Origin of the sequence: Halomonas shengliensis (genome assembly GCF_900104135.1) — a bacterium.
In the GTDB taxonomy this organism is placed as follows: domain Bacteria; phylum Pseudomonadota; class Gammaproteobacteria; order Pseudomonadales; family Halomonadaceae; genus Halomonas; species Halomonas shengliensis.
Genome location: NZ_FNIV01000006.1, coordinates 1 through 112,240 on the forward strand (window position 1 = coordinate 1; position 112,240 = coordinate 112,240).

Here is a 112,240-nt window from a genome sequence, read left to right on the forward strand (position 1 = left end):
ATGATCGATCCTCGAGACGTCATCGCCTACTCGCGGTGCTTCATGTTCGGCCCTTGGTGCCGCGGTGAACCGGCACTTACTATGGCCTCTGCTGACGTCTGGTGGCCCATCCCGTCGCCTCTCGACGCCGGTAGCACCGTGGCAGACCACCAGACCTCCCAGGGTAAGACGCGCGACCTTCCCGCTTATGCCTGTCGGATCTACGTCATGGCGATCCGTGCAAGTACCGGGCTTTGATGATGCTTGCCACCTCACCCCGCCATGCCGCCTCGTATCCGCTTCCTGTTCGTCAGGCCAGCGTTTTGCTTCGGGCTGCCTTCGGATTCCCCCTCACGGGAGACACCCTTGCCGTCAGCTAGCACTTCCCCTTGCCGGGCGTGCAGGGGACTTTCACCCCCAAGTCATTCCAAGGCACCACCCTTGGAAACAGCGCCCGTCAGGCGCTGCGCGCCATGCCTGGCGCACAAGCAAAAGCCCGCCATCGATGACGATGGCGGGCTTCTGCTTGGCGCTCAGGAATGTTCCACGTGAAACATCGCGTCAGACGTCGAGATTGGCGACTAGGGCATTGCGCTCGATGAAGTCGCGGCGCGGCTCGACCTCGTCCCCCATCAGGGTGTTGAACATCATGTCGGCCGCCACGGCATCCTCGATGGAGACCCGCAGCATGCGCCGCGTCTCGGGATTCATGGTGGTCTCCCAGAGCTGCTCGGGGTTCATCTCGCCGAGGCCCTTGTAGCGCTGGATAGAGAGCCCTCGTTGCGCCTCGCCCATCAGCCACTCCAGGGCATCGTAGAAGCTCGCCACGGGGCGCTGTCGCTCGCCGCGGGCGATATAGGCGCCCTCCTCGAGCAGTCCATCCAGGGTCTCGCCCAGGCCGGTCATGGCGCGATAGTCGGCGCTGGTGAAGAAGTCCAGCCCCCAGACGTAGTCGGTGGTGACGCCGTGGGCGGCCAGGGTGACCGCGGGCAGGTAGAGGCCACGCTCGTCGTCCGCCTCGATACGGAAGGTGTAGCGCGGGCCACCCTCGTAGGCCACAAGGGCGTCCATCTCTGTCTGCAGCTGCTCGATCCAGTTCTGCATGGTAACGCGATCGCGCAGGCTCTCCTCGCCCTCTAGGCGCGCCGCATGCACGACCTTGCGCAGCACTTCATTGGGATAGACCCGCGACAGGCGATCGATGCGGCGCATCACGTCACGGTACTGCTCCACCAGGGATTCCAGCTGGGAACCGCTGATCGCCGGGGCATCGGCGTTGACGTAGAGGCGGGCCCCGTCCAGCGCGCTGCTGGTCAGGTAGTCGGTCATCGCCTGCTCGTCCTTGAGGTAGAGCTCCTGCTTGCCGCGCTTCACCTTGTAGAGCGGCGGCTGAGCGATGAACACATGGCCACGCTCGATCAGCTGCGACATCTGGCGGAAGAAGAAGGTCAGCAGCAAGGTGCGGATGTGGGAGCCATCCACATCGGCGTCGGTCATGATGATGATGGAGTGATAGCGCAGTTTGTCGGGGTTGAACTCCTCGCGTCCGATGCCGCAGCCCAGGGCGGTGATCAGGGTGCCCACCTCTGCCGAGGAGAGCATCTTGTCGAAGCGCGCCTTCTCCACGTTGAGGATCTTGCCCTTGAGGGGCAGGATCGCCTGGGTGCGGCGGTCACGGCCCTGCTTGGCGCTGCCACCGGCGGAGTCACCCTCGACCAGGAAGAGCTCGGAGAGGCTAGGGTCCTTCTCCTGGCAATCGGCCAGCTTGCCCGGCAGGCCGGCGATGTCCAGGGCCCCCTTGCGCCGGGTCATGTCCCGCGCCTTGCGCGCCGCCTCCCGAGCCCGGGCGGCGTCGAGCATCTTGTTGACGATGGCCTTGGCCTCATTGGGCTTCTCCACCAGGTACTCGGCGAACAGCCGGCCCATCTCCTGCTCCACCGCGGTCTTCACTTCGGAGGAGACCAGCTTGTCCTTGGTCTGGGAGGAGAACTTGGGGTCGGGCACCTTCACCGAGACGATCGCGGTAAGACCCTCGCGGGCGTCGTCGCCGGAGGTGTTGATCTTGGCCTTCTTGAGCAGCCCCTCGGCCTCGATGTAGCCGTTGAGGGTGCGCGTCAGCGCCGCCCGGAACCCCGCCAGGTGAGTACCTCCGTCACGCTGCGGGATGTTGTTCGTGTAGCAGAAGATGTTCTCGTTGAAGGAGTCGCTCCACTGCATCGCCACCTCCACCCCGACGCCATCCTCGCGCTCGGCGTTGAAGTGGAACACCGGGTTGAGCACCGTCTTGTTGGTGTTGAGGTGGTCGACGAAGGCCTGCAGGCCGCCCTCGTAGTGGAACAGCTCCTCCTTGCCGCTGCGCTCGTCGATCAGACGGATCGCCACGCCGGAATTGAGGAAGGAGAGCTCACGCAGGCGCTTGGCCAGGATATCGTAGTGGAACTCGATATTGGCGAAGGTCTCCTGGGAGGGGCGGAAGTGCACCCGGGTGCCCGACTTCTCGGTCCTCCCGACCACCGACAACGGCGCCTGGGGCACGCCGTGGCGATAGAGCTGCTCGTGCACCTCGCCGGCGCGCCAGATGGTCAGGCGCAGCTCCTCGGAGAGGGCATTGACCACCGAGACACCGACCCCGTGCAGGCCACCCGAGACCTTGTAGGAGTTGTCGTCGAACTTGCCCCCGGCATGCAGCACCGTCATGATCACCTCGGCGGCGGAGACACCCTCCTCCGAGTGGATGTCGGTGGGGATACCACGTCCGTTGTCGCTCACCGTCACCGACTCGTCGGGATGGATCACCACGCGGATCTCGCTGCAGAAACCGGCGAGGGCCTCGTCGATGGAGTTGTCCACCAGCTCGAACACCATGTGGTGCAGGCCCGTGCCGTCATCGGTGTCGCCGATATACATGCCAGGACGCTTGCGCACGGCGTCCAGCCCCTTGAGGACCTTGATGCTCGATGAGTCGTAGGCCTGTTCGCTCATTGACTGCTCCGTCATGAAATCTGTCGTTCCCGTGGCAGCAGCTCACCGCTTCCAGCCGCCGAACGTTTCACGTGAAACATCGCCAGCGGGGTATCGGCCCGCCACAAATCCGCCAGGGCATCGGGCTCGATGCTGGTGATGAACACCTGGCAGCGCATATTTTCCAGCCAGCGGCAGAAGAGCCGTCGATGCGAGGCATCAAGCTCCGCCGGCAAGTCGTCGATCAGGTAGACGCAGCGTCGCCCCGTGCTCGCCTCCAGTAGCCGCCCCTGGGCCAGCTTCATGGCGCTGACCACCAGCTTCTGCTGGCCGCGCGACAGCACCTCGATGGCGGGGCGCTTGCCGAGGCGAATGGCCAGATCGGCCCGCTGTGGCCCTTGCTGGGTAAAACCCATCTGGCGATCGACATCGCGTCCCTGGCGAAGCACCTCGGCGAGGCTTCGTCGCCGGTCCCAGCCCCGCGTGTAGCGCAGCCGAAGTCCCTCCAGGGGAAGCAGGCCAGCCAGGGTCTCCTCGAACACCGGCAGGAAGGCCTCGACCCAGGCGCCACGCATGGCGTCGATGCGCTCGCTCCAGTGCACCAGCTCGTGTTCCCAGGCCGTCAGGGAAGCATCGGACATTCTACCATGCCTGAGCAGGGCGTTCCGATGTTTCAGGGCGCGCCGGGCGCGCTGCCAGGCCTCGAGGAAGTCGTGTTTCACGTGAAACACTCCCCAATCGAGAAACTCGCGCCGCCCGGCAGGTGACCCCTCCAGCAAGCGGAAGGCGTCGGGGTTGATCAGCTGCAGGGGCAGGGTCTCCACCAGGCTGGCGAGACGACCGACCCGTTCTCCGGCGAGGCGGATCTCCAGCTCACCCTCGCTGCGGCGACGCCGCACCCCGAAGGGTATCGGCGGCTCGCCCGCCAGCCGCCCATGCACCAGCAGCTCCTCGCCCTCGTGGGCGATGACGTGGCGCATGTTGCGGGTGCGGAAGGAGCGTCCCATGCCGAGGATATGGATCCCCTCCAGCAGGCTGGTCTTGCCGCTGCCGTTCTCGCCGGTGATCAGGTTGACCCGGGATACCGGTTCAAAATCAACAGGTTGGAGGTTTCTCAGGCCGTGGAGGACGAGGCGATCGAGGGGCATGGGGGCACGGCAGGCAGGGGGCGGCCCAATCGGGCCGCCCGGGAATGGGTCACAGGCGCATGGGCATGACGACGTAGAGCGCATCGCCACCGCCGGGCTCCTCCATCAGCGCGCTGCTGTTGGAGTCTGCCAGGGTCATCTGCACACGATCCTCGTCCAGGGCATTGAGCACATCGACCAGGTAGCCGACGTTGAAGCCGATCTCCAGGGGACCGCCGCTGTACTCGATGGCGATGTTCTCCTCGGCCTCCTCCTGCTCCGGGTTGTTGGCCATCACCCGCAGGTTGCCCTCCTCGAGGTTGAGGCGCACGCCGCGGTACTTCTCGTTGGAGAGAATGGCGGTGCGCGAGAGGACCTGACGCAACTCGGCGCGGTCGGCGATGAACACCTTGTCGCCACCCCGGGGCACCACCCGCTCGTAGTCGGGGAACTTGCCATCCACCAGCTTGGAGGTGAAGGTGAAGTCGCCGGTGTGCGCCCGGATATGGCTGGCACCCAGGGTCAGGCTGACCGGGTCCTCGCCGTCGTCCAGCAGGCGCACCAGCTCCAAGATCCCCTTGCGCGGCACGATCAGCTTCTGGGGCGACTCCATGCGCAGCTCCGCCGGGCGCGAGCAGACCGCCAGCCGGTGGCCGTCGGTGGCCACGGCGCGGATCAGGTTGTCGCGCATTTCCAGCAGCATGCCGTTAAGGTAGTAGCGCACGTCCTGCTGCGCCATGGCGAAGGAGGTGGCGTCGATCAGCTGCTTGAGCACGCCACGCGGCAGGCTGAGCTCGAGACTGCCCGGGCTCTCCTCGACGCTGGGGAACTCCGCCACCGGCAGGGTGGAGAGGGTGAAGCGCGAGCGCCCGCTGCGCAGCACCGCCCTGCCCTCCTCGAGGGAGAACTGGAGCTCGGCCTGGTCGGGCAGCGACTTGCAGATGTCCATCAGCTTGCGGGCCGGCACGGTGACGCTACCCGGCTCATCCACGCGACTGGCCACGGTGCGCCCGATCAGCTCCACTTCCAGGTCGGTCCCGGTCAGGGCGAGCTCTTCCTGGCCCACCTGGATCAGCACGTTGGAGAGCACCGGCAGGGTCTGGCGGCGCTCCACCACGCCGGCGACCAGCGTCAGCGGCCGCAGCAGCGCCTCGCGGGAGATGGAAAATTTCATGACGGCTCCACGTCTTGTCCTGAAGGGTTGCAGCCGGCGGCCCGGCCGAACGGCATGGGGACCATTAAACCACAAGCCGGCGATGTCTCGGAGGTGGCCGTGCTCAGCTGGTCAGCAGCCGCAGCAGGTTCTTGTAGTCCTCGCGGATGTCGGCGTTCTCCTCCTGCAGCTGCTGCACCTTGCGACAGGCATGCAGCACCGTGGTGTGGTCGCGGCCGCCGAAGGCGTCACCGATCTCAGGCAGGCTGTGGTTGGTGAGTTCCTTGGCCAGGGCCATGGCCACCTGGCGCGGACGGGCCACGGAGCGCGAGCGGCGCTTGGAGAGCAGGTCCGCCAGCTTGATCTTGTAGTACTCGGCCACGGTGCGCTGGATGTTGTCGACCCCCACCTGCTTGTCCTGCAGGGCCAGCAGGTCCTTGAGCGACTCGCGGATGAAGTCCTGGGTGATCGGCTTGCCCATGAAGTGGGAATCGGCGATCACCTTCTTCAGGGCTCCCTCCAGCTCGCGCACGTTGGAGCGGATCTTCTGGGCGATGAAGAAGGCGGCGTCGTGGGGCAGGTCGACCTTGGCCTGGTCGGCCTTCTTCATCAGGATCGCCACACGGGTCTCCAGCTCGGGCGGCTCGATGGCCACCGTCAGGCCCCAGCCGAAGCGCGACTTGAGTCGCTCCTCTACGCCGCTGATCTCCTTGGGATAGCGGTCGGAGGTCAGGATCATCTGCTGGCCGCCCTCGAGCAGGGCATTGAAGGTGTGGAAGAACTCCTCCTGGGAGCGCTCCTTGCCGGCGAAGAACTGGATATCGTCGATCAGCAGGGCATCGACGCTACGGTAGAAGCGCTTGAAGTCGTTGATAGCGTTGAGCTGCAGCGCCTTAACCATGTCGGCCACGAAGCGCTCGGAGTGCAGGTAGACCACCCGGGCGTTCTCGCGCCGTCCGGCCAGGGCATTGCCCACCGCGTGCATCAGGTGGGTCTTGCCCAGGCCGACCCCACCGTAGAGGAACAGCGGGTTGTAGGCGCCGCCGGGATTCTCCGACACCTGCCGCGAGGCGGCCCGGGCCAGCTGGTTGGACTTGCCCTCCACGAAGGTCTCGAAGGTGAAGTTGGGGTTGAGGCCGCTGTTGTGCTTGAGGCTCCCCTCCACCTGGACCTGGCGCTCGCCGCCAGGGCGCCGGGGCGCGTCCTCCTCCTGGCGAGTGATCTCCTTCTCGTCGGCCACGTCACCCCGTGGCGGCGTGTGTACCGCCGGCGCCGCCGGACGCCGTGGCGCGGCCGATACCGGGTTGCCCAGCTCCCGCGGCTGCGGGCGCGGTGCGCTGCGACGACTGCCGACGCTCAGCACCACCTTGGGAGGACGGGCCGGCGACAGCTCGCGCAGCAGCTCGGCGATTCGCTTGGCGTACTTGTCGCTGACCCAGTCGCGCACGAAGCGGTTGGGCGCCAGCAGGCACAGCTCACCCCCCTCGCCCTCCTCGGCCTGGAGGGGGCGAACCCAGGTATTGAACTGCTGGGAGCTCAACTCGTCCTGCAGGGTATCCAGACACTGTTGCCAGAGAGCCAGCGACACGCGACCTCACCATGGTTGTGGAGAAAGGACCGTGCATTGTATCGCCCAGCGCCACTGTTATCCACACCCCGCCAACCCCTGCACCAGGCTGTGGAAAACAGGCCGACTGGCTGGCGACAGCCTAGGGAACGAATGGGGAGCCTTCCCCGGCTGTGGACGAAAGCAGGGGTTATCCACCGGTTATCCCACCTCGGGCCACCGCTCATCCCGAGCTTGCCCACCTATCGGTACCAAGGCCAGGCGACTGAGATGGTGAGAGATATGGGCGTTATCCACAGATAAGCTTCTCCCCAGTAATCACTGCGTGTAACAAATAACCCTAGTAATAGTAGGAAGACAGACCCAGACGGGACACTACAGGCGGGTGATCCCCTGGTCCCGACCGGTCATCTCCCCCGAATCCCTGGCAATACCCAAAGGCGGCGATTGGCGATGCGGTCGAGACAGGGAAAAATTGCACCGCCGGCGGGAAATCACTACAATTTCCGGTCTTGAACAGAACCGGCTCGGACTCCCCCGTGGATTCCGGGCACCTCGCAATCGACGATTCGTCCAGAAAACCACGTGGGAATAACGAGTTATGAAACGTACCTTTCAGCCCAGCGTCCTCAAGCGCAAGCGTACACACGGTTTCCGTGCCCGGATGGCCACCAAGAACGGCCGCGCCGTGCTGGCTCGTCGTCGTGCCAAGGGCCGCAAGCGCCTGAGCGCCTGATCACGGACCCTGCGTGTCCCGTCAGTCGTTTCCCCGCCGTCTGCGCCTGCTGACGGCCGGGGATTACCGGCAGGTCTTCGACAATGCCGCCTTCAAGGTCCACGGCAAGGGCCTGATGGCACTGGCGGCACCCAATGGCCTGGGACATCCTCGCCTGGGGCTGGTGGTCAGCAAGAAGAGCCTGCGCCGCGCCGTCGACCGCAACCGCATCAAGCGACTGGCGCGCGAGTCGGTCAGGCTCCAGCAGCAGCGGCTTCCCGCTGTGGATATCGTGCTGCTGTCGCGCCGAGGTATCGGCGAGCTGGACAATGCCACCCTGCAGCGGCAACTCGTCGGGATGTGGCGACGCCTGGAACGCGAGGTACACAAGGCTGCCTCCCGTCGCGCCGAGAACGGCGATGCCCCGCCAACCTCCGACCGGAGCCCGCGAGAGCATGAGCGCCCCCCTTCGCAGTGCCAAGGTTCGCCAGGTCACGCTTGACGTCGTCGGGGCGAGCCTCGAAAGTCCGTGTTCGGAAGTCAGCCTGCCCCCGGCAGGCTTTTGTCTATCTCGGGCGGATGAAACGCCTTCCGCCACCGGCATGTTCACTACCCATCGGGCAGAACCCTCATGGACGTAAAACGACTCCTATTGCTGATTCCCCTGGCGGTGCTCGCCTACCTGATCGTCGTGCAGTGGAATCAGGACTATGGCCAGACCGCCGTCGAGCCCCAGGCTCCCTCCTTCTCCGCCAGCCAGTCCGCACCCCAGGCTCCCGAGAACCAGGCCGACGAGGATGGCCTGGCGGTGCCCTCGGCGAATCGCGGCGCCGACATGGCCCAGTCCATGCCGGGCGATGGCGAGGCCAGCACCGGGCGTGAGCTGATCGCGGTGGTCACCGACGTGCTCGACCTGCGCATCGATCCCCAGGGCGGCGACATCGTGTATGCCGCCCTGCCCCAGCACAAGCTGACCCTGGACGCCGAGCGCCCCTATGTGCTGCTCGCCGACGGCGAGACGCTCAGCTATGTGGCGCGCTCCGGGCTGCAGCTCGACGGCCAGTCGGGGCGTATCGGCTACACCCCGGAGAGCACCGAGTACCGCCTGGCCGAGGGCGACAAGCGGCTGCAGGTCGACCTGACCGCTGAGGTGAACGGCGTCGAGGTGATCAAGCGCTTCTCCTTCGAGCGCGACAGCTACGCCGTTGACGTCGAGTACCTGCTGGCCAATGCCACCGAGACCCCGGTATCGGCGCGCTTCATCGGCCAGCTCGCCCGCGACAACAGCCCCGACCCCTCCAGCGGTCCCAAGATGGGGATGCGCTCCTACCTGGGCGCGGCCTACTCCACCCCCGAGGATCGCTACCTGAAGGTCGACTTCGAGGAGATCCAGGAGGGCAACTTCGACAACCGCGAGGCCGAGGGCGGCTGGGTGGCGATCATCCAGCACTACTTCGTCAGCGCCTGGGCGCCGCCCCAGAACCAGCAGAACCTCTACTACGCCACCAGCGACTCCCGCGGGCGCAACGTCGCCGCCTTCGCCGGCCCCGTCACCGAGGTCGCCGCCGATGGCGAGGCGCGCCTGGGGGCGACACTCTACATGGGTCCCAAGGTGCAGGACTACATGGAGGCCGTGGCGCCCAACCTGAAGCTGACCGTCGACTTCGGCTGGCTGTGGTTCATCGCCAACCCGCTGTTCTGGCTGCTCGACAAGATCCACGACGTGATCGGCAACTGGGGCTGGTCCATCGTGCTGCTGACCATCCTGGTCAAGGCCGCGTTGTGGCCGCTCTCCGCCAAGGCCTACAAGTCCATGGCGCGCATGCGCAAGCTGGGCCCGGAGATGCAGCGTCTCAAGGAGCAGTACGGCGACGATCGCCAGAAGATGTCCCAGGAGATGATGAAGTTCTACCAGAAGGAGAAGATCAATCCTCTGGGCGGCTGCCTGCCGATCCTGGTACAGATGCCGGTGTTCATCGCCCTCTACTGGATGCTGCTGGAGTCCGTGGAGCTTCGCCACGCGCCCTTCATGTTCTGGATCCAGGACCTCTCGGTGAAGGATCCCTTCTTCATCCTGCCGATCCTGATGGGCGCCTCGATGTTCGTGCAGCAGATGCTCAACCCGACCCCGCCGGACCCCATGCAGGCGAAGATCATGAAGATGCTGCCCATCGTCTTCACCTTCTTCTTCCTGTGGTTCCCGGCCGGCCTGGTGATCTACTGGGTGGTGAACAACATCATCTCCATCGCCCAGCAGTACGTGATCACCCGCAGGATCGAGAACGACCCCAGCGTCGGCAAGGGCATGAAGACCAAGTAGGTCCGCCTCCGACCACGACTCACCGGACCCCCGCCCCGTGCGGGGGTCTGGCGTTTGGGGCGCCCGCCGCCGACAATGACGCCGCCAGCTCGAGGAGACCGCCATGCCCACCTTCCACGATCAGGACACCATCGCCGCCCTGGCCACCCCGCCGGGGCGCGGAGGGGTCGGCATCATCCGCGTCTCTGGGCCGCTGTGCGCGGCGATTGCCGAGGCGGTAATGGGCTACCGCCCCACCCCGCGCCACGCCCACTACGGCCCCTTCCGCGGCGAGCAGACGCTGATCGACGAGGGCCTCGCGCTGTTCTTCCCCGGCCCCCACTCCTTCACCGGCGAGGATGTCCTCGAGCTGCAGGGCCACGGTGGACCGGTGATCATGGACCTGCTGCTGGAGCGCTGCCTGGCGCTGGGTGCCCGGGTGGCACGCCCCGGGGAATTCTCCGAGCGTGCCTTCCTCAACGACAAGCTCGACCTGGCCCAGGCCGAGGCGATCGCCGACCTGATCGACGCCAGCTCCCGGGCGGCCGCGGAGAACGCCCTGCGCTCCCTGCAGGGCGACTTCTCGCGCCGGGTGGTCGCCCTGGTGGAGCGGCTGATCGAGCTGCGCATCTACGTGGAGGCGGCCATCGACTTCCCCGAGGAGGAGATCGACTTCCTGGGCGACGGCCGGGTCGCCGAGATGCTTGCCGCGGTGAAGGCCGAGCTGGCCGCGGTGCGCGCGGCCGCGGGGCAGGGCGCGCTGATGCGCGAGGGCATGAGCGTGGTGATCGCCGGGCGCCCCAACGCCGGCAAGTCGAGCCTGCTCAATGCTCTCACCGAGCAGGAGACCGCCATCGTCACCGACATCGCCGGCACCACCCGCGACGTGCTGCGTGAGCATATCCATATCGACGGCATGCCGCTGCATGTCATCGATACCGCCGGCCTGCGTGACACCCCCGACGCCGTGGAGAAGATCGGGGTAGCTCGGGCCTGGGAGGAGATCGAGAAGGCCGACCGGGTGCTGCTGCTGGTGGATGCCGCCACCTCCGAGGCCAGCGACCCCATGGCCATCTGGCCCGAGTTCGTGGCACGCCTTCCCGACCGCGCGCGGCTCACCCTGGTGCGCAACAAGATCGATGCGAGCGAGGAGGCTCCCGGGCTCGACCTGTCCACCGCCACGCCCATCGTGCGGCTATCGGCGAAGACCGGAGAGGGTGTGGATAAGCTGAAGGAGCACCTGAAGGCGGTGATGGGCTTCACCGCCACCGCCGAGGGACGCTTCTCGGCACGACGCCGCCACCTCGACGCCCTGGATCGCGCCGAGCAGGCCCTGGCCAGCGGCGAGGCCCAGCTCACCGGCTACGGCGCCGGCGAGCTGCTCGCCGAGGACCTGCGGGATGCCCAGCAGGCGCTGGGCGAGATCACCGGGGAATTCAGCGCCGATGACCTGCTGGGCGAGATCTTCGGCAGCTTCTGTATCGGCAAGTAAAGAGGGGGGCTACTCCCCCACCCACCAGTCGCCGCGGTAGTCGGCGGTGTCCCCCAGGAGCGGCACCACGCGTGCCATGGCGTCGGCGAGACGCGCGTCCAGCCCCCAGGGCGGGTTGACCACCAGCATGCCGCTGCCGAACATGCCGCGCGCCTCCTGGCCCGGCTGTCGCTGGCGCAGCTCGCTGCGCCACACCTTGCGTATCCCGCCCGCCTTCACCGCCTCCAGCAGCTCATGGTGGCGTCCTGCCGGGAGCAGCGGATACCACACCAGCACCACCGCATGACGTGCCTTGCGCAGGGTCGCCAGCAGGGCCTCGGCCACCTCGCTGTACTCCGCCTTGCGCTCGTAGCTGGGGTCGATCAGCACGCAGAGCCGCGGGGTGGCCACCGGTAGCCGCTCGACCAGCCCCTTGAGGCCGTCGCCATGGATGGCGCGCACCCCTTCCGCGGGGGCCTGGCCCGTGAGGTGGCCATGCTCGCCGGGGTGCAGCTCGAAGAGCAGCTGGCGATCCCGGGGACGCAGGCGTCGCCCCATCCACCAGGGCGACCCCGGATAGTGGCTGAGCCGTCCGGCCCGCGGCTGCGCCTCGGCCAGCGCCGCCAGCCACCCTGCCAGCAGGGGCTCCTCGTCCAGTTTCCGGCGCGCCTCCCACAGCAGCAGCACCCCCTCACGGTACTCGTGCAGCCTAGCGGTCTCCTCCGCGGTCAGGGGGTAGACACCCCGGCCGGCATGGGTATCGATGAACGTAATGGGTGAATCTTTACGTAATAGGTGATCGATGACCGCATGCAGGGTCAGGTGCTTGTGGATATCGGCGAAGTTGCCGGCGTGGTAGGCGTGCTGGTAAGAGAGCATGGGTCCGGATCCGCGAATCGGCAAGGGACACAAAGGGCCCGCCACGGCTGTGGCGGGCCCGACAGGTTACCGCTGGAGGTCGAGGCGACGACGCTTACTGGAAGCGGCTCTCGATCGGCGTGAGCGTGATCTCGACGCGACGGTTCTGGGCGCGTCCCGCCTCGGTGTTGTTGCTGGCCACCGGCTGGTTCTCACCATAGCCCACCATGTTGAGACGGGCACCCGCCACGCCAGCATTCATCAGGTAGTTGCCCACCGCCTGGGCGCGTCGCTCGGAGAGACGCTGGTTGTAGCCGGCATCACCGGTGCTGTCGGTGTGGCCGGCGATGTTGACCCGGGTGTCGTCGTACTGGGTCAGGATGCGGGCGACGTCGTTGAGCGCGCTGCGGGCGTTAGGGGTCAACTCGCTGGAGTCGAAGCCGAAGGTCACCTCGCTGGGCATGTTGAGCACGATGTCGTCGCCACGGCGATCGACGCCGATGCCGGTGCCCTGAGTGCTCTGGCGCAGCTGCTCCTCCTGGCGGTCCATGTAGGCGCCGATGCCGGCCCCGGCGGCAGCACCCACGGCGGCCCCCACCAGGGCGCGGTCACGGCGGCTGGTGCTGCCGTCGCCGCTCAGGGCGCCGGCCACGGCACCCACCGCCGCGCCGATGGCGGCACCGGTGCCGGTCTGGTTGCGGTCGGTCTGGCCGCTGTAAGGGTCGGTGGTGGCACAGCCGGCCAGCAGCACGGCGGCGGCCAGCGGGGCCATGAAACGAAGGGGCTTGGTCATCGTGGCATTCTCCTTGGTTGGGTCGTTGGCCCGGTCGATCATCCCTGGGGCCGTCAATGGCAGCGATTGCGATGAGCGTAGCACAGGCGTCATCAGGTCTCGTCGATGGACGCCAGCAGTTCGTTCAAGAATAGTAGACCTCGGGGGGAGGCTTGAAGCCTGTCGGCGTCTTCCACCAGAAGTCCTTTTTTGCGGGCGCCGGCGAGCCGTGCCGCGAGCCTCTCCCGCGGCTGGCCGGTGGCGGCCTCCCACACGGCCATCGGCACCCCCTCGGGGAGGCGCAGGGCATTCATGGCGAACTCCAGCGCCAGCTCCTCGTGGTCGACGGGATGGGCATCGGCGACGAAGCCACGCGGGTCCTGGCGGCGGCGCAGGTAGGCCTCCGGCTGGCGGCTCTTCCAGCGGCGCTCGATGGCCAGGCCGCCGGCACCATCGGCCCGGCTCAGCTTGCCGTGGGCCCCGGCGCCGATCCCCAGGTAGTCGCCGAAGCGCCAGTAGTTGAGGTTATGGCGCGAACGCCTCCCCGGGCGGGCATACGCCGAGATCTCGTAGCGCTGCAGGCCCGCCGCCTCCAGGCGCTCGTGGCCACGATCCTGGATCTCCCACAGCGCCTCCTCCTCGGGCAGCGCCGGCGGGTAGCGGTAGAACTCGGTGTTGGGCTCCAGGGTGAGCTGGTACCAGGAGAGGTGCTCCGGCGCCAGCGCCAGGGCCCTCTCCAGGTCCGCCAGGGCCATCTCCGGCGTCTGCCCGGGCAGGCCGTGCATCAGGTCGACGTTGAGGTTGTCGAAGCCCGCCGCGCGCGCCTCGGCAAAGGCGGCCTCGGCGTCGTCACCGTCGTGGATACGGCCCAGTGCCGCGAGCTGCTCGGCCTGGAAGCTCTGTACCCCCAGCGACAGGCGGTTGATCCCGGCCTCGCGGTACCCGGCGAAGCGGCCGCGCTCCAGGGTGCCGGGGTTGGCCTCCAGGGTGATCTCGCTATCGGCCGCCAGCGGCAGGCGCGCGGCGACCCCGTTAAGCAGGCGACGGTAGAAGCCGGCGGAGAGCAGGCTCGGGGTGCCGCCGCCGATGAAGACGCTGGCAAGCTCGCGCCCGCCGGCGAGCGGCAGGTCGGCATCGAGGTCGGCGAGCAGCGCCTCGAGGTACTCTGCCTCGGGCAGCGTCGCCGAACGGCCGATGCCGTGGGAGTTGAAATCGCAGTAGGGGCACTTGCGCACGCACCAGGGCACGTGCACATAGAGCGAAAGCGGGGGCAGCGAGGTCATGGGGCCTTGTCGCCGCCGCGGAAGCGTTCGACCAGCGCCTGCAGTGCCCGTCCGCGATGGCTCAGGCGGTTCTTCTCCGCCGCCGGCAGCTCGGCGACGCTCAGCCCTTGGTCGGGGAGCCAGAACAGCGGGTCATAGCCGAAGCCGCCCTCACCACGGGGGTGCGCGAGGATCTCGCCCTCCCAGCTCCGCTGGACGATGATCGGCACGGGGTCCTCGGCATGGCGCAGGAAGACCAGCACGCACCAGTAGCGCGCGGTGCGCCGCCCCTCGGGCACCTCGGCCAGGGCCTCGAGCAGCCGCGTGTTGTTGCGCGCATCGCTCTTGGGCTCGCCGGCGAAGCGCGCCGAGTAGATACCGGGCGCCCCGTCGAGGGCATCGACTTCCAGCCCCGAGTCGTCGGCCAGGGCCGGCAGGCCACTGACGCGGCTCGCCTCGCGGGCCTTGAGCAGGGCGTTCTCGACGAAGGTCAGGCCGGTCTCCTCCACCTCGGGCACGGCGAAGTCGGACTGGGGACGCACCTGCATGCCCAGCGGCGCCAGCAGCTGGGCGAACTCGCGCAGCTTGCCGGGGTTGCCGCTGGCCAGCACCAGGGTCGCGGATAGGGTCATCGGGCTCCTCTCGGTGACGGGGGGGGCCTTATCCAAGGGTGACATGCTCCTGGATCAGCCCCACCAGGGTTTCGGCGGCGTTGTCCGCGGTGGTGTCGAGATGCACCAGGTGCAGGCGCTCCTCATCGGCGAAGGGCTCGAAGCGTCGCTGCTGGCTGGCCAGCACCGCCAGGCTCTCCTCGACGGCGCCTCCCTGGCGGTGGGCACGCTTCTCGATGCGCCGGCGCAGGGTCGCGTCGTCGGCCTCGAAGCTGACCAGCAGGCAGGGCAGGCCGCGCGCCTCGGCCTGCTGGCGCAGCAGATCGCGCTGGGCCCGGGTCAGGCAGGTGGCATCCACGCAGGCGGGGATGCCGGCATCCAGCAGCAGGCCGGCGCAGCTCGCCAGGCGCCGGTAGGTGGCCGCCGTGGCCGCCTCGCCGAAGATATCCACAGCCGTGGCGTCGTCGTCCTGTGGATGGATCGAGGCGTCGTCGGCCTGAGCCAGGCGCTGGCGCTCCGCCTCGGAGCTGACGCGGATCGCCCCGAGGCCGGTGACCAGTCCGCGGGTGAAGCGGCTCTTGCCGCTGCCGGAGACCCCCACGGCGATGATCAGCGGCGGGAAACGGAACTCGGCGATGCGCTCGGCCAGCGCCAGGTAGCGACGGCACTCGGCCATGCTCTCGGCGAGCAGGGCGGGGTGCTCCGGATCCCGGCCGGCGGCGGGGCGACGGCGCAGGGCGCGGCGCGCGGCGCTTACCGCGTGGCAGGTGCCGTAGAGCGACAGCAGGCGGGCCAGCTCGTAGTCACCGGCATAACGCAGGTAGCGATCCAGCGCTAGCCGGGTCAACGCCGGGGCCTCGCGCCCCTCCAGGCCGACCAGCAGCGCCGCCAGGTCGCTGGCGGGGTCGTCGGCGAGCTCGGCGCCGGGCACCTCGAGGTCGCGTCCGATGGCGTTGACCAGCAGCGGCCGGCCCTCGTGGCACAGCCGGCTGCCGGGGTGGCGGTGCGCCCAGCTCGGCACCCGCCGTGCGGCCCGCGCCTCGAGCAGCGGGGTCAGGCGCACCCGGTCCTGCTCGAACCAGCGGCCGAGCTGGTCGAGCCGCTGGCGCTCCTCGTCATCGAGCAGGGCCTCGCGGATCGCCGCCAGCTCGGCCGTCATGGTGCGCGCGAGGGGCTCGCCGGCAGGCTGCCCTTCGGCGTCGTGGGAAGCCGCCCCGCGATGGTAGGCCACCAGGGCGTCGATCAGCGCCTCCAGCTCCAGGCTCTCGCCGCTGGCGGCCGGGTCGGCGGTGGGGGGTGAGCGCATGGCGATTCTCCCGCTGGGGGTGGACAGGTCAGGCCTCGCGCTGCATCGCGTCGAAGGCCTTCTCGGCGGCATCCAGGGTGAACTGGATGTCCTCCGGGGTATGGGCACTGGACATGAAGCCCGCCTCATAGGCCGAGGGTGCCAGGTAGACCCCCTCGTCGAGCATCGCCGAGAAGAAGCGGCGGAAGGCGTCGGCGTCGCAGGCGGTGGCCTGGGCGAAGTTGTCCACCCGGCTCTGGCCGGTGAAGAAGAGCCCGAACATGCCCCCGGCACGCTGGGTGATCATCTCCACGCCGGCGGCGTCGGCACGCTCCTGGAGGCCGTGGCAGAGGGTCTCGACGCGCTGCGCCAGGGCATCGTGGAAGCCGGGCTCGCGCAGCTTGGTGAGCAGGGCAATGCCCGCGGCCATGGCCAGCGGGTTGCCGGAGAGGGTACCCGCCTGGTAGATGGGCCCCAGCGGCGAGATGTTCGACATGATCGCCTCGCTGCCGCCGAAGGCCCCCACGGGCATGCCGCCGCCGACGATCTTGCCCAGGCAGGTGAGATCGGGGCGCACCCCGTAGTGGGCCTGGGCGCCGCCCATGGCCACCCGGAAGCCGGTCATCACCTCGTCGAAGATCAGCACGCTGTCATGGGCGTCACAGACCCGGCGCAGGCTCTTCAGGAAGCCCGGCTGGGGCGGGATGCAGTTCATGTTGCCGGCCACCGGCTCGACGATGATGCAGGCCACCTGGTCGCCGATCTCCTCGAAGCACTGCTCCACGGCATCGATGTCGTTGTAGGCCAGGGTCACGGTGTGCTCGGCCAGCGACGCCGGCACCCCGGGGGAGCTGGGCTCGCCGTGGGTCAGCGCCCCCGAGCCCGCCTTGACCAGCAGCGAGTCGGAGTGGCCGTGGTAGTTGCCCTCGAACTTGATGATCTTGTCGCGCCCGGTGACGCCGCGCGCCAGGCGGATCGCCGACATGGTGGCCTCGGTGCCGGAGTTGACCATGCGCACCATCTCGATGGAGGGGATCATCTCGCAGATCAGGTCCGCCATGGTGGTCTCGATGGCGGTGGGGGTGCCGAAGGAGAGGCCGCCGTCGAGCCGGCTGCGCACCGCGCCGAGCACCTCGGGGTCGGCGTGACCGGTGATCATCGGTCCCCAGGAGCCCACGTAGTCCACGTAGCGCTTGCCCTCCACGTCGAACAGGTAGGCACCCTGGGCGCGCTCCATGAACACCGGCGGACGCTGCAGCCCCTTGAAGGCGCGTACCGGGGAGTTGACCCCGCCGGGGATGTGTCGGCAGGCCTGGGCGAAGAGCTCGGCGGAGGTGGTCATGTCGTGTCTCGTCCTCGAGGCTGTGGATAATTCTCTGGATAAACTATTCACAGGGGGTGAAGTGGCGGTGAACACCGCCCATCTGGGCGTATCCGCGGCCCCCATGTCTCTCCCCATTCTCGGTGCTCCGGCCCGCAAAGGCCATACCCCCTCAGCGAGAGGCCGGGGTAGCATGCGGTGAGAGCCCCGGCAGGCGCCACAGCCGCCGGGGCAGCCGCTGGGCCTGGCCCGGTCGCCAGCCGTGGGCCAGCGCCTCCCAGGTAAAGGCCTGAGCCTGCTCGCAGGCCGCCACCAGCGACTCGCCGGCGGCCAGCCGCGCCGCCAGGCAGGACGCCAGGGTGCAGCCGGAGCCGTGGAAGCGCCCGTCCAGCCGCGGCCAGCTCCACTGGCGACTCTGGTCCGGCGTGTGCAGGGTGTGCGCCACCCGCCCTTGCGGGGTGCCCGGTACCGGGTCGTCGGTGGCGGTCACCAGCACCCCCTGGCAGCCCAGCTGCATCAGAGCCACGGCCCGCTCGGTATCCTCCTCGAGACCCGGGGAGAGCCGCGCCAGCTCCCCCCGGTTGGGGGTGAGGATATCCACCCGCGGCAGCAGTCGCTCCCGGTAGGCGTCGACCAGCTCGATTGTGGATAACTCCCGGCCGCCGCCGGCACGCAGCACCGGGTCGGCCACCACCGGCACCCCGGGGAAGCGCCCGAGGATATCGGTGACGGCGTCCAGGGTCGCCAGGTCGGCCACCAGCCCGACCTTGATCGCCGCCACCGCGAACTCGTCGAGGGCGGCGACGCTCTGGCGCATCAAGGCGGGGTCGGCGGGCACCATGGCGGCGACGTCGCGACAGGACTGCACGGTCAGGGCGGTGGGCACGGTCAACGCCCAGCCGCCCGCTGCGGCCACCGCCTCGGCGTCGGCCACCAGGCCGGCGCCGCCGGTGGGGTCGTGGCCGGCCAACACCAACACCGTGGGCAGGTGGGGCTCGAGGGCCGCCTCGCCGGCCATCAGAAGGGCTTGAGCACGGCAAGGAAGATGATGATCAGCAGGGCGATCACCGGCAGCTCGTTGAACCAGCGGAAGAAGACATGACCCCGCTTGCAGCGCGCCTCGGCGAACTGCTTCAGGTAGATCAGGCAGACATGGTGGTAGCCCACCAGCAGCGCCACCAGCAGCAGCTTGGCGTGGATCCAGCCCTGGGTCAGCCAGCCGGGGTTGAGCACCAGCAGCATGCCGCCGAACAGCAGCACGGCGATCATCGAGGGGGTCATGATGCCGCGGTAGAGCTTGCGCTCCATGACCAGGAAGTGGTCGATCGCCTGCTGCTCGCCACGGTCGCGCGCCATGGCGTGGTAGACATAGAGCCGTGGCAGGTAGAAGAGGGCGGCGAACCAGGTGACCATGGCGATCAGGTGCAGGGCCTTGAACCACAGGGTCATGGGAGCTCCTTGCGGGAATGGGGAAGTGGGTGCGGCGTCAGTCCTCGACGCGGTAGAAGCGTTCGATGGCGCCGCGGGTGATGATACCGGAAATCCGCTTCTGCTTCGGCCGGTGGCCGTGCTCCACGTAGAGGGCATCGAGCATCGAGTCGTTGAGCTTATTGAAGGCCTCGGAGAGGGTGGCCTGCAGCCCGATAGGGGCCAGCTCCAGGCGCACCCCGGGGATCTCGAGCAGGTCCACGGGGGGCGCCTCCTCCTTGTCGCGGGTCTTCTCCCGCGCCTTGTCCCTGACCTTCTCCTTGAGCTTGCGCTTCCTGACCGGCTTCTCCTCGCCGACGCCCTCCGTCGCCGCCTCCTCGGCGGGCACATCGCTCTCCTCCTCCTCGGCGGCGCGCTTCTCCTCCTCGGCCGCCTGCTCGGTGAGCCAGCGGGCCAGGTCGGCGGCCTTCAGCGCCAGCACCGGCTTGTCGTCGCTGGAGCGCTCGATCAACACCCACACCGGTTCCGACTCCAGCAGCGCGCGCGCCTTCTCGCGGCTCACCATGCGCTGGGTGCGTACCAGCCGGCGCTCCATCACCGCCGGCACCGAGACCCGGGAGAGCGCCTGCATCAACGGCTGCTGCAGGGGGTGCAGCCCCTGGCGGGTCACGCTGATGAAGAAGCCACCGCAGCGGCACAGCTGGCGAGCGGTGAGGCAGGAGACCACCACCGCCAGCATGCCGGGGAGGATGATGTTGGGATTGTGGGTCAGCTCGAGCAGCGCCATCAGCGCCGCCAGCGGGGCCTGCAGCACCGCGCCCATCATCGCCGCCATGCCCAGCATGGCGTAGAGGGCCGGATCGGAGGCCTCGATGGGCAGCAGCCACTGGCCGGCCAGGCCGCACAGCGCCCCGGCGGCACCACCCACCACCAGCACCGGACCGATGATGCTCACCGGGATCCCGCAGGCCACGGTGCCGGCGGTGAGCAGCAGCTTGCCGACGGCCACGGCGAGCAGCACGTCCACCGCCACCGAGCCGGAGAGCGTCGCCTGCAGGGTGTCGTAGCCCATGCCCTGGACCTGGGGGTACCACCAGGCCACCGCGGCCACCACGCCACCCGCCAGCAGGAAACGCAGCGCCATGGGCAGGCCCTCGAGGCGCGGTCCCAGCCGCGAGACCCGCACGAAGAGCCCCGCCAGCAGGCCGATGGCCAGGGCGCTGACGATGATCCAGGGCAGATCGAGGAGGGAGTTGAGATGGAGGTCGGGCACGCCGATCGCCGGGTCGGGGCCGTAGACCAGCTGTGCCACCACCGCGCCCATGGTGGAGGCCAGGATCACCGGCATGAAGCCGATGATGGTGTACTCCATCATCACCACCTCCATGGCGAAGATCACCCCGGCGATGGGCGTGTTGAAGGAGGCGGCGATGCCCGCCGCGGTGCCGCAGGCGACCAGCACCCGCAGGCTGTTGTGGGGCAGGCGCAGGCGCTGCCCCAGGCCGCTGGAGGCGGCCGCCCCGAGATGGATCGCCGGACCCTCGCGGCCGGCGGAGAGCCCCCCCACAACCGAGACCAGGCCCACCACCCACTGGGTGAGCCAGTTGCGCAGCGGGAAGCGTCCCTGGTGATAGGCCAGGCGGTCGATCACGTGGACCACCCCGATCTGGCGCCCGGTGGCGGGCGTCGCCCACATCCACAGGCCGATCAGCGCCACCGCCGCCAGCGGCATCAGGCTGCGCAGCGCCGGCGGCAGGGCCTCGAACGCCTCGGGGCTGCCGCCGGGCAGCAGCCACAGCCCACCGAGCTCCAGCAGGCTGCGGAACCCCACCATCAGCGCCCCGGTCAACAGGCCCGAGACGACCCCCAGCACGCAGAGTTGCGGCAGGGCATCCACGTTGGCAAGCTGTTGACGAAAGCGCTCCAGTCCATGACCGGCATCGAGGCGAGGCAATCGCGGCACGTCGCGGTATCCTTTACGACGGAGGAACGACCCTGGCGGTCCTTCATCTGTGTACCATATACCCGCGGGGCGATGACAGCCCGGCCCCCTCCCTTCCTGGCCGCCATCGCAGCTGACTCGATCTCGATAGCGAAAGGCGTCGGGTACAGGTCTAAAAGGAAACCGGCGAGCCATATCGGCTCTACCCGCACCACTTGCCCCTTCAACCCAAGGAGTCCCACGTGATCAAGGTCGGAATCGTCGGCGGCACCGGCTATACCGGCGTCGAGCTGCTCAGGCTGCTGGCCCAGCACCCCGAGGTGAAGGTCGAGGCCATCACCTCTCGCTCCGAGGCCGGCCAGGCCGTCGCCGAGCTCTACCCCAACCTGCGCGGCCACTACGACGGCCTGACCTTCAGCGAGCCCGACGCCGAGCGCCTGGGCGCCTGCGACGCCGTCTTCTTCGCCACCCCCCATGGCGTCGCACACGCCCTGGCCGGGGAGCTGCTCGAACGCGGCACCCGGGTCATCGACCTCTCGGCGGACTTCCGCCTGCGTGACGCCGCGGAGTGGGCGCAGTGGTATGGCCAGCCCCACGGCGCCCCCGAGCTGCTCGAGGAGGCCGTCTACGGCCTGCCGGAGGTCAACCGCGAACGCATCCGCCGCGCCCGCCTGATCGCCGTGCCGGGCTGCTACCCCACCGCGGTGCAGCTCGGCCTGCTGCCGCTGCTGGAGGCCGGCCTGATCGACGCGGACCATGTCATCGCCGACTGCAAGTCCGGGGTCACCGGCGCCGGCCGCGGCGCCAAGGTGCCGTCGCTGCTGGCCGAGGCCAGCGAGTCGATGAAGGCCTACGGGGCGAGCGGCCACCGCCACCTGCCGGAGATCCGCCAGGGCCTGGGCGATGCCGCCGGCCGGGCGGTGGGGCTGACCTTCGTGCCGCACCTCACGCCGATGATCCGCGGCATCCACGCCACCCTCTACGGCCGCCTCACCGGCGAGCCCGGCGACCTCCAGGCGCTGTTCGAGACGCGCTTCGCGGGCGAGCCCTTCGTCGACGTCATGCCCGCGGGCAGCCATCCCGAGACCCGCAGCGTCAAGGGCGCCAACCTCTGCCGTCTCGCCGTGCATCGCCCCGGCGACGGCGACACCGTGGTGGTGCTCTCGGTGATCGACAACCTGGTCAAGGGCGCCTCCGGCCAGGCGATCCACAACCTCAACCTGATGTTCGGCTGCGACGAGAACGCCGGCCTGGCCGCCCCCGCGATGATGCCCTGATCTGACCCTCCCACCGAACATTGAGGGCGCCAAGGGGAGGTCGCAGAGGAGGTCCTACGCCAGGGATGGCGTCGGTAGCGTACAGGGAGGTATTCACAGCGCCTCCTCGTAGACCTCCCCTTCGGATAGCCCGAATAGCCTGTCGGAAAGTTGACCATTTTGCTGGGGTTTGCGGATAATGACCGGTCACACTTTCATGCCCTGGAGTCTTCCATGAGCGAAGCCGAATCCTTCGTCCCTACGCCGCTGATGCTCTCCGCCAGCGCCAGGGCCCGGCTGCGGGCGCTGATCGAGGAGGAGGGCAACCCCGGGCTCAAGCTGCGCGTCTACGTGACCGGCGGCGGCTGCTCCGGCTTCCAGTACGGCTTCGATTTCGCCGACGAGGTCGCCGAGGACGACACCCTGGTCGAATTCGGCGACGTCGCCCTGGTGGTCGACCCGCTCTCCTACCAGTACCTGGTCGGCTCCACGGTGGACTACGAGGAGGGCCTCGCCGGCGCCCGCTTCCTGGTCCAGAACCCCAACGCCACCACCACCTGCGGCTGCGGGGCCTCCTTCATGGTCTGAGCGCCAGCAGCGTGTAATTCCCCAACTTGACGCTTTCGGGGTTTCTCGCCATGGTTGAAATGGCGAGTCCCATCAGAAAAGTCCCAAGAACGGGGAATCCCATGAAACAATCGACCTTCCTGAAACATAGTGTCCTGGCCAGCGCCCTCGCGCTAGGTACCGGCCTGGCCGGCGCCGCCCTGGCCCAGACCCCCACCGTCAACGTGGTCACCGACCCCAGCTTCGTCCCCTTCGAGATGATGGATACCGAGACCGGCGAAATGGTCGGCTTCGACATGGACATCATCAACGAGCTGGCCGAGCGCGCCGGCTTCGAGGTCAACCTGACCACCATGGAGTTCAACGGCATCATCCCGGCCGTCCAGACCGGCAGCCAGGAGATCGCCATCGCCGGCGTGACCATCACCGAGGAACGCGCCGAGATCGTCGACTTCTCCGACCCCTACTACGACTCGGGCCTGCGCATCATGGTCCGCGCCGACAACGACGAGGTGGAGACCCTCGAGGACCTCGAGGGGCTGAGCGTGGCCACCAAGATCGGCTCCACCAGCTACGACTTCCTCCAGGAGAACCTCGGCGAGAACGCCGAAATCACCCCCTACCCGGGCACCTCTGACATGTACATGGCGTTGCTCGGCGGCAACGTCGATGCCGCCTTCTACGACGCGCCCAACGTCGGCTACTTCGCCCAGACCCGCGGCGAGGGGCGCACCAAGGTGGTAGGGCCGCTCTATGAGGGTCAGCAGTACGGCATCGTCTTCCACCAGGGCAGCGAGTGGGTCGAGCCGGTGAACGAGGCGCTGGCGGCCATGAAGGAGGATGGCACCTACGACGAGATCTACACGAAGTGGTTCGGCGAGGCGCCCAGCGACGACTGAGGCGACCTCCCGCGCCAGCGTCGCCATGCAGGCGACGAGAGTGTCCGCGGGGCCGGGCGGCATGACCACCCGGCCCCGTGTCGTTCAATGTTCCCGGAGACTCCCTCGTGGACGTGACCTTCCAATTCGACTGGTCGGCCGCCTTCGGCTCGATCCCCCACCTGTTGCCGGGGGTCCCCTGGACCCTGCTGATCTCCTTCGGCGGCCTGGCCATCGGCTTCGTGATCGGCATCATCTTCGGCCTGATGCGCATCAGCTCGCTCATCTGGCTGCGCCTGCCCGCCGTCTTCTACATCGAGGTGTTCCGCGGCACCCCCATCCTGGTGCAGGTGCTGTTCATCTTCTATGGCCTGCCGCAGATCCTCGGCGGCCCCATCAACGCCCTGACCGCAGGGATCGCCGCCATCGCCGTCAACTCCGGCGCCTACATCTCCGAGGTGGTGCGCGGTGGGGTGCAGTCCATCGAGCGCGGCCAGCGCGAGGCCTCGCTCTCCCTGGGCCTGTCGCGGACCCAGGCCTTCCGCTACGTGATCTGGCCCCAGGCCTTCCGGCGCATGATCCCGCCGCTGGGCAACCAGGCGATCATCAGCATCAAGGATACCTCGCTGTTCTCGGTGATCGGCGTCGGTGAGCTGGTGCGCCAGGGACAGATCTACATCGCCACCACCTTCACCGCCATGGAGGTCTACCTGATGGTGGCGGTGCTCTACCTCGCCATCACCTGGACCCTCTCGATCGTGCTGCGCCAGCTCGAACGCCGCGGCCTGGTCGGACAATAAGGGGAGCTCACGCATGACACAGAACGAGAACGCGACCGCTCCCATCGTGCGGATGGAAAAGGTCAACAAGCACTTCGGCAGCCTGCACGTGCTCAAGGAGATCGACCTCGAGGTGATGCCGGGGGAGGTGGTGGTGATCATCGGCGCCAGCGGCTCGGGCAAGTCGACCCTGATCCGCTGCATCAACGGCCTGGAGGAGTTCCAGTCCGGACACATCGAGGTGGACGGCAACGAACTCACCCCCCACGGCAAGAGCGGCAAGGCCCTGCAGAAGATCCGCACCGAGGTGGGCATGGTGTTCCAGCAGTTCAACCTCTTCCCCCACTTGAGCGTGCGTGACAACGTCACCCTCGCGCCGATGAAGGTGCGCGGCTGGAGCAACGAGGACGCGGTGGAGACCGCGGAACGCCTGCTGGAGCGGGTCGGCATCGCCGACCAGGCCGACAAGTACCCCACCCAGCTCTCCGGGGGCCAGCAGCAGCGCGTGGCCCTCGCCCGCGCCCTGGCCATGGAGCCGCGCCTGATGCTGTTCGACGAGCCCACCTCGGCGCTCGACCCGGAGATGATCGGCGAGGTGCTCGACGCCATGCGCGAGCTGGCACGGGAGGGCATGACCATGATCATCGTCACCCACGAGATGGGCTTCGCCCGCGAGGTGGCCGACCGGGTCATCTACGTCCACAAGGGCGAGATCGCCGAGGAGGCGCCCCCCGAGACGATCTTCGACAGCCCCGCCGACGAACGTACACGCAGCTTCCTGTCGCGGGTGCTCAAGCACTGAGAACAGCCTCATCGGCGCCGAGAAGGGCCCTGTCGCGCGGCGACAGGGCCCTTTTTTCGCCTGTGGAAAAGATTGAGGCCGAGACCGCCATGAACCGCCGGAGAGGCTGCCACCGCGGGCCTCGTGGATAACCGGCCCGGTTGTTCACAGCCGCGGGCACAAGCCCGGTAGCCGGCGGTGGACAAGCGGTGCAGCGACGACGCTGTGGACAAGCGGGCACTCCATCCACAGGCTCTCGACCGGGCGTGCGCAGGCAGTCAGCCGTTTTCCCAAAGAAGGGTTAACAACGCAAGCCTTTGGTTAACAATGAATAAGGGCGCTTATCCACGGTTTTTGTCCACACTAGTAGTCACAACCACAACAGAACTTCTCTCTTTATATATTGGATATTGATTACTAGGAGAACCCGGAAGCGAACGGCTGGGTTCACGGTGTGGAAAACCCTGACGATTACCCACAGGAGGTTTATACTGGCGGGCTGATTCCATTCCCCCGACCGAAGAGAGGCGCCGCGGCGCCAACGAGGTGCACCTTGGATTACCCCGACCGCTTCGACGTCATCGTCATCGGCGGCGGCCATGCGGGAACCGAAGCCGCCCTGGCCGCCGCGCGCATGGGCTCCCGGACCCTGCTGCTGACCCACAACATCGAGACCCTGGCCAGATGTCCTGCAACCCGGCCATCGGTGGCATCGGCAAGAGTCACCTGGTCAAGGAGATCGATGCCCTGGGCGGGGCCATGGGCCTGGCCACCGACCTCGGGGGAATCCAGTTCCGGGTGCTCAACGCCCGCAAGGGGCCGGCGGTGCGCGCCACCCGCGCCCAGGCCGACCGTATCCGCTACAAGGCGGCCATCCGCGGCATGCTGGAGAACCAGCCCAACCTGACGCTCTTCCAGCAGGCGGCCGGCGACCTGATCGTGGAGCAGGACACCGTGCGTGGCGTGGTCACCGAGACCGGTATCCGCTTCCTCGGCGAGACGGTGGTGCTGTGCACCGGCACCTTCCTCGGCGGGGTGATCCATATCGGCCTGGACAGCAGCCGCGGCGGGCGCGCCGGCGACCCGCCCTCCAACCGCTTGGCCGAGCGCCTGCGCGCCCTGCCGTTCCGGGTCGACCGCCTCAAGACCGGCACCCCGCCGCGCCTGGATGCCAGGAGCCTGGACTTCTCGCGGCTCGAGGAGCAACCCGGCGACACCCCCACCCCGGTGATGTCGTTCATGGGACGCCGCGACCAGCACCCGCGCCAGGTCAGCTGCCATATCGCCCACACCAACGAGCGCACCCACGAGATCATCCACGCCAACCTCGACCGGTCGCCGATGTACTCGGGAACCATCGAGGGGGTCGGCCCGCGCTACTGCCCCTCCATCGAGGACAAGGTGCATCGCTTCGCCGACAAGACGAGCCACCAGGTCTTCATCGAGCCGGAGGGCCTCGACACCCACGAGCTCTATCCCAACGGCATCTCCACCTCGCTGCCCTTCGACGTGCAGCTGCAGGTGGTGCGCTCCATGCAGGGGCTCGAGAACGCCCATATCACTCGCCCGGGCTATGCCATCGAGTACGATTTCTTCGACCCCCGCGACCTGCGCCATTCGCTGGAGACGAAGTTCATCGGCAACCTCTACTTCGCCGGCCAGATCAACGGCACCACCGGCTACGAGGAGGCCGGTGCCCAGGGGCTGCTGGCCGGGCTCAACGCCGCCCGCCGTGCCCAGGGGCTGGAGGCCTGGTACCCCGGCCGCGACGAGGCCTACCTCGGCGTGCTGGTGGATGACCTGATCACCCTCGGCACCCGGGAGCCCTACCGCATGTTCACCTCGCGGGCCGAGTACCGCCTGCTGCTGCGCGAGGACAATGCCGACCTGCGCCTCACCGAGCGCGGCCGCGAGCTGGGCCTGGTGGACGATGCCCGCTGGACCGCCTTCAGCGAGAAGCGCGAGGCGATCGAGCGCGAGAGCGCCCGCCTCAAGGCCAGCTGGGTGCAGCCCGGCAGCGCCGCGGCCGGGGTCATCGCCGAGAAGACCGGCAAGGCCCCGGCCCGCGAGTACAGCCTGATGGACCTGCTCAAGCGCCCGGAGCTCGGCTATGCCGACGTCGCGGGCCTGCCTGGCCTCGACGGGACGCCGGTCACTGACGCGGCGGTGGCCGAGCAGGTGCAGATCCAGGCCAAGTACCAGGGCTACATCGACCGCCAGCAGGAGGAGATCGCCAAGCTCAAGCGCCACGAGGCGACCCCGCTGCCGGCCGACCTGGACTATGCCCGGGTCGACGGGCTCTCCCATGAGATCCGCCAGAAGCTCGCCGAGGCGCGTCCGGAGACCCTGGCCCAGGCCGCACGCATCTCCGGGGTCACCCCGGCGGCGGTCTCGATCCTGCTGATCCACCTCAAGAAGCGCCGCCTGCTCGACGAGCAGCGGGCGGCCAGCGCATGACGATGGTCGCCGATGCCGTGGCAGAGCGCCTCGACGCGGGGCTGGCGGGACTGGGCATCGCCGTGGACGCCGAGCAGCGCGGGCGGCTGCTCGCCCTGGTCGGCCTGTTGCACAAGTGGAACCGCGCCTATAACCTCACCGCGATACGCTCCCCCGAGGAGATGGTGGCGCGCCACCTGCTCGACAGCGCCGCGGTGCTGCCCCACGTGAGGGGCCCCAGGCTGCTCGACGTGGGCGCCGGGCCCGGCTTCCCGGGACTGGTGCTGGCGATCCTGGCCCCCGGGCTCGAGGTCACCCTGCTCGACAGCAACGGCAAGAAGGTGCGTTTCCAGCGCCAGGCGGTGATGGAACTGGGACTTACCAACGTCACCCCCGTGCAGGCGCGCATCGAGGCCTTCGAGGGGCGCTTCGACCAGGTGATCTCGCGGGCCTTCGCGAGCCTCGGCGACTTCGTCGGCCTGACCCGCGAGCGGGTGGCCGACGGTGGCCAGTGGCTGGCCATGAAGGGCCCCGCGGTGGAGGAGGAGCTCGCCGGACTGCCCCCCGAGGTGGGCCCGGTGGCCCGCCACGCCCTCGAGGTGCCGTTCGAGGTGGGCACCCGCCTGCTGGTGGTGCTCGAGCGCCGGGCCCCGGAGCGGGCCCCCTGACAACCCGCGTTTCCCCGCAACGGAGTTGCCCGTGACCAAGATCATCGCCTTGACCAACCAGAAGGGTGGCGTCGGCAAGACCACCACCGCGGTCAACCTCGCCGCCAGCCTGGCGGCCCTCGACCGCCGAGTGCTGCTGGTCGACCTCGATCCCCAGGGCCATGCCACCATGGGCAGCGGCGTCGACAAGCACGAGCTCGACGGCAGCGTGCTCGAGGTGCTGTTGGGGGAGCGCGATGCCGCCGGGGTGATCCTCGACTGCCCCGAGGCCGGCTATGCGCTGCTGCCGGGCAATGGTGACCTGACCGCCGCCGAGGTGGCGCTGCTGGATCGCGAGGCGGGGCGCGAGCGCTGCCTGGACGACGCCCTGGCGGTGGTCGCCGGCGAATACGACGTGGTGCTGATCGACTGCCCGCCCTCGCTCAACATGCTCACGGTCAACGGCCTGACCGCCGCCCACGGGGTGCTGATCCCGCTGCAGTGCGAGTTCTATGCCCTGGAAGGGCTCTCGGCGCTGCTCGATACCGTGGAGCAGATCAAGGACAGCGTGAACCCGGAGCTGGAGATCTACGGCATCCTGCGCACCATGTTCGATGCCCGCAACAGCCTGACCCGGGACGTCACCAAGCAGCTGCGCGACTACTTCGGCGATACCCTGCTCAAGGCCACCATCCCGCGCAACGTGCGGGTGGCCGAGGCGCCCAGCCACGGCCTGCCGGTCACCAAGTACGCGCGCTTCTCGCGCGGCAGCCAGGCCCACCGGGTGCTGGCCAAGGAACTGATTCGGCGCCTGTCGCTGTAGTCGCCCGATACGACGCAACCGTGATGAGGGAATGTCGATGACGCGTAAACGCGCCCTGGGACGCGGCCTGGATGCCCTGATCGGCTCCGGCGCTCGCCGCCGCGAGAGCCTGGACCTGCCCGAGGTCCCCCTGGAGGAGACGGCGGACGACACGGCGCCTGCTCCGGCCGCCGAGCCCGCCGCCGGCGAGCGCCTGGAGCGCCTGCCCCTGGGGCAGCTCTCCCGCGGCAAGTACCAGCCGCGTCGCGACATCCAGCCCGAGGCCCTCGAGGAACTGGCCGACTCCATCCGCGCCCAGGGGGTGATGCAGCCCATCGTGGTGCGCCCGGTGGGCGAGGAACGCTACGAGATCATCGCCGGCGAACGCCGCTGGCGGGCCGCCCAGCTCGCCGAGCTGGACGTGATTCCGGCGGTGATCCGCGAGGTCAGCGACGAGGTGGCCCTGGCCCTGGCGCTGATCGAGAACATCCAGCGCGAGAACCTCAACCCCATGGAGGAGGCGCTGGCCCTCAAGCGGTTGCTGGAGGAGTTCGAGCTGACCCAGCAGCAGGTGGCCGACGCGGTGGGCAAGTCCCGCGCCCAGGTCGCCAACCTGCTGCGGCTGATGGCGCTGGATCCGGAGGTGCAGACCCTGCTCGAGCGCGGCGACCTCGACATGGGCCATGCCCGCGCCCTGCTGGCGCTCTCTGCGGTCAAGCAGCGCCAGGCCGCCCACGAGGTGGTCAACCGCGACCTCACCGTGCGGGCCACCGAGGCGCTGGTGAAGCGCCTCCAGGAGGGCGCCCCGGTGCCGGCGGCCAAGGCGGTCGCCGCGAGCCCCGACGTGGCCCGGCTGGAGACCCGGCTCGGCGAGCTGCTCGGCGCGCCGGTGAAGATCCAGCATGGCCGCGGCGGCAAGGGGCGGGTCACCATTCGCTATGCCAGCCTCGACGAGCTCGACGGCATCCTCGAGCACATCCGCTAGGCCATGTGCACCGCTGGCGCAAGTCTGTCGACAATTTCTGCACCTTTGGTCGAAACGTGACCGAAAATCGTACGCGAAGCGGCCCGCTTCAGTTGATGCCCCGGGGGGGCTTCCCTATAATCCGCGGTGGTTTAGGCTGCGGGCCAGGGCTGGGCGCGTGGCGAGCCGGGAGGAAGACCGCATGATCACCCCTCCCGCCGCCCGTCGTCGCGCCCTGGGAAGACGGCAGCTGGGCCTCGCCGCCCTGGGCGTGCTGTTGGTGACGCTGGCGGCCACGCTCGCGGCGGGGCGCGAGGGCGGAGGTTCCGCCCTCAGCGGTGGCCTGGTCGGGCTGCTGCCGCTGGCCTTCTTCGTATGGCGCAGCGGCCAGGCGCGCGGCGGCCGGCAGGCACGCCGCTTCGTGATCAACCTGTATCGCGCGGAAGCGGGCAAGTTCGGTTTGACGGTGGCATTGCTGGCAGTGGTCTTCGTGGCCGTGCCCCCCTCAAACCCGATTTCATTCTTCAGCGCATACGTGGCGACCCTTCTCATGCCCTGGCTGGCACCCTGGCTACGGCGTGAGCGGTCGACCCCACAACCGAGGTGACCTTCGCATGGCAGCAGGCAGTGAAAACACGGCGGCTTACTACATACAGCACCACCTCCAGAACCTGACCTTCGGCAACCATCCCGAGAACGGCTGGTCGCTGGCCCATTCGGCCGAGGAGGCCCGCGAGATGGGCTTCTGGGCGATCCATCTGGATACCATGGGTTGGTCCATCGCCATGGGCCTGCTGTTCATCTGGCTGTTCCGCAAGGCCGGCCGCATGGCCACCACCGGGGTGCCCGGGCCGCTGCAGAACGTCGTCGAGATGGTCATCGAGTTCATCGAGCTCACCGTGCGCGGCGCCTTCCATGGCCGCAACCCGGTGATCGCGCCGCTGGCGCTGACGCTGTTCGTCTGGATCTTCCTGATGAACCTGCTCAAGCTGGTGCCGGTGGACTACGCGCCGCAGCTCTTCTCGCGCCTCGGCATCGAGTACATGAAGCTGGTGCCGACCACCGACCCCAACGCTACCCTGGGCATGGCCATCGGCGTCTTCGCCCTGATCATCTACTACAGTCTCAAGGTCAAGGGCGTGGGCGGCTTCGCCAAGGAGCTCTCGCTGACCCCCTTCAACCACTGGTCGCTGATCCCCTTCAACCTGGTGATGGAAATCATCGGCCTGCTGGTCAAGCCGCTGAGCCTCGGCCTGCGTCTGTTCGGCAACATGTTCGCCGGCGAGGTGATCTTCATCCTGATCGCCCTGCTTCCCTTCTGGGTGATGTGGACCCTGAACGTGCCCTGGGCCATCTTCCACATCCTGGTCATCACCCTGCAGGCCTTCATCTTCACGGTGCTGTCGGTGGTCTACCTGAGCCAGGCCCACGAGCATCACTGAAGTCGATTCCCTTGCAACACCCTTAACCCCAACCCTCAACCCTTAACCCTCACTACTCTCAATCAGGAGCACTACCATGGAACTCGTCTATATCGCTGCCTCCCTCATGATCGGCCTGGGCGCTCTGGGCACCGGCATCGGCTTCGCCATCCTGGGCGGCAAGCTGCTCGAGTCGACCGCTCGCCAGCCGGAGCTGGGCGACCAGCTGCAGACCAAGACCTTCCTGATGGCCGGCCTGCTGGACGCCGTGCCGATGATCGGCGTGGGTATCGCGATGTACCTGATCTTCGTTGTTGCCGGTTGATGATTGACAGCACCGAGCGCGCCGCGCTCGGTTTGCTTGTTTCCGGTTGCCACGAACCTGTCAGAGGTACCGCCCCGTGAATATCAACATGACGCTGATCGGGCAGACGATCGCCTTCGCGATCTTTGTCTGGTTCTGCATAAAGTACGTGTGGCCGCCGATCAGCAACGCGCTCCACGAGCGCCAGAAGAAGATTGCTGACGGCCTGGATGCGGCCAGCCGTGCCTCGCGCGATCTCGAGCTCGCCCAGGAGCGTGCCGAGCAGACACTGCGCGAGAGCAAGGAGCAGGCTTCACAGATCCTCGAGCAGGCCAACAAGCGCTCCTCCCAGATGATCGAGGAGGCCCGCGAGCAGGCCCGTGCCGAAGGCGAGCGCATCGTCGCGTCCGCCCGCGCCGAGGTCGAGCAGGAAGTCAATCGTGCCAAGGACGAGCTGCGCGCCCAGGTGTCCCGCCTGGCGGTCACCGGCGCCGAGCGGGTCCTGGAAGCCTCCATCGATGAGAAGGCCCATCGCAAGCTGCTCGACGAGCTTGCCGCCGAACTGTGAGGAGGTGATCCATGGCGGAACTGTCTACCGTCGCTAGGCCCTATGCCAAGGCGGCGTTCGAGTACGCACGCGATCACCAGACGCTGGATTCCTGGTCCGACTGGCTGAGCAAGCTGGCCATGGTGGTAATCAGCCGCGAGGCGCTCAAGCTGCTCTCCAGCCCCAAGCTCGACAACGAGCGCAAGGTGGCGCTGGTGACCGAGCTGGCGGAGGTCGACCTCGATGAGGCCGCCTCCCGTTTCCTCGCCTCCCTGGGCGAGAAGGGGCGCCTGGCGGCGCTGGCCGCCATCCGCGAACAGTTCGAGACGCTGCGCGCCGACCACGAGAAGCGGGTCGACGTCACCGTGGTGTCGGCCTACAAGCTCACCAAGGCCCAGCAGGACAAGCTCGCCGGCGCGCTCAAGAAGCGCCTGAATCGCGAAATCTCCATTACCACTCAGGTGGATCCCGAGCTTCTCGGCGGTGTCATCCTGCGTGCCGGCGATACCGTCATCGACGGGTCGGTGCGTGGTCGACTCAACCGCCTCTCCGAAGCGCTAACCGCCTGAGTCTGAGGGACATGGCATGCAGCAACTGAATCCTTCCGAGATCAGCGACATCATCAAGCAGCGTATCGAGAAGCTTGACGTCGCATCCGAAGCCCGCAACCAGGGCACCATCGTCAGCGTCTCCGACGGCATCGTGAAGATTCACGGCCTGGAAGAGGCGATGTTCGGTGAGATGATCGAATTCCCCGGCGGCATCTACGGCATGGTGCTCAACCTCGAGCGTGACTCCGTGGGCGCCGTGGTGCTGGGCGACTACCTGCAGCTCGAAGAGGGCATGACCGCCCAGTGCACCGGCCGCATCCTCGAGGTGCCGGTGGGTCCCGAGCTCAAGGGTCGCGTGGTGGATGCCCTGGGCAACCCCATCGACGGCAAGGGCGACCTCAACGCCAAGCTGACCGACGCGGTGGAGAAGGTCGCCCCGGGCGTCATCACCCGCCAGTCGGTGGACCAGCCGATCCAGACCGGCTTCAAGTCCATCGATGCCATGGTGCCGATCGGCCGCGGCCAGCGTGAGCTGATCATCGGCGACCGCCAGATCGGCAAGTCGGCCATCGCCGTCGACGCCATCATCAACCAGAAGGGCAAGGGCGTCACCTGCATCTACGTCGCCATCGGCCAGAAGCAGTCGACCATCGCCAGCGTGGTGCGCAAGCTCGAGGAGCATGGCGCCATGGAGCACACCATCGTGGTCGCCGCCGGCGCCGCCGACCCGGCCCCGATGCAGTTCCTGGCTCCCTACGCCGGCTGCACCATGGGCGAGTACTTCCGCGACCGCGGCGAGGATGCCCTGATCGTCTATGACGACCTCACCAAGCAGGCCTGGGCCTACCGCCAGGTCTCCCTGCTGCTGCGTCGTCCGCCGGGCCGCGAAGCCTACCCGGGTGACGTCTTCTACCTGCACTCCCGCCTGCTCGAGCGTGCCGCCCGCGTCAACGCTGATTACGTTGAGAAGTTCACCAACGGTGAAGTGAAGGGCAAGACCGGCTCGCTGACCGCACTGCCGATCATCGAGACCCAGGGCGGCGACGTCTCGGCGTTCGTGCCGACCAACGTGATCTCCATCACCGACGGCCAGATCTTCCTCGAGACCGACCTGTTCAACTCGGGCATCCGTCCGGCCATCAACGCCGGCCTATCGGTCTCCCGTGTCGGCGGCTCGGCCCAGACCAAGGTGATTAAGAAGCTCGGCGGCGGCGTGCGTCTGGCCCTGGCCCAGTACCGCGAGCTGGCGGCCTTCTCGCAGTTCGCCTCCGACCTCGACGAGGCGACCCGCAAGCAGCTGGAGCACGGTCAGCGCGTCACCGAGCTGATGAAGCAGAAGCAGTACACGCCGCTCTCCGTGGCCGAGATGGCGCTCACCCTGTACGCCGCCAACGAGGGCTTCCTCGATGACGTCGACGTCAGCAAGGTGCTGGACTTCGAGCGTGCCCTGCACGACTTCATGAAGGCCGAGTACGCCGAGCTGCTCGACAAGATCAACGAGTCCGGCGACTACAACGACGAGATCCAGGCTGGCCTCAAAGAGGGTCTCGAGAAGTTCAAGGCCACTCAGAGCTGGTAATTCCCACGGCCCGCCCCGCCACGGGGCGGGCCCAGGAGCATTCTGAGGGGCCACGAACGGAGTAGATCGCTATGGCAGCTGCAAAAGAGATACGCACCCAGATCGGGAGCATCAAGAACACGCAGAAGATCACCAGCGCCATGGAAATGGTCGCGGCGTCCAAGATGCGCAGGGCCCAGGACCTGATGAAGGCCAGCCAGCCCTACGCGCGTCAGATCCGCAACGTGGTCGCGCATGTCGCCGATGCCAACCCCGAGTATCGCCATCCGTGGATGGTCGAGCGCGACGTCCAGCGCGTCGGTTACATCGTGGTCTCCACCGACCGCGGCCTGTGTGGCGGCCTGAACGTCAACCTGTTCAAGGCCGCCACCCGCGACGCCAAGGGATGGCACGAGCAGGGCGCCGAGCTGGATTTCTGCGCGCTGGGGTCCAAGGCCGGCGGGTTCTTCAAGAACTACGGAGGCAACCTGGTCGCCGCCAAGAGCGGCCTGGGCGAGTCCCCGGAGATGGAAGACCTGATCGGTAGCGTCAAGGTCATGCTGGATGCGTACGACGAGGGCAAGCTGGACCGCCTGTTCGTGGTGTACAACGAGTTCGTCAACACCATGACCCAGAAGCCGGTGGTCCGGCAGCTCCTGCCCATCTCACCCGACATGGGCAGCGATGCGCACCAGGAAGAAGAGAACACGCGTCCCGGTAGCTGGGACTACCTGTATGAGCCGGATGCCAAGGCGCTGCTGGATAGCCTGCTGGTTCGCTTCGTCGAATCCCAGGTGTACCAGGCGGTGGTCGAGAACGGGGCCTGCGAGCAGGCCGCGCGGATGCTGGCCATGAAGAACGCCACCGACAATGCCGGCGGCCTGATCGACGACCTGGAGATGGTCTACAACAAGGCCCGCCAGGCCGCCATCACCCAGGAGATCTCGGAGATCGTCGGGGGCGCCGCCGCCGTATAGCGCCCGGAGGGCAGGGGCCCTCCCGGCACACAGGCTTCATTTGCAGGTACTTTGAGAGGATCGCAAGATGAGCGGACGTATCGTACAAATCATCGGCGCGGTGATTGACGTAGAGTTTCCGCGGGACGACGTTCCCAAGGTCTACGACGCGCTGAACGTCTCGAACGCCGAGACGGTTCTGGAGGTCCAGCAGCAGCTGGGCGACGGCGTGGTGCGCACCATCGCCATGGGCTCCACCGAGGGCCTCAAGCGGGGCATGGAGGCGACCAACACCGGCGCCGCCATCTCCGTGCCGGTCGGCAAGGAGACCCTGGGCCGCATCATGAACGTGCTGGGCCAGCCCATCGACGAGGCCGGTGACATCGGCGAGCAGGAGCGCATGCCGATCCACCGCAAGGCGCCGACCTACGCGGAGCAGGCGGCCTCCAACGAGCTGCTGGAGACCGGCATCAAGGTCATCGACCTGGTCTGCCCCTTCGCCAAGGGCGGCAAGGTCGGCCTGTTCGGCGGCGCCGGCGTGGGCAAGACCGTGAACATGATGGAGCTGATCCGGAACATCGCCACCGAGCACAGCGGCTACTCGGTGTTCGCGGGCGTGGGCGAGCGTACCCGTGAGGGTAACGACTTCTACCACGAGATGACCGAGTCCAATGTCATCGACAAGGTGTCGCTGGTCTACGGCCAGATGAACGAGCCGCCCGGCAACCGCCTGCGCGTGGCCCTGACCGGCCTGACCATCGCCGAGAAGTTCCGCGATGAAGGCCGCGACGTGCTGCTGTTCGTCGACAACATCTACCGCTACACCCTGGCCGGCACCGAGGTCTCCGCGCTGCTGGGCCGCATGCCCTCCGCGGTGGGCTACCAGCCGACCCTGGCCGAGGAGATGGGTGTGCTCCAGGAGCGCATCACCTCCACCAAGACCGGCTCGATCACCTCCGTGCAGGCCGTCTACGTGCCCGCGGATGACCTGACCGACCCGTCCCCGGCGACCACCTTCTCGCACCTGGACGCCACCGTGGTACTGGCGCGTTCCATCGCCGAGCTGGGTATCTATCCGGCCATCGACCCGCTGGACTCCACCTCGCGCCAGCTCGACCCGCTGGTGGTCGGCGAGGAGCACTACAGCACCGCCCGTGGCGTGCAGGGTGTGCTGCAGCGCTACAAGGAGCTCAAGGACATCATCGCTATCCTGGGCATGGACGAGCTCTCCGACGAGGACAAGCTCACCGTCTCCCGGGCGCGCAAGATCCAGCGCTTCCTGTCGCAGCCGTTCTTCGTCGCCGAGGTCTTCACCGGGGCGCCCGGCAAGTACGTGTCCCTCAAGGACACCATCCGCGGCTTCCAGGGCATCCTCAACGGCGAGTATGACGAGCTGCCGGAGCAGGCCTTCTACATGGTGGGTACCATCGACGAAGCGGTCGAGAAAGCCAACCAGTCGAAGTAATCGGCGTCCCACCAGGAGGACTTCGCTATGGCGAACAGCTTCAAGTGCGAGATCGTCAGCGCCGAGGAGGGCATCTTCTCCGGCGAGATCGAGCGCGTGGTCGCCACCGGCCGCATGGGCGAGCTGGGCATCCTGCCCGGCCACGCCCCGCTGCTCACCGAGCTCAAGCCGGGCCCGGTGCGGGTGATCCACGATGGCGAGGAGGAGCACTACTACGTCTCCGGCGGCTTCCTCGAGGTCCAGCCCGACGTGGTGACCATCCTCGCCGACGCCGCCGTCCGCGCCCATGACCTGGACGAGGCGGCGGCCGAGGAGGCTCGTCAGCAGGCGCTCAGGCAGCTGAACGACAAGTCCGCGGAGCTGGACTACACCCGTGCCGCGGCGGAGCTCGCCGAGGCGGCGGCCCAGCTGCGCACCGTCCAGCAGCTGCGCAAGAAGCTCGGCAAGGGCTGAGCCCCGCGCCGGGATGCGCAACGCGCCCCCCTGCCTGGCGGAGACGTCGGGGCAGGGGGGCGTTCTCGTTCCTGCCGTGGCGTCCGCCCGGCCCGATGAGGCGCCCGCCGGCGCCCGGAGGCTGTCATGTCACTCAACGATGCCCTGCAGGCGCACAAGGCCAGCCTGTGCGAGGCGCTGGCGGTGGACGACCGCGAGCGCCTCGGTGCGCTGCTGCCGGAGCTGCGCTCGGCGGATATCGCCGAGATCCTCGAGGCGATCCTCGAGGAGGACGCTGACCCGCCGCTGGCCCTGGCGCTGCTCGGCCGGCTGCCCCTGGAGCGCCAGGCGAGCGTGCTGGGGCACCTGCCCGGGGATGCCCAGCGGGTGCTCGCCGAGGCGTTCAGCGACGAGCGGCTGCTGCCGATCCTCGAGGAGATGGGCTCGGACGAGCGCGCCGACCTCTTCAACCTGCTCGACGAGGATCGCCGCCAGGCGCTGCTGCGGCGCATGGCGCGGCGCGAGCGCGAGGAGCTGATCCGCCTGGCGAGCTATGCGGAGGGCACCGCCGGGGCGATCATGACCGCGGACTATGTGGCCATCCCCAGCGGCATGACGGTCTCCCAGGCGATGATGCGGGTGCGCCAGACGGCGCCTGATGCCGAGACGGTCTACCAGCTCTACATCGTCGACGGCCTGGGGCGCCTGGCCGGCACCCTGTCGCTGCGCCAGTTGATGGTGGCCCCGCCCGGCGAGCGCATCGACGCGCTGATGATCAAGGACGTGATCCGCATGAGCGTCGATGCACCCCAGGAGGAGGTGGCGCGCCGTGTGGCCCGCTACGACCTGCTGGCGTTGCCGGTGGTGGATGACGAGGCGCGACTGGTGGGCATCGTCACCCACGACGACGCCCTGGACGTGGTGGAGTCCGAGGCCACCGAGGATATCCACAAGGGGATGTCCATCGGTGCCCTGGAGGATGGCGTCAGCCGGGTGCCGCTGTGGAGCCTCTATCGCAAGCGGGTGACCTGGCTGGTGCTGCTGGTGTTCGCCAACCTGTTCTCCGGCGCCGGCATCGCCTACTTCGAGGAGACCATCGCCGCCCAGGTGGCGCTGGTGTTCTTCCTGCCGTTGCTGATCGGCAGCGGCGGCAACGCCGGGGCCCAGGCCGCCACCCTGATGGTGCGCGGCATGGCCACCGGCGACGTCGGGGTCAGGGACTGGGGAAAGCTGCTGGGGCGCGAGCTGCTGGTGGCAGGCTCCCTGGGGCTGACCATGGCGCTGGCGGTGGCACCCATCGGGGTGATGCGCGGCGGCGAGGCGGTGGCCCTGGTGGTGGCCATGAGCATGGTCACCATCGTGCTGTTCGGCAGCCTGCTGGGGATGTGCCTGCCCTTCCTGCTCGACCGCCTGGGCTGGGACCCGGCCACCGCCTCGGCGCCGCTGGTGACCACCCTGATCGATGCCTCGGGGGTACTGATCTACTTCGGTATCGCCTCGGCGCTGCTTGCCGGCCCATGAGACTCGGAGTTATCTCAGAGGTCGGCGCCGCTCAAGGCTTGCCCGGTGACAGGCCTCCGAGGGGGCGCTGTGAACCCCTCCCTGGGCGCTACCGATGCCATCCCTGGCATAGGACCCCCTCTTCGACCTGTCCCCGGCGCCTTTCGCTGTCCTTGTCGGGCTAACTGCGATGGGCCTAAGCGGGGCGGACAACGATGGCGCGGGCGTGTATCCTCTGCGCGTCGTGGCGGCCGCGACCTGCGGCCGTCCCTCCTTTTATCGACGGAACCCTCCATGGACTGGCTACAGGTCGTCATCCTCTCCATCGTCCAGGGCCTCACCGAGTTCCTGCCCATCTCCAGCTCCGCCCACCTGATCCTGGTGCCGGTGCTGACCGACTGGGAGGACCAGGGGCTGGCCTTCGACGTGGCCCTGCATCTCGGCAGCCTCTCGGCGGTGGTGATCTACTTCCGCGGCGAGCTCGTGCGCATGGCGCGAAGCTGGCTGGGCTCCCTGGCCGGTCGCGGCGTGGATGGCGACGCGCGCCTGGCCTGGTGGGTGATCCTGGCGACGCTCCCGGTCTGCGTGGTGGGCCTGGCCTTCCATGACGCCATCTCGGTGGGCATGCGCTCGCCGCTGATCATCGCCTTCGGCCTGATCGTCTTCGGCCTGGCGCTGGCCTGGGCCGACTGGGGCCATCGCGGCAGCCGCGACGAGACTCAGCTCACCCTGCGCGATGCCCTGGTCATCGGGCTGGCCCAGGCCCTGGCGCTGATCCCCGGCACCTCACGCTCCGGCATCACCATCACCGCGGCGCTGCTGGTGGGGATGAGCCGCGAGGGGGCGGCGCGCTTCTCCTTCCTGCTGTCGATCCCGGTGATCGTGCTCGCCGGCGGCATGGAGACCCTGGGGTTGATCCGCGACGCGGCCGAGGTGGAGTGGTTCACCCTGACGGTGGGGACCCTGCTCTCCGGCATCAGTGCCTATCTGTGCATCCACTTCTTCCTGGCCTTCATCAGGCGGGTCGGTATGCAGCCCTTCGTCCTCTACCGGCTGCTGCTCGGGGCCTGGCTGCTGTGGCTATTCTGGTAACCTGTGGGTCCCGCCCCCTACCCGTGAGGACAGGCGTCACCATGCGACGATTCCGGCTCCTACTGCCCCTCTTCCTGCTGCTGGCGCTTGCCGCCTGCTCCGAGCGTGACCGGCCGCTGGAGTCGCCGGTGCGCTTCGAGGGGGGCATCTTCGGCAGCTTCTACCAGGTCACCGTCGTCGATCCGCTGACCCAGGGCGAGGCGAACGCCCTGGAGGAGGGGATCCTTGCCGAGCTCGAGGCGGTGGATGCGCAGATGTCGCTCTACCGGGAGGACTCGGAGCTCGCCGACTTCAACCATGCCCCCCTGGAGGCGTGGCAGCCGCTCTCCGACCCCCTGACCGAGGTGCTGGGCATCGCCCTGGGGGTGGCCGAGGCCAGCGGCGGCGCCTTCGATGTCACCGTGGGCGGGCTGGTCAACCTGTGGAGCTTCGGCGCCGAGGCGCGCCCCGAGCGGGTGCCCGCCGAGGAGGCGCTGGCCGCGCGGCTGGCCCATGTCGGCATGGACGCCCTGGAGCTGAGGCCCGAGGCCCGGGAGGCGCGTCGCCTGCGCGATGTCACCGTCGACCTGGGCGGGGTGGCCAAGGGCTACGCCACCGATCGCGTGGCCGCCTTCCTCGAGGCCCAGGGCATCGAGCACTTCCTGGTCAACCTGGGCGGCGACCTGCTGGCCCGGGGCTACCGGGATGGCGAGGCGGAGCCCTGGCGCATCGGCATCGAGGCGCCGCTGCAGGATCGCCGGGAGGCCCAGGTGGTGCTGCCGCTCCACGACATCTCGGTGGCCACCTCCGGGGACTATCGCAACTTCTTCATGGAGGAGGGGCGGCGCTACTCACACACCCTCGACCCACGCAGCGGCCGGCCGATCACCCACCGCCTGGCCTCGGTGAGCGTCTTCCACCCCGCCAATGCCTGGGCCGACGCCTGGGCCACAGCGCTGACGGTGCTGGGCGAGGAGGCCGGCATGGCGCTGGCCGAGGCGCAGGGGCTGGCGGTGCTGATGAGCGTGCGCGAGCGGGACGGCTGGCGCACCCTGGCGAGTCCGGCCTTCGTCGAACGCTTCGGCGAGGCGCCCCTCGATGGCCGGGACGCGAACAACGCAATTCAGGAGTGAAGGATGACGCTTGATGTGGTGATACTGGCGGCCGGGCAGGGCACCCGGATGCGCTCGACCCTGCCCAAGGTGCTGCACCGCCTGGCCGGCAAGCCGATGGTGCGCCATGTGCTGGATACCGCCGCGGGGCTCGAGGCCGAGCGCACCCATGTGGTGGTCGGGCACGGCGCCGAGAAGGTTCGCGAGGCGCTGGCCGACAGCCGGGTGCACTTCGCGCTGCAGGCCGAGCAGAAGGGCACCGGCCATGCCGTGGCCCAGACCCTCGACGGCCTCGGCAACGGCCGCGTGCTGGTGCTCTACGGTGACGTGCCGCTGATCCGCCGGGAGACCCTGGCGCGCCTGCTGGACGGGGTCGATGACGACCACCTGGGTCTGCTCACCGTGACCCTCGACGATCCCGGCGGCTACGGGCGCATCCTGCGCGACGCCGAGGGCAAGACGGTGGCCATCGTCGAGGACAAGGATGCCAGCGAGAGCGAGCGGGCGGTGCGCGAGTGCAACACCGGCATCATGGCGATGACCGCCGACCAGCTGCGCCGCTGGCTGCCGCGGCTCTCCGCCGACAATGCCCAGGGCGAGTACTATCTCACCGATATCATCGCCATGGCCGCCGCCGAGGGGGTCGAGATCGTCACCGCCCAGCCGCAGGACCCGCTGGAGGTGGAGGGGGTCAACAACCGGGCGCAGATGGCGCGCCTGGAGCGTGCCCACCAGCGCGCCATCGCCGAGACGCTGATGGCCGAGGGCGTGGCCCTGGCCGACCCGACGCGGCTCGACGTGCGCGGCACCCTGCGCTGCGGCCACGACGTGGAGATCGACGTGGGCTGCGTCTTCGAGGGCGAGGTAGTGCTGGGCGAGGGGGTGCGCATCGGCCCCCACTGCGTTATCCGCGACAGCCATATCGGCGCCGAGAGCGTAATCGAGCCCCACAGCGTGATCGAGGGAGCGGTGATCGCCGGGCGCAGCACCATCGGCCCCTTCGCCCGCCTGCGCCCCGGCTCGCGCCTGGCGGTGGGCGCCAAGGTGGGCAATTTCGTCGAGACCAAGAACGTCGAGGTGGGCGAGGGCAGCAAGATCAACCACCTGAGCTATGTGGGCGATGCCCGCCTGGGGCGCGGGGTCAACGTCGGCGCCGGCACCATCACCTGCAACTACGACGGCGCCAACAAGCACCGCACCGAGATCGGCGACGACGCCTTCATCGGCTCCAACAGCGCCCTGGTGGCGCCGGTGAGCATCGGCCGCGGCGCCACCGTGGGGGCCGGCTCCACCATCGGCAAGGATGTCGCCGACAACGCCCTGGCGGTGACCCGCGCCCGCCAGGTGAGCAAGGCCGACTGGCCGCGGCCGCGCAAGCAGGACGACTGAGGCGCGCAGGCAGGACGACCGAAGCGCAAGCAGGACGACTTAGGAGAGCAGCACATGTGTGGAATCGTCGGAGCCGTTGCCGAGCGCAACGTGGAAGCCATCCTGCTGGAGGGACTCAAGCGCCTGGAGTACCGCGGCTATGACTCCGCCGGCATGGCGGTGCTGGCCGCGGACGGCACCCTGCAGCGCCGCCGCGCGGTGGGCAAGGTGGCGGCCCTGGCCGAGCGCCTGGTGGAGGCGCCGCTTTCCGGGCGCTGCGGCATCGCCCACACCCGCTGGGCGACCCACGGCCGGCCCAGCGAGGTCAACGCCCATCCCCACCAGTCCGGCGAGCGCCTGGCGGTGGTCCACAACGGCATCATCGAGAACCACGAGCCGCTGCGTCGTGACCTCGAAGCCGACGGCTACCGCTTCGACTCCGAGACCGACACCGAGGTGGTGGCCCACCTGGTGGCGCGGGAGAGCGAGGCGGCGGGTGACCTGCTCGACGCGGTACGGCGCACCCTGGCCCGCCTCGACGGCGCCTATGCGCTGGGCGTGGTGAGCGCCGACGCGCCCGACGTCATCGTCGGCGCCCGCAAGGGCAGCCCGCTGGTGGTGGGCGTAGGCATCGGCGAGGCCTTCCTGGGCTCCGATCCCCTGGCGCTGCTGCAGGTCACCGACCGCTTCATCTACCTGGAGGAGGGCGACGTGGTGCGTCTCTCCGCGGGCGGGCGCATCGAGGTGTTCGACGCCGCTGGGACACCGATGGAGCGCGAGGTGCAGACCTTCGAGCATGGCGACGGCGCCGCCAGCCGCGGCGACTATCGGCACTTCATGCTCAAGGAGATCCATGAGCAGCCGGCGGTGATCGCCGCCTGCCTGGAGGGTCGCCTGGGCGAGCGCTCGGCGCTGGTGGAGAGCTTCGGTCCCGACGCCGAGGCGCTCTTCTCCCGGGTCCGCCAGGTGCACATCGTCGCCTGCGGCACCAGCTACCACGCCGGCATGGTGGCCCGCTACTGGCTGGAGCGCTTCGCCGGGGTGCCGGTGCAGGTGGAGGTGGCCTCGGAGTACCGCTACCGCCGGGTGGTGGTGCCCGAGGATACCCTCTTCGTCACCCTCTCCCAGTCCGGCGAGACCGCCGACACCCTGGCGGCACTGCGCTTCGCCCGGGAGCGAGGCTACCTTGCCAGCCTGGCGATCTGCAACGTGCCGGGGAGCTCCCTGGTGCGCGAGTCGGACCTCTCGCTGATGACCCAGGCGGGACCAGAGATCGGCGTGGCCTCCACCAAGGCCTTCACCACCCAGCTCACCGCCCTGATGCTGTTCACCCTGGCCCTGGGCCGCCTCAAGGGGCTGGACGCGGGCGTGCAGGGCGAGCTGGTGGCGGCGCTGCGCGGCCTGCCGCGGCTGATGGAGGGGGTGCTGGCGCTCGACGGCGAGATCGAGGCGCTCTCCACCGCCTTCGCCGAGAAGCACCACGCCCTCTTCCTGGGCCGCGGGGCCCACTTCCCCATCGCCCTGGAGGGGGCGCTCAAGCTCAAGGAGATCTCCTACATCCACGCCGAGGCCTACCCGGCGGGAGAGCTCAAGCACGGCCCCTTGGCGCTGGTGGATGCCGAGATGCCGGTGATCTCCGTGGCCCCCAACGATGAGCTGCTCGACAAGCTCAAGTCCAACCTCCAGGAGGTGCGGGCCCGCGGCGGCGAGCTCTTCGTGTTCGCCGACGAGGAGGTGGGGATGAACGAGGAGGAGTATGTGCACGTGCTCCGTCTGCCCAGGGTGCACGAGGCCCTGGCGCCGATCCTCTACACCCTGCCGCTGCAGCTGCTCAGCTACCACGTGGCGGTGCTCAAGGGCACCGACGTGGACCAGCCGCGCAACCTGGCCAAGAGCGTGACGGTGGAGTGACGCCTCCCGCCGAGCCGCCGATCCACCTGGGGCTGCCGATGTGGGCCAACCCCGACTGGCGCGGCGGCCTCTATCCCCCGCACGGCGGCGGCCTCGAGGAGTACGCCCGGGTGTTCTCCGCGGTGGAGGGCAACACCACCTTCTACAGCGGGGCACCCAAGGCCGAGACAGTGGCGGCCTGGTCCCGCCAGGCGCCGCCGGGCTTTCGCTTCTGCTTCAAGCTGCCCGCCGCCCTGACCCACGACAGGCGCCTGGCCGGGATCGAGGCCGAGCTCGACGCCTTCCTCGCGGCGCTGGCCCCACTGCACGATCGCCTGGGGCCGCTGATGGTGCAGCTCCCCCGCGACTTCGGTGCCGAAGAGCTCCCCCGGCTGGAAGCGCTGCTGAGTCGTTGGCCGACAGGCATTCCTTGCGCGGTGGAGGTACGCCACAGCGAATTTTTCCACAAGGGGAGGGCGGAGCGCGATCTCAACAGGTTGTTGATAACTCATGGCGTGGATCGCGTGATGCTCGACGTGCGGCCGCTCTTCGCCACCCCGGCGGGCGACCATCCCGGCCTGCGCCAGGCCCAGTGCGAGAAGCCGAGACGCCCATTACACGTGCTTTCCACGGCGGATCGCCCGCTGGTGCGCTTCATCGGGCACCTGGACGGCGAGATCAACGCGCGCTGCTTCTCCCCCTGGATAGAGCGTCTCTCCCTGTGGATAAAACAGGGGAAAACCCCTTACCTGATGGTGCATACACCGGACAACCGGCGGGCCCCGGAGCTAGCGCGACGCCTGCATGGGGGGCTGGCGGAGCGGCTGGCGCTGCCTGACTTGCCGCCCTTCCCCGGCGAGGCCCAGGCCAGCCTGTTCGGTGGCTGAGGTGTTCGCCCCATCGCTGAGCCAGGTCAACGAGATCGGACTGGCCATCGGGCGTTTGATCGGATAGTTTTATGGGCCGGAGCGCCCTTACCCCTGGATTCTGACTGGATATGACGCCTAACCTGCGTCGATCTTGCGATAATCCTGCGTTCCCGCACCCTGCGCTCGACGGCTACCCGCCGGCGGTCGCGGGGTGCAGCGGCAGCGATCCTGCCCGGATCCTGTCATGCTCTGGATGGCGCCCTGCGACCCACGGCGCCCTGGACGTGGCAATGACAAGCACAAGCCGCCATCGCGCCGGACCGGCCGCTGGCGACACGACCAAGACAGGGTGACACATGTCGAAACTCTCCCACGCTCAGTGGTCATCGAAGATGGCCTTCATCCTGGCAGCCACCGGTTCGGCGGTGGGGCTGGGCAATATCTGGCGCTTCTCCTACATGGTGGGTGACAGCGGGGGCGCGGCCTTCGTGCTCGTCTACCTCGCCTGCGTGGCCCTGGTGGGCCTGCCGATCCTGGTCGCCGAGTGGCTGATCGGCCGCCGTGGCCAGGAGAACCCGATCAACTCCATGCTGGACCTGGCCCGCCAGAGCGGTCGCCTGCCGGCCTGGGCGCTAGTCGGCGCCAGCGGCGTGCTCGCCGCCTTCCTGATCCTCTCCTTCTATAGTGTCATCGGTGGCTGGTCGCTCTCCTACACCCTGGGCTCGGTGACCGGCCAGTTCACCGGCCAGGATGCCGACGGCATCGGCGCCCTGTTCAGTGGCCTGCTGGCCAACCCCACCGCCCTGACCCTGTGGCACACCGCCTTCATGGCGCTGGTGATCTTCATCGTCGCCCGCGGGGTGACCAAGGGCCTCGAGGGCGCCGTACGCACCCTGATGCCGGCGCTGGTGATCCTGATGGTGATCCTGGTGATCTACGGCATGACCACCGGGCACTTCGGCGAGGCCATGGCCTTCATGTTCAGCCCGGACTGGAGCGCCATCAACGGCGAGGTGGTGCTGGCCGCCATGGGCCAGGCGTTCTTCACGCTGTCGCTGGGCATGGGCATCATGATGGCCTACGGCTCCTACTTGGGCCAGGACGTCAGCCTGATCGGCACCGCCCGTACCGTGATCATCTTCGATACCGTCATCGCGCTGCTGGCCGGCATGGCGATCTTCCCCATCGTCTTCGCCAACGGCCTGAGCCCGGGCGAGGGGCCGGGGCTGATCTTCGTCACCCTGCCGCTGGCCTTCGGCAACATGACCGGTGGCACCATCCTCGGCCTGATGTTCTTCCTGCTGCTCACCTTCGCCGCCCTGACCTCGGCGATCTCGCTGCTGGAGCCGACGGTGGAGCTGCTCGAGGAGCGTACCCCGCTCTCCCGCGTGGCCGCCACCCTGGTGGCCGGCGTGGCGGTCTGGGTGCTGGGCATCGCCGCGCTGATGTCGTTCAACGTCTGGAGCGAGCTGTCCATCGCCGGACTGAACATCTTCGACTTCCTGGACACCCTGACCAGCAAGTTCATGCTGCCGCTCACCGGCCTGGGGGCGATCCTGTTCGTGGCCTGGCGCCTGGATCGTGACGGCGTGCTGGGCGAGCTTGGCCTCACCGGTGCCCAGGCCCAGCTGTGGCAGGTGGTCGCCCGGGTAGTCGCGCCGATCGGCGTGATCGCGGTCTTCGTCTACGGCCTGATCTAGGCCGCCGCCGGAATACCCGGGCCAAGAAGCCCCCGACGAGCCCCGCAATCGCGGGGCTCGTCGCGTCTAGGGTCGGGGAAGGGGTCAGTGCATGGCGTCGTCCACCAGCTCCTCCTCGGGCAGCTCGGCGATGTCCCGAGACAGCCGCTGGAACTCCTGGTGGAGCTCGATGCCGCGGCGGGCGCGCAGGTGGCGCTGGGCGGCGGTACGAGTGCGCTGTTCGTGCTCCTGGACCTCCATGCTCATGAAGATGTCGAGGAGTTCGCTCTTGAGGGAGGTTAACCGTTCGCTCTTCTGCATGATCGACTCTCCTTGGACGCTACGCGACACTACCTTTCCTACTATACCGCACTTGACAGAATGATGACGGTGTGAACGTTTTGCCACAACGCTTCGCCAACGCTTGGGTGCCGATGCTGCCCATCGCGCCCCGCCTTCGGGCATACTGTGGGCGGATACCCAGATCGGTCGTCGCCGGCCAGCCAAGGAGGCCCACGTGAGTCGTGCCCTGTTCGATGAGATGAGACGCCGCATGGAGCACTTCCGCCGCTCCGAGCAGAAGGTGGCGCGTTTCGTGCTGCGCAACCCCGAGGAAGTGATCCACATGCGCATCGTCGACCTGGCCACCGAGGCCAAGGTCAGCGAGCCCACCGTGGTGCGCTTCTGTCGGGCGCTGGGCTGCAACGGCTTCCAGGACTTCAAGCTGCGCCTGGCCCAGATGCTGGCCTCCGGCAGCCAGTTCGCCCAGTTCTCCATGAACGACAGCGACTCGGTGGCGGAATTCTCCCACAGCATCTTCGACTCCACCGTGGGCACCCTGCTCTCGGTGCGCGATCGCCTCGACAACGAGGCGCTGAGCAAGGCGATCAACGCCCTGGCCATGGCCAACCGCGTGGAGTTCTATGGCTTCGGCGCCTCCGGGGCGGTGGCCTTCGACGCCCAGCACAAGTTCTTCCGCCTGCAGATCTCCACCGCCGCCTACGCCGACCCGCATATGCAGAACATGTCGGCGGTGACCCTCAAGGAGGGCGACGTGGTGGTGGCCATCTCCCAGACCGGTCGCACCCGGGCGCTGGTGGCCAGCGTGCGCCTGGCCCGGGAGGCCGGCGCCACGGTGATCGGGCTCTGCCCCAGCGGCTCGCCGCTGGCCGAGGAGGTGACCCTGCCGCTCTACATCGATGTCCACGAGGACACCGAGATCTACACCCCCATGAGCTCGCGCATCGCCCACCTGGTGCTGGTCGACGTGCTCGCTGTGGGCGTGGCCAAGACCCGCGGCCCCAAGCTCGCCGAGCAGCTCAAGGCGGTGAAGAAGAGCCTCAACCCGCTGCGCTTCCCGGAGCAGGAAGGGAAGCTCTAGAACAAGGGGCGCCGGGGACAAGCCGAAGAGGAGGTCCTACGCAAGGGGTGAGAAGCACTGCTTCGAACGGGCTGGCCATGGATGGCCAGCACCGGTCCTGCAAGCGGCGCAGGATGCGAGAGCGAAGCAGGGCGTCGGTAGCGCCCAGGGAGGGGTTCACAGCGCCTCCTCGCAGGCTTGTCGACGGATCAGCCCCGGCTCTGAATGGGCCAGTATGCTAAGCTGTTCGCCCATTTTCCGAGCAGCGATGCCCTCCCCATGGACGACGTCACGGCGATCCTCGACCACCTGAATGCCGCCCAGCGCAAGGCGGTCAGCGCCCCCCAGGGCAACATGCTGGTGCTGGCCGGGGCCGGCTCCGGCAAGACCCGGGTGCTGGTCCACCGCATCGCCTGGCTGATGCAGGCCGAGGGGCTCTCGCCCTACGCCGTGCTCGCCGTGACCTTCACCAACAAGGCGGCCCGCGAGATGCGCACCCGCCTGGAGGCGCTGCTGGGCCTCTCGCTGCGCCACGTCTGGGTGGGCACCTTCCACTCCATCGCCCATCGCCTGCTGCGCACCCACTGGCAGGATGCCCGCCTGCCCCAGCACTTCCAGATCATCGACGCCGACGACCAGCTGCGCCTGGTCAAGCGCCTGATCAAGGAGAACGACGTCGACGACGAGCGCTTCCCGCCGCGCCAGGTGCAGTCGTTCATCTCCGGCTGCAAGGAGGAGGGGCTGCGGCCCCACCAGGTGGACGTCCATGGCGACGCCTACCTGGGCCAGATGGTCGAGCTCTACGAGCGCTACCAGCTCACCTGCGAGCGCGGCGGCCTGGTGGACTTCGGCGAGCTGCTGCTCAGGAGCCTCGAGCTGCTGCGCGACAACCCCGCCCTGCTGGCCCACTACCAGGAGCGCTTCGCCCACGTGCTGGTGGACGAGTTCCAGGACACCAACACCCTGCAGTACGCCTGGCTCAAGCTGCTCACCGGGATGACCACGCCGATGACCGTGGTGGGTGACGACGACCAGTCGATCTACGGCTGGCGCGGCGCCCGGGTCGAGAACATCCGCCGCTTCGAGCGCGAGTTCTCCGCCACCAGGACGGTGCGCCTGGAGCAGAACTACCGCTCCACCAGCGCCATCCTCGAGGCCGCCAACGCCCTGATCCGCCACAACGCCGAGCGCATGGGCAAGGAGCTGTGGACCGCCGGCGAGCGCGGCGAGCCGATCTCGGTATACTCGGGCTTCAACGACCTCGATGAGGCGCGCTTCATCGTCGACACCCTGCGCGAGCGGGTCGAGGAAGGCGTCCGGCGCCGTGACATCGCCATCCTCTACCGCTCCAACGCCCAGTCCCGGGTGATCGAGGAGACCCTGATCCGCCAGGGGGTGCCCTACCGCATCTACGGCGGCCACCGCTTCTACGAGCGCCTGGAGATCAAGAACGCCCTGGCCTACCTGCGCCTGCTGCTCAACCGCGACGACGACGCCTCCCTGGAGCGGGTGATCAATGTTCCGGCCCGCGGCATCGGCACCCGCACCGTGGAGCAGCTGCGCGGCCGCGCCCGCGAGCAGGGCGTCTCGCTGTGGCAGGCGCTCCACGACGGCGTCCGGGAGGGCACCCTCAAGGGCCGCGCCGCCACCGCCCTGCAGGCCTTCGCCGACCTGATCGATGCCCTGGACAACGACACCGCCGGGCTCGCCCTGCACGAGATCATCGACCACGTCATCGAGCGCACCGGGCTGGTGGAGCACCATCGCAACGAGCGCGGCGAAAAGGGCCAGGCGCGGGTCGAGAACCTCGAGGAGCTGGTCACCGCGGCGAAGGCCTTCACCCAGGGCGAGTCCTTCGACCCGCCCGAGGCCGGCGAGGGCGCGGCGGCACTCGAGGCCTTCCTCTCCGAGGCGGCGCTCAACGCCGGCGAGCACGAGGCCGACGAGTTCGAGGACAGCGTGCAGTTGATGACCCTGCACTCCGCCAAGGGGCTGGAGTTCCCGGTGGTGTTCATCGCCGGGGTGGAGGAGGGGCTCTTCCCCCACCGCATGTCGGCGGAGGAGCCCGGACGCCTCGAGGAGGAGCGCCGGCTCTGCTATGTCGGCCTGACCCGGGCGATGCACAAGCTCTACCTGACCCATGCCGAGATCCGGCGCCTGCACGGCAAGGAGACCTTCCAGCGCCCCTCGCGCTTCCTGCGCGAGATCCCCGAGGAGTTCCTGGAGGAGGTGCGCCTGCGTGGCCAGATCAGCCGGCCGGTCACCGCCTCGCGCCCCGTCGGGCTGCGCCAGCAGGCGGTCGAGGGCGGCGACGACCTGCCCTCGCTTTCCCTGGGGCAGCGGGTCAGCCATCCGGTGTTCGGCGAGGGGGTGATCCTCAACGCCGAGGGCGAGGGGGCCCGGGCGCGGGTGCAGGTCAGCTTCGAGGGTGAGGGCGACAAGTGGCTGGTGCTGGGCTTCGCCAAGCTGACTCCGCTGTGAGCGGCGCTGCCGTTGACCTTGACGTCAACGGCAGTCACTTGGCGCCTTGGGCGCCTTGACGCATACTGCCAGGCGGACACCGCCGTGCCTGGCGCGCGGCGCCCTCATAATAATCCGCACGGAGCCATGCCCGCATGCAACGCCGCAACTTCATCAAGACCCTGGGTGCCGGCGCCGCCGGCGTCGTCGCCGCCCCCTTCGTCTCCACCGCCAAGGCCCAGGAGACCATCACCTGGAACATGGTCACCTCCTGGCCCAAGAACTTCCCGGCGCTGGGTACCGGCGCCAACCACCTGGCCGAGCTGATCGAGACCCTCTCCGGCGGGCGCATGCGCGTGCGCGTGCATGGCGCCGGCGAGCTGGTGCCGCCGCTGGAGGTGTTCGATGCCGTGGGCGCCGGCACCGCCGAGATGGGCCACTCCGCCTCCTACTACTGGCGCGGCAAGGTGGCCGCGTCGCAGTTCTTCACCGCCGTGCCCTTCGGCATGAACACCCAGGAGACCAACGCCTGGCTCTACCATGGCGGCGGCCAGGAGCTGTGGGACGAGGTCTACGCCCCCCATAACCTCAAGCCCTTCCCGGTGGGCAATACCACCACCCAGCCCGGCGGCTGGTTCAAGAGGGAGATCAACTCCCTGGAGGACCTGCAGGGTCTCAAGCTGCGCCTGCCGGGCCTGGCCGGCGAGGCGATGAACCGCATCGGCGTCACCACCGTCAACATGCCGGGCTCGGAGATCTTCACCTCCATGCAGACCGGCGTGCTCGACGCCGCCGACTGGGTCAGCCCCTACAACGACCTGGCCTTCGGCCTGCATCAGGTGGCCGACTACTACTACACCTCGGCCTGGAACGAGCCCAGCGCCATCCTCGAGGGTACGGTCAACCTGGATGCCTGGAAGGCCCTGCCGGACGACCTCAAGGCGGTGGTCACCCAGGCGGCGCGGGCGGCCAACCTGGCGATGATCAGCGAGTTCACCTATCGCAACGCCCAGGCCCTGGAGACCCTGGTCGAGGAGCATGGGGTCGAGCTGCGCACCTTCCCCGAGGACGTGATGAAGGCGCTCTACGAGGCCTCCCAGGAGGTGATCGCCGAGCAGGTGGAGCGCGACCCGGAGTCGAAGAAGGTCTACGACTCCTACGTCGCCTTCCAGAAGCTTGTGCGTCCCTCCAACGACGCCGGCGAGTTCGCCTACCTCAAGGCGCGCGAGGCCGTGGGGGCCTGATTCCCGCGCTCCCCGCCACGCAACGAGGGCGCCGCTTGGCGCCCTCGTTGCATCCGGGGGAACGCCTGGCCTACTCTGCGGGGTGGACGGCGCGGATGCGCCCCTTGTCGTCCATGGCCACCATCACGAAGCGCGCCTCGGTGACCTTGTGCAGCTCGCCCGGGTGGCGCTCCTGGGGCTGGCGGATCCACACCTCGACATCGATGCGCAGCGAGCTGTGGCCGACCTCCACCAGGCGGGTGAAGATGTTGACCATGGCGCCCACCCGCACCGGGCAGAGGAAGTCCATCGCCTCGATGGCCACGGTGGCGGTGCGTCCCCGGGCCTCGCGCCCGGCGGCCAGCTCGGCGGCCTGGTCCATATGGGCGACCAGCCAGCCGCCGGCGATGTCGCCGTGAAGGTTAGTGTCCTGGCGGCTGGCCAGCAGCTTGAGGGTCAGCTCGCCGCGCGGGCGGGGGCTGTCGTCGAGGTCTGTCATGAAGGTGTCATCATCCTGGCTTGTTATTGGGGGCGAGACCGCGGCCCATGGTAAACCCGGGAGGGGCCGCCCTCCAGCCCGAGGGTGGCGTATCATGGGCCTCGAACGGTACGGGACGGAGACGCAACGGTGAGGATCGGCAAGGGCGTGACCCGGCGTGGCCGGGTGCTGCTGCTGGGCATGATACTGGCGCTGGCGGCGGCCCGGCTGCCGGCGGACGAGGTGGTGGGCACCCTGGACGCGGTAGGCTCCGACACTCTGGCGGGGCTGATGCTGCGCTGGGGGGAGCGGCTCGCCGAGCGTCATCCCGGGGTGCGCCTGCAGCTCCAGGCCAGTGGGTCCGCCAGCGCCCCCGCGGCGCTCACCGCCGGCACCACGCTGCTGGGGCCGATGTCGCGGCCGATGAGCGCCGCCGAGCGCGAGGCCTTCGTCGCGCGACACGGCTACCCGCCGGTGGAGCTGGAGATCGCCCGGGATGCCCTGGCCGTGATCGTGCATCGCCACAACCCCTTGGAAACCCTCAGCCGCCGCGAGCTGGATGCCATCTTCTCCGAGTCGCGCCGCTGCGGTGCCGAGCGCCCCATCGAGCGCTGGAGCCAGCTCGGGGTGACGCTGCCCGGGGACCGCATCGTGCTGCACGGCCGCAACGTCGCCTCCGGCACCCATGACCTCTTCCGGCTGCGGGCGCTGTGCGGTGGCAGCTACCGGGTGCGCCTCAACGAGCACCCGGGCTCGGCAGCGGTGGTGGCCGCGGTCGCCGCGGAGCCCTCGGCCATCGGCTTCGCCGGGCTCAACCACCTGACCGCCGGGGTCAAGGCGCTGCGTCGCCGCGATGCCGGCGGCGAGGCGGCCGCGCCGACCCCCGCGGCGGTGCGTGACGGCAGCTACTCGCTGTCGCGCTCCCTCTATCTCTACGTGCACCTGCCCCCCGGCGGGACCCTGCCGGCCCCGGAGCGCGCCTTCCTCGAGCTGGTGTTCTCGCCGGCGGGCCAGGCGGTGGTCGAGGCACAGGGCTTCGTGACCCTCGCGCCGGCGCGCCTGGCCGAGCAGCGGGCCTGGCTGGCCGCGCTGCCGACGGCGGAGTGAGCTGTCACCTCATTGTCATGCCAGTGTCGTAATGTGATGGTCTACCCCTCTCCCTCCAGCCCGTGAGTGGCCATGACTGACCCACGCCAACTGCGACGCCGCCGTCTCCGCGACCGCCTGGCGACCCTGCTGATCACCGCAGGGGGCGTCGGCGTGGTGGTCTCGGTGCTGGCCATCGGCGTCTTCCTGGCCTGGGAGGTGGTGCCGCTGTTCCTGGGCGAAGGTGCCCTGGCGCCCGCCGAGCTGTGGCAGCCCCAGCCGGTGGAGGGGTACGCCGAGCCCCAGCACCGCTGGCGCCCCGAACCCCTCGTCGCCGGGGATGCGGTGCACTACGGCATGGCGCCGCTGGCCTGGGGCACCCTCAAGGCGGCGCTCTGGGCGCTGCTCTTCGCGGTGCCCCTGGCGCTCGGCGCCGCCATCCACTCCGCGCTCTACATGCCGCGGCGGCTGCGTGCCCGCCTCAAGCCGACCCTCGAGCTGATGGAGGCCCTGCCGGGGGTGGTGATCGGCTTCGTCGCCGGCCTGGTGCTGGCGCCCTGGGTGGAGCGTCATCTCGCCGGCGCCCTGGCCTTGGTGGTGACCCTGCCGCTGGGCGCGGTGGCTGCCGGCGGGCTCCGGGCGCTGCTGCCCGCCTTCCTGCGCGCGCGGCTCTCCCCGGGCTGGGCGGGGCTGTGGCTCGCGCCCTGGCTGCTGCTGGTGGGGAGCCTGACCCTGTGGCTGGCCCCCGCCCTCGAGGCGGGCTTGCCGGGGGGCGACCTGCGCGGCTGGCTCGAGGCGACCTGGGGGCTGGATGTCGCCTCGCGCAACGCCCTGATTGTCGGCCTGGCCATGGGCTTCGCGGTGATCCCGGGCATCTACGCCCTGGCCGAGGATGCGCTCTCCGGCGTGCCCGCGAGCCTCGGCGAGGGCGCCCTGGCGCTGGGCGCCACCCGCTGGCAGACGCTGTGGCGGGTGGTGCTGCCAGCGGCCGGGCCCGGGATCTTCAGCGCGGTGATGATCGGTGCCGGCCGGGCGGTGGGTGAGACCATGATCGTGCTGATGGCCAGCGGCAACACGGCGCTGATGAGCCTGAGTCCCCTGGAGGGGCTGCGCTCGCTGTCGGCCACCATCGCCATCGAACTGCCCGAGGCCGCCGTCGGCGCGACCCATTACCGCCTGCTGTTCCTGGCGGCGCTGCTGCTGTTCGCCTTCACCTTCCTGGTCAACACCCTGGCGGAGGTGGTGCGTACCCGGCTGCGGCGCCGCTATCGCCGCCTGGAGGGCAGCGCATGAGGCCCTTCCTGACCCGCCGTCGCGGCGAGGGCCCCTGGCCCTGGCTCGCCGCCGGCAGCGTGGCGCTGTCGCTCTCGATGCTGGCGGGGCTGCTGCTGCTGCTGGCGGTGGGCGGCCTGGGCCACTTCTGGCCCGCCGAGGTGAGCGAGGTCACCCCCCGGGAGGGGGCGCCCTTCGCCGGTATCCCGGTGCGCGAGGAGCGGGTGGTGGGCAGCGAGCGCCGGGAGCGACTCTACTTCACCGGCAACCTCGACCTCGATGGCGAGCGCTGGCGCTGGATACCCCTGGACGCCATCGCGGCGCTGGAGGCGCCCCCCGAGCTGGTGGTGCTGGAGCGCCGCCGCTGGGGGGACTTCCTGGGCCACCTGGTGGCGCTGGAGGACGGCGGACGGCGCCACGCCGGCGCCGCCGCCTGGCCGGCGCTCGAGGAGCGCCTGGCGACCCTCGAGACCCTGCGCGACGAGCGCGACCACCTGCGTGACGCCGTGGTGGCGCCCCTGGTGCGTCGCCTGGAGCAGGGGGGCGACCCCGCGGCTGCCGCCGAGCTGGCGCGGGCCAACGCGCGGATCCGCGAGCTCCAGACGGCCATGCAGGGCGCCACCCTGGTGCTCGAGAGCGTCGACGGCCGGCGCCTCGAGCAGCCGCTCGCCGAGGTGCTGCGCGCCTGGCGCCCCAACGCCATGTCGCCGCCGCAGAAGCTCGCCGCCTGGGGCCGGGGCGTGTGGCGCTTCCTCTCCGAGGGGCCGCGGGCCGCCAACAGCGCCGGCGGCGTGTGGCCGGCGATCTTCGGTACCGTGATGATGGTGCTGCTGATGTCGGTGGTGGTCACCCCCTTCGGGGTGCTGGCCGGCATCTACCTCAACGAGGTGGCGCGCCAGGGGCCCTTCACCCGCCTGGTGCGCATCGGGGTGCGCAACCTCGCCGGGGTGCCCTCCATCGTCTACGGGGTGTTCGGGCTGGGGGTCTTCGTGCATGGCATCGGTGGCTCGCTGGATGCCTGGTTCTTCGCCGATTCGCTGCCGTCGCCCACCTTCGGCACCGGCGGCCTGCTGTGGGCCTCGCTGACCCTGGCCCTGCTGACCCTGCCGGTGGTGATCGTGGCCACCGAGGAGGGGCTGGCCCGGGTGCCCGAGCACCAGCGCGAGGGGGCCCTGGCGCTGGGTGCCACGCGCATGGAGATGCTCACCCGGGTGGTGCTGCCGATGACCGTGCCGGCCATGCTCACCGGGCTGATCCTGGCCGTGGCGCGGGCCGCCGGCGAGGTGGCCCCGCTGATGCTGGTGGGGGTGGCCAAGCTGGCGCCCCAGGTGCCGGTGGACGGCGAATTCCCCTTCCTGCATCTTGAACGCAAGTTCATGCATCTGGGCTACCACATCTACGACACCGCCTTCCATGGCGATGACGTCCAGGCCGCGATGCCGTTGGTCTACGCCACGGCGCTGCTGCTGGTGCTGGTGATCCTGGTGCTTAACCTGACTGCAATATTCCTGCGCCATCATCTCAGGGCGCGTCATGGGGTGGCGTCGCGCGCCTAGCGCCGGCCACCGGGAGAGAGCCTTGGAGTCCGTCTTCACCTCGTCGCCCGCCACGGCGGGCGGCCCGATCATCGACTTCGCCGCCGACGAGAGCTGCCTGGCGATCGAGGGGCTGAGCCTCGCCTACGGCGAGACCCCGGCGCTGCGCGATCTCACCCTGCGGGTGCCCCGGCATCGGGTGACGGCCTTCATCGGTCCCTCGGGCTGCGGCAAGTCGACCCTGCTGCGCGCCCTCAACCGGCTCCACGACCTCAACGAGGAGGTGGTGCGCCGCGGCGAGATCCGCCTGGAGGGGCAGGATATCCACGCCCCTGAGGTGGACGTGGCGGAGCTGCGCCGGCGGGTGGGCATGGTGTTCCAGGCGCCCAACCCCTTCCCGATGTCGATCTACGACAACGTCGCCTTCGGCCTGCGCCTGCAGGGTGGCCTGCGCAAGCGCCGCATCGACGACACCGTGGAGTGGGCGCTGCAGTCGGCGGCGCTGTGGGAGGAGGTCAAGGATCGACTGAGGGCCTCGGCCTGGACCCTCTCCGGCGGCCAGCAGCAGCGCCTGGTGATCGCCCGCACCCTGGCGGTGGGGCCCGAGGTGCTGCTGCTCGACGAGCCGGCCTCGGCGCTGGACCCGATCTCGACGCTGAAGATCGAGGAGCTGATCCGCAACCTCAAGTCGCGGCTCAGCCTGGTGCTCGTCACCCACAACATGCAGCAGGCGGCGCGGGTCTCCGACTACACCGCCTTCCTGCAGCGGGGCGAACTGGTGGAGTACGGCCCCACCCAGACCCTGTTCACCAATCCGCGCCTCGCGCGTACCGAGAACTACATCACCGGGCGCATGACCTGAGTGGTCCGGCCCCAAGGAGAGTCCCATGGACATCAGCAGCGATATCCACAGCCAGCACATCTCGCGGCAGTTCAACCAGGAGCTCGAGGAGCTCAAGACCCACCTGATGGCGATGGGGGGCCTGGTGGAGAAGCAGGTCCAGGATGCCGTGGCCGCCCTGCTCGAGGGCGACTCGGCGTTGGGCCGCCAGGTGGTAGACAACGACCGCGCGGTCAACGACATGCAGATCAAGATCGACGCGGAGTGCACCCAGGTGCTGGCGCGTCGCCAACCCACCGCCTCCGACCTGCGCCTGGTGCTGGCGGTGATCCGTGCCGCCTCCGACCTGGAGCGCATCGGCGACGAGGCGAGCAAGATCGCCCGCAACGCCTGCGAGCTGATCGATGGCGACAACGGCAGCCGCGGCTTCGTCGAGGTGCGCATGATCAGCGAGCACGTGCGCCGCATGGTGCGCGACGCCCTCACCTCCTTCGCCCGCTTCGACACCGAGCTGGCGCTTAAGCTGGTGCATGAGGACGAGGAGGTCGACAACGAGTACCAGAGCGCCATGCGCTCGCTGATGACCTTCATGATGGAGGACGCCCGCTCGATCTCGCCGGTGCTCAGCCTGATGTGGATCCTGCGCGCCCTGGAGCGCATCGGCGACCACGCCAACAACCTGGCCGAGTACGTGGTCTACCTGGTCAAGGGCATGGACATCCGCCACACCGATCCCGACGACCTCGACGCCGAGGCGATCGCCCGCAAGGGTTGACCGCGGCGGGCGATTGATCGTCAATGTGGCCGGCCATCGCCTCCCGCGGTGGCCGGCCTGTTTCGTTTCCGCCTGTCGCAAGGACACACCATGCTCGATGCCTTCACGGCCCTGGCCCGGGGGACCCGCCTGGTCTACGGTGCCGGCCTGCGCCGCTATGTCTTCGTTCCCATCGCCATCAACCTGCTGGTCTATGCCGCCATGCTCGGCTACGTGCTGACCAACTTCGGCGGCTGGCTGGACCACTGGATGGGCATGGTGCCCGGCTGGCTCGCCTGGCTGGAGTGGCTGATCTGGCCGCTGTTCGTGCTCAGCCTGGTGCTGGCGGTGTTCTTCACCTTCACCCTGGTGACCCACCTGATCGCCGCGCCCTTCTACGGCTTCCTGGCCGAGAAGGTGGAGATCGCCGCCACCGGCCGCCCCCCCCTGGACGACCGCGGCCTGGCGAAGACGGCGGTGGACGCCCTGGGGCGCGAGATGGTCAAGCTCGCCTACATCCTGCCGCGCATGGCGGTGCTGTTCGTGATCAGCTGGATCCCGGTGGTCAACCTGGTCGCCCCGCTGCTGTGGGCGCTGTTCTCGGCGTGGATGATGGCGATCACCTACCTCGACTACCCCATGGACAACAACAAGGTGAGCTTTGCCGACATGCGTCGGCGGCTGAAGGCGCGCTGGTGGCCGACGCTCACCTACGGCGGCGGGGTGACCCTGATCACCTGGATCCCGCTGGCCAACCTCTTCCTGCTGCCCGGGGCGGTGGCCGCCGGGGTGCTGATGTGGGACGGCCACTACCGGAACCTGCCGGCAAGGCGCTGACTCGCCTCAGCCGGCCGTGGCCTCGGTGAGGCGCGCGGCCGGGAAGAGGCCGCGGAAGGTGGCGCCCTGGCGGGGGCGGGAGTCGATCTCGAGCCTGGCGTCGTGGCGCAGCAGCACGTGCTTGACGATGGCCAGCCCCAGGCCGGTGCCGCCGGTGGCGGCGCTGCGCCCCTTGTCGACCCGGTAGAAGCGCTCGGTGAGGCGCGGGAGGTGCACCGGGTCGATGCCCTCGCCGTCGTCGATCACCTCCAGGCAGGCGCCGTGCTCCGCGGCGGGGCGCCAGCTCAGGGTGATATGGCTGCCCTCGGGGGTGTAGCGCACGGCGTTGAAGGCGAGGTTGGAGAGGGCACTGCGGATCTCCTGCTCGCTGCCCACCAGGGCGCGGGGCTCCCTGAGTTCCACGGCGATGACATGGCGACCGCCGGAGAGCGCCTCGGCGTCGCGCCGTACCGCCTCCAGCAGCGCCGCCATGTCCAGGGCGGCATGGTCGGCACCGCCGCGGTCGATCTCCAGCCGCGAGAGCAGCAGCAGGTCCGCCACCAGGTTCTGCATGCGGGTGGTCTGCTCCTGCATGCTGGCCAGGCCCCGGGCGAGGCGTGGCGGCATCAGCTCGGCCTGGTCGGCGTAGGTCTCCAGGTAGCCCGACAGCACGGTGAGCGGGGTGCGCAGCTCGTGGGAGACGTTGGCCACGAAGTCGCGGCGCATCTCCTCCAGGCGGTGCAGGCGGGTGATGTCGCGGGCCATCAGCAGCCGCTCGTCGTCGCCGTAGAGGGTGATCTGGAACTGCAGCACCCTGCGCTCGTCGATGGGCGAGGCCAGGGTGAGAGGCTCGCGGTAGTCGCGGCGATGGAAGTAGTCGACGAAGCGCGGGTCGCGCAGCAGGTTGGTGATGTGGTGGCCGCGGTCCAGCGCCGGCTTGAGGCCCAGCATCTGTTCCGCGGCGCTGTTCCACCACTCCAGGTCGCCGTGGCGGTCGAGCATCACCACGCTGTCGCGCATCGCCTCGGAGGACTCCTGGATGCGCCGCAGGGTGTCGAGCAGGCGCTTCTGGGTCAGGCGCTGCCCCTTCTGGTAGCGGTAGAGGCGATCCATCAGGTCGCCCCACAGCCCGGCGGCGGCCGGCGGCTCGGACTGGCTGTCGTGGGTGATCCAGCGGTGCAGGGCGCGCAGCTGGTAGAGGTGGTAGCCGAGGCAGAGCGCCAGCCCCAGGGCCAGGCCGGCGCCGGGGGCGCCCAGCGGCCAGCCGGTCAGCAGGCCCAGGCCGGCCAGCAGGACCAGGCGCCACAGCTCGCGTCGCCAGAGCCTCACGTCAGCCCTTGGCGGAGAACCGGTAGCCGGTGCCGCGCACCGTCTGGACCAGGTGCTGGTGGCGCTCGCCCAGCGCCTTGCGCAGGCGGCGGATATGCACGTCGACGGTGCGCTCCTCGACGTAGACGTTGCCGCCCCACACCTGGTCGAGCAGCTGGCTGCGGGTGTAGGCGCGCTCCTGGTGGGTCATGAAGAACTGCAGCAGGCGGTACTCGGTGGGCCCCATCTCCAGCCCCCGGCCGTCGGCGCTGACCCGGTGGCTGACCGGGTCGAGCACTAGCCCCTCGACCTCCACCGGGTCCTCGACGCCGCGCGGGGTGGTGCGCCGCAGCACCGCCTTGAGCCGGGCCACCAGCTCGCGGGGGGAGAAGGGCTTGGTGATGTAGTCGTCGGCGCCGGCCTCGAGCCCTTGGATCTTGTTGTCCTCCTCGCCCTTGGCGGTGAGCAGGATGATCGGCAGCTCGGCGGTGGTCTCCTCGCGCTTGAGGCGGCGCGCCAGCTCGATGCCGCTGGTGCCGGGCATCATCCAGTCGAGCAGCAGCAGGTCGGGCTGGTGATCCACCACCATGGCGTGGGCGGTCTGGGCGTTGTCCGCCTCGAGCACGCGATAGTCGGCCATCTCCAGCGCCACCGCGATCATCTCGCGGATCGGCGCCTCATCATCGACGATCAGTACGGTCTTGGCGGTCATCCGGTAGCCTCGGGTCCAGGGCGATTCGATGACGATCTCACCACGCCATTATGACACTGGCGTGACAGGGGCGCTCGGCCACAGGCTCAGGGCGACGCCGGCGAACACCAGCAGGCCCGACCAGTAGTTGTTGAGGAAGGCGCGGAAGCAGGGCTCGCGCTCGCGCTCGCGGATCAGGTGGTGCTGCCACACGAAGGTGGCGGCCATGCCGGCCAGGCCCAGCCAGAAGAAGCCGCCCAGCGCCAGGCGGGTGCCGGCCCAGGCCAGCAGCGCCAGGGTGACCAGCTGCAGCAGGCCGATCATGAAGCGGTCGGCGCCACCGAACAGCACCGCGGTGGACTTGATGCCGATCCTGAGGTCGTCGTCGCGGTCGACCATGGCGTACTCGGTGTCGTAGGCCACGGTCCAGGTGACGTTGGCGGCGAACAGCAGCCACGCCTCCAGGGGCACCCGGCCCAGCACGGCGCCGAAGGCCATGGGGATGGCCCAGGAGAAGGCGGCGCCGAGGAACAGCTGGGGCAGGTGGGTGTAGCGCTTCATGAAGGGGTAGATGAAGGCCAGGATCACCCCGCCGATGGAGAGCAGCACCGTGAACAGGTTGGTGAACAGCACCAGCACGAAGGCCGCCGCCACCAGCAGGGCGAACAGCACCTGGGCCTCGCCCTCGCTGATGCGCCCGGTGGCCAGCGGCCGGTCCCGGGTGCGCTTGACGTGGCCGTCGAGGTGGCGGTCGGCGTAGTCGTTGACCACGCAGCCGGCGGCCCGCATCAGGTAGACCCCGCCCAGGAAGATCAGCAGCAGGCGGCGTTCCGGCAGGCCCTGGGCGGCCACCCACAGCGCCCACAGGGTGGGCCACATCAGCAGCCAGGTGCCGATGGGGCGGTCGAGGCGCGTCAGGCGCAGGAAGTCGGGGAGCCGGGCCAGGCCCGTGGGGCGCATCAGGGTGCGGTCCATCTCTACCTCGCGGCGGGTGTGGGGTGGGGGATGCGCGGACGGGGCGGTGCCGGCGCCCCTGAGCATCGGGAACCCCAGAGCCTAGCGCGAAGGCAGGCCGAGGTCATCCGCCATGGCGTCGAGGAACCACTCCTGCACCAGCACTTGGAAGCCGCCATGGCGGAACACCGAGCGGCGCCCCCAGGGCCCGCGGGCGGGGTGGAAGCCGGCGGGGTCCTCGGTCGCCTCGATCGTGCCGCGCTCGAGGTCGGGCTGGCGGAACAGCCAGGCCCCCAGGGAGCGCTCGCCGAGGCGCTCGAGCTCGTGGTCGGGCAGCCCCTCCAGCGGCGCCACCGAGCGCGCCGCCACCCAGGGGGCCTCCCCCAGGCAGAGCGCCACCTCGCGCAGCCACGCCTGGCGTCCCGGCGGCAGCCCCAGGGCCTGGGCCTCGTCGCGGCGTGGGGTGGCGATGCGCTGGTCGAGCAGCTGTACCCGGAAGGGGCGCGGCCGCCCCGCCTCGGTGAGGCGCAGGGTGAGGGAGTCCCGCGCGCCGACCCAGCGTCGCCAGGCGGGACTCATGGCGGGATAGGCGGCGGCAAGCGGCCGCCAGCGCGGCGGGGCGGAGGGGTGAGGGGCTGACACCGTGGACTCCCTGTCCATCCTGAGGGGCGCCTAGTGTACCATGCGCCCCATTCCCTTCCCGACGAGGAGTCCCATGAGCGCTGCGCCCCTGACCATCCTCGGCAGCGGCATGGCGGGCCTCGGCCTGCTGCGCCAGCTGCGCGCCCTCGACGCCGAGCGACCGGTGACCCTGATCACCGCGGACGGCGGCGACGACTACTCGAAGCCCCTGCTCTCCACCGGCTTCGCCAAGGGCCTGGCGCCTGAGCGGCTGGCGGCCCGCGACGCCCTGGCGGTGGCCGACTCCCTCGACGCCGTGGTGCGCACCCATACCCGGGTCGAGGCGATCGATCCCGAGCGCCGCACCCTGCGCATCGGCGAGGAGCGGCTGCCCTTCGGGGAGCTGGTGTTGGCCACCGGGGCGGCGCCGGTATCGCCCTTCGGGGTGCCCGAGGCGCTGGCCGGCCGGGTGATGGCGGTCAACGACCTCGACGACTACCGCGCCTTCCACGCCGCCGTGGCGGCCCTGGGGCGGCCGGCGCGGGTGGCGATCATCGGCGCCGGGCTGGTGGGCTGCGAGTTCGCCAACGACCTGGTCGCCGGCGGCCACCGGGTCAGCCTGATCGCGCCGGAAGCCGCGCCGCTGCCGCGTCTGCTGCCCGAGCCCCTGGGGCGGGCCCTCGCCGAGGCCTTCGCCGAGGCTGGCGTGGCGCTGCGCCTGGGCGTGGGGGTCGCGGGCCTCGAGGCCGAGGGCAGCGAGGCGCGGGTACGGCTCGAGGGTGGCGAGGGCGTGGCGGCCGACCTGGTGCTGCTGGCCACCGGCCTGGCGCCGCGCACCGCGCTGGCCGAGGCGGCCGGGCTGGCGGCGAGCGCCGCCGGTATCCACGTCGACCGCACCCTGGCCACCTCGGCCCCGGGTATCTTCGCCCTGGGCGATGTGGCCTGCGTCGAGGGGGTCAACGCCATGTACGTGCAGCCGCTCCAGGCCTCCGCCCGCGCCCTGGCGCGCACCCTCGCCGGCAGCCCCACGCCGGTGCGCTACGGCGCCTGGCCGGTGCTGGTCAAGACGCCGCTGCTGCCGGTGGTGGCGCTGCCGCCGAGGCGTGAACCGGCACGCTGGCGCATCGAGGGCGAGGCGGGGGATCTCACCGCCCTGGCCGAGGCCGAGGACGGACGTTTGATCGGATTTGCGTTGACAGGCGCCTGCGTGCGTCGGAAAGTCGAACTGGCGCGGGCCGCGCCGGCGTTGCTAGGCTAGGTGCCTGTCGCAGCCGGCGCTGCGACGGGCTTTCCCGAACGTGGCGGCGCGTCCGCCAGCTTGCCCACGACGCCGTTCCCCCGTCGCTCGGTGCATTTCCGGGCGAACGGTGAGCGCCGTTTCCATGACAACAACACCCCGACGCCGGCGTCGGGACTCGAGTCAACACCAGGAGGGTTACATGCGTAAGCCAGAACTCGCGGCGGCGATCGCCGAGCGCGCCGATCTATCCAAGGACAAGGCGAGCCAGGTGCTCAACGTGATTCTCGACGAGATCACCGGCAGCGTCTCCCAGGGGCAGGATGTCAGCCTGGTCGGCTTCGGCACCTTCACCGTGCGCGAGCGTGCCGCACGCACCGGCAAGAACCCCCAGACCGGCCAGCCGCTGACCATCCCGGCCAGCAAGACCGTGGCCTTCAAGGCGGGCAAGGGCCTCAAGGACGCCGTCGCCAAGTGACCCCGGGCCGCCCGGCGCCGCCTCGGTGCCGGGCCGCCTCGCTTCCACCCTCCAGGGATCCGGTGGTGATGACATGAAGCTGAAACTGATGCTCTGGGTGCTGGGCTGGCTGCTGCAGCGCGCCCGACGCCGCAATCCCCGCTTCCGTGAGCTGCTGGCCGAGACCCGTGGCCTCGACTGGGGGGTGGCCACCGAGGATCTCGCCATCGCCCGCCACTATCGCATGTCGCCCCGCGGCATCGAGCACGGCCGCGGCCTGCCCGTGGACCTCGACCTGGAGCTGCGCTTCGCGGATGCGGCCAGCGCCCTGGCGATCCTGCGCAGGCCCACCCAGCAGGCCTTCCTTGAGGGCATGATGGAAGGCCGTGTGCGCCTGGTGGGCGACAGCGCCGACCTCGAGCGGCTGCAGAAGCTGCTGCGCCACCTCTGAGCCCGCCCCGCTCGCCATGACCCCCGCCCTGGTCCTGCGCCGCTTCTGGACCCTGGAGCCCGCCGCCTATAGCCTGCGCGTCTTCCTTGCCCTGGCCGCCATCACCCTGGTGTGCTGGTGGCGCGGCGACATGGCGAGCCTGATCCCGCTGTTCCTGGGCGCCATCGCCAGCGCCCTGGCCGAGACCGACGACGACTGGCCGGGCCGGCTGGCCGCCCTGCTGGTGACCCTGGCCTGCTTCGCCGCCGCCGCCCTGACGGTGGAGCTGCTCTTCGCGCATCCCTGGCCCTTCGCCGCGGCCCTGGCGCTCGCCGCCTTCGCCCTGACCATGCTGGGCGCGGTGGGCCAGCGCTACGCCACCATCGCCAACGCCACCCTGATCCTCGCCATCTACACCATGATCAGCCTCGAGCAGCGCGGCACCCCGGCGCTGGCCGAGCTGTGGCGCGAGCCGGCGCTGCTGGTGGCCGGGGCCGCCGGCTACGGGGCGATCTCGGTGGCTTGGTGCGCGCTCTTCTCGCGCCAGCCCCTCCAGTTGGCGCTGGCCCGGGTGTTCCGCGAGCTGGCCCGCTACCTGGCGCTCAAGGCGGCGCTGTTCGAGCCGGTGCGCGACCTCGATGTGGCCAGGCGGCGCCTGGCCCTGGCCCAGCAGAACGGTGAGGTGGTGGCGGCCCTCAACGAGGCCAAGGAGCGGCTCTTCCGCCGCCTGGAGGGGACCCGCGAGTCGCCGCGCCTGGCGCGCTACCTGCGCCTCTACTTCATCGCCCAGGAGATCCACGAGCGGGCTAGCTCCTCCCACTCCCCCTACGCCGAGCTGGCGCAGGCCTACTTCCACCATGACGTGCTGTTCCGGGTGCAGCGGGTGCTGACGGCCCAGGGCGAGGCGTGCCGCACCCTGGCCCGGGGGCTGCTGCTCAAGCGCCCCTTCGACCTCGCCCCCAGCGAGGCGGCGCTGGCCGACCTCGAGGCCTCCCTGGCCCGGCTGCGCGAGGGCGCCGAGGGCAAGCGCGCCGCGCTGCTGCCGGCGCTGACGGCGGTGGCCGACAACCTGGCGACCCTGGAGCAGGGCCTGGCCGGGGCGCGCCACCCCGAGCTCGACGCCGCCAGCGACACCGCCCTGCACGATCGCACCCCGCGGGGGCCCGCCGAGGTCGCCGAGCGGCTGCGGGCCCAGCTGACGCCGCGCTCGCCGGTGTTCCGTCATGCCGTGCGGCTCGCCGTCACCCTGCTGACGGGCTACGGCCTGCTGCACCTGATCCATCCCACCCAGGGCTACTGGATCCTGCTCACCAGCCTGTTCGTCTGCCGCCCCAGCTTCGGTGCCACCCGGCGCTTCCTGTGGCAGCGCATCCTGGGCACGGTGGTGGGACTGGTGGTGGGCTGGGCGCTGATCAGCCTGTTCCCCTCGCCGGCGCTCCAGGCGGCGATCGCGGTGGCCGCCGGGGTCGGCTTCTTCGCCCTGCGCGGGCGCCACTACACCCTGGCCACGGCGGCGATCACCCTGATGGTGCTGAGCTGCTTCAACCAGGTGGGGGACGGCTTCGGACTGATCTGGCCGCGCTTCCTCGACACCCTGCTGGGCGCCGGCATCGCCGGGGTGGCGGTGCTGGCGATCCTGCCCGACTGGCAGGGGCGAGGGCTGCATCGCCAGGCCGCCGAGGCGCTCACCGCCAGCCGCGACTACCTGGCGGCGCTGCTCGAGCAGTACGCCCGCGGCCGGCGCGACGACCTCGCCTATCGCCTGGCGCGACGCAACGCCCACAACGCCGATGCGGAGCTCGCCGCGCTGCTCGCCAACGCCCGCCAGGAGCCCGGCCCCTTCCGTCGCGACGCCGAGCGCGGGCTACCCTTCCAGCTCCACGCCCATACCCTGCTCAACTACCTCTCGGCGCTGGGTGCCCACCGCGGCGAGGAGGGCGGCGTGACGCCAGGGGAACGGGTGGCGGGACAGGCGATCCTGGCCGAGCTCGACGCCCTGGCCGAGGCGCTACGCGGGCGTCGGCCGCCGGCAGACAGCGCGCCGCCGGCGCTCGGCGAGGGACGGGATGAGGGTCCTGGGGAGCGCTTCCTGGGCGCCCAGCTGGCGCTGATCGCCGGCCAGCTGACCCCGCTGCGCGAGGCCGCCACCCGGCTTGTCGACGACACTCCCTGAGCGGGAGACCGTCACACCTGCCCGTAGCGCCCGGCCTCCTCGCCCAGCCAGCGGCGGATCAGCGGGCGGCTGGCCTCGGGGTGGCTGGCCATCAGCGCCTCGGCCAGGGGGGCGACGCGGTCGAGCAGGTCGGCGTCGCGCTCCAGGTCGGCGATCTTCATCTGCGCCAGCCCCGTCTGGCGGGTGCCCAGCACCTCGCCGGGGCCGCGCAGCTCCAGGTCCTTCTCGGCGATGCGGAAGCCGTCGCTGGTCTCGCGCATCACCGCCAGGCGCTCCCGGGAGTGGGCGGAGAGCGGCGGATGGTAGAGCAGCACGCAGAAGCTGGCGGTGGCGCCCCGCCCGACCCGGCCGCGCAGCTGGTGCAGCTGGGAGAGCCCCAGCCGCTCGGGGTTCTCGATGATCATCAGGCTGGCGTTGGGCACGTCGACCCCCACCTCGATCACCGTGGTGGCCACCAGCAGGTCGAGCTCGCCGGCCTTGAAGGCGTCCATCACCGTGGCCTTCTCGGCGGCCTTCATGCGCCCGTGGACCAGGCCGATGGCGAGCTCCGGCAGCGCCTCGACGAGCTCGTCCCGGGTCGCCTCGGCGGCCTGGCACTCCAGCGCCTCGGACTCCTCGATCAGGGTGCAGACCCAGTAGGCCTGGCGCCCCGCGGCGCAGGCGTGGCGGATGCGTGCCACCACCTCGGGACGGCGTTCGTCGGGCATCGCCACCGTTCTCACCGGGGTGCGCCCCGGGGGCAGCTCGTCGATCACCGAGACGTCGAGGTCGGCGTAGGCGCTCATCGCCAGGGTGCGCGGGATGGGGGTGGCGGTCATCACCAGCTGGTGGGGGGTGAGGCCGCCGGCCTCGCCCTTCTCGCGCAGGGCCAGGCGCTGGTGCACCCCGAAGCGGTGCTGCTCGTCGACGATGGCCAGCCCCAGGCGCTGGAAGTGCACGTCGCCCTGGAACAGCGCATGGGTGCCCACCACCATGCGCGCGCGGCCGTCCTGGATGGCGGCCTTGGTGTCCAGCCGCGCCTTGCCCTTGAGCTTGCCGGAGAGCCAGGCCACCTCGATGCCCAGCGGCGCGAACCAGGCGCGGAAGGCGCGGTAGTGCTGCTCGGCGAGGAGCTCGGTGGGCGCCATCATCGCCGCCTGGCAGTCGCCGGCGATGGCAGCGAGCGCCGCCATGGCGGCCACCACCGTCTTGCCGGAGCCGACGTCGCCCTGCACCAGGCGCAGCATGGGCACCTCGCGGGCCAGGTCGGCGGCGATCTCGTCGAGCACCCGGCGCTGCGCGGCGGTCAGCGAGAAGGGCAGCTGGGTCAGGAAGCGCGCCTGCAGGCCGCGCCCCGAGGGCAGCGCCGGGGCGCCGTCCTGCTGGATCTGCAGGCGCACCGCCTGCAGGCTGAGACGGTGGGCGAGCAGCTCCTCCAGCGCCAGGCGGCGGGTGGCGGGGTGGCGGCCGCCGGCGAGCTGCTCGGGGTCGACCTCCGGCGGCGGCTGGTGGAGCACATGCAGGCAGTGGTGCAGCTCGGGCAGGCGGAAGCGGCTGCGCAGGTCCTCGCTGATCCAGTCGGGCAGCGCCTCGGGGTGGGCGTCGAGCAGGGCCAGGGCCTGCTCGATCAGCGCCCGCAGTCGGGTCTGGTGCAGCCCCTCGGTGGTGGGGTAGATGGGGGTGAGGTGGTCCTCCACCGGCGGGGCATCGGCCCGGAGCAGGCGATACTCGGGGTGGTAGATCTCGAGCCCGGTGGCGCCGGCGCGGGCCTCGCCGAAGCCGCGCACCCAGCCGCCGGGCTGGAACTGCTGCTGCTGGGCCGGCGAGAAGTGGAAGAAGCGCAGGCTGAGGATGCCGCTGCCGTCCTTGAGGCGCACCAGCAGGCTGCGCCGCCGGCCGCGCACCACCTCGGCGGCCACCACCTCGCCCTCCACCACCGCCTCGTGGCCGGCGCGCAGGGTGCCGATGGGGGTGATGCGGGTGCGGTCCTGGTAGCGCAGGGGGAGGTGGAAGAGCAGGTCGGCGACGGTGGCGATGCGCAGCCGGGCCAGTTTCGCCGCCAGCGCCTCGCCGACGCCCTTGAGCGAGTCGACCGGGGCGTCGAGCGCGTTCATGCCGGGGCGAGGTCCGCCTGGTGGCAGCGGGCGACCGCCTCGGTGATGGCGTCTATCGCCTTGGGCCGCGGGAAGCTGGCGCGCCAGGCGATGGCCACGGTGCGCCGCGGCGCCGGGTCGGCGAAGGGCACGCTGGCCAGCAGGCCGCTCTCGTAGTGGCCGGTGCCGATGGCCGAGCGCGGCAGCACGGTGATGCCCAGCTTGGAGGCCACCATGTGGCGGATGGTCTCCAGCGACCCGCCCTCGGCGGTGAGAGTGTTGTGGGGGCTGGCCAGCTTCTGGCTGATCGCCGGGCAGGCCTCGAGGATCTGGTCGCGGAAGCAGTGCCCCTCGCCCAGCAGCAGCAGGCGCTCCTGGAGCAGCTCCTCCTTGTGCACGCAGTCGCGGCCCGCCCAGGGGTGGTCGGCCGGCACCAGCACCTCGAAGGCCTCCTCGTAGAGCGGCTTGGTGAGCACATCGGTCTCGGTGAAGGGCAGCGCGACGATGATGGCGTCGAGCTCGCCGCTCCTCAGCTTGCGGCGCAGGTTGCCGGTGAAGCCCTCCTCGATGTAGAGCGGCATCTGCGGGGCAGAGCGGGCAAGCTCCGGCACCAGATGGGGGAAGAGATAGGGGCCGATGGTGTAGATGGCGCCGATGCGCAGGGGGCTCGCCAGCTGGTCGCGTCCCGCGGTGGCCAGCTCCTTGATCACGCTGGTCTGCTCCAGCACCCGCTGGGCCTGCTCGACGATCTTCTCGCCCAGCGGCGTGACCTGGACCGTGGACTTGGAGCGCTCGAACAGCGGCACGCCGAGCTCTTCCTCGAGCTTCTTCACCGCCACCGACAGGGTCGGCTGGGAGACGAAGCAGCGCTCGGCGGCACGACCAAAGTGGCGCTCCTGGGCCAGTGTCACGATGTAGCGGAGTTCTGTTAGAGTCATTCTGGTTGCCGTGCAGGCATCCTCTTGAAATTCCAATAGGGACTTTTTATCAGGGGGCAGGGAAAAGGTGAAGACGACGACACTGATTCTGGGCTGCGGCGACATCGGCACGGTCCTTGGCCGGCGCCTGCAGGAGGCGGGCCAGCGGGTCATCGGCGCCCGCCGCAAGGTTGAGGCGCTGGCGGAGAGCGGCCTGGAGGCCGCCGCCGTGGACCTCACCGACCCGGCCAGCCTGGCGGCGCTGCCCGACGCCGACATCCTGGTCTACGTGGCCAGCGCCGACCGCTTCGAGGAGGCGGCCTACCGCGCCGCCTATCCCGAGGGCCTGACCGCCGCCCTGGCCGAGTTCGGCGGCCGCGAGGCGCCGCCGCGCCACGTCTTCTTCGTCTCCTCCACCAGCGTCTACGCCCAGCGCGACGGCGAGACGGTGGACGAGGCGAGCCCCACCGAGCCCACCGGCTTCTCGGGCCAGCTGATGTGCGAGGCGGAGCGGGCGCTGCTCGACCACCCCCTGCCCGGCACCGTGGTGCGCTTCTCGGGGATCTACGGCCCCGGCCGCGACCGCCTGATCCGCCAGGTGGGCGAGGGGCGCATCGCCCCGCCTAGCCCCGCCATGTACACCAACCGCATCCATCGCGACGACTGCGCCGGGGTGCTCGCCCACCTGATCGGCCGGGTGCTGGAGGGCGAGGGCGTCGACGAGCTCTACCTGGCCACCGACTGCGAGCCGGCGCCGCTCCACGACGTCATGGCCTGGCTGGCCATGCAGTTGAAGGTGGAGGCCACCGAGACCATCCAGTCGCCGCTGCGCCGCCGCGCCAGCAAGCGCTGCAGCAATGCCCGGCTGCTGGAGAGCGGCTACCAGTTCCGCTATCCGACCTTCCGCGAGGGCTACGCCCAGGTGCTGCGCGAGGGCGGCTTCCTGCCGGAGAAGGCCTGACGGCACCGATGCCCGTCGCTCAGGACGAGCGCGCCACCACCTCGTAGCGGGGCCCGTCCTGCAGGGTGAAGGAGCGCAGCAGCGTCAGGCGCCGCCAGCGCCAGGCGAGGTTGACCGGCGGCAGCGCCTCGATGGACAGGCGCGCCGCCCGGCGCAGCAGGGTGACGTGAGGCACGAAGCGCGTCGGTCGCCCGCCGTGGCCGAGGGCCTCCAGCCCGTTCCACAGCCGCGCCTGCAGCGCATCGAGCGCCGGGTCGGGCGTACCGCCCCCGACCCAGACGATCCCCGGCCGTCGGAAGGTCCCCCAGCGATCCAGGCGCCACTCGCCCCCTGCGGGCGACTCGCCTTGCAGCCACTCGACCAGCGCCTCGACGCGTGATGTCTCCACCTCGCCGAGGAAGGCCAGGGTCAGGTGGAGGCTCTCGTCGGGCACCCGCCGCCCGCCGCAGCGGGCGTGCGCGCTATCGGCCAGCGCCCCCAGCCGCGCGCGCAGCGCGTCGGGCGGCTCCAGGGCAAGAAACAGTCTCAAGTCGATTGTCCAGCACTTCAGAAAAGGATGGAGTCGCGTTACGAGCGATGAGAGGCTGGTCGCCGCCGGAGCGCAGCTCCCGGAGTGTAGCCTGCTACATGAGGAGACGACCGGGCCGGCGCACCGGCACCGCCGGCGGCCAGCTTTCTTCAATAAGAGCCCGAGCGCAGTAGCGAATCCGCCTTTTCTGTTAGTCGCCGATGACCATGACGCCTTCCGCCTCGAACTGCGCACCCTTGGGCAGCGCCTTGACGCCGATGGCGGCGCGCGCCGGGTAGGGCTTCTCGAAGAACTCCTCCATCACGGCGTTGACCACCGCGAACTGCCCCAGGTCGACCAGGTAGAGGTTGAGCTTGACGATGTCCTGCAGGGAGCCGGCGGCCTCCTCGCAGACGGCGCGCAGGTTGGTGAAGACCTGGCGGGCCTGGGCCTCGAAGTCGTCGGAGACCAGCTCCATGGTGGCCGGGTCCAGGGGGATCTGGCCGGAGAGGTAGACGGTGTTGCCGGCCTTGATGGCCTGGGAGTAGGGGCCGATGGCGGCGGGGGCCTTCTCGGTGTTGATCACAGCCTTGTTGCTCATGGTGTCGCTCCGTTGTGGTTCTGTTCGGTAAGGAAACGGCCCGGCGCCCCCGGCGGGGGCGACCGGACCGATGGGGGAAGTGTCAGTTGCCCAGGCGGCTGATGCGCTCGACGTGGGAGAGGTTGCGCAGCCGCTTGATGATGCGCGCCAGGTGCACGCGGTCGCGCACGGCGAGGGTCAGGTTGACGGTGGCCAGGCGGGCGTCGCGCTCCTCGATGCCGATGCGCTCGATATTGGCGTCGGCGTCGGTGACCACCCCGGCGAGCTCGGCCACCAGGCCACGGCGGCTCTCCACCTGCAGGCGCAGCGCCACCGGGAAGTCCTCGTCGATCTCCCGGGCCCACTCCAGCGGGAAGAGCTTCTCGGGATCGTCGCCGAGCTCGGCGAGGTTGCGGCACTCGGCGCGGTGCACCACGATCCCCTTGCCCGCCGAGAGGTGGCCTACCACGGGGTCGCCGGGCAGCGGGTGGCAGCAGCGCGCGAACTTGATCACCATGCCCTCGGCGCCGCTGATCACGATGGGGCCCTGCTGGCGAGCCGCCGCGGGGCCGGGTGCCGTCTCCTCGCCATGCTGCAGGTCCACCAGGCGCCGGGCGATCACGTGGGCGACCCGCGAGCCGAGGCCGATGGACTCCAGCAGGGCGTCCTCGTTCTTCAGGCCCAGCTCCGCCAGCAGCTCGGGCAGCGGCCCCTCGGGCAGCTCCTCCAGGCTGGTCTCGAACGCCGCCAGCGCCTTGTTGAGCAGGCGTCGGCCCAGCTGCACCGCCTCGGTGTGCTGCTGGTGCTTGAGCGCGTGGCGGATCGCCGAGCGCGCCTTGGCGGTGGCCACGAAGTTGAGCCAGGCGAGGTTGGGGCGCGCCCCCGGGGCGGTGATGATCTCCAGGGTCTGGCCGCTCTCCAGGCGGGTGGAGAGTGGGGCCAGGTGGCGGTCGATGCGGCAGGCGATGGTGCTGTTGCCGATGTCGGTGTGCACGCTGTAGGCGAAGTCGATCACCGTGGCGCCCTGGGGCAGCTCCATGATGTCGCCCTTGGGGGTAAACACGTAGATATCATCGGGGAAGAGGTCGTTCTTGACGTGCTCGATGAACTCCAGCGAGTCCCCGGCATGGCGCTGCATCTCCAACAGCCCCTTGATCCAGGAGCGGGCCCGGGCGCGGCTGCCCTCAGCAATAGGATGGTCGGTCTGGCCCGCCTTGTAGAGCCAGTGGGCGGCGATGCCGTTGTTGGCCATGGCCTCCATCTCGCGGGTGCGGATCTGTACCTCGATGGGCATGCCCCCCGCGCCGAACAGGGTGGTGTGCAGGCTCTGGTAGCCGTTGGCCTTGGGGATGGCGATGTAGTCCTTGAAGCGCCCGGGCACCGGCTTGTAGAGGTTATGCACCACGCCCAGGATGCGGTAGCAGCTGTCGACGTCCTCGGTGAGGATGCGGAAGCCGAAGACGTCCATGATCTCGTTGAACGACTTGCGCTGGTCGCGCATCTTCTTGTAGATCGACAGCAGGTGCTTCTGGCGGCCGACCACGGTGCCGGCCAGCCCCTCGTCGTCGAGGCTCTGCTGCAGGGTGTTCTGGATCTGGCGGATCGCCGAGCGGCGGTGGCCCCGGGCGCTGGAGACGGCGCGCTTGATGCGCTCGGCACGCATCGGGTGGATCGCCTGGAAGGAGAGGTCCTCGAGCTCCACGCGGATGGTGTTGATGCCCAGGCGGCTGGCGATACGGGCGTAGATCTCCAGGGTCTCGCGGGCGATGCGGCGCTTCTTCTCGGGGCGCAGGGCGCCCAGGGTGCGCATGTTGTGCAGGCGGTCGGCGAGCTTGACGATGATCACCCGGATGTCCCGGGACATCGCCAGCACCATCTTCTGGAAGTTCTCGGCCTGGGCGACCGCCTTGTCCTCGAAGGCGATCTGGGTCAGCTTGGAGACGCCATCCACCAGCTCCGCCACCGGGGCGCCGAACTGGCGCGCCAGGGCCTCCTTGCCGACCCCGGTATCCTCGATCACGTCGTGCAGCATGGCGGCCATCAGGCTCTGATGGTCCATATGCATGTTGGCGAGGATGTTGGCGACGGCCAGGGGGTGGGTGACGTAGGGTTCACCGGAGCGCCGGCGCTGGCCGTCGTGGGCCTGCTCGGCGTAGTAGAAGGCGCGCTTGACCTGCTGGATCTCGCCCTGGGGAAGGTAGCCGCCGAGTCGGTCGGCCAGGTCATCGATGGTGAACATGCGGCGCGCCCTGACTCCTGCGTGAGTGTCCGGAAGGGAGCGACGGCGCCTGGGCGCCGTCGGGGATCACTCCTCGGCGAAGCTGCCGTACTGGGGCTGGGGCGGCCGCACCGGGGCCTCGACGGGCTCGTCGAGCACGCTGGCGTCGACCAGGCCGGCGGCGATCTCGCGCAGGGCCATGACGGTGGGCTTGTCGTTCTCCCACGGCAGTTGGGCGTCGCGGGAGCCGCGGGCCAGCTGGCGGGCGCGCTGGGTGGAGATCATCACCAGCTTGAAGCGGTTTTCGACGTTTTCCAGACAATCTTCGACAGTGACTCGCGCCATGGATGCCTTCCTGAAGTGCTGACGGGACCCCGGCGTCGCGCGCACGGGGCGCGAGACGGGAGTCCGCTATGGATAGACCTGATAGGTTACTCGAGGCGCGGCAGCGCTGACAAGCGCCACGCGCGGGCCTCAGGCGAGCAGCGCCTGGAGCAGGGGGGCGTGGGTGGCGCCGGCGCGTTCGCGGGTCAGGCGGCGCGACACCACCAGGGCGCGCAGCTCGTCCAGGGCGGTGGTGAAGTCGTCGTTGATCACCAGGTAGTCGTACTCGTCGTGGTGGGACATCTCGCTCACCGCGTCGCGCATGCGCCGCGCGATCACCGCGTGCTCGTCGGTGCCGCGGCCCGCCAGGCGTCGCTCCAGCTCCTCCCGGGAGGGCGGCAGGATGAACACCGACACCGCCTCGGGCATCTGCTGGCGCACCTGGCGCGCGCCCTGCCAGTCGATCTCCAGGATCACGTCCTGGCCGGCGGCTAGCGCCGCCTGCACCGCCGGGCGCGAGGTGCCGTAGTAGTTGTCGAACACCCGGGCGTACTCGAAGAACTCGCCGCGCTCGATCATCGCCTCGAAGCCGGGGACGTCCACGAAGTGGTAGTTGACCCCGTCCACCTCGCCCTCGCGACGGGCACGGGTGGTGTGGGATACCGACACCTGGATGCCGTCGAGGCTCTCGATCAGCTCGCGCACCAGGCTGGTCTTGCCGGCGCCGGAGGGGGCGGAAACGATGAACAGCGTACCTTGCGACATGCGCGTCTCCGGGTTGGGAAAGGGGTTGGGACCGAGGGTTGGGATCGCGGTCTGCTGACCGGGCCGAGGCCGGCGGCGGAAGGGGGCGAAGTATCGCATACCCGCCCGGCGCCTGCATCCGGCTAGCCGGCGGGGGTGGCGCCCGGTGAGGAATGGCGCTCCAGCCGGCGTCCCAGGGCGAACACCGCCAGGCCGCCGAGGGCCAGGCCCGCCCCCACCAGCCCCGTGGCCGACCAGGCCGCGCCGGCCTTGATGGTGGCCCCGCCCAGCCAGGCGCCCAGGGCGTTGGCGCCATTGAAGGCGGCGTGGTTCATGGAGGCGGCCATGGTCTGCGCCTCGCCGGCCACGTCCATCAGCCGCGCCTGCAGCGCCGGTCCCAGGGCGATGCCGGTGCCCACCAGGGTGACGAACAGCAGCCCGGTGACGAGGTGGTTGGCGGCCGCATAGAAGCCCAGCTGCACCAGCAGGCTCCACACCAGGATGCAGGGGATCGCCCCCACCGGGTGGCGGTCGGCCAGCCGCGCGCCCACCAGATTGCCGACGATGCCGCCCAGGCCGAATAGCGTCAGCACCCAGGGTCCCAGCGTCTCGGGCATGCCGGCCTGAGCGCGCAGGGTGGGCACCACGTAGCTGAACACCGCGAACATGCCGCCGAAGCCGATGGCGGCGACACCCAGGGTGGCCAGCACCCGCGGGCTGACCAGGGCACCGAGCTCGCGGCGCGGGCTCGCCGCGCGATCGCCGGGCTGGGCCGGCACGCACAGCCGGATCATCAGCATGGTGGCCAGGGCCACGGCGCCCACGGCGTGAAAGGCGAAGCGCCAGCCCAGCCACTGGCCGGCCCAGGTCGCCAGGGGCGCGCCTACCACGATGGCGGCGCTCAGCCCCAGCATCACCCGGGCGATGGCCCGGGCGCGCTGGTCCACCGGCACCGCCGCCGCGGCCACCAGGGCGGCGACCCCGAAGAAGGCGCCGTGGGGCAGACCGGCGACGAAGCGCAGGGCGACGAAGGGCCAGAAGGCGGTGGTCAGGGCGCTGGCCACGTTGCCCAGCGCGAACACCAGCATCAGCGCGATCAGTAGGGCGCGGCGTGGCACCCGGGCGGCGAGCGCCGAGATCAGCGGCGCGCCCACCACCACGCCCAGGGCATAGGCGGAGATGGCGTAGCCGACGTCGGCGGTGGCCACCGCCAGGTTGGCGGCCACGCGCTCCATCAGGCCCATGATCACGAATTCGCTGGTGCCGATGCCGAAGCCGCCCAGCGCCAGGGCGAGCTCCGCCAGCCGTGGATGGCGGGCCACGGCGGAGGAAGGGGTGGACATGGGGATCTCCGCAAACAGGCGACCCCGGCGGGCGGCCGGGGTCGTGGGAACAGGACGAAAGTATAGGGCAGGGCAGTCAGCAGACGAAGGGTCGCCGTCTACTCGATGTTCTGGATCTGCTCGCGCATCTGCTCGATGAGCACCTTGAGCTCCACCGCGCAGCGGGTGGTGCTGGCCACCACCGACTTCGATGACAGGGTGTTGGCCTCGCGGTTGAGCTCCTGCATCAGGAAGTCCAGGCGGCGGCCGATGGGCCCCTTCTGCCTGAGCTGGCGCTCCACCTCGGCGACGTGGGTGGCGAGGCGGTCGAGCTCCTCGTCGACGTCGGCCTTCTGGGCCAGCAGGGCGAGCTCGGCCTCCAGGCGCTGGGGGTCGAGCTCGGCGCGCACGCCCTCCAGCCGCTCCAGCAGCTGGGCGCGCTGGCGCTCGAGGATCTGCGGCATCAGGGTGCGCACCTCGGCCACCTGGGCCTCGATACCGGCGAGCCGCTCGCGGATCAGGGCGGCGAGCTTGTCGCCCTCCCGGGCGCGGCCGGCCACCAGGTCGGCCAGCGCCTGGTCGAACAGGGTGAGCGCCGCGGCCTTGACGCTCTCGGGGTCGGGACCACGGTTCTCCAGCACGCCGGGGTAGTCGAGCAGGGCCAGGGCATCGGGCGGGGTGGTGTCCTCCACCGCCTGGCGCACCTCGGCCAGTGCCTGGGCGAGCTCGGCCAGGCGCGCGCCGTTCACGGCCAGGCCGGCGGCGTCGCCGGCGGGCTCGAAGCGCAGGCTCACCTCCACCTTGCCCCGGGCCAGCCGGGCGCGCAGCGCCTCGCGGAAGGCCGGCTCCAGGTCGCGCAGGCTCTCGGGGAGGCGGAAGTGGGGCTCCAGGTAGCGCTGGTTCACCGAGCGCAGCTCGAGCTGCAGGCTGCCCCAGGAGGCGCTGTGCTCCTGGCGGGTGAAGGCGGTCATGCTGTGGACCATGGGGCCTCCTGACGACGGGGTGGGGGGAGATGGGCGCAGTGTAACCGATTCGCCGGCAGCACCGGGCCAAGCGTGTAGAATGGCGGCCAGCCGATTCCCCCACCGACGAGATCACGAGGACCCATGGCCAACGACGTTCGACGCCCCAGCGGGCGCGCCCCCGAGCAGCCACGCGAGATCCGCCTGACCCGCGACTACACCCGCCACGCCGAAGGCTCGGTGCTGGTCGAGTTCGGTGACACCAAGGTGCTGTGCAACGCCAGCGTGGAACCCGGCGTGCCGCGCTGGCTGCGCGGCAAGGGCCAGGGTTGGGTCACCGCCGAGTACGGCATGCTGCCGCGTGCCACCCATACCCGCGGCGGCCGCGAGGCGACCCGCGGCAAGCAGGGCGGCCGCACCCTGGAGATCCAGCGCCTGATCGGCCGTTCGCTGCGCGCGGCGGTCAATCTCAAGAAGCTGGGCGAGTTCACCATCACCGTGGATTGCGACGTGATCCAGGCCGACGGCGGCACCCGCACCGCCTCCATCACCGGCGGCTGCGTGGCGCTGGTGGATGCCATCCGCTACCTGCAGCGCAACAAGCTGATCAAGGGCGACCCCTTCAAGCAGCTGGTGAGCTCCATCTCGGTGGGCCTGTTCAAGGGCGTGCCGGTGGTGGACCTGGACTATCCCGAGGACAGCGCGGCCGACACCGACATGAACGTGGTGATGGCCGAGGCGGGCAGCCTGATCGAGGTGCAGGGCACCGCCGAGAAGGGCAGCTTCAGCCGCGCCGAGCTCAACGCCATGCTGGAGCTGGCCGAGAACGCCGGCGCCCAGCTGTTCGAGCACCAGCGCGAGGCGCTGGGCATCCCGCGCTGAGGCGCCGGGCTGCCGCCATCAACGCAGAGTGCCGGCCTCGGGGGCCGGCACTCTGCGTTCCGGCGAGGCGGAACGGCGACGGGGGCAGGGCTCAGAGCGGCAGGTCGTACTCGACGATCAGCGGGGCGTGCTCGGAGAAGGTGGCGTCGTAGTCGATCCAGGCGTCCACCACATGGCGGCGGAAGTTGGGGCCCACCACCTGATAGTCGATGCGCCAGCCCTCCTGGCGGGAGCGCGGCACCTCCTGGTCGAGCTTGGGCCACCAGGTGTACTCGCCGGCGTCGCGGTTGATCTCGCGGAAGCAGTCGATGAAGCCGGTGGGGCCGAACACCTGGTCCATCCAGGCGCGCTCCTCGGGGGTGAAGCCTGGGGTCTCCTGGTTGTCGGCCCAGTTCTCCAGGTCGATGGTCTTGTGGGCGATGTGCCAGGTGCCGCAGATGATGTACTCGCGGCGCTTGCGCGCCATCTTGCTCAGGTACTCCTGGTACTGTGCCATGAAGGCCTGCTTGGCGGCGGGGTCGCTGCCGTCGGGCATCAGGAAGCTGGCGATGCTGAAGCGGTCGTAGTCCGCCTGCAGGAAGCGTGCCTCGTGGTCGCACTGGGGGAAGCCCAGCCCGTACATGATCGCCTTGGGGATCTTGCGGCAGTAGAGGCCGACCCCGGAGAAGCCGTCCTGCTCGGCGTCGAGGAAGTAGCCCTCGTAGCCTTCCGGATAGAGGATGCTGTCGTCCAGCTCGAAGCTCTTGGCCTTGGTATTCTGGATGCAGACGACATCGGCGTCCTGGTTGGCCAGCCAGTCGAGGAAGCCTCGCCCGACGGCCTCGCGGATGCCGTTGACGTTGATGGTAGCGATTTTCATACGTGGTCCCTTTACCGTCGCGCGTGTATGATACCCGACGTTTCGACGTTTGGGTAAATGGCGAAGGCCAATAAACGTGATAGGAGGCCCCGTGGCGGATCGACGCATGCAGCCCTACCAGCGCGAGTTCATCGAGTTTGCCATCGCGCAGGGGGTGCTGCGTTTCGGCGAGTTCACGCTCAAGTCGGGTCGTGTCAGCCCCTACTTCTTCAACGCCGGGCTGTTCCGCACCGGCGGCGCCCTGGCCCGGCTGGGGCGCTTCTACGCCCGCGCCATCGCCGACCAGGCGCCGGCCTTCGACGTGCTCTTCGGCCCCGCCTACAAGGGTATCCCGCTGGCCGCCACCACCGCCGTGGCGCTGGCCGACCACCACGACCGCGACCTCCCCTACGCCTTCAACCGCAAGGAGGCCAAGGCCCATGGCGAGGGCGGCAACATCGTCGGCGCCGAGCTCGAAGGCGATATCCTGATCATCGACGATGTGATCACCGCCGGCACCGCCATCGGCGAGGTGATGACGCTGATCCAGGGCGCCGGCGCCCGCGCCGCCGGGGTGGTGATCGCCCTGGATCGCCAGGAGCGCGGCAGCACCGAGGGCGAGGCGCGCAGCGCCATCCAGGAGGTCGAGGCGCGCTACGCCATGCCGGTGATCAGCATCGTGACGCTGGACATGGTGCTGGCCTATCTTGAGGAGCAGGGCGGCGAGCGCCTGCGTGGCCACGCCGACGCCATCCGCGCCTATCGGGAGCGCTATGGCGTGACGCCGGAGTGAGCTATGCTGTACGTTAAGTGTACAAGATTTTTGTTTCGTACAGCCTTCGGCGTCGACAGGAGAGAGGGAGAGACGGGATGCGAGCGATGACGAGAGGCCTCATCGGCCTGGCGCTGCTGGTCGGCGCGAGCGGCGTGCAGGCCAGCGAGCTGGACCTCAACCTGGGCGCCGATGCGGTCCAGTTCGAGGCGGCGGGCGAGCTGGTGGAGGGTATCCGCCTGGGCGGCGGGGTGGTGGACAGCGATTACCGTGAGGACGCCACCGTCTTCCACGCCCAGCTGATGGGCAGCCAGCACACCTCGCGCCGCGAGATCGGCGTGGGCGCTCGCTGGACCCACTACGATACCGACGTCGGCGAGGGCGGCGGCCTCGGCCTGGGCGGCTACGGCTACGTCTACCTGCCCAGCCTTCCCGAGGTCTCGCTGGGCGGTTATGGCTACTATACGCCGGATGCCGTGACCAGCCGCGAGCTGGAGGAGGGCTACGAGGTCGGCCTGCGTGCCCGCTACGCCTTCACCCCCAACGTCGACGGCTACCTGGGCGTGCGCCAGCTGGACGCCGACTTCAAGGATGAGCCGGGCAGCCGCACCCTGGATCGCGGCGCCCAGGTCGGGGTTCGCCTGCGCTTCTGACTCCCTGTCTCCCGACCCCCGGCATCGATGGCGGGCCCCCTGGCGGGGCCCGCCTGCGTTCCACGGGGCCTCACCGGAGCCGCCATGCTCGACGTCGTCCTCTACCAGCCCGAGATCCCCCCCAACACCGGCAACCTGATCCGCCTGTGCGCCAACACCGGCTTTCGCCTGCACCTGATCGAGCCGCTGGGCTTCGTGCTGGATGACAAACGGTTGCGCCGGGCGGGGCTCGACTACCACGAGTGGGCGGCGGTGCGGGTGCATCCCGGCTGGGAGGCATACCTGGCGGCGGCGGGCCCGGAGCGCCTCTTCGCCGTTTCGACCCGCGGCCGGACCGGCTATCATGAGCCTCGCTACCGGGCCGGCGACGCCTTGGTGTTCGGCCCCGAGACCCGCGGCCTGCCCCAGGCGCTGCTCGACGCCCTGCCCGAGACGCAGCGGCTGCGCATCCCCATGCGCGAGGAGAGCCGCAGCCTCAACCTCTCCAACGCCTGCGCGGTGCTGGTCTTCGAAGCCTGGCGACAGCTGGGCTTCGCCGGTGCCGCCGGAGTCGATACCCGATGAACGCGCCCCCCACGATCCAGCAGCGCCTCGCCGGCCTCAACCCTCGCCAGCGCGAGGCGGTCGCCCACATCGACGGCCCCTGCCTGGTGCTGGCCGGCGCCGGTTCCGGCAAGACCAGCGTGATCACCACCAAGATCGCCTACCTGGTGCAGGTGTGCGGCATGAGTGCCCGGCGCATCGCCGCGGTGACCTTCACCAACAAGGCCGCCCGGGAGATGAAGGAGCGCGTGGGCAGCATGCTCAAGGGCCGGGAGGGGCACGGGCTCACCGTCTCCACCTTCCACACCCTGGGGCTCAACATCATTCGCCGCGAGCTCAAGGCGCTGGGCTACCGCCCCGGCTTCTCGCTGTTCGACCCCGAGGACGCCAAGGCCCTGCTGCGCGACCTGATGCACAAGGATGCCCAGGTCGACGCCGACCAGATCAACGCCGTGCAGCACCGCATCTCCGACTGGAAGAACGATCTGGTGCTGCCCGGCCAGGCGCTCTCCCACGCCGCCGACGAGGACGAGCTGTTCGCCGCCCGGGTCTATGAGGCCTACAACCGCCACCTCAAGGCCTACAATGCGGTGGACTTCGACGACCTGATCCTGCTGCCGGTGGTGCTGCTGCGCGACGACCCCGAGGCCCTGGCGCGCTGGCGCAAGCGCATCCACTACATGCTGGTGGACGAGTACCAGGACACCAACGTCAGCCAGTACCAGCTGGTCAAGCTGCTGATGGGGGAGCGCAAGACCTTCACCGTGGTGGGCGACGACGACCAGTCGATCTACGCCTGGCGCGGCGCGCGGCCCGAGAACCTGGTGACCCTGGGCGAGGACTTCCCGCGTCTCAACGTCATCAAGCTGGAGCAGAACTACCGCTCCACCGGCACCATCCTGCGCGCCGCCAACACCCTGATCGGCCATAACCCCCACGTCTACGAGAAGACCCTGTGGTCGGAGATGGGCGAGGGCGCGCCGATCCGCGTGGTGGTCAACCGCCACGAGGAGGCCGAGGCGGAGCGCGTGGCCAGCGAGATCCTCACCCGCCGCATCAAGGAGCGTGCGGAATGGCGCGACTTCGCGGTGCTCTACCGCGGCAACTTCCAGGCCCGGCTGCTGGAGCTCAAGCTGCAGCACTACCAGATCCCCTACAAGCTCTCCGGCGGCACCTCCTTCTTCTCGCGCAACGAGATCAAGGACGCCATGGCCTACCTGCGGCTGTTGATCAACCCGGCCGACGACAACGCCTTCCTGCGCATCGTCAACGTGCCGCGCCGGGAGGTCGGCCCCGGTACCCTGGAGAAGCTCGCCAATTACGCTACCGAGCGGGGCATCGCGCTGTTCGCCGCTTGCCATGAGCTGGGCCTGGCCGAGCAGCTGCCGACCCGAGCGGTGGAGCGCCTGGGGCGCTTCACCCACTTCATCGACGGGGTGCGCCGGCGCATGGATGGCGGCGATGCCATCGCCGCCATCCGCGACATGCTGCGCGAGATGGACTACGAGGCGTGGCTCTACCAGAACGCCAGCGCGCCCACCATCGCCGAGCGGCGCATGGCCAACGTCTGGACCCTGATCGACCAGCTCGAACGCTCCATGCAGGCCGACCCCGAGGAGAGTTCGGTGACCGAGGAGACCGAGACCGATGACGTGGAGTCGGCGATCTCGCGGCTGGTACTGCGCGACATCCTCGAGCAGCAGGCCGAGGAGGATGACTCCGACCGCGTCCAGCTGCTCACCATGCACGCCTCCAAGGGCCTGGAGTTTCCCCACGTCTACCTGATGGGCCTGGAGGAGGAGCTGCTGCCCCACCGCAACGCCATCGAGGCGGGCACCGTGGAGGAGGAACGGCGCCTGGCCTATGTAGGCATCACCCGGGCGCGGCGCACCCTGACCCTGACCCTGGCCCGCCAGCGCAAGGCCTATGGCGAGCTGATGGACTGCGCGCCGAGCCGCTTCCTCGATGAGCTCCCCGAGGCGGACCTGGAGTGGGAGGGGCGCACCGACCGCGAGGACCCGGAGAAGAAGCAGGCCCGCGGCCAGGACGCCATCGCCGGGTTGCGCTCCCTTTTGGGCTGAGGGCTCCCTACTCGGCTGAGGGCTCTCTGCTGGATCGAAGCTGCCATCCCCGAACGCAAGCGGGGCGCCCTAAGGCGCCCCGCGTGTCGTCCTGTCGGCCGGCTTACTGCACCGGCTCGATCAGGTAGTCGGTGGCGGCCTTCACCTCGTCGTCGGAGAGGTTGGGGTTGCCGCCCTTGGCCGGCATGGCGTTGAAGCCGTTGATGGAGTGGTCGTAGAGGGTCTCGACGCCCTGCTCCAGGCGCGCGCTCCACTGCTCGGCGTTGCCGCGCACCGGGGCGCCGGCGGCGCCGGTCTCGTGACAGGCCATGCAGATCTGGTTGTAGATCGCCGCACCATCGATGCCGGCATGGGCGGGTTCCGCTGCCGCCTGGCTTTCATCGGCGCTATCCGCAGCGGTGTCTTCGGCAGCAGAGGCCTGCTCGGAGGCGGCTGTTTCTGCGGACGAGGCGTCCTCGGCCGGCGCCGCTTCGCCACCGCCCTGGGCAGTGACATCCATCACCGGCTCGACCAGATAGTTGGTGGCCGCCTTCACCTCGTCATCGGAGAGGTTGGGGTTGCCGCCCTTGGCGGGCATGGCGTTGAAGCCATTGATGGAGTGGTCGTAGAGGGTCTCGATGCCCTGCTCGGCGCGCGCGCTCCACTGCTCGGCGTTGCCGCGCACCGGGGCGCCGGCGGCACCGGTCTCGTGGCAGGCCATGCAGACCTGGTTGTAGATCGCTTCGCCGTCGATGCCGGCGACCGCGGCATCGGCCGACGCCTCACCGCCGCTGTCCCCGCTGGAGGCCTCGCCCTCGGCGGCGGCCGCGTCGCCACCGCCTTGCGCGGGCACCTCCATCACCGGCTCGACCAGGTAGGCGACCGCTGCCTCGACCTCGGCGTCGGAGAGGTTGGGGTTGCCGCCCTTGGCGGGCATGGCGTTGAAGCCGTTGATGGCGTGATCCAGCAGGGTGGCGAAACCTTTTTCGGTGCGTGCGCTCCACTGCTCGTCGTTGCCACGTACCGGGGCACCGGCGGCGCCGGTCTCGTGGCAGGCCATGCAGACGTTGTTGTAGATGCCTTCACCATCGATATCGCCACCGCCTCCGCTGGAGGCGCTGCTGCCACCGCCGCTGGCGGCGGCCATGGTGCCGCAATCCTCGCCCTGGACGCAGAGCTCCCCCACCGGTGCCAGGCGCTCGGCGATCGCCTCGCGCTCGGCATCGTCCTGCGCCATGGCGGTGCCGGCGCCGACGGTCAGGCCCAGGGTGGCCAGACACCCCATGATCAGCTTGCTGGATTTCACTCTCACCACCTCTTCACGGTCCTTAAGGAATTGTTCGCGGCAGCGCCCGGCGGGAACAGCATCGGCGATGCAGCCGAGAGAGATGCCGTCTTGCACTCATGGGGCCACAGTATACCGGCATCCCCGGCGGCTGGAAAATGGCGGGACCCCGCCGATGGTGGGGAGGCGCGCTGGACAGCGACCGGCGTGGCGGTTAGGATGTCGACCGCTCGGCGCCACGCCGGGCCGTGCGCCCGTAGCTCAGTTGGATAGAGTGTTGGCCTCCGAAGCCAAAGGTCGCAGGTTCGAATCCTGCCGGGCGCGCCACGAATTCGAGGGCCCGGGGAGACGCATCTCCCCGGGCTCTTTCGCATGCGCGACGTTGGAATAATGGCTTGATGTGAGTCAATCAATACTGTGCAACATGTTGCTGCGTCATGGCAGCATGATGTCGGTCAAAAACCATTCATGTTGTTATAAAAAATATTGTCTTTGATATCGTTATGTGATTTGGCAGACTCTGCCGTCCATTGGCGACGATTCAGGGACGATGAAGACCTATCTGGGAAAGATGCGCGGCGAGCGCCTGCAACGCGAGACCCCCGACCTCGTTGATGCCCTCTGGTCCTGGCTGGGGGCGGTGGTCGGCATGGGGGCGATCTGCTGGCTCAGCGCCCACTGGCTCTCCCAGCATCTGCTGATCGTGGCCTCCTTCGGTGCCACCTCGGTGCTGCTCTATGCGGCCCCGGAGAGCCCCTTCGCCCAGCCACGCAACGTGCTGCTGGGCAGCCTGCTCTCGGCGGTGGCGGGCGTCGCCTGTTTCCAGCTGCTGGGCGCCACGCCGCTCGCCGTGACCCTGGCGGTCTCGCTCTCCATCCTGCTGATGCAACTGACCCACAGCGTGCACCCGCCCGGTGCGGCGGCCGCCCTGGTGGCGGTGATCGGCGGCCCGGAGATCACCGGGCTGGGCTGGTGGTACCCGCTGATGCCCATCGGCATCGGCTGCGCCATCATGCTGGTGGTCGCCGTGCTGGTGAACAACCTGGCTCGCCATCGTCGCTATCCGCTGCACTGGTAGGGGCTCGGGCTGGTAGGAGACTCGGGAAAACGGGGCAGGAAAGCGGAGCAGGAAAAACCGCAACTTTCTTCCCGCCAAAACGGAAAGGATTTCCCCTCTATTCGGCCTCGCAGGGGCTCGGTGGCGCCGGGGGGCTTCTGCTATCGTCTCGTGCACCATCCACGCCGCCGGGATGCCGGCGGCCCCACACAGGAGGCAGCAGATGGCGAATCCCCCAGACGCGACCGTTCCCGCCACCATGTCGGCCATGCTGCTGACCGGCCATGGCGACGTCGACAAGCTGGTCTATCGTGACGACGTGCCGACCCCCCAACCGGGGCCCGGCGAGGTGCTGGTGCGGGTCACCGCCACCGCCAAGAACAACACCGACCGCAAGGCCCGCGAGGGGCTCTACCCGGTGAAGAAGGGCGAGGTGACCTCGTTTGCCATGGGCGGCGAGCCGACCCTGACCTTCCCGCGCATCCAGGGCGCCGACATCGCCGGGCGGGTGGCGGCGGTGGGCGAGGGCGTCGACCCGGCTCGCCTCGGCGAGCGCGGCCTGCTCGACTTCAACCTCTACCCGGACGCGCGCCGCGACATCAACCTGACCCCGGACTACTACGGCCACGGCGCCGACGGCGGCTTCGCCGAGTACGTCGTCGTGCCTTCCGACCAGTTCCATCACGTGCCCAATCCCGAGCTCAGCGATGCCGAGCTCGCCGCCCTGGGCATGTGCTCCTACCAGACCGCCTACCACATGATGACCTCGGCGGGAGTGAGTGCCGGTGAGCGGGTGCTGGTCAGCGGCGCCAGCGGCGGTGTGGGGACCGCGCTGGTCCAGCTGTGTCGCATCGTCGGCGCCATTCCCTACGCGGTGAGCCAGCCGGAGAAGGCCGCGGCGCTCGAGGCGCTGGGCGCCGAGGCGGTGATCGACCGCGGCGACCTCGACGGCTTCGCCGAGCGGGTGCTCGCGGCCACCGGCGGCGCGCCCATCGACGCGGTGATGGACCTGGTCGGCGGCGAGATGACCGACTGCTTCATCGACACCATGATCCAGGACATGAAGGCGCGTACCAGCTACCCGCGGCTCTCCATCGCCGGCGCCAGCGGCGGCAACATCTCGGAGATCCTGTGGACGCGTATCTACCTCTACCAGGTGCAGATCTTCGGCGTCTCCCACGGCACCCGGGAGGAGGCCGAGCAGCTGATCGCCTGGATCCGCTCCGGCGACCTGAAGCCGGTGCTGCATGCCGCCTTCAGGCTCTCCGAGCTGCACGCCGCCGAGCGCTACTTCGTCAGCCGCGGCAGCAACTTCCTGGGCAAGATCGTGATCGTGCCCGACAGCCAGTGGGATGCGCACGGCGCGCCCTTCGCCCTGGCCGCTTCCTCTGCCAGCCAGCCCTCCGCCAGCCAGGAGCCGCGCCCATGAGCCGCCCGCTGACCTTCAGGATGATGGACACCCACGCCGGCGGCGACGTCAGCCGCATCGTGCTCGGCGGCATCGACGCCCTGCCCGGTGCCACGGTGCGCGACCAGATGCACTACCTGCGCGACGATGCCGACGGCCTGCGCAAGCTGTTGCTGTTCGAGCCCTACGGCGTGCCGGAGATGTCGGTGGACCTGGTGGTGCCCGCCACCGACCCCGAGGCGGCGGCCGGCTACATCATCATGGAGGTGATGGGCTACCCCATCTACTCCGGCTCCAACACCATCTGCACCGCCACCGCGGTGCTCGAGGCCGGCATCGTGCCCAAGCAGGAGGGCGTGCAGCGCTTCACACTCGAGGCCCCGGCGGGGCGGGTCAACATCGAGGCGCGGGTGGAGAACGGCGTGGTGGAGGCGATCACCTGCGAGGGGCTGCCCAGCTACATCGACACCTACCGCGCGACGATCCACGTGCCTGGGCTGGGCGAGGTCACCTACAGCGTGGCCTACAGCGGCGGCTTCTATGCCCTGGTGGACGCCACCGAGCTCGGCTTCCACCTCAACCGCGACGAGGAGCGCGAGCTCGCCGAGTGCGCCCACAGGATCGTCGAGGCGATCCAGGCCGAGCGCGGCTTCTCCCACTACACCCTGGGCGATGTGGGGCCGCTGCCCTTCCTGCATTTCATGGGGCCGGTGGAGCAGGTCGCCGACGACTTCTACCGCTCGCGTTCCGCCACCTATGTGCACCCCGGAGTGATCTGCCGCAGCACCACCGGCACCGGCACCTCGGCGCGCCTGGCGCTGATGCGCCACGAGGGCACCATCGCGCCCGGCGACAGGCTGGAGACCATCTCCCTGCGCGAGACCGGCTTCATCGGCACCTTCACCGGCACCCGGGAGGAGGGGGCCCACACGGTGGTGGAGAACACCATCACCGGCAAGGCCTACGTGCTGGGCCATACCGAGGTGGTGGTCAACTGCGACGACCCCCTGGTGGCGTGCGGTGGCCTGCACCATATCCTGAGCGCCCGCCATGGCTGACGGGAGGGAAGGCCCGCCGCCGGAGCAGCCTCGAGCAATCCTTGCCCTCGCCATCTTGACCCGCTCGATTCGCCCGCCTGCCCCTTGAGCGTCGCCGCCAAAGGGGGCAGGCTGGCGCTCGTTCATCCTTCCGACCGCCCCCCTTTCGACTGACCCAGGAGGCTTGCCGTGGCCATCACCAACTTCTCCGACCTGCTCAGCGAGGCGCGCCTGCAGCCCGATGCCCAGCGCCTGCTGTTCGTCTTCACCCGCGCCGAGCTGCCGGACAACCCCTCCGCCGAGCAGCGTGCCCGCTTCGAGCAGGGCGAGGGCGGCGTACTCACCCCGGTGCTGTGCGTCGACAAGGCCCCCGAGGAGCTTAGCGACATGGCCGCCCTGGTGGCGGAGTCCCACAACACCGGCGTGGAGTGGGACATCGTCTTCGTCGGCGCCCTCTCCGGGCGCGGCGGCGAGGCGCCGGCTGCCGACCAGGCCGAGGCCCAGCTCGAGCGCATGGTGGAGTCGCTCAAGATGGGCAACGTCGAGCCGTTCCTGGCGCTCGACCGCCAGGGCGAGGCGGTGCGCATCGGCTGACATGGCGGCGTCATCACCATAGGGTTGAATTATCAGGGTGATGGCACCATTTAATTGTCGCTATCAGTCGATGCGGGCTACCATGCGTCCCGTATTCGAGACACCCTCATACCAAAGTCGAAAGGAGCATCAGCGAATGTCCCTGCTGAACACCGAAGTCAAGCCGTTCAAGGCCACCGCTTACCACAACGGCGAGTTCGTCGAGGTCAACGAGGAGCAGCTCAAGGGCCAGTGGAGCATCTTCTTCTTCTACCCGGCCGACTTCACCTTCGTCTGCCCCACCGAGCTGGGCGACCTGCAGGACAACTACGAGGAGTTCAAGAAGCTGGGCGTCGAGATCTTCAGCGTCTCCACCGACACCCACTTCACCCACAAGGCGTGGCACGACAGCTCCGAGACCATCGGCAAGCTGACCTACCCGATGCTGGCCGACCCGACCCACACCATCTCGCGTAACTTCGAGGTGCTGATCGAGGAAGATGGCATCGCCGAGCGTGGCACCTTCGTGGTCGACCCCGATGGCAAGATCCAGATCGTCGAGCTGAACGCCGGCAACATCGGCCGTAACGCCGAGGAGCTGCTGCGCAAGGTCAAGGCCGCCCAGTACGTGCGCGCCAATCCCAACGAGGTCTGCCCGGCCAAGTGGGAAGAAGGCGAAGAGACCCTGTCTCCGTCCCTGGACCTGGTCGGCAAGATCTAAGCCGGTCCCTGCCGCGAGGTCCCGCCCCGGGCCTCGCCGCCCCTGCCCCGGGCACCTTCCCCCGCCCGGGGCCCCTATTCCGACTCATGAGATGCTCCCCGCGCTGCCCGACCGGCAGGGCGCGGCCGTCTCGTGATCCCGACTCCCGAACATGAAGGAACACGCTGTCATGTTGGACGACAATCTGAAAACTCAGCTCAAGGCCTACCTGGCCAAGGTTACTCAGCCCTTCGAGATCGTTGCGTCCCTCGATGACGGCGCCAAGTCGAAGGAACTCCACGGCCTGCTGACCGATATCGTCGGCCTGACCGACCAGATCACCCTCAAGCTCGACGGCCAGGACGCACGCCGCCCGTCGTTCGCCATCAATCGTCCCGGCGAGGAGACCGGCGTGGTCTTCGCCGGCCTGCCCATGGGCCACGAGTTCACCTCCCTGGTGCTGGCGCTGCTGCAGGTGGGTGGCCATCCGCCCAAGGCCTCCGATGAGGTGATCGAGCAGATCAAGGGCCTCGAGGGCGAGCTCCGCTTCGAGACCTACTTTTCGCTCTCCTGCCAGAACTGCCCGGACGTGGTCCAGGCGCTCAACCTGATGGCGATCCTCAACCCGGGCGTCCACCACGTCGCCATCGATGGCGCGCTGTTCAAGGACGAGGTGGAGGAGCGCCAGGTGATGTCGGTGCCCAGCATCTACCTCAACGGCGAGCCCTTCGACCAGGGCCGCATGAGCCTGGAGCAGATCCTGGCCAAGGTGGATACCGGCGCCGCCGAGCGCGAGGCCGCCAAACTCGGCGAGAAGCCGACCTTCGACACCCTGATGATCGGCGGTGGCCCGGCCGGTGCCGCGGCGGCGGTCTATGCCGCGCGCAAGGGCATCCTCACGGGCGTGGCCGCCGAGCGCTTCGGCGGCCAGGTGCTCGACACCATGGCCATCGAGAACCTCATCTCCGTGCCCCACACCGAGGGCCCCAAGCTGGCCGCGGCGCTGGAGGAGCACGTCAAGGAGTACGAGGTCGACATCATGAACCTGCAGCGGGCGGTCAAGCTGCTGCCCGGTCGCCCCGGCGAGGTGCACGAGGTGCAGTTCGAGTCCGGTGCCAGCCTCAGGGCGAAGACCCTGGTGCTGGCCACCGGCGCCCGCTGGCGCGAGATGGGCGTGCCCGGCGAGGCCGAGTACCGCAACAAGGGCGTGGCCTACTGCCCCCACTGCGACGGCCCGCTGTTCAAGGGCAAGCACGTGGCGGTGATCGGCGGCGGCAACTCCGGCGTCGAGGCGGCCATCGACCTGGCCGGCATCGTCGGCCATGTGACCCTGATCGAGTTCATGGACGAGATGCGCGCCGACGCCGTGCTGCAGAAGAAGCTGCGCAGCCTGCCCAACGTCGACATCGTCCTCGGCGCCCGCACCACCGAGGTGAACGGCGACGGCAAGCGCGTCACCGGCCTCACCTATGAGGAGCGGGCCAGCGGCGAGGTCAAGAAGATCGATCTGCAGGGCGTCTTCGTACAGATCGGCCTGGTGCCCAATACCGAGTGGCTCAAGGAGTCGCCCATCGAGCTCTCCGAGCGCGGCGAGATCGTGGTCGATGCGCGCGGCATGACCAGCGTGCCCGGCATCTTCGCCGCCGGCGACGTCACCACCGTGCCCTACAAGCAGATCGTCATCGCCATGGGCGAGGGCTCGAAGGCCGCCCTGGGCGCCTTCGACCACCTGATCCGCAGCTGATCATGCTCGGGTGATCCCGGGGCGCCTCGGCGCCCCGACCGATAAGCGCCCCCGCCGGGAGAACCGGCGGGGGCGCTTGTCGTTTTGGCCGGCTCGACGCTAGGGCCTGAAGAGCCTATTCAGGGGGCGGCGTCCAGCACCTCGACCCGCTCGATCACCACCGGGGTCTCGGGAACGTCGCCGAAGCGGCCACGGTTGCCGGTGGGCACCCGCTTGATGGCGTCCACCACCTCCATGCCCTCGACGACGCGGCCGAACACCGCGTAGCCCCAGGTCTGGCCCGACTGGGTGCTGACATGGTCGAGGAAGCCGTTGTCGGCGACGTTGATAAAGAACTGGGCGGTGGCCGAGTGGGGGTCGCCGGTGCGCGCCATGGCCAGGGTGCCGCGGCGGTTGCTCAGGCCGTTGTCGGCCTCGTTCTCGATGGGGGCGCGGGTCGGCTTCTGGGCGAAGTCGGCATCAAAGCCGCCGCCCTGGATCATGAAGCCGTCGATCACCCGATGGAAGAGGGTGCCGTCGTAGTGGCCGGACTCGGCGTAGGCGAGGAAGTTCTCGACGCTCGTCGGCGCTTGATCCTCGAAGAGCTCGAGGCCGATGGCGCCCTCGCTGGTGTGCAACACCACCTCGGTGTCGTTGGATTGGGCCAGTGCAGGGCCGGCTAGCGGAACCACGGTGAGTAGGGCAAGGGCGAGGCGACGCATGGGGGCTCCTGTCGTCAAGGGAATCGTGATGGGAAGGTGGGCCCAGCATACGGCGCCGGGCGCGGGCTGTCAGCGCTCGTCGTCCCGGCAGGCCGTATGGGCGCGGGCCATCGCCTCATCGGCGCCATCGAGGGCGAAGACCATGAACCAGGGGTCGTCGGGGGCGCGCATCAGGCGCAGCCGCAGCAGCTTTCCCTGGCGCATCTCGTCGAGAAGCAGGCGCTGCTGCGGCAGCTCGAACTGCACATAGAAGCCGCTGTCGCCACGCTCGATGCGGAACTCGGCCTGGCCGGAGTGGATCGTCGCCTCGTCGACCCGCAGGTCGGCGGGCACGCGGTTGACCGGGCGGCTCTCGGCCTGGCGCTCACCGAGGTCGACCCGCATCTCCAGCCAGGGGGCCTCGCAGGCGCCGGGGGTGAAGGTGACGCCGAAGTGGGCGTCGGCGTAGGTGTCGCCCTCCAGGGCGCGGTAGAGGCGCTGCTCGCCGAGGCTCAGGGCCATCGACTGCCAGGCGCCGTGGCGCTCGACGTCGGCGACGTTGAACTGCACCGCGCCGGCCGACCCGGCCAGGGCCAGGCCGACCAGGGCGGCGGCGAGACGGGGAAGGCGAGACGGCATCCTGGGCTCCTCGGGGGACGATGCGCCCGAGGCTAGCACGCCGCCCCCCGACGCGCAGCCGGGTGGCTACTGGAAACAGAAGGAAGAAAGAGCGCTCAAGGCTTCTCCGGCGACAGGGCTTCGAGGGGGCGCTGTGAACCCTTCCGTGGGCGCTACCGATGCCATCCCTGGCATAGGACCCCCTCTTCGACCTGTCCCCGGCGCCTTTCGCGACCGTCGCATGTCTGACTGCGATAGCCGTGCTACTGGGAATGCTGCATACCTTCCATGTCGTCGCCCATCTCCATGGGCATGCCCCCACCGAACTCGCCGCCCAGCTCGCCGCGGCCCAGGCGCCCCAGCAGGTCGAGGTCGATCTCGGCGAAGCTCACCAGCTCGCCGCCATGCGCCTCGCGGAACGCCACGGCGTCGGCCTCGTCGGCGAAGGAGGCCAGGGTGTGGCCCATGGCGCCGCGCTGGTCGTGGCCCACCACGTAGGTTGCCTCGCTGGCCGGCACGAAGGCCTCGTCGTCGGGGGTGGCCCAGGGCGCGGCGGCGACGTCGTGGACATAGGCGTGGGAGACCTGGGTCTCGTTCTCGGGCTGCTTGAGGAAGGCGAACAGGTCCATGGTGGAGCAGAACTTCAGCGCCTCGCCCTGCGCCGCCATGAAGGCCTGGCCCTTGGGGCCGGGGTGCTCGTCGATCAGCATGCCGCAGACGTGGCAGCTGTCGCCTTCCTCGATGGGTTGGGCGGCGGCCAGCGCCTCGGGTTCGGAGTCGCCACAGGCGGCGAGCAGCAGGGCGGAGATCAGCAGCAGCGGCAGGAGGAGTCGGTTCATCGGGGTCTCTCTACACGAGGGGTGGTCGGAATCGGCGTCGGGTCAGGCGGCGCGGCGCCGGAAGCGCAGCAGCGCCAGGCCGAGGGGCACCAGGATCCAGGCGACCAGGAGGGCGGTGACCATGGCGGGGTGGAAGGCGCTGCCCTCGGCGATGGAGGTAAGGCCGGTGTAGCTGCGGGCGGCCTCAAAGCCGGCCAGGTTGATCAGGCGGAAGCACTCGGTGGGGTTGAGCAGCAGCAGCCAGGGTAGCCAGTCGCCGCCGCGCTCGACGCTCACCAGCAGCGCCAGCAGCCCCAGGTCGAAGACCAGCACGAACAGGAACCACACCACCAGCGCCAGGCCGGCGGCGCGGGCCTTCTCGGTGACCCACACGCTGATCAGGTAGGCGAAGGCGATGAACACCCAGCCCAGCAGGATGCTGCTGCCGATCAGCAGCCCCATGCCGGCGGCCAGCTCGGCCAGCGCCACGCCCTCGGCCCCCAGCGCGATCACCGCCCCGGCGATACCGAAGCCCAGCGCCGTGGCCGCGCCCAGGATCAGGCCGTGGCCGAGGAACTTGCCGAGCAGCAGCTGGGTGCGGCTGATGGGGTAGGTGAGCAGCAGCAGCAGGGTGCCCGCCTCCTGCTCGCCCACCACCGCATCGTAGGCCAGCAGCAGGGCGATCAGCGGGATCAGGAAAACCGCCAGGGTGGCCAGGCTGACCACGGTGGTGGCCAGCGAGGTGAAGCCCAGGCCGCCGCTGGCGGCGGCGCCGAACCAGGCGATGCCCACGGCGAGGAAGGCCAGCACCAGGGCGATGGCCAGCACCCAGCGGTTGCGCAGGCCGTCGCGGAACTCCTTGCCGGCGATGGTCAGGATGGCGGTCATTCGGCGTCTCCTCGTGTCGCGGGCGAGAGGTCGGCGGAGAAGTGGGTGTAGAGGTGCTCCAGGGTGGGGGGCAGCAGCTCGATGTCGTCGACGCCGGCGGTGTCGGTGAGCCGGCGCAGCACCGCGAGCTTGGCGTCCGGGGGCACCGTCAGGGTGACCTCGTGGCCGTCGACGGGCCGGGCCGCGATGCGCGGGTCCTCCCAGCCGGCGAGGCGCGTGGCGAGGTCGCCGCCGTGGCCCCGGGCGCGCATGGTGATCGGCAGGGCGGCCGCCTCGCGAAGCTCCGAAAGGCTGCCCAGCGCCAGACGCTTGCCGCCGCCGAGGATCAGCGCACGGTCGATGTAGGGCTCCACGCCGGGCAACACGTGGGAGGAGAGCAGCACCGTGCAGCCGCGATCGCGCAGGTCGCGCACCGTCTCGTAGAAGTCGCGGGTGGCGGCCGGGTCGAGGCCGGTGGTGGGCTCGTCGAGGAGCAGCAGGCGCGGGTCGCCGAGCAGCGCCTGGGCCAGCCCCAGGCGCTGGCGCATGCCCTTGGAGTAGGTCTTCACCCGGCGCCGGGCGGCATGGCCGAGGCCGACCCGCTCCAGCAGCGCGTCCACCTGGCTGCGGTCGACCCGCTTGAGGCGGGCGAAGTAGTCGAGCACCTCCCGGCCGCTCAGCTGCTCGTAGAAGCTGACGTTCTCGGGCAGGTAGCCCAGGCGGCGACGGAGCGTCTCGGCGTGGGCGCCGTCGGGGGCGCCGCCGAGCACGGACACGCGCCCTTCGCTGGGCGAGAGCAGCCCGAGGATCAGGTGCATGGTGGTGGTCTTGCCGGCACCGTTGTGGCCCAGCAGGGCCAGCACCTCGCCCTCGTTCACCTGGAGGTCGAGGGCGTCGAGGCGCACCAGGCCGCCGTCGCGGCGGGTGACGCCCTGGAAGTCGATCACCGCGGTCATGCGTCGGCGTCTCCGAGGTCTTGTGGATTGAGGTCGGGTTCGAGCATCAGCGGATGGCTGTCCTTGATGCCCTGGGGACGGAACACCGGGAACTGGCGCTGCACCCAGCGCAGCGCCAGCACCGCCGGGCTGTGCATCAGCAGCCGTGCCACCGGGTAGCGCCACAGCAGGCGGTCCATGGCGTCGTTGGGCTCGTAGGGGGTGTCGCCCACGCCGTCGCCGTCGAGGTCCCAGCCCAGGTAGTCGCTCCAGTAGTTGCCGCGCCCCGCCTCGGACCACTCCTGGGCCCGGGTGGCCACGTACATCACCTGCTGGCGGTTGTCGACGAAGGCGTTGCCGACCAGCTCGTTGTCCTCGGAGCCGGCGGTGAGGTGGATGCCGATGTCGCTGTCGGCGAAGCGGTTGGCCTCGAAGCGGTTGTACTGGGCGTTGTAGACGAACAGCGCCTTGCCATCCGCACCGCTGACCAGCCCCTTGCCCTGGGCGTCGCGGCGCTGGTGGGCGCCGCTGACGTGGTTGCCACGCAGCGTCGAGCCGGTGATGTTGTTCATCAGGATGCCGTAGTTGCGGTCATCCTCCGAGCGGTTGCCGATCACCTCGAGGCGCTTGGACTGCATCAGCGCATAGCCGGTGCGGGTGTCCCGGGTGGTGTTGCCCTCCACGCGGTTGTCGTAGGCGTACATGTAGTGCACGCCGTAGCGCAGGTCCTGCATATGGTTGCCGCGCAGCAGGCTCTGGCTGGTGGTGTCGATGTAGATGCCGTCGCGGGTGTGGCGGATATCGTTGCCCGCCACGGTGACGTTGCGGGAGTTGAACAGGTGCACGCCGTTGCCGCTATCCTGGGAGCGCAGCGACTCGTCGCCGCGGATCACGTTGTCGCGGACCTGGACGTCGCTAACGGCGTCGAGCCAGATGCCGAAGCCCGGGCCCTCGAGCCGCGAGTCGCGGATCACGCTGCCGGTGGCGCTCTCCTCGACGAAGAGGCCGGCATCCATCTCGGTGAGGTTGGCGCCCCAGTTCTCGATGGTCACACCCTCGATCACGATCTCCGGGGCGTCGAGCACCACGGCGTGGCCCTCGCCGCCGCCGTCGATCACCGCGCCGGGCTCGCCCGAGAGGGTGAGGGGGCGGTCGATGACCAGCGGGCCGGGGTAGCGGCCCTGGGGCAATATCAGGCGGTCGCCGCGCTTGGCCCGCTCGACCAGCGGCTGCAGCGGCTCGCCGGGGCTGGCCGTCAGGTCGGCGGCCAGCAGGCCGCCCGGCAGCCACAGGAGCAGCCAGGCGGCGGGAAACAGTCGGGGGACGACGTCTCGCAGTCGTCGCATCATGCGTCTCTCCGTGACAGGACGGGGCCGGGCGGCTGCCCGGCCCCGATGGGCGCTATCAGGCCTTCTCGACCAGCATGCGGCCGGTCATCTCCATGTGCATGGCATGACAGAACCACTGGCAGTAGTACCAGTGCACCCCGGGCCTGTCGGCGGTGAAGGTGACGCTGGCGGTCTGCTGGGGGCTGATCTCCATGGCGACGCCATGGTTGGTCATGGTGAAGCCGTGGCTGACGTCCTCGACCTGGTCGAGGTTGGTGACCACCACGGTGACCTCGTCGCCCTGCTTGACCGTGAACTCGGTCAGGCCGAACTGCGGCGCCACCGAGGTCATGTAGACGCGCACCTTGTTGCCGTCGCGCACGACCTTGTTGTCGGTCTCCAGGGTGACACCATCCTGCTCGGCCATGGCCACGGTCTCGGCGAAGAAGGGATCGTCGCGGGTCCAGACCTTCTTCGGGTTGATCTGGTCGGCGCGTGCCAGGATGCAGTCGTGGGGCTCGGCGTAGGTGGGACCGTCGTGGACCAGCTTCATCTCCTCGCCGGAGATGTCGATCAGCTGGTCGTTCTCGGGGTGCAGCGGGCCCACCGGCAGGAAGCGGTCCTTGGCGAACTTGGAGAGCACCACCAGCCACTTGCCGTCGGCATCCTTGGTCTCGGTGAGGCTGGCGTGGTTGTGCCCCGGCTGGTAGTGCACATCCAGCTTCTGGCGCAGGTAGTTGACCTCCTCGCCGTTGTAGGCGCGGATGGCGTCCTCGATGTTCCACTTGGCCACCTGGCTGTCGATGAACAGCGTGGTGTAGGCGTTGCCGCGACCGTCGAAGGTGGTGTGCAGCGGCCCCAGGCCCAGCTCCGGCTCGCCGACCACGGTGTCGCGCGGCTCGATGGCGTCATCGAACAGCGCCGGGAGCTTGTCGATGGTGATGATCGAGCAGGTGGGCGAGAGCTTGCCGTTGGCGATGAAGTACTTGCCGTCCGGCGAGGTGTTGAGGCCGTGGGGGTTCTTGGGCACGGGGATGTAGCGGGTCACCTTCGAGCCCTGGCGACCGTCGACCACCGGCACCTCGCTGTCGCCCAGGGTCTTGAACTCGCCGGCTTCCACGGCGGCCTCGATCGCCTCGACATCGAACACCACCACCCAGTCGCGCTCGGCACGCATGGTGTCGGCCAGGGTCATGCCCTTCTCGGAGTTGTAGCAGGTCGAGGCCACGAAGCGACCGGTGTAGTCGGCGTCGGTGTTGTCGAGGTTGCCGTCGACGATCACCTGCCAGGCCACCTCCATGCTCTCGGCGTCGATGCCGTTGAACATGGTGTAGTAGCCCTCCGGGTTCTCCATGCCGCGGCCGTCGTTGACCACGCCGTCGTCGTGATGGGGGATGGGGAACTCGGCGTTGGCAAAGACGTACTGGGTGTGCGGCACCTTCTGCAGGCGCAGGCCGTGGATCGCCTGGACGTTGGGGATGGTGGTGATCCTGTCCGTCTTCATGATGTCGAGACGGATGCGGGCCACCCGGGTGTTGGCCTTGTCGTTGATGAACAGGTACTTGCCGTCGTAGCTGCCATCGGTCATGGAGATGTGCGGGTGGTGGCAGTCGCCGTTGAGGAAGCGCGCCGAGTCGCCAAGGATGCGCCTGGACTCGTTGGTGATCCCCCAGCCGGTGGCGCTGTCGATGTTGAACACCGGGATGCGCATCAACTCGCGCATGGAGGGAACGCCCAGCACCCGGACCTCGCCGGAGTGGCCGCCGCTCCAGAAGCCGTAGTACTCGTCGAGCTCGCCCGGGGCGACCTCGATGCTGCCCTCGGCGGCACGGGCCTTCTCGCTGCCGCCGAGCAGGGTGCCGGCGCCGAAGCCGCCGGCCAGTCCCGCCCCGGCCACGCCGGTCACCGCGCTGTTGCGCAGGAAGTGGCGGCGTCCGAGATTCTCGATCTCTTTCTTCTTGTCACTCATGGTTCACTCCTCCTGGTAGGTCGGAATCCGCTGCAGCCGTGCGCTGGCGGGATCGTGGGTCCCGACGCCTCCCTGGCCACGGGAGAGCCGCGTTGCCTTCTCGAAGCGCTTGCGGCGCTTGATCATCGGCGGGCAGCGCTTGTCGTCGTGGTAGGTGATCTGGCAGTCGAGACAGTAGTGGCACTCGTTGGCATTGATGCGACCATCCGGATGGATGGCGGCCACCTCGCATTCGTTGGCGCAGATCTGGCACGGGGTGCCGCAGTCGCCGCGGTGCCGCTTCAGCCAGTCGAACAGGCGCAGGCGGGCGGGGATCGCCAGGCCGGCGCCCAGCGGGCAGACGTAGCGGCAGTAGAACTTGTGGTTGACCGAGGAGATCGCCACCAGCACCAGGGCGTAGAGCAGAAAGCCCCACTCGCGCTGGAAGCGCAGGGTGATGGCGGTCTTGAAGGGCTCCACCTCGGCGTAGCGCTCGGCGGTGCCCAGCGAGTGCAGCGAGACCGCGAACAGCCCCAGCAGGATGATGTACTTCAGCGCCCAGAGCCGCTCATGGAGGCCGAAGGGCGGCTCGAACTGCCTGACGCCGAGCCTGCGGGCGGCCTTGTTGACCAGGTCCTGGAGGGCGCCGAAGGGGCACAGCCAGCCGCAGAACACCCCGCGGCCCCACAGCAGCAGGCTCACCGCCACGAAGGACCAGAGGATGAACATCATCGGATCGATCAGGAAGGAGCCCCAGCTGAAGTCGGTGATCAGGGCGTTGGTGAAGGTCAGGATGTTGACCACCGAGAGCTGGGCCAGGGAGTACCAGCCGATGAACACCAGGGTGTAGACCAGAAAGCCCAGGCGCAGCGGTCGCAGGATGCGCGGGTGCTTCACCAGCACGTCCTGGAACAGCATGATGCCGGTGAGCACGGCAAGGCCCAGGCCGAGCACGACGATCTGGAAGGCCTTGTCCTTCCACACCTCGACCCAGATCGGCACCTCCTTGGGCGGTTCGGGGCGCTCGATGTAGGCCTCGGGCACGCGGTAGTCGGCGCTGAAGCGGCTGAACTCGGTGTCCAGGGGGCCGGAGGCGCGGCGCACCAGCAGCTCCAGCTGCCACGGTTGGCCGGGGTCGAAGGCGGCCGCGTCACGGATGATGAAGATGTCGCGCTCGTCGAAGGCCGGGGCCCCCTCGATGCCCAGGTTGCCCAGGCGAAGGTGGTCGCGGTCGTGGAAGCTCACCGTGTTGCCGTTCTGGGAGAGCTCGATGCGATCGAAGATGCCCCCGCGCACGTAGCCGGAACCCTTGAAGGAGTAGTCGCCGCGGCCCATCACCGCGATGGCGTGCTCGCCCTCGTCGAGCCGTTCCATCAGCTGCGTGTAGCCGGTGTCGCCGAGCAGGTTGCGCCCGGCGGTGGGCGGGTTCAGGAAGGTGTAGAAGAGCTCGATGAAGGTGCGCTCCGCCGGCTGCGGCGTGTGCAGGTAGTCCTCGGCCGGGGTGCCCACGAAGGTCTCGTCCACCTCGCCGTGGGTCAGGTGCAGGCGGCGGATGGTGCCGTCACCGGTGAGCGTCGACCAGTCCGCCGGTTCATAGACGTCCTCGCGCACCGTCGCCGCCGGCGTGGCGGAGGGGTCGGCGATCAGCCCCTGCTCGGCGGCCACCAGGCGGGCGGCACGCATCACGGTGTCGCTGACCACGATCACGGTGACGGTGGCCCCGGAGATGGCGTCGAGGTTGCCGCCCACCTTCATGCGGTCGTTGACGTGGGCACCGACGTGGTCATCGGCGAAGCCCTCGAGCTTCTCCTCGGGGATGCCCACCAGCATGATGGGCTCCTCGTGGCCGATCACGTCGGCCTGGACGATCCTGCCCTCCAGGTCGATCCCCACCAGCAGGTTGACCGGCTTGCCGGAGTAGGCGGGGATCGGCGCCATCTCGACGCTCTCGAAGGCGTAACCGAGCGTCTCGTCGCCGGCCATCACGCGGCTGACCGGCCACTGGGAGTCGGCGGGCTCGAGGCGCTCCGCCTGGGGAAAGCCCTCGCGCAGCGGGTCGAGCTCCAGGGCGTGCAGCGGCAGGCTGATCAGCAGGCAAAGCAGGGCCAGCAGCAAGCCGGCGAAGGCGGCTGGCCGAGAAGGTGTCACGGGCATGGGGAGGTCCTTGCGGGTAAGCGCCCTGGCGGCGTCTGCCGCCACCCATCAGGAGAGGGCCGGCCTCGGGCCGGCCCTGGCCATCACTCCAGGCTGGCGTAGTAGGCGGCGATGTCGGCGATGTCCTCGTCCGAGAGCGCCTGGGCCTGGGGGGTCATCATCGCGGACATGCCCCCGCCGCGCTCACCGGCCCGGTAGGCCTTGAGGGAACTCACCAGGTACTCGGCGTTCTGTCCGGCGAGATTCGGATAGATGGGGGCAGTGGCAATGCCGTCGGTACCGTGGCAGGCGGCGCAGGCGGCAACCTTACCCTCGCCGGCGGCGGGGTCTCCGGCGGCCTGGGCGTCCATGGCCAGCACGGCGCCGCCCAGCATGGCGGCTGCGAGGATCAGCTTCATAAGTAACCTCCAGAATGCATCTTCTTCTGCCTAGAAAAGCCCGGTTGCGACAATCGACCTCACCGGGCAGCTGTTGCCATCTTGCCAGCCACGATGTCTGCCCGGCTTGACGTGCGTCATCTACAGCCTAGACCCGTGACGAGAAAAGGCAAAAGAAATGCCTAATAAAGCATAGGGGAGGCATCGGTAGGGCCGCCGCGTCGTGGCGGTGGCCCGGAGGGGAAGGGGGGCGACCCGGCATGGGGTGCGCGGGAGGCGGGTTTCAGGCGGCGGGAGGCTCGTCCAGCTGCAGCAGGCGAATCAGCGGCTGGCGGCGCGGGCCCAGCAGGTCCTCGAGGGTGTAGTCGTCGAGCACCGCCAGGAAGGCCTCCAGGGCCTCCATCAGGATGTGCTTGAGCCGGCAGGCCGGCGTGATCACGCACTCGTTGTCGTCGCCGAAGCACTCCACCAGGGAGAGGTCGCGTTCGGTGCGGCGCACCAGCTCGCCGAGCACGATGCTTTCCGGCTCGCGCCTGAGCAGCAGCCCCCCGTTCTTGCCGCGGATGGAGGTGATGTAGCCGTGGTGGCTGAGGTCCTGCACCACCTTCATCAGGTGGTTGCGGGAGATATCGAAGCGCTCGGCGATCTCGGTGATGGTGGAGCGCTCCTCGCCCTTGACCGCCAGGAAGAGCAGCACGCGCAGCGAGTAGTCGGTGAAGCGGGTCAGGTGCATGTGGGGCGTCTCATGGTCGAAGGTCGAATCAGCGCCGGGCCCAGGCGCGCGGTGGCGGGGCCTCGGGGCTGGCGGGCGCGCTAGGCCGGGTCAGCACATAGCCGGCCACCGCCAGGAACAGCAGCGCCGCCAGCGCCAGGCCGATGGGCGGCATGTCGCTCGTCCACAGCAGTATCCAGCTGGCGGCCAGCAGGAGCGGGGCGAGGGCCTTGGCCCGGCGCGGCACCGCGCGGTGGGCGTGCCAGGCCGCCAGGCTGGGGCCGAAGCGCGGGTGGTCGTGCAGCCAGGCGGCCAGCCTTGGCGAGCCCTTGGGGGCGGACCAGGCGGCCAGCAGCAGGAAGGGCGTGGTCGGCAGCAGCGGCAGGGCGAGTCCCGCGGTGCCCAGTCCGATGCAACCCCAGGTGAGGACGCACCAGGCGAGGCGGATGACGGCTCCTGACATGGCGTGACCTCCCGGCGGCGAAGGCGTAGACTATAAGTGGTAAAACATATACATCTTAGCACCACGACACGCCGGGAGAGTTGCGCTGTGTCAACGAAGGCCGACAGAGGTCGTCCCGCCACGCCCGCCTGGCGGCTGTTCTTCCCCCTGGCGGCGCTGCATGCCGCGATCACGGTGCCGCTGTCGCTGGCCGCATTCTATCACGGCCTGCCCCTGGGGCTCCTTTCCTCCCCTGCGGCACACGGTCGCGAACTGCTGTTCGGCTTCGCCCTGGCGGTGATCGCCGGCTACCTGCTGGGGCCGCTGTCCGGCGTCTGGCGGCTGGGGCTGCCGGCGCTGTGGCTCGCCGCCCGGGCCGGCGGGCTGCTTTGGCCCACGGCCCTGCCGGTGCTGCTGGCCGATGCCCTGTTCGCCGCGTTGCTGGCCTGGCGGCTGGTGCCGCGTTTCCGGGCCGCCAGGAAGTGGCGCAACCGGCTGCTCTCGCCCCTGCTGGGCCTGCTCTGTCTGCTGGCGGTGGCCAGCCTGGCGGGCCGGCTGATGGCGAACGGGACCCTGTCGCCGGCGCTGCTGCGCCACGCCGTGCTGTGGCTGGTGCTGTTGATGGCCTTCATGGGCGGCCGGGTGCTGGCGCCGGCGATCAACGGCCACCTGATGGCCAGCCGGGGCCAGGCCGGCGCCGGGGTGCAACCGCGGCTCGAGGCGGCGCTGATCGTCCTGCTGGGGGTGACCCCGCTGCTGGCGCCCTGGCCCGCCACCGCGCCCCTGGCCGCCCCCCTGGCGCTGCTCGCCGGCCTGCTGGTGGCCTGGCGCCTGCTGGCCTGGCGGCCCTGGACGCTGATCGGACGCCCGGACCTGGTCGGCCTGCTGCTGGGCTACGCCTGGCTGGGCCTCGGCCTGCTGCTGGCGGCCCAGGCGCTGTGGCGGGGCCAGCCCCTCGGCGGCGTGCTCCACGCCTTCACCGTCGGCGCGCTGGGCACCCTGGCCAGCGGCATCATGCTGCGCCAGGCGATCCTGCGTGCCAGGGGGCGGCCCGAGGGCGAGCCGCTGCTGATGCCCCTGGCGCTGCTCTTCTCCCTGGCCGCCGGGCTGCGCCTGGTGGCCTTGGCGGCGGGCGAGGCCTGGCTGATCCTTCTGTGGGGCTCGGCCCTGGCCTGGAGCCTGGCCTGGGGGCTCGCCGCCTGGCGGCTGCTGGCCTGGTCCCGGCGCCTGCCGGCGAGGCGGGCCGATTGACCTCGGTCAACTACCCCCTCGAGGGTACCGACGCGCCGGCCACGGGCTGGCATACTGCGCAGCATTCGGCATCGCCGCGGCGGTGCCAGGGTTTTCCAAGAGGCCGTTTCACCATGCAAGACCATCTGCTCTTCGACCGTCCCCTGGTGGAGAAGTACGACCGTCCGGGGCCGCGCTATACCTCCTACCCCACCGCCCCGCAGTTCCACACGGCCTTCGCCGAGGATGACTATCGCGCCGCCGCCGAGCGCAGCAACCGGGCCGAGACGCCCAAGCCGCTCTCCGTCTACGTGCATATCCCCTTCTGCAAGAGCCTCTGCTACTACTGCGCCTGCAACAAGATCATCACCCACAACACCGAGCGTGCCGCCGAGTACCTGGCCTGGCTCAAGGAGGAGATCGCGGTGCAGGGGGCGCTGTTCGACGAGGGCCGGCGCATGACCCAGCTCCACCTGGGCGGCGGCACCCCCACCTACCTGAGCAACGCCCAGCTGGGCGAGCTGATGGCGAGTCTCGACGCCGCCTTCCACTTCGCGCCGCCCGCGGAGCGCGAGTTCTCCCTGGAGGTGGACCCGCGCACCGTGACCCCCGAACAGATCCACGAGCTGCACGACCTGGGCTTCAATCGCCTGAGCTTCGGGGTGCAGGACTTCGACCTCGACGTGCAGAAGGCGGTCAACCGCGTGCAGAGCGAGGAGGATGTCGTCGCCCTGGTGCAGGCCGCCCGGAAGGCGGGCTTCGAGTCGGTGAGCGTCGACCTGATCTACGGCCTGCCGCTGCAGACGGTGGCCAGCTTCGATGCCACCCTGGAGAAGATCATCGCCCTGCGCCCGGATCGCATCGCCACCTACAGCTATGCCCACCTGCCGGAGCTGTTCAAGGCCCAGCGCCTGATCCGCCCCGAGGACATGCCGCCCCCCGAGCGCAAGCTGGAGCTGCTCGAACTGACCATCCGCCGCCTCACCGCGGCTGGCTACGTCTACATCGGCATGGACCACTTCGCCCTGCCCGAGGATGAGCTGACCCTGGCGCGGGAGAACGGCACCCTGCAGCGCAACTTCCAGGGCTACTCCACCCACGCCGACTGCGACATGATCGGCCTGGGGATCACCTCCATCGGCAAGGTGGGGGACACCTACAGCCAGAACGTCAAGGAGACCGCCCAGTACCAGCATCGCCTGGGCGAGGGGCGCCTGGCGGTGTTCCGCGGCTATCGCCTGAGCGAGGACGACCGCCTGCGCCGCGATGTGATCAACGCCCTGATGTGCCATAACCGCATCGACTTCGCCGCCATCGAGGCCGAGCACGGCATCGTCTTCCGCGACTATTTCGCCGATGCCCTGGAGGCGCTCCAGGAGATGGCCGACGACGGCTTGGTGGCGATCCGCGAGCACGAGATCGAGCTGCTGCCCGCCGGGCGCCTGATGATGCGCAACGCCGCCATGGCCTTCGATGCCTACCTGGCCCACAGCAAGGGGCGCTACTCGCGCACCGTATAGCCACGCACAGACGAAAAAAGGCCACCCTCGAGGAGGGTGGCGCAAGACCGTGACTAGCAATGAGGAGGGAGAAACCACGGCAGGAGACTGGCGGGCCCTGCCGGGTGACGGCGCCTCATCAACGCCGACGATTAAAGGTTAATCGTTCTCGTTTGTTTCGTCAACACAAATGCGAATATTTTTTATTACCCTCTGCCGCGCCCCGGGTACCGCCGCTAGCCGACCAGCCCCAGCCACAGCGGCAGGCTGACCATCGCCAGCAGGGTCTGGCCGGTGATCAGCGCCGCCATCATCTCGGCATCGCCCCCCAGCTGGCGCGCCAGGATGTAGGCCGAGGTGGCGGTGGGCAGGGCGGCGAACAGCAGCACCACGTCGCGGCTGACCGGGTCGAGGCCCAGCGCCAGGGCCAGTCCCAGCACCACCGCCGGCATCAGTCCCAGCTTGACCAGGTGGGTGGCCCAGATGCCGCGGTCGAGGCGCACCAGGGCGGCGGGGCGCAGCGCCACCCCCACCGCCACCAGCCCCAGCGGCAGGGCGGCGCGCCCCAGCAGCTCCACCGTGGCCTCGCTCCAGCCGGGCAGGCCGATGCCGCCGAGGTTGAGGCCGATACCCGCCAGGCAGGCCAGGATCAGCGGGTTGCGAGCCAAGGCGGCGAGGCTCTTGCCGAGGCTGCCGCGGCCCAGGGTGCCGGCGGCCACGAAGCTGCCCACGCACAGCACGTTGACCACCGGCACCATCAGCGCCACGGCCACCGCCGCCACCGTCGCCCCCGGGGGCCCGTGCAGCGCCGCGGCGCCGGCCACCCCCACGTAGGTGTTGAAGCGCAGCGAGCCCTGGAAGGCCGAGGTAAAGGCGGCGGCCTCGAGTCCCAGCCAGCGACGCGCCCGCCACAGCAGGATGGCGAACAGCCCCATGGCCCCCAGCAGGGCGACCGCCACCCGGATCACCGGCACCTGGCCGACGTCGGCGGTGGCCAGGGTCGCCACCAGCATGGCGGGGAACAGCAGGAAGTAGATCAGCCTCTCCAGCTGGGCCCAGAACTCGCCGTCCGGCTGGCGCAGCCGGCCCAGGCCCGCCCCCAGCAGGATCAGCAGGAACAGGGGCCCCAGGGCACCCGCGATCTCCGCCATGTCGTGTCTCCTTGGTCTCGTCACCTGCGACATCGCCCCGCAGTCTGCCATAGACGAATGCTGATAAGCTTGCCGCATTCCTCCCTGCCCAGCCGGTTGCCCACGCCATGCCTGGTTCCTCCGCCTCCGATACCGCCGTCTCCCGCCCGCCGCTGGTGCGCCTGCTGGTGCTGCTTACCCTGGGCACGGTGGCGGTGGCGCTGTGGTTCCTGGCCAGCCACCTGCTGCGCGATGCGGGCCAGGTGCGCTGGTACCCCGAGGCGGCGGGCTGCGAGCTTGCCGCGGGGCCCTGCGAGGCGGCGCTGGGTGACGGGCGGCTCGCCCTCGACCTGGGCGTGCGCGGCGAGATCCGGGCCCTTGAGCGCCTGCCCCTGGTGGTGCGCCTCGAGGGCGTGGCGGCCGAGGGCGTGACGGTGGACTTCGTGGGACGCAACATGGACATGGGCCTGCATCGCTATCCGCTGCGCCGCGATGCCGACGGCCGCTATCGTGGGGAGGGGCAGATCCCTATCTGCACCGAGGCGGTGATGCCCTGGCGCGCCCGTGTCATCGTCGAGACCGCCGATGGTAAGCTGGGCTCGGGATTCGACTTCACGGTGGAGAGAGGCGCGCCATGAGAGGCAAGGGAGTCTGGGCGGGGATCGCCCTGGTCGTGCTGCTGCTGGCGGTGGGCGGGGCCGGCTGGTACCAGCAGCAGTTCGGCGGGAACGAGCGTGCCGGGGAGCCCGTCGGCGGGCCGATCACGCTGCCCTCCACGGAGGGCGAGTTCCGCCTCGAGGCACTCGGCGAGGAGCAGGTGGCGGTGGTGTTCTTCGGCTACACTTACTGCCCCGACGTCTGCCCCATGAGCCTGGCGGTGGTGCGCCAGTCGCTGGCCGAGCTTTCGCCCGACCAGCGCGAGCGGGTGGTGCCGCTGATGGTCTCGGTGGACCCGGAGCGCGACACCCTGGCGCGGCTGGAGGAGTACCTTGCCTTCTTCGGCGAGCGCTTCATCGGCGCCACCGGCAGCCAGGCCCGGCTGGAGGAACTGGCGGGGCGTTACGGCGTGGTATGGCGCAAGGTCGAGGCGCCGGACTCCGCCATGGCCTACACCATCGACCACAGCTCGTCGCTCTACCTGGTCGACCGCCAGGGCGAGATCCTGCGTCGGGTGCTCTACTCCCCCTCCCATCGGGGGCTGCTGGCGGCGCTGCGCGAGACGCTATGACCCCCGTCGTCGCTTATGGCGACTCCTCCTGCAGCCGGGTAAGCATCGCCATCAGCGCCTGTCCCTGGCGGCCCTCGCGGGTGTCGTGCATGGGGTCGAGCTGCCAGGTGCTCTCGGCATAGCCCCACCAGTCCCAGCAGCCCTGGGGGTTGCCGAGCCGGGTCTCGGCCTGGGGATAGAGCACGATCCGCCGGTTCTCCGCCGCCCAGGCGTTGAGGCCGCTATGCCGCACGAAGGCCTCGCCGATCAGCTCGGCGCCCATGTTGCAGCCGTGTAGCGCCAGGGTCACGGCGCAGCCGCCCGACTCGCATCCCGTCGGCACGAACAGGTAACCGGTGTCGGCGAGTCCCTTGGCGTCGAAGTCGCCCTGGTCGAAGCGTCTCAGCTCGCCCGCGGGCTCGGTCCCGCTCGGTGGGTCGAGCTCCCCGTGCAGCCAGGCCAGGGCCTCGCCGGCGATGTCGCGATCGCAGGCCAGCAGGTGGGGGGCACCGCCGTCGCGGCAGTCGCCCAGCTCGGCCGGCGTGGCATCGCCCCGCGCCGTGTCCACGGGCCAGCCATGGCCGATGTCGGGATCCTGCCGCAGACGCAGCTGGCGTTCGGGGTCGGCCAGCCAGCCGCGGAACTGCTCGGCCAGGGCCTCGCCCAGCGCCGGCGCCACCACCTCGTCCGCCGCGCCGTGCCATACATAGACGCGCAGCTCGGCCAGCGCCTCGGCGTCGCCCACCAGGTCGCGCTCGCGATAGTCGGCCAGGCGCTGCGCCAGCGCCTCGGGGTCGGGGAGGCCGCGACTCGTGCCCATGCACTGGCCGAGGGCTAGCCCCAGCGAGCCCCGCGCGCAGGACCAGGGGCCGGCGGCCAGCACGCCGAGGCCGGCGAAGCGCTCGGGCCAGGCCACCGCCAGCTGGGTGGCCATGTAGCCCCCCGAGGAGACGCCCACGACGCTGGTCCCCGCGGCATCGGCGGAGAGCGCGGGGAGCGGGGCGGGAGGTGTCTCGGCCAGCAGTGGCGTGGCGGGCAGGGCGGCGAGGAGCGCCGCCGCCACCCGGCGGCCCGTGCGGGGCTTACTCATCCTCTGCAGCGCTGCCGGCGGCGTCCTCGTCGGCCATCACGTCCAGCAGCTCGACCTTGAAGGTCAGGGTCTCGTAGGGACCGATGGGGCCCTGGCCCTGGGCGCCGTAGGCGAGCTCGTGGGGGATCACGATCTCCCAGGTGTCGCCCACGCTCATCATCTGCAGGGCCTCCTGCCAGCCCTCGATCACCTGGTTGACGCGGAAGCTGACCGGCTCGCCGCGCTCGTAGGAGCTGTCGAAGACGGTGCCGTCGATCAGGGTGCCCTCGTAATGCACCTCGACGCTGTCGCCGGCGCCCGGTGTGGGGCCGTCGCCGCTCTCCAGCTCACGATACTGCAGCCCGGAATCGGTGGTCTCGACGCCGTCGCGCTCGGCGTTCTCGGCCAGGTAGGCCTCGCCCTCGGCGCGATTGGCCTCGGCGGCCGCCTCGGCCTCGGCCTGGCGCTCGGCCATGGCCTGCTGCTGGAAGCTCATCAGCGTCTCGGCCATCTCCTCGTCGCTCATGGCGAGCTCCTCGCCGGCGAAGACATCACGGATGGCCTGGGTGAAGGCGTCGACGTCGAGGGTGTCGACGTCCTGCTGCAGGCTCTGGCCCAGGGTCACGCCGAGGCTGTAGCCCAGCTTCTGCTCGTCGCTCTCGATGGCGCCGAACGCCAGGGGCGCGGCACCCAGCAGGGCGGTGAGCGAGACGGTGGTCAGCAGTCGTTTCATGGGGGTCCCTTGTGGTTCCGGCACGGGGAGGTGCCTGGGTGAATGCGAACCATGGGACTCTAACAGGGGCGGCCCGGTTCCGCAGCACGCGGCAACCGGGCCGGGGGCGGGTCAGACCACCAGGGTGGGGCAGTGGGCGGAGCCCGCCACCCGCTGGGAGACGCTGCCCAGCAGCAGGCTCTTGTCGCCGTTGGTGCCCTGGGCGCCGATCACGATCAGGTCGCACTCGCGCTTGCGGGCGAAGCGCACGATGGTGCGCGAGGGGCGCCCGCCCTTGACGAAGGCACGCAGCTTCTCGGCCGGCACGCCCATCTCCATGGCCTGGTTCTTGGCATGCACGGCGATCTCAGTGGCGTACTCCTTGAGGGCGTCGTCGGGGATCTCCAACTTGTCGGGCCGCACCATGGAGAGCGACGCCTCCAGCAGGCTGTGGTGCTTGAAGACGCACAGCAGGTAGAGCTCCGCGCCGGTCAGCAGCTGCAGCCCGACACCCTTCTCCAGCGCCTTGAGGGCGCCCTTGGAGCCATCCACCGGGACCAGGATCCGATTGAACATGGTCGCTTCTCCTAGGATCAGTTGAACGCCACGTCACGCAGGAACAGGGCGATCTGGGGGAACATGATCAGCAGCGCCGCGGCCAGCACCAGCATGAAGATGAAGGGCGGGGTGCCCTTGATCACATCCCAGTAGGGGCGCTTGAAGATGGCGATGGCGGTGAAGATGTCGCAGCCGAAGGGGGGTGTCGCCGAACCGATGGCCACCTGCAGGGTGATCAGGATACCCACCAGCACCGGGTCGAGGCCGGTGGCGGCGATCGCCGGGGCGAAGATCGGCGTCAGCACCAGGATCACCACGATCGGGTCGACGAACATGCAGGCGACGAAGAAGGCGATGCAGATGGCGATCAGCACCCCGGTGGGACCGGCCTCGTTGATGCCCACGGCCTCGAGGATCGCCTGGGGGATCTGGGCGAAGGAGATGATCCAGGAGAAGCCGTTGCCCGCGGCCACCAGGATGAAGACCACCGCGGTGATCAGGCCGGTGGACTTGGCGATGGCGTAGATGTGCTGCAGCTTCAGCGAGCGGAAGACGATGAACTCCAGGAAGATCGCATAGAGCACGCAGGCCGCGGCCGCCTCGGTGGGGCTGAACACGCCGCCGTAGATGCCGCCGACGATGATCACGGGGAAGCCCAGCGGCCACAGCGCCTGGCGCACCGCGGTCATGCGCTCGCGCCAGTTGGCCCGGGCCTCCGTGGGCACGTCACGCACCACGGCGTAGATCACGCAGTAGACCGAGAACATCGCCAGGATCATCAGCCCGGGGCCGATGCCGGCGATGAACAGCTCGCCGATGGAGGTCTCGGAGATGACGCCGTAGATGATCATGCCGATGCTCGGCGGGATCAGGAAGGCGATATCGCTGGAGTTGATGATCAGCGCCAGGGTGAAGGAGTCGGAGTAGCCGGCCTTGAGCATCTTGGGACGCAGCGGCGAGCCCACCGCCACCACCGTGGCTTGGGTGGAGCCGGAGACGGCCCCGAACAGGGTGCAGGAGGCGGCGGTGGAGACCGCCAGGCCTCCCTTCACGTGGCCGATGAAGGACATCACCATGGCGATCAGCCGGTCGGCGGACTGGCCGCGGGTCATGATGTCGGCGGCGAGGATGAACATCGGCACCGCGATCAGCGAGGCGGGGCGGATGCCGGCGAACATCTGCTGGATCAGGGTGTCCATCTGGCCGAGGCCGTTGAACATCATGAAGAAGCCGATCACCGCGGCGGTGAGCAGCGGGATCATCATCGGAAAGCCCAGCAGCAGCAATCCGATCATGGTGCATACCATTATCGTGGTCATAGTGCGTTCCCCTCGGGCATTGCCCTGCGTCAGACTTCCGTTTCCGTGTCCTTGTAGCCGTCCAGTACCCCGGTCGAGAGGTAGACGTCCCGTGAGGTCATGTTCTTGATTGCGGTGAGCAGGTACTGGATGCCGGTGATCAGGAAGCCGAGCGGTGCCCACACGTAGATCCACCAGATCTCGAAGCCCAGCGCCGGCAGCACGCGTCCGCTGGCGCGCTGGTCAAGGATGTAGACCACCGAGTAGTAGAACAGGAAGAACATCACCAGCGAGGTGAACAGGGCGATGATGATCATCAGCACGCGACGCCCGCCCACCGGCAGCGCATCGTAGATGGCCGACATGCGGATATGGCGCCCATGGCGCGCGGCATAGCCGATGCCGGCGAAGGTGATCATGATGATCAGGATGCGGTTGATCTCGCCCGAGAAGAAGATGCTGTCGCCGAACACGAAGCGGGCGATGACATTGGCGATGGTGTTGACCGCCATCAGCAGTACGCCCATGGCCAGCAGCACCGCCTCGAGCTTGCTGAGCAGGGTGTCGACGACCCCCAGCGGACCGGGCAGGCCGGAGCGGTAGTTCTTTTCGGTTTCTTCGTCTGTCATGGCTGCACTCCCTTCAGCATGCAGGTAGGCCAGGAATGGTGCCCTCGGCTGTCAGCATACGACCCGTGGGCGCCACGGTGTGCCCGCCGGGTCAACGCTGCGTGCACGCGTCGTCGAGCATGCGGCCCCCAACGACACGGGGGGTGACCCGCTATGGGCCACCCCCCGGCACTGACGCGGCGAGGCGAGCTTACTCCTCGTCGGAGGTCACGGCCTCGAGGTCGGCATGGAACTGCTCAAGCAGTTCGGCGCCCTGCTCGCCGGCCATCTCGACGAAGGCCTCCTCGACCTGCGGCGCCTTCTCCTTGAGCTTGGCGATCTGCTCGTCGTTCAGGCGGGTGACGGTGCAGTTGTCGCAGGCTTCGGTGATCTTGTTCAGCGACTCCTCGGCCAGGCCCTGGATGTGCTCGATGGTGTGGTCGTAGGCCGCCTCGGAGGCGTCACGCACCAGCTGCTGGTCCTCCTCGGAGAGGCCGTTGAAGAAGTCCTGGTTGGCCATCATGGCGGTGGTGAACCAGCCGTGGCCGGTGAAGGTCAGGTGCGGGGAGACCTCGTAGAGGCCGCCGGACTCGATCCAGAAGATGGGGTTCTCCTGGCCGTCGAGGATGCCGGTCTGCAGGCCGCCATAGACCTCGCCCCAGGGCAGCGGCGTGGGGGTCGCGCCGAAGGCGTTGTAGGTCTCGGAGAGCAGCGGGTTGGTCATCACGCGGATCTTCTTGTTCTGGAAGTCATCCACGGATTCGATGGGCTCGTCGGTGGTGACCACCATCTCGCCCTCGGGATACATCTGCAGCAGCTCGAGGCCGTGCTCGGCGTAGAGCTCGGGGAACATCTCGTTGATGGCCTTGCTCTCGTCGAAGAACTCGAGCACCGTCTCCATGTCGGTGGGCAGCAGGTAGGGGATGAAGAAGATCTGCGCCGACGGGATCAGCGAGCCGGTGAAGCCGGGGGACTGGTTGACGAACTGCAGGATGCCGCTGCGGGTCTGCTCCATGATGTCGTCGGACTCGCCCAGCTCGCCGAAGCGGTAGATCTGGACGCTGTGGTCGGAGTTCTCCTCGACATACTCCTTGAAGGCCACGGCGAAGACGTCCTGGACGTCGCCCTCGTACTCCTCGTGGGCATAACGCCAGTTGTCCGCCATGGCGGCGGAGGTCATGCCGAACATCAGCGCGCCGATACCGGCGGTGGTCAACAGCTTGTGTGACTTCATTCTTGTGGTCCTTCTGCAGGTTGTTGCCCGGGCTTGCGGGTGCTTGCCACAAGGCATCGAGTGAACATCACATTCACGCGGCTGATTTCAGGCTAGCGTGGCCCCCGGGGAGGGTCAAGGCGCGCCACCAGGCTATTGAGCGTTGAAAGATGGGGTTTTTTCTGCAGTTGCAGGGCGTTTTGCAGCGCTTTTTCCGCCGCCCCCTCGGTGGGCGGAAGCGGCGCCAGGGGATGGGCGAGGGCCAGGGACTCGAGGCGCGCCAGGGTCTCGCGCTCGGCCTCAAGCTCGGCGCGCTTGAGGGCCTCGCGCAGCCGGGCGACCCCCTCGCGGAGTGCGGCATCGGCCTTGAGCCCGCGGCGCAGCCTGCGCAGCGGCG

At 69.4% G+C, this 112,240-nt stretch carries 107 protein-coding genes, 1 tRNA gene and 1 pseudogene (1 of these 109 cut by a window edge); 60 read left to right on the plus strand and 49 right to left on the minus strand.

Going from position 1 to position 112,240, the window contains the following annotated elements; translation table 11 throughout:
• A partial coding sequence (locus tag BLP95_RS16985) for a hypothetical protein (RefSeq protein WP_089678837.1) occupies window positions 1-237 on the plus strand: 237 nt, incomplete at its 5' end.
• Between the two features lie 303 nt (window positions 238-540).
• Here BLP95_RS16985 and gyrB read toward each other — a convergent pair.
• From gyrB to dnaA, 4 genes are all read right to left on the minus strand, one after another.
• Window positions 541-2,961: a DNA topoisomerase (ATP-hydrolyzing) subunit B gene (gene gyrB / locus BLP95_RS10100; protein WP_089678840.1), complete on the minus strand. Its 2,421-nt coding sequence runs from the start codon at window positions 2,959-2,961 to the stop codon at window positions 541-543.
• 11 nt (window positions 2,962-2,972) lie between these two features.
• Window positions 2,973-4,088, minus strand: coding sequence for a DNA replication/repair protein RecF (gene recF / locus BLP95_RS10105; RefSeq protein WP_089678843.1), 1,116 nt, complete (start codon window positions 4,086-4,088; stop codon window positions 2,973-2,975).
• Between the two features lie 49 nt (window positions 4,089-4,137).
• Window positions 4,138-5,241, minus strand: a complete 1,104-nt coding sequence (dnaN, locus tag BLP95_RS10110) for a DNA polymerase III subunit beta (RefSeq protein ID WP_089678845.1) — start codon at window positions 5,239-5,241, stop codon at window positions 4,138-4,140.
• Between the two features lie 103 nt (window positions 5,242-5,344).
• Entirely contained in the window at window positions 5,345-6,808 is a 1,464-nt protein-coding gene (dnaA, locus tag BLP95_RS10115; protein ID WP_089678848.1) for a chromosomal replication initiator protein DnaA, read from the minus strand.
• Between the two features lie 580 nt (window positions 6,809-7,388).
• Between dnaA and rpmH the strand changes: the two genes are divergently transcribed.
• The 4 genes from rpmH to mnmE all read left to right on the plus strand — a co-directional run bounded on the left by rpmH (window position 7,389) and on the right by mnmE (window position 11,293).
• On the plus strand, window positions 7,389-7,523 hold the full coding sequence (gene rpmH / locus BLP95_RS10120) for a 50S ribosomal protein L34 (protein WP_023005112.1): 135 nt from the start codon (window positions 7,389-7,391) through the stop codon (window positions 7,521-7,523).
• A 13-nt stretch (window positions 7,524-7,536) separates the two neighbouring features.
• A complete protein-coding gene (gene rnpA / locus BLP95_RS10125; RefSeq protein ID WP_089678851.1) occupies window positions 7,537-8,004 on the plus strand; it encodes a ribonuclease P protein component in 468 nt (155 codons plus the stop codon).
• A gap of 129 nt (window positions 8,005-8,133) precedes the next feature.
• On the plus strand, window positions 8,134-9,822 hold the full coding sequence (gene yidC / locus BLP95_RS10130; RefSeq protein WP_089678854.1) for a membrane protein insertase YidC: 1,689 nt from the start codon (window positions 8,134-8,136) through the stop codon (window positions 9,820-9,822).
• Between the two features lie 103 nt (window positions 9,823-9,925).
• Complete coding sequence (gene mnmE / locus BLP95_RS10135; RefSeq protein ID WP_089678857.1) at window positions 9,926-11,293, plus strand: tRNA uridine-5-carboxymethylaminomethyl(34) synthesis GTPase MnmE; 1,368 nt, start codon at window positions 9,926-9,928, stop codon at window positions 11,291-11,293.
• A 9-nt stretch (window positions 11,294-11,302) separates the two neighbouring features.
• On the opposite strand, the gene BLP95_RS10140 is transcribed toward mnmE, so the two are convergent.
• The 9 genes from BLP95_RS10140 to BLP95_RS10180 form a co-directional block, all read right to left on the minus strand.
• Window positions 11,303-12,151: a 23S rRNA (adenine(2030)-N(6))-methyltransferase RlmJ gene (locus tag BLP95_RS10140; protein ID WP_089678860.1), complete on the minus strand. Its 849-nt coding sequence runs from the start codon at window positions 12,149-12,151 to the stop codon at window positions 11,303-11,305.
• Between the two features lie 94 nt (window positions 12,152-12,245).
• The gene (locus BLP95_RS10145; RefSeq protein WP_089678863.1) at window positions 12,246-12,923 is read right to left on the minus strand and encodes a YiaD family glycine zipper/OmpA-like lipoprotein; all 678 of its coding nucleotides are present in this window, start codon (window positions 12,921-12,923) and stop codon (window positions 12,246-12,248) included.
• A 92-nt stretch (window positions 12,924-13,015) separates the two neighbouring features.
• Entirely contained in the window at window positions 13,016-14,185 is a 1,170-nt protein-coding gene (gene hemW, locus BLP95_RS10150; RefSeq protein WP_089678866.1) for a radical SAM family heme chaperone HemW, read from the minus strand.
• A complete protein-coding gene (rdgB, locus tag BLP95_RS10155; RefSeq protein ID WP_089678868.1) occupies window positions 14,182-14,796 on the minus strand; it encodes an RdgB/HAM1 family non-canonical purine NTP pyrophosphatase in 615 nt (204 codons plus the stop codon). The genes hemW and rdgB overlap by 4 nt, the downstream gene beginning before the upstream one ends.
• A gap of 28 nt (window positions 14,797-14,824) precedes the next feature.
• Window positions 14,825-16,081, minus strand: coding sequence for a P-loop nucleotide/nucleoside kinase family protein (locus tag BLP95_RS10160; protein ID WP_089678871.1), 1,257 nt, complete (start codon window positions 16,079-16,081; stop codon window positions 14,825-14,827).
• 28 nt (window positions 16,082-16,109) lie between these two features.
• Window positions 16,110-17,402 carry a glutamate-1-semialdehyde 2,1-aminomutase gene (hemL, locus tag BLP95_RS10165; protein WP_089678874.1) on the minus strand — a complete coding sequence of 431 codons (1,293 nt, stop codon included), beginning with the start codon at window positions 17,400-17,402 and terminating at the stop codon, window positions 16,110-16,112.
• Between the two features lie 151 nt (window positions 17,403-17,553).
• The gene (gene thiD / locus BLP95_RS10170; protein WP_089678877.1) at window positions 17,554-18,399 is read right to left on the minus strand and encodes a bifunctional hydroxymethylpyrimidine kinase/phosphomethylpyrimidine kinase; all 846 of its coding nucleotides are present in this window, start codon (window positions 18,397-18,399) and stop codon (window positions 17,554-17,556) included.
• Window positions 18,399-18,830, minus strand: coding sequence for a protoporphyrinogen oxidase HemJ (hemJ, locus tag BLP95_RS10175; protein ID WP_023006389.1), 432 nt, complete (start codon window positions 18,828-18,830; stop codon window positions 18,399-18,401). Before hemJ ends, thiD begins: the two co-directional genes overlap by 1 nt.
• Window positions 18,831-18,867: 37 nt before the next feature.
• Window positions 18,868-20,772, minus strand: a complete 1,905-nt coding sequence (locus tag BLP95_RS10180) for a chloride channel protein (RefSeq protein ID WP_143004418.1) — start codon at window positions 20,770-20,772, stop codon at window positions 18,868-18,870.
• Between the two features lie 221 nt (window positions 20,773-20,993).
• On the opposite strand from BLP95_RS10180, the gene argC reads away from it, so the two are divergent.
• The 25 genes and pseudogenes from argC to BLP95_RS10305 all read left to right on the plus strand — a co-directional run bounded on the left by argC (window position 20,994) and on the right by BLP95_RS10305 (window position 46,605).
• A complete protein-coding gene (gene argC, locus BLP95_RS10185; protein WP_089678883.1) occupies window positions 20,994-22,028 on the plus strand; it encodes an N-acetyl-gamma-glutamyl-phosphate reductase in 1,035 nt (344 codons plus the stop codon).
• 213 nt (window positions 22,029-22,241) lie between these two features.
• Window positions 22,242-22,595 (plus strand): iron-sulfur cluster insertion protein ErpA, encoded by a 354-nt coding sequence (gene erpA, locus BLP95_RS10190; RefSeq protein ID WP_023006392.1) that lies wholly within the window; start codon window positions 22,242-22,244, stop codon window positions 22,593-22,595.
• Between the two features lie 101 nt (window positions 22,596-22,696).
• The gene (locus BLP95_RS10195) at window positions 22,697-23,473 is read left to right on the plus strand and encodes a transporter substrate-binding domain-containing protein (RefSeq protein ID WP_089678886.1); all 777 of its coding nucleotides are present in this window, start codon (window positions 22,697-22,699) and stop codon (window positions 23,471-23,473) included.
• Window positions 23,474-23,580: 107 nt separating this feature from the next.
• Entirely contained in the window at window positions 23,581-24,252 is a 672-nt protein-coding gene (locus BLP95_RS10200; RefSeq protein WP_023006394.1) for an amino acid ABC transporter permease, read from the plus strand.
• Window positions 24,253-24,265: 13 nt separating this feature from the next.
• The gene (locus BLP95_RS10205) at window positions 24,266-25,033 is read left to right on the plus strand and encodes an amino acid ABC transporter ATP-binding protein (RefSeq protein ID WP_089678889.1); all 768 of its coding nucleotides are present in this window, start codon (window positions 24,266-24,268) and stop codon (window positions 25,031-25,033) included.
• A 532-nt stretch (window positions 25,034-25,565) separates the two neighbouring features.
• Window positions 25,566-27,469: pseudogene (mnmG, locus tag BLP95_RS10210) on the plus strand (tRNA uridine-5-carboxymethylaminomethyl(34) synthesis enzyme MnmG).
• Window positions 27,466-28,116, plus strand: a complete 651-nt coding sequence (gene rsmG, locus BLP95_RS10215; protein ID WP_089678892.1) for a 16S rRNA (guanine(527)-N(7))-methyltransferase RsmG — start codon at window positions 27,466-27,468, stop codon at window positions 28,114-28,116. Before mnmG ends, rsmG begins: the two are co-directional and overlap by 4 nt.
• Window positions 28,117-28,147: 31 nt before the next feature.
• The gene (locus BLP95_RS10220; RefSeq protein WP_023006398.1) at window positions 28,148-28,918 is read left to right on the plus strand and encodes a ParA family protein; all 771 of its coding nucleotides are present in this window, start codon (window positions 28,148-28,150) and stop codon (window positions 28,916-28,918) included.
• Between the two features lie 37 nt (window positions 28,919-28,955).
• Window positions 28,956-29,882, plus strand: a complete 927-nt coding sequence (locus BLP95_RS10225; RefSeq protein WP_089678895.1) for a ParB/RepB/Spo0J family partition protein — start codon at window positions 28,956-28,958, stop codon at window positions 29,880-29,882.
• A 181-nt stretch (window positions 29,883-30,063) separates the two neighbouring features.
• Window positions 30,064-30,468, plus strand: coding sequence for an ATP synthase subunit I (locus BLP95_RS10230; RefSeq protein ID WP_089678898.1), 405 nt, complete (start codon window positions 30,064-30,066; stop codon window positions 30,466-30,468).
• Window positions 30,469-30,475: 7 nt separating this feature from the next.
• Entirely contained in the window at window positions 30,476-31,303 is an 828-nt protein-coding gene (gene atpB, locus BLP95_RS10235) for a F0F1 ATP synthase subunit A (RefSeq protein WP_023006401.1), read from the plus strand.
• 76 nt (window positions 31,304-31,379) lie between these two features.
• Window positions 31,380-31,607, plus strand: coding sequence for a F0F1 ATP synthase subunit C (gene atpE / locus BLP95_RS10240; protein WP_023006402.1), 228 nt, complete (start codon window positions 31,380-31,382; stop codon window positions 31,605-31,607).
• A gap of 76 nt (window positions 31,608-31,683) precedes the next feature.
• Window positions 31,684-32,154, plus strand: coding sequence for a F0F1 ATP synthase subunit B (locus BLP95_RS10245; RefSeq protein ID WP_023006403.1), 471 nt, complete (start codon window positions 31,684-31,686; stop codon window positions 32,152-32,154).
• 11 nt (window positions 32,155-32,165) lie between these two features.
• Window positions 32,166-32,702 (plus strand): F0F1 ATP synthase subunit delta, encoded by a 537-nt coding sequence (locus tag BLP95_RS10250; protein WP_089678900.1) that lies wholly within the window; start codon window positions 32,166-32,168, stop codon window positions 32,700-32,702.
• A 16-nt stretch (window positions 32,703-32,718) separates the two neighbouring features.
• Window positions 32,719-34,263, plus strand: a complete 1,545-nt coding sequence (gene atpA, locus BLP95_RS10255) for a F0F1 ATP synthase subunit alpha (protein ID WP_089678903.1) — start codon at window positions 32,719-32,721, stop codon at window positions 34,261-34,263.
• A 71-nt stretch (window positions 34,264-34,334) separates the two neighbouring features.
• On the plus strand, window positions 34,335-35,219 hold the full coding sequence (gene atpG, locus BLP95_RS10260; protein WP_023006406.1) for a F0F1 ATP synthase subunit gamma: 885 nt from the start codon (window positions 34,335-34,337) through the stop codon (window positions 35,217-35,219).
• Window positions 35,220-35,286: 67 nt separating this feature from the next.
• Window positions 35,287-36,663: a F0F1 ATP synthase subunit beta gene (gene atpD, locus BLP95_RS10265; RefSeq protein WP_089678904.1), complete on the plus strand. Its 1,377-nt coding sequence runs from the start codon at window positions 35,287-35,289 to the stop codon at window positions 36,661-36,663.
• 27 nt (window positions 36,664-36,690) lie between these two features.
• A complete protein-coding gene (locus BLP95_RS10270; RefSeq protein ID WP_089678907.1) occupies window positions 36,691-37,116 on the plus strand; it encodes a F0F1 ATP synthase subunit epsilon in 426 nt (141 codons plus the stop codon).
• Between the two features lie 126 nt (window positions 37,117-37,242).
• Window positions 37,243-38,616 carry a magnesium transporter gene (mgtE, locus tag BLP95_RS10275; RefSeq protein WP_089678910.1) on the plus strand — a complete coding sequence of 458 codons (1,374 nt, stop codon included), beginning with the start codon at window positions 37,243-37,245 and terminating at the stop codon, window positions 38,614-38,616.
• Window positions 38,617-38,889: 273 nt separating this feature from the next.
• Window positions 38,890-39,687, plus strand: coding sequence for an undecaprenyl-diphosphate phosphatase (locus BLP95_RS10280; protein ID WP_089678913.1), 798 nt, complete (start codon window positions 38,890-38,892; stop codon window positions 39,685-39,687).
• Window positions 39,688-39,728: 41 nt separating this feature from the next.
• Window positions 39,729-40,799: an FAD:protein FMN transferase gene (locus BLP95_RS10285; protein ID WP_089678916.1), complete on the plus strand. Its 1,071-nt coding sequence runs from the start codon at window positions 39,729-39,731 to the stop codon at window positions 40,797-40,799.
• 3 nt (window positions 40,800-40,802) lie between these two features.
• Window positions 40,803-42,167, plus strand: coding sequence for a bifunctional UDP-N-acetylglucosamine diphosphorylase/glucosamine-1-phosphate N-acetyltransferase GlmU (glmU, locus tag BLP95_RS10290; RefSeq protein ID WP_089678919.1), 1,365 nt, complete (start codon window positions 40,803-40,805; stop codon window positions 42,165-42,167).
• A 54-nt stretch (window positions 42,168-42,221) separates the two neighbouring features.
• Entirely contained in the window at window positions 42,222-44,057 is a 1,836-nt protein-coding gene (gene glmS / locus BLP95_RS10295) for a glutamine--fructose-6-phosphate transaminase (isomerizing) (RefSeq protein WP_089678923.1), read from the plus strand.
• 38 nt (window positions 44,058-44,095) lie between these two features.
• Window positions 44,096-44,923 (plus strand): DUF72 domain-containing protein, encoded by an 828-nt coding sequence (locus BLP95_RS10300; RefSeq protein ID WP_089679325.1) that lies wholly within the window; start codon window positions 44,096-44,098, stop codon window positions 44,921-44,923.
• A gap of 338 nt (window positions 44,924-45,261) precedes the next feature.
• Window positions 45,262-46,605: a sodium-dependent transporter gene (locus BLP95_RS10305; protein ID WP_089678926.1), complete on the plus strand. Its 1,344-nt coding sequence runs from the start codon at window positions 45,262-45,264 to the stop codon at window positions 46,603-46,605.
• Between the two features lie 84 nt (window positions 46,606-46,689).
• On the opposite strand, the gene BLP95_RS10310 is transcribed toward BLP95_RS10305, so the two are convergent.
• Window positions 46,690-46,905: a PA3496 family putative envelope integrity protein gene (locus BLP95_RS10310; protein ID WP_023006416.1), complete on the minus strand. Its 216-nt coding sequence runs from the start codon at window positions 46,903-46,905 to the stop codon at window positions 46,690-46,692.
• Between the two features lie 196 nt (window positions 46,906-47,101).
• Here BLP95_RS10310 and hexR point away from each other — a divergent pair, with 196 nt between their 5' ends.
• The 3 genes from hexR to BLP95_RS10325 all read left to right on the plus strand — a co-directional run bounded on the left by hexR (window position 47,102) and on the right by BLP95_RS10325 (window position 51,648).
• Window positions 47,102-47,965 (plus strand): transcriptional regulator HexR, encoded by an 864-nt coding sequence (gene hexR / locus BLP95_RS10315; protein WP_023006417.1) that lies wholly within the window; start codon window positions 47,102-47,104, stop codon window positions 47,963-47,965.
• Between the two features lie 258 nt (window positions 47,966-48,223).
• On the plus strand, window positions 48,224-50,425 hold the full coding sequence (gene uvrD, locus BLP95_RS10320) for a DNA helicase II (RefSeq protein WP_089678927.1): 2,202 nt from the start codon (window positions 48,224-48,226) through the stop codon (window positions 50,423-50,425).
• 134 nt (window positions 50,426-50,559) lie between these two features.
• Entirely contained in the window at window positions 50,560-51,648 is a 1,089-nt protein-coding gene (locus BLP95_RS10325; protein ID WP_089678930.1) for a TRAP transporter substrate-binding protein, read from the plus strand.
• A gap of 70 nt (window positions 51,649-51,718) precedes the next feature.
• Here the strand turns inward: BLP95_RS10325 and BLP95_RS10330 are convergent, their stop codons facing one another.
• Window positions 51,719-52,126, minus strand: coding sequence for an acyl-CoA thioesterase (locus BLP95_RS10330; protein ID WP_023006422.1), 408 nt, complete (start codon window positions 52,124-52,126; stop codon window positions 51,719-51,721).
• A gap of 129 nt (window positions 52,127-52,255) precedes the next feature.
• Between BLP95_RS10330 and BLP95_RS10335 the strand changes: the two genes are divergently transcribed.
• The 6 genes from BLP95_RS10335 (at window position 52,256) to cysZ (ending at window position 58,430) form a co-directional block, all read left to right on the plus strand.
• Window positions 52,256-53,212 carry a PstS family phosphate ABC transporter substrate-binding protein gene (locus tag BLP95_RS10335; protein WP_342670387.1) on the plus strand — a complete coding sequence of 319 codons (957 nt, stop codon included), beginning with the start codon at window positions 52,256-52,258 and terminating at the stop codon, window positions 53,210-53,212.
• Window positions 53,213-53,284: 72 nt separating this feature from the next.
• The gene (locus BLP95_RS10340; RefSeq protein ID WP_089678933.1) at window positions 53,285-54,484 is read left to right on the plus strand and encodes an ABC transporter permease subunit; all 1,200 of its coding nucleotides are present in this window, start codon (window positions 53,285-53,287) and stop codon (window positions 54,482-54,484) included.
• Window positions 54,481-56,019: a phosphate ABC transporter permease PstA gene (gene pstA / locus BLP95_RS10345; RefSeq protein WP_023006425.1), complete on the plus strand. Its 1,539-nt coding sequence runs from the start codon at window positions 54,481-54,483 to the stop codon at window positions 56,017-56,019. Before BLP95_RS10340 ends, pstA begins: the two co-directional genes overlap by 4 nt.
• 67 nt (window positions 56,020-56,086) lie before the next feature.
• On the plus strand, window positions 56,087-56,860 hold the full coding sequence (gene pstB, locus BLP95_RS10350; protein ID WP_235048520.1) for a phosphate ABC transporter ATP-binding protein PstB: 774 nt from the start codon (window positions 56,087-56,089) through the stop codon (window positions 56,858-56,860).
• Window positions 56,861-56,885: 25 nt separating this feature from the next.
• Entirely contained in the window at window positions 56,886-57,614 is a 729-nt protein-coding gene (phoU, locus tag BLP95_RS10355) for a phosphate signaling complex protein PhoU (protein WP_089678935.1), read from the plus strand.
• A 90-nt stretch (window positions 57,615-57,704) separates the two neighbouring features.
• Window positions 57,705-58,430 (plus strand): sulfate transporter CysZ, encoded by a 726-nt coding sequence (gene cysZ / locus BLP95_RS10360; protein ID WP_089678938.1) that lies wholly within the window; start codon window positions 57,705-57,707, stop codon window positions 58,428-58,430.
• Between the two features lie 6 nt (window positions 58,431-58,436).
• Here the strand turns inward: cysZ and phoR are convergent, their stop codons facing one another.
• From phoR to BLP95_RS10380, 4 genes are all read right to left on the minus strand, one after another.
• Window positions 58,437-59,738, minus strand: a complete 1,302-nt coding sequence (phoR, locus tag BLP95_RS10365) for a phosphate regulon sensor histidine kinase PhoR (RefSeq protein ID WP_089678941.1) — start codon at window positions 59,736-59,738, stop codon at window positions 58,437-58,439.
• A 1-nt stretch (window position 59,739) separates the two neighbouring features.
• Window positions 59,740-60,429 carry a phosphate regulon transcriptional regulator PhoB gene (gene phoB, locus BLP95_RS10370; RefSeq protein WP_023006430.1) on the minus strand — a complete coding sequence of 230 codons (690 nt, stop codon included), beginning with the start codon at window positions 60,427-60,429 and terminating at the stop codon, window positions 59,740-59,742.
• 48 nt (window positions 60,430-60,477) lie between these two features.
• A complete protein-coding gene (gene ubiA / locus BLP95_RS10375; RefSeq protein ID WP_089678944.1) occupies window positions 60,478-61,383 on the minus strand; it encodes a 4-hydroxybenzoate octaprenyltransferase in 906 nt (301 codons plus the stop codon).
• 81 nt (window positions 61,384-61,464) lie between these two features.
• Window positions 61,465-62,022 (minus strand): chorismate--pyruvate lyase family protein, encoded by a 558-nt coding sequence (locus tag BLP95_RS10380; protein WP_425402556.1) that lies wholly within the window; start codon window positions 62,020-62,022, stop codon window positions 61,465-61,467.
• 55 nt (window positions 62,023-62,077) lie between these two features.
• Here BLP95_RS10380 and BLP95_RS10385 point away from each other — a divergent pair, with 55 nt between their 5' ends.
• The 4 genes from BLP95_RS10385 (at window position 62,078) to yccS (ending at window position 66,280) form a co-directional block, all read left to right on the plus strand.
• Window positions 62,078-63,241 (plus strand): FAD-dependent oxidoreductase, encoded by a 1,164-nt coding sequence (locus BLP95_RS10385; RefSeq protein WP_089678948.1) that lies wholly within the window; start codon window positions 62,078-62,080, stop codon window positions 63,239-63,241.
• A 181-nt stretch (window positions 63,242-63,422) separates the two neighbouring features.
• On the plus strand, window positions 63,423-63,698 hold the full coding sequence (locus tag BLP95_RS10390) for an HU family DNA-binding protein (RefSeq protein WP_023006134.1): 276 nt from the start codon (window positions 63,423-63,425) through the stop codon (window positions 63,696-63,698).
• A 73-nt stretch (window positions 63,699-63,771) separates the two neighbouring features.
• Entirely contained in the window at window positions 63,772-64,128 is a 357-nt protein-coding gene (locus BLP95_RS10395) for a hypothetical protein (protein WP_089678951.1), read from the plus strand.
• A gap of 16 nt (window positions 64,129-64,144) precedes the next feature.
• Window positions 64,145-66,280 (plus strand): YccS family putative transporter, encoded by a 2,136-nt coding sequence (gene yccS, locus BLP95_RS10400; RefSeq protein ID WP_089678953.1) that lies wholly within the window; start codon window positions 64,145-64,147, stop codon window positions 66,278-66,280.
• Between the two features lie 11 nt (window positions 66,281-66,291).
• On the opposite strand, the gene recG is transcribed toward yccS, so the two are convergent.
• Both recG and BLP95_RS10410 read right to left on the minus strand, forming a co-directional pair.
• The gene (gene recG / locus BLP95_RS10405) at window positions 66,292-68,373 is read right to left on the minus strand and encodes an ATP-dependent DNA helicase RecG (RefSeq protein WP_089678956.1); all 2,082 of its coding nucleotides are present in this window, start codon (window positions 68,371-68,373) and stop codon (window positions 66,292-66,294) included.
• Entirely contained in the window at window positions 68,370-69,290 is a 921-nt protein-coding gene (locus BLP95_RS10410) for a hydrogen peroxide-inducible genes activator (protein WP_031218207.1), read from the minus strand. The genes recG and BLP95_RS10410 overlap by 4 nt, the downstream gene beginning before the upstream one ends.
• A 67-nt stretch (window positions 69,291-69,357) precedes the next feature.
• Here BLP95_RS10410 and BLP95_RS10415 point away from each other — a divergent pair, with 67 nt between their 5' ends.
• The gene (locus BLP95_RS10415; protein WP_089678959.1) at window positions 69,358-70,230 is read left to right on the plus strand and encodes an SDR family oxidoreductase; all 873 of its coding nucleotides are present in this window, start codon (window positions 69,358-69,360) and stop codon (window positions 70,228-70,230) included.
• 19 nt (window positions 70,231-70,249) lie between these two features.
• On the opposite strand, the gene thpR is transcribed toward BLP95_RS10415, so the two are convergent.
• The 7 genes from thpR to BLP95_RS10450 all read right to left on the minus strand — a co-directional run bounded on the left by thpR (window position 70,250) and on the right by BLP95_RS10450 (window position 76,909).
• The gene (thpR, locus tag BLP95_RS10420; protein ID WP_089678962.1) at window positions 70,250-70,759 is read right to left on the minus strand and encodes an RNA 2',3'-cyclic phosphodiesterase; all 510 of its coding nucleotides are present in this window, start codon (window positions 70,757-70,759) and stop codon (window positions 70,250-70,252) included.
• Window positions 70,760-70,949: 190 nt separating this feature from the next.
• On the minus strand, window positions 70,950-71,339 hold the full coding sequence (locus BLP95_RS10425) for a RidA family protein (RefSeq protein WP_023006141.1): 390 nt from the start codon (window positions 71,337-71,339) through the stop codon (window positions 70,950-70,952).
• A gap of 82 nt (window positions 71,340-71,421) precedes the next feature.
• Window positions 71,422-73,557: a RelA/SpoT family protein gene (locus BLP95_RS10430; protein ID WP_089678965.1), complete on the minus strand. Its 2,136-nt coding sequence runs from the start codon at window positions 73,555-73,557 to the stop codon at window positions 71,422-71,424.
• Between the two features lie 66 nt (window positions 73,558-73,623).
• Window positions 73,624-73,881, minus strand: coding sequence for a DNA-directed RNA polymerase subunit omega (rpoZ, locus tag BLP95_RS10435; protein ID WP_089678968.1), 258 nt, complete (start codon window positions 73,879-73,881; stop codon window positions 73,624-73,626).
• A 129-nt stretch (window positions 73,882-74,010) separates the two neighbouring features.
• Entirely contained in the window at window positions 74,011-74,625 is a 615-nt protein-coding gene (gmk, locus tag BLP95_RS10440; RefSeq protein ID WP_089678971.1) for a guanylate kinase, read from the minus strand.
• A 122-nt stretch (window positions 74,626-74,747) separates the two neighbouring features.
• Window positions 74,748-75,947 (minus strand): MFS transporter, encoded by a 1,200-nt coding sequence (locus BLP95_RS10445; RefSeq protein ID WP_089678974.1) that lies wholly within the window; start codon window positions 75,945-75,947, stop codon window positions 74,748-74,750.
• A gap of 98 nt (window positions 75,948-76,045) precedes the next feature.
• Window positions 76,046-76,909: a YicC/YloC family endoribonuclease gene (locus BLP95_RS10450; RefSeq protein WP_089678976.1), complete on the minus strand. Its 864-nt coding sequence runs from the start codon at window positions 76,907-76,909 to the stop codon at window positions 76,046-76,048.
• Window positions 76,910-77,032: 123 nt separating this feature from the next.
• Here BLP95_RS10450 and rph point away from each other — a divergent pair, with 123 nt between their 5' ends.
• On the plus strand, window positions 77,033-77,770 hold the full coding sequence (gene rph, locus BLP95_RS10455; protein ID WP_023006147.1) for a ribonuclease PH: 738 nt from the start codon (window positions 77,033-77,035) through the stop codon (window positions 77,768-77,770).
• A gap of 91 nt (window positions 77,771-77,861) precedes the next feature.
• Here rph and BLP95_RS10460 read toward each other — a convergent pair whose 3' ends face one another.
• The gene (locus tag BLP95_RS10460) at window positions 77,862-78,629 is read right to left on the minus strand and encodes an exodeoxyribonuclease III (RefSeq protein WP_089678979.1); all 768 of its coding nucleotides are present in this window, start codon (window positions 78,627-78,629) and stop codon (window positions 77,862-77,864) included.
• 106 nt (window positions 78,630-78,735) lie between these two features.
• Here BLP95_RS10460 and pyrE point away from each other — a divergent pair, with 106 nt between their 5' ends.
• The 4 genes from pyrE to rep all read left to right on the plus strand — a co-directional run bounded on the left by pyrE (window position 78,736) and on the right by rep (window position 82,657).
• Window positions 78,736-79,401 (plus strand): orotate phosphoribosyltransferase, encoded by a 666-nt coding sequence (pyrE, locus tag BLP95_RS10465; RefSeq protein WP_089678982.1) that lies wholly within the window; start codon window positions 78,736-78,738, stop codon window positions 79,399-79,401.
• 86 nt (window positions 79,402-79,487) lie between these two features.
• A complete protein-coding gene (locus BLP95_RS10470) occupies window positions 79,488-80,033 on the plus strand; it encodes a YfaZ family outer membrane protein (RefSeq protein ID WP_245678735.1) in 546 nt (181 codons plus the stop codon).
• 84 nt (window positions 80,034-80,117) lie between these two features.
• Entirely contained in the window at window positions 80,118-80,597 is a 480-nt protein-coding gene (gene trmL / locus BLP95_RS10475) for a tRNA (uridine(34)/cytosine(34)/5-carboxymethylaminomethyluridine(34)-2'-O)-methyltransferase TrmL (RefSeq protein ID WP_089678987.1), read from the plus strand.
• Complete coding sequence (rep, locus tag BLP95_RS10480; protein ID WP_089678990.1) at window positions 80,594-82,657, plus strand: DNA helicase Rep; 2,064 nt, start codon at window positions 80,594-80,596, stop codon at window positions 82,655-82,657. Before trmL ends, rep begins: the two co-directional genes overlap by 4 nt.
• A gap of 103 nt (window positions 82,658-82,760) precedes the next feature.
• Here the strand turns inward: rep and BLP95_RS17105 are convergent, their stop codons facing one another.
• The gene (locus tag BLP95_RS17105; protein WP_245678736.1) at window positions 82,761-83,942 is read right to left on the minus strand and encodes a c-type cytochrome; all 1,182 of its coding nucleotides are present in this window, start codon (window positions 83,940-83,942) and stop codon (window positions 82,761-82,763) included.
• 229 nt (window positions 83,943-84,171) lie between these two features.
• Here BLP95_RS17105 and BLP95_RS10495 point away from each other — a divergent pair.
• From BLP95_RS10495 to ahpF, 7 genes are all read left to right on the plus strand, one after another.
• Window positions 84,172-84,248 (plus strand) — tRNA-Arg (locus tag BLP95_RS10495).
• Between the two features lie 223 nt (window positions 84,249-84,471).
• Entirely contained in the window at window positions 84,472-84,999 is a 528-nt protein-coding gene (locus BLP95_RS10500) for an HPP family protein (protein WP_089678993.1), read from the plus strand.
• A 202-nt stretch (window positions 85,000-85,201) separates the two neighbouring features.
• The gene (locus BLP95_RS10505) at window positions 85,202-86,407 is read left to right on the plus strand and encodes an alcohol dehydrogenase catalytic domain-containing protein (RefSeq protein ID WP_089678996.1); all 1,206 of its coding nucleotides are present in this window, start codon (window positions 85,202-85,204) and stop codon (window positions 86,405-86,407) included.
• Window positions 86,404-87,444 (plus strand): proline racemase family protein, encoded by a 1,041-nt coding sequence (locus BLP95_RS10510; RefSeq protein ID WP_089679001.1) that lies wholly within the window; start codon window positions 86,404-86,406, stop codon window positions 87,442-87,444. The genes BLP95_RS10505 and BLP95_RS10510 overlap by 4 nt, the downstream gene beginning before the upstream one ends.
• 168 nt (window positions 87,445-87,612) lie before the next feature.
• Entirely contained in the window at window positions 87,613-88,017 is a 405-nt protein-coding gene (locus BLP95_RS10515) for a ribonucleotide reductase subunit alpha (protein ID WP_089679004.1), read from the plus strand.
• A gap of 136 nt (window positions 88,018-88,153) precedes the next feature.
• Entirely contained in the window at window positions 88,154-88,717 is a 564-nt protein-coding gene (gene ahpC / locus BLP95_RS10520; protein ID WP_089679007.1) for an alkyl hydroperoxide reductase subunit C, read from the plus strand.
• A gap of 169 nt (window positions 88,718-88,886) precedes the next feature.
• Window positions 88,887-90,440 (plus strand): alkyl hydroperoxide reductase subunit F, encoded by a 1,554-nt coding sequence (gene ahpF, locus BLP95_RS10525; RefSeq protein ID WP_089679009.1) that lies wholly within the window; start codon window positions 88,887-88,889, stop codon window positions 90,438-90,440.
• A 119-nt stretch (window positions 90,441-90,559) separates the two neighbouring features.
• On the opposite strand, the gene BLP95_RS10530 is transcribed toward ahpF, so the two are convergent.
• The 11 genes from BLP95_RS10530 to BLP95_RS10580 all read right to left on the minus strand — a co-directional run bounded on the left by BLP95_RS10530 (window position 90,560) and on the right by BLP95_RS10580 (window position 101,340).
• On the minus strand, window positions 90,560-91,141 hold the full coding sequence (locus BLP95_RS10530; RefSeq protein ID WP_089679013.1) for a peptidylprolyl isomerase: 582 nt from the start codon (window positions 91,139-91,141) through the stop codon (window positions 90,560-90,562).
• Between the two features lie 69 nt (window positions 91,142-91,210).
• Window positions 91,211-91,759: a hypothetical protein gene (locus tag BLP95_RS10535; RefSeq protein WP_089679016.1), complete on the minus strand. Its 549-nt coding sequence runs from the start codon at window positions 91,757-91,759 to the stop codon at window positions 91,211-91,213.
• 242 nt (window positions 91,760-92,001) lie between these two features.
• Window positions 92,002-92,577 carry a nitrous oxide reductase accessory protein NosL gene (locus tag BLP95_RS10540; RefSeq protein ID WP_089679019.1) on the minus strand — a complete coding sequence of 192 codons (576 nt, stop codon included), beginning with the start codon at window positions 92,575-92,577 and terminating at the stop codon, window positions 92,002-92,004.
• Between the two features lie 42 nt (window positions 92,578-92,619).
• A complete protein-coding gene (locus BLP95_RS10545; protein ID WP_089679023.1) occupies window positions 92,620-93,444 on the minus strand; it encodes an ABC transporter permease in 825 nt (274 codons plus the stop codon).
• Window positions 93,441-94,379 carry an ABC transporter ATP-binding protein gene (locus BLP95_RS10550; protein WP_089679026.1) on the minus strand — a complete coding sequence of 313 codons (939 nt, stop codon included), beginning with the start codon at window positions 94,377-94,379 and terminating at the stop codon, window positions 93,441-93,443. The genes BLP95_RS10545 and BLP95_RS10550 overlap by 4 nt, the downstream gene beginning before the upstream one ends.
• The gene (locus BLP95_RS10555) at window positions 94,376-95,707 is read right to left on the minus strand and encodes a nitrous oxide reductase family maturation protein NosD (protein WP_245678737.1); all 1,332 of its coding nucleotides are present in this window, start codon (window positions 95,705-95,707) and stop codon (window positions 94,376-94,378) included. Before BLP95_RS10555 ends, BLP95_RS10550 begins: the two co-directional genes overlap by 4 nt.
• A 55-nt stretch (window positions 95,708-95,762) precedes the next feature.
• The gene (gene nosZ, locus BLP95_RS10560) at window positions 95,763-97,655 is read right to left on the minus strand and encodes a TAT-dependent nitrous-oxide reductase (protein WP_089679030.1); all 1,893 of its coding nucleotides are present in this window, start codon (window positions 97,653-97,655) and stop codon (window positions 95,763-95,765) included.
• A gap of 3 nt (window positions 97,656-97,658) precedes the next feature.
• Window positions 97,659-99,788, minus strand: coding sequence for a transcriptional regulator NosR (gene nosR, locus BLP95_RS10565; protein WP_089679033.1), 2,130 nt, complete (start codon window positions 99,786-99,788; stop codon window positions 97,659-97,661).
• A gap of 83 nt (window positions 99,789-99,871) precedes the next feature.
• The gene (locus tag BLP95_RS10570) at window positions 99,872-100,186 is read right to left on the minus strand and encodes a c-type cytochrome (RefSeq protein WP_089679036.1); all 315 of its coding nucleotides are present in this window, start codon (window positions 100,184-100,186) and stop codon (window positions 99,872-99,874) included.
• 262 nt (window positions 100,187-100,448) lie between these two features.
• The gene (locus BLP95_RS10575) at window positions 100,449-100,898 is read right to left on the minus strand and encodes an Rrf2 family transcriptional regulator (protein WP_023004197.1); all 450 of its coding nucleotides are present in this window, start codon (window positions 100,896-100,898) and stop codon (window positions 100,449-100,451) included.
• A 28-nt stretch (window positions 100,899-100,926) separates the two neighbouring features.
• Window positions 100,927-101,340 carry a DUF454 family protein gene (locus tag BLP95_RS10580; RefSeq protein ID WP_023004195.1) on the minus strand — a complete coding sequence of 138 codons (414 nt, stop codon included), beginning with the start codon at window positions 101,338-101,340 and terminating at the stop codon, window positions 100,927-100,929.
• Window positions 101,341-101,427: 87 nt separating this feature from the next.
• On the opposite strand from BLP95_RS10580, the gene BLP95_RS10585 reads away from it, so the two are divergent.
• Both BLP95_RS10585 and hemN read left to right on the plus strand, forming a co-directional pair.
• Entirely contained in the window at window positions 101,428-102,570 is a 1,143-nt protein-coding gene (locus BLP95_RS10585) for an NnrS family protein (protein ID WP_176760272.1), read from the plus strand.
• Between the two features lie 113 nt (window positions 102,571-102,683).
• The gene (hemN, locus tag BLP95_RS10590) at window positions 102,684-104,069 is read left to right on the plus strand and encodes an oxygen-independent coproporphyrinogen III oxidase (protein ID WP_089679038.1); all 1,386 of its coding nucleotides are present in this window, start codon (window positions 102,684-102,686) and stop codon (window positions 104,067-104,069) included.
• Window positions 104,070-104,284: 215 nt separating this feature from the next.
• Here the strand turns inward: hemN and BLP95_RS10595 are convergent, their stop codons facing one another.
• Window positions 104,285-105,199, minus strand: a complete 915-nt coding sequence (locus BLP95_RS10595; RefSeq protein ID WP_089679041.1) for an AEC family transporter — start codon at window positions 105,197-105,199, stop codon at window positions 104,285-104,287.
• 107 nt (window positions 105,200-105,306) lie between these two features.
• On the opposite strand from BLP95_RS10595, the gene BLP95_RS10600 reads away from it, so the two are divergent.
• Both BLP95_RS10600 and BLP95_RS10605 read left to right on the plus strand, forming a co-directional pair.
• Window positions 105,307-105,816, plus strand: coding sequence for a hypothetical protein (locus BLP95_RS10600; RefSeq protein ID WP_089679043.1), 510 nt, complete (start codon window positions 105,307-105,309; stop codon window positions 105,814-105,816).
• Window positions 105,813-106,406, plus strand: coding sequence for an SCO family protein (locus tag BLP95_RS10605; protein WP_089679046.1), 594 nt, complete (start codon window positions 105,813-105,815; stop codon window positions 106,404-106,406). The genes BLP95_RS10600 and BLP95_RS10605 overlap by 4 nt, the downstream gene beginning before the upstream one ends.
• 13 nt (window positions 106,407-106,419) lie before the next feature.
• Here BLP95_RS10605 and BLP95_RS10610 read toward each other — a convergent pair whose 3' ends face one another.
• The 7 genes from BLP95_RS10610 to BLP95_RS10640 all read right to left on the minus strand — a co-directional run.
• A complete protein-coding gene (locus BLP95_RS10610) occupies window positions 106,420-107,475 on the minus strand; it encodes a prolyl oligopeptidase family serine peptidase (RefSeq protein ID WP_089679049.1) in 1,056 nt (351 codons plus the stop codon).
• Entirely contained in the window at window positions 107,468-108,187 is a 720-nt protein-coding gene (bamJ, locus tag BLP95_RS10615) for a BamJ family beta-barrel-assembly machinery protein (protein WP_089679051.1), read from the minus strand. Before bamJ ends, BLP95_RS10610 begins: the two co-directional genes overlap by 8 nt.
• Before the next feature lie 111 nt (window positions 108,188-108,298).
• The gene (locus BLP95_RS10620) at window positions 108,299-108,742 is read right to left on the minus strand and encodes a universal stress protein (protein ID WP_023004183.1); all 444 of its coding nucleotides are present in this window, start codon (window positions 108,740-108,742) and stop codon (window positions 108,299-108,301) included.
• A 17-nt stretch (window positions 108,743-108,759) separates the two neighbouring features.
• On the minus strand, window positions 108,760-110,043 hold the full coding sequence (locus tag BLP95_RS10625) for a TRAP transporter large permease (protein WP_089679055.1): 1,284 nt from the start codon (window positions 110,041-110,043) through the stop codon (window positions 108,760-108,762).
• Window positions 110,044-110,072: 29 nt separating this feature from the next.
• A complete protein-coding gene (locus tag BLP95_RS10630; RefSeq protein ID WP_089679058.1) occupies window positions 110,073-110,651 on the minus strand; it encodes a TRAP transporter small permease in 579 nt (192 codons plus the stop codon).
• A 190-nt stretch (window positions 110,652-110,841) separates the two neighbouring features.
• A complete protein-coding gene (locus BLP95_RS10635; RefSeq protein WP_089679061.1) occupies window positions 110,842-111,864 on the minus strand; it encodes a TRAP transporter substrate-binding protein in 1,023 nt (340 codons plus the stop codon).
• Window positions 111,865-111,956: 92 nt separating this feature from the next.
• Window positions 111,957-112,240 carry the 3' portion of a TIGR02444 family protein gene (locus BLP95_RS10640; protein ID WP_245678738.1) on the minus strand. It continues 253 nt past the right edge of the window, so the window shows 284 of its 537 coding nt (coding positions 254-537); its start codon lies off the right edge, out of view — the gene reads right to left on this strand; the stop codon is at window positions 111,957-111,959.

Coding starts and splice junctions, on each gene's coding strand:
- BLP95_RS10385 (WP_089678948.1), top strand. CDS start 62,078: ATGAGCGCTGCGCCCCTGACCATCCTCGGCAGCGGCATGGCGGGCCTC.
- BLP95_RS10530 (WP_089679013.1), bottom strand. CDS start 91,141: ATGCGTCGCCTCGCCCTTGCCCTACTCACCGTGGTTCCGCTAGCCGGC.
- nosZ (WP_089679030.1), bottom strand. CDS start 97,655: ATGAGTGACAAGAAGAAAGAGATCGAGAATCTCGGACGCCGCCACTTC.
- BLP95_RS10605 (WP_089679046.1), top strand. CDS start 105,813: ATGAGAGGCAAGGGAGTCTGGGCGGGGATCGCCCTGGTCGTGCTGCTG.
- trmL (WP_089678987.1), top strand. CDS start 80,118: ATGCTCGACGTCGTCCTCTACCAGCCCGAGATCCCCCCCAACACCGGC.
- BLP95_RS10270 (WP_089678907.1), top strand. CDS start 36,691: ATGGCGAACAGCTTCAAGTGCGAGATCGTCAGCGCCGAGGAGGGCATC.
- phoB (WP_023006430.1), bottom strand. CDS start 60,429: ATGACCGCCAAGACCGTACTGATCGTCGATGATGAGGCGCCGATCCGC.
- uvrD (WP_089678927.1), top strand. CDS start 48,224: ATGGACGACGTCACGGCGATCCTCGACCACCTGAATGCCGCCCAGCGC.
- BLP95_RS10450 (WP_089678976.1), bottom strand. CDS start 76,909: ATGGTCCACAGCATGACCGCCTTCACCCGCCAGGAGCACAGCGCCTCC.
- rdgB (WP_089678868.1), bottom strand. CDS start 14,796: ATGACCCTATCCGCGACCCTGGTGCTGGCCAGCGGCAACCCCGGCAAG.
- atpA (WP_089678903.1), top strand. CDS start 32,719: ATGCAGCAACTGAATCCTTCCGAGATCAGCGACATCATCAAGCAGCGT.
- BLP95_RS10575 (WP_023004197.1), bottom strand. CDS start 100,898: ATGCACCTGACCCGCTTCACCGACTACTCGCTGCGCGTGCTGCTCTTC.
- BLP95_RS10285 (WP_089678916.1), top strand. CDS start 39,729: ATGCGACGATTCCGGCTCCTACTGCCCCTCTTCCTGCTGCTGGCGCTT.
- atpB (WP_023006401.1), top strand. CDS start 30,476: ATGGCAGCAGGCAGTGAAAACACGGCGGCTTACTACATACAGCACCAC.
- atpE (WP_023006402.1), top strand. CDS start 31,380: ATGGAACTCGTCTATATCGCTGCCTCCCTCATGATCGGCCTGGGCGCT.
- recG (WP_089678956.1), bottom strand. CDS start 68,373: ATGAACGCGCTCGACGCCCCGGTCGACTCGCTCAAGGGCGTCGGCGAG.
- BLP95_RS10425 (WP_023006141.1), bottom strand. CDS start 71,339: ATGAGCAACAAGGCTGTGATCAACACCGAGAAGGCCCCCGCCGCCATC.
- rpoZ (WP_089678968.1), bottom strand. CDS start 73,881: ATGGCGCGAGTCACTGTCGAAGATTGTCTGGAAAACGTCGAAAACCGC.
- BLP95_RS10505 (WP_089678996.1), top strand. CDS start 85,202: ATGGCGAATCCCCCAGACGCGACCGTTCCCGCCACCATGTCGGCCATG.
- gmk (WP_089678971.1), bottom strand. CDS start 74,625: ATGTCGCAAGGTACGCTGTTCATCGTTTCCGCCCCCTCCGGCGCCGGC.
- mgtE (WP_089678910.1), top strand. CDS start 37,243: ATGTCACTCAACGATGCCCTGCAGGCGCACAAGGCCAGCCTGTGCGAG.
- BLP95_RS10390 (WP_023006134.1), top strand. CDS start 63,423: ATGCGTAAGCCAGAACTCGCGGCGGCGATCGCCGAGCGCGCCGATCTA.
- erpA (WP_023006392.1), top strand. CDS start 22,242: ATGAGCGAAGCCGAATCCTTCGTCCCTACGCCGCTGATGCTCTCCGCC.
- BLP95_RS10610 (WP_089679049.1), bottom strand. CDS start 107,475: ATGAGTAAGCCCCGCACGGGCCGCCGGGTGGCGGCGGCGCTCCTCGCC.
- BLP95_RS10250 (WP_089678900.1), top strand. CDS start 32,166: ATGGCGGAACTGTCTACCGTCGCTAGGCCCTATGCCAAGGCGGCGTTC.
- BLP95_RS10410 (WP_031218207.1), bottom strand. CDS start 69,290: ATGACTCTAACAGAACTCCGCTACATCGTGACACTGGCCCAGGAGCGC.
- BLP95_RS10140 (WP_089678860.1), bottom strand. CDS start 12,151: ATGCTCTCTTACCAGCACGCCTACCACGCCGGCAACTTCGCCGATATC.
- BLP95_RS10395 (WP_089678951.1), top strand. CDS start 63,772: ATGAAGCTGAAACTGATGCTCTGGGTGCTGGGCTGGCTGCTGCAGCGC.
- mnmE (WP_089678857.1), top strand. CDS start 9,926: ATGCCCACCTTCCACGATCAGGACACCATCGCCGCCCTGGCCACCCCG.
- BLP95_RS10600 (WP_089679043.1), top strand. CDS start 105,307: ATGCCTGGTTCCTCCGCCTCCGATACCGCCGTCTCCCGCCCGCCGCTG.
- ahpC (WP_089679007.1), top strand. CDS start 88,154: ATGTCCCTGCTGAACACCGAAGTCAAGCCGTTCAAGGCCACCGCTTAC.
- pstA (WP_023006425.1), top strand. CDS start 54,481: ATGAGGCCCTTCCTGACCCGCCGTCGCGGCGAGGGCCCCTGGCCCTGG.
- pyrE (WP_089678982.1), top strand. CDS start 78,736: ATGCAGCCCTACCAGCGCGAGTTCATCGAGTTTGCCATCGCGCAGGGG.
- atpG (WP_023006406.1), top strand. CDS start 34,335: ATGGCAGCTGCAAAAGAGATACGCACCCAGATCGGGAGCATCAAGAAC.
- phoU (WP_089678935.1), top strand. CDS start 56,886: ATGGACATCAGCAGCGATATCCACAGCCAGCACATCTCGCGGCAGTTC.
- BLP95_RS10630 (WP_089679058.1), bottom strand. CDS start 110,651: ATGACAGACGAAGAAACCGAAAAGAACTACCGCTCCGGCCTGCCCGGT.
- rpmH (WP_023005112.1), top strand. CDS start 7,389: ATGAAACGTACCTTTCAGCCCAGCGTCCTCAAGCGCAAGCGTACACAC.
- BLP95_RS10635 (WP_089679061.1), bottom strand. CDS start 111,864: ATGAAGTCACACAAGCTGTTGACCACCGCCGGTATCGGCGCGCTGATG.
- hemW (WP_089678866.1), bottom strand. CDS start 14,185: ATGACCTCGCTGCCCCCGCTTTCGCTCTATGTGCACGTGCCCTGGTGC.
- BLP95_RS10620 (WP_023004183.1), bottom strand. CDS start 108,742: ATGTTCAATCGGATCCTGGTCCCGGTGGATGGCTCCAAGGGCGCCCTC.
- rph (WP_023006147.1), top strand. CDS start 77,033: ATGGCCAACGACGTTCGACGCCCCAGCGGGCGCGCCCCCGAGCAGCCA.
- BLP95_RS10230 (WP_089678898.1), top strand. CDS start 30,064: ATGATCACCCCTCCCGCCGCCCGTCGTCGCGCCCTGGGAAGACGGCAG.
- BLP95_RS10310 (WP_023006416.1), bottom strand. CDS start 46,905: ATGCAGAAGAGCGAACGGTTAACCTCCCTCAAGAGCGAACTCCTCGAC.
- BLP95_RS10625 (WP_089679055.1), bottom strand. CDS start 110,043: ATGACCACGATAATGGTATGCACCATGATCGGATTGCTGCTGCTGGGC.
- BLP95_RS10540 (WP_089679019.1), bottom strand. CDS start 92,577: ATGAACCGACTCCTCCTGCCGCTGCTGCTGATCTCCGCCCTGCTGCTC.
- BLP95_RS10225 (WP_089678895.1), top strand. CDS start 28,956: ATGACGCGTAAACGCGCCCTGGGACGCGGCCTGGATGCCCTGATCGGC.
- BLP95_RS10445 (WP_089678974.1), bottom strand. CDS start 75,947: ATGTCCACCCCTTCCTCCGCCGTGGCCCGCCATCCACGGCTGGCGGAG.
- BLP95_RS10595 (WP_089679041.1), bottom strand. CDS start 105,199: ATGGCGGAGATCGCGGGTGCCCTGGGGCCCCTGTTCCTGCTGATCCTG.
- BLP95_RS10570 (WP_089679036.1), bottom strand. CDS start 100,186: ATGAAGCTGATCCTCGCAGCCGCCATGCTGGGCGGCGCCGTGCTGGCC.
- BLP95_RS10500 (WP_089678993.1), top strand. CDS start 84,472: ATGAAGACCTATCTGGGAAAGATGCGCGGCGAGCGCCTGCAACGCGAG.
- cysZ (WP_089678938.1), top strand. CDS start 57,705: ATGCTCGATGCCTTCACGGCCCTGGCCCGGGGGACCCGCCTGGTCTAC.
- BLP95_RS10545 (WP_089679023.1), bottom strand. CDS start 93,444: ATGACCGCCATCCTGACCATCGCCGGCAAGGAGTTCCGCGACGGCCTG.
- BLP95_RS10550 (WP_089679026.1), bottom strand. CDS start 94,379: ATGACCGCGGTGATCGACTTCCAGGGCGTCACCCGCCGCGACGGCGGC.
- thiD (WP_089678877.1), bottom strand. CDS start 18,399: ATGGCCGGCGAGGCGGCCCTCGAGCCCCACCTGCCCACGGTGTTGGTG.
- nosR (WP_089679033.1), bottom strand. CDS start 99,788: ATGCCCGTGACACCTTCTCGGCCAGCCGCCTTCGCCGGCTTGCTGCTG.
- BLP95_RS10580 (WP_023004195.1), bottom strand. CDS start 101,340: ATGTCAGGAGCCGTCATCCGCCTCGCCTGGTGCGTCCTCACCTGGGGT.
- rsmG (WP_089678892.1), top strand. CDS start 27,466: ATGACGATGGTCGCCGATGCCGTGGCAGAGCGCCTCGACGCGGGGCTG.
- BLP95_RS10305 (WP_089678926.1), top strand. CDS start 45,262: ATGTCGAAACTCTCCCACGCTCAGTGGTCATCGAAGATGGCCTTCATC.
- BLP95_RS10160 (WP_089678871.1), bottom strand. CDS start 16,081: ATGCGCTCACCCCCCACCGCCGACCCGGCCGCCAGCGGCGAGAGCCTG.
- ahpF (WP_089679009.1), top strand. CDS start 88,887: ATGTTGGACGACAATCTGAAAACTCAGCTCAAGGCCTACCTGGCCAAG.
- recF (WP_089678843.1), bottom strand. CDS start 4,088: ATGCCCCTCGATCGCCTCGTCCTCCACGGCCTGAGAAACCTCCAACCT.
- BLP95_RS10535 (WP_089679016.1), bottom strand. CDS start 91,759: ATGCCGTCTCGCCTTCCCCGTCTCGCCGCCGCCCTGGTCGGCCTGGCC.
- hemL (WP_089678874.1), bottom strand. CDS start 17,402: ATGACCACCTCCGCCGAGCTCTTCGCCCAGGCCTGCCGACACATCCCC.
- BLP95_RS10460 (WP_089678979.1), bottom strand. CDS start 78,629: ATGAAAATCGCTACCATCAACGTCAACGGCATCCGCGAGGCCGTCGGG.
- yccS (WP_089678953.1), top strand. CDS start 64,145: ATGACCCCCGCCCTGGTCCTGCGCCGCTTCTGGACCCTGGAGCCCGCC.
- gyrB (WP_089678840.1), bottom strand. CDS start 2,961: ATGAGCGAACAGGCCTACGACTCATCGAGCATCAAGGTCCTCAAGGGG.
- BLP95_RS10555 (WP_245678737.1), bottom strand. CDS start 95,707: ATGATGCGACGACTGCGAGACGTCGTCCCCCGACTGTTTCCCGCCGCC.
- dnaN (WP_089678845.1), bottom strand. CDS start 5,241: ATGAAATTTTCCATCTCCCGCGAGGCGCTGCTGCGGCCGCTGACGCTG.
- BLP95_RS10380 (WP_425402556.1), bottom strand. CDS start 62,022: ATGGACAGGGAGTCCACGGTGTCAGCCCCTCACCCCTCCGCCCCGCCG.
- atpD (WP_089678904.1), top strand. CDS start 35,287: ATGAGCGGACGTATCGTACAAATCATCGGCGCGGTGATTGACGTAGAG.
- bamJ (WP_089679051.1), bottom strand. CDS start 108,187: ATGAAACGACTGCTGACCACCGTCTCGCTCACCGCCCTGCTGGGTGCC.
- BLP95_RS10280 (WP_089678913.1), top strand. CDS start 38,890: ATGGACTGGCTACAGGTCGTCATCCTCTCCATCGTCCAGGGCCTCACC.
- hemN (WP_089679038.1), top strand. CDS start 102,684: ATGCAAGACCATCTGCTCTTCGACCGTCCCCTGGTGGAGAAGTACGAC.
- rep (WP_089678990.1), top strand. CDS start 80,594: ATGAACGCGCCCCCCACGATCCAGCAGCGCCTCGCCGGCCTCAACCCT.
- BLP95_RS10325 (WP_089678930.1), top strand. CDS start 50,560: ATGCAACGCCGCAACTTCATCAAGACCCTGGGTGCCGGCGCCGCCGGC.
- ubiA (WP_089678944.1), bottom strand. CDS start 61,383: ATGGACCGCACCCTGATGCGCCCCACGGGCCTGGCCCGGCTCCCCGAC.
- BLP95_RS10195 (WP_089678886.1), top strand. CDS start 22,697: ATGAAACAATCGACCTTCCTGAAACATAGTGTCCTGGCCAGCGCCCTC.
- BLP95_RS10510 (WP_089679001.1), top strand. CDS start 86,404: ATGAGCCGCCCGCTGACCTTCAGGATGATGGACACCCACGCCGGCGGC.
- BLP95_RS10470 (WP_245678735.1), top strand. CDS start 79,488: ATGACGAGAGGCCTCATCGGCCTGGCGCTGCTGGTCGGCGCGAGCGGC.
- BLP95_RS10430 (WP_089678965.1), bottom strand. CDS start 73,557: ATGTTCACCATCGATGACCTGGCCGACCGACTCGGCGGCTACCTTCCC.
- BLP95_RS10340 (WP_089678933.1), top strand. CDS start 53,285: ATGACTGACCCACGCCAACTGCGACGCCGCCGTCTCCGCGACCGCCTG.
- BLP95_RS10205 (WP_089678889.1), top strand. CDS start 24,266: ATGACACAGAACGAGAACGCGACCGCTCCCATCGTGCGGATGGAAAAG.
- hemJ (WP_023006389.1), bottom strand. CDS start 18,830: ATGACCCTGTGGTTCAAGGCCCTGCACCTGATCGCCATGGTCACCTGG.
- BLP95_RS10300 (WP_089679325.1), top strand. CDS start 44,096: ATGTGGGCCAACCCCGACTGGCGCGGCGGCCTCTATCCCCCGCACGGC.
- glmU (WP_089678919.1), top strand. CDS start 40,803: ATGACGCTTGATGTGGTGATACTGGCGGCCGGGCAGGGCACCCGGATG.
- yidC (WP_089678854.1), top strand. CDS start 8,134: ATGGACGTAAAACGACTCCTATTGCTGATTCCCCTGGCGGTGCTCGCC.
- glmS (WP_089678923.1), top strand. CDS start 42,222: ATGTGTGGAATCGTCGGAGCCGTTGCCGAGCGCAACGTGGAAGCCATC.
- BLP95_RS10145 (WP_089678863.1), bottom strand. CDS start 12,923: ATGACCAAGCCCCTTCGTTTCATGGCCCCGCTGGCCGCCGCCGTGCTG.
- BLP95_RS10330 (WP_023006422.1), bottom strand. CDS start 52,126: ATGACAGACCTCGACGACAGCCCCCGCCCGCGCGGCGAGCTGACCCTC.